Source organism: Rhizobium vallis, from assembly GCF_003985155.1.
Taxonomy (GTDB): domain Bacteria; phylum Pseudomonadota; class Alphaproteobacteria; order Rhizobiales; family Rhizobiaceae; genus Rhizobium; species Rhizobium vallis.
This window is the reverse complement of sequence record NZ_ML133686.1, coordinates 336,463-451,805: the sequence shown is the minus strand read 5'-3', so window position 1 is coordinate 451,805 and position 115,343 is coordinate 336,463. Positions and strand designations below refer to the sequence as shown.

Genomic DNA, 115,343 nt, shown 5'->3' with positions numbered 1-115,343 from the left:
AAAGTCACCGCTCTCGTCGGTGAATCCGGCTCCGGCAAATCGGTGATCAGCCAGTCGGTCATGGGCATCCTGCCCAATCCGGCCAAGGCCTCCGGCCGTATCCTCTTTACCGATCCGCTCGACGGCAGCGCCACCGATATCCTGTCGCTGCCGCGCGACAGTGAGGAGATGCGCGATCTGCGCGGCAAGCGCATGGCGACGATTTTCCAGGAGCCGATGACCTCGCTCTCGCCGCTGCATACGGTCGGCAACCAGATCAGCGAAGTGCTGCTGATCCATACAGACGTCGACAAACAGGAAGCACGCGCAAGGACCGAGGAGATGCTCGGCCTGGTCGGCTTTTCCAATCCGCGCCGCACCTACGATATGTACCCGTTCGAACTGTCAGGCGGCATGCGCCAGCGTGCGATGATCGCCATGGCGCTGATCTGCAAGCCGGCGCTTCTGATCGCCGACGAGCCGACGACGGCGCTCGACGTGACCATCCAGGCGCAGATCCTGGAATTGCTCCGCGACTTGCAGGCCAAGCTCGGCATGGCGATGCTGCTCATCACCCATGATCTCGGCATTGTCGCCAACATGGCCGACGAGGTGGTCGTCATCTATCACGGCGAGATCATGGAGGCCGGTCCGGTCGAGGCGATCTTCCGCAATCCGCAGCATCCCTATCTCAAGGCCCTGATGGCCGCCGTCCCGCATTTCGACATGAAACCCGGCGAACGGCTGAAGGCGCTGCGCGACGTGCCCGTCAATCTCGAAACCCTCGTCGGCAAGAAGAAACCAGTGCAGGCGGAAGCGCCAGGCGTGCTGCTTTCCGTCACCAATCTGTCCAAGACCTACAGAACGCGCAAACGCAGCTTCCTCGGCAAACAGGAAGCCGCCGTCGTGCACGCCGTCGACGATGTCAGCTTCGACATCCGCCGCGGCGAATGTCTTGGCCTGGTCGGCGAGTCCGGCTGCGGCAAGACCACGCTGAGCAAGATCCTGATGCGCGCCATCACGCCGGATGATGGCGCTGTCGTCTTCGACGACGGCAAAGAGGTGATCGACGTCCTCGCCGTCAAAGGCTCCGAGCTGCAGGAACTGCGCACCAAGATCCAGATGGTGTTCCAGGATCCCGTCTCCTCGCTTTCGCCGCGCATGACGGTGCGCAACATCCTGAGCGAGCCTCTTGAGATTCACGACCGCGGCGACAGCGCCGAGCGCAAGCGCAAGGTCGAGGGGCTGATGGGGGCGATCGGCCTCGATAAGCGTTATCTCAGCCGCTACCCGCACAGCTTCTCGGGCGGCCAGCGTCAGCGCATCGGCATTGCACGCGCGCTCGCGCTCGGCCCGAAGCTCGTCATCCTCGACGAACCGGTCTCGGCGCTCGACGTCTCGGTGCAGGCGCAGATCCTCAACCTGTTGAAGGACCTGCAGAAGGAGCTGGGGCTGACCTACCTCTTCATCTCCCACAATCTCGCGGTCGTCGATTACATGGCCGACCGCATCGCGGTGATGTGCAAGGGCCGCATCGTCGAGATCGCGCCGCGCGAGATCATCCTGCGCGATCCGGTGCACCCCTACACGAAATCGCTGCTCGCCGCCGTCCCCTTCCCCGATCTCGACCGTCCGCTCGACTTCAAGGCGCTCCGGGAAAACGGCGCCGCCGACAAGCAGAACTGGGGTGTGACCTTCACCGCCGAGCATGACGACGCTTCCGAGCTTGCCTATGCCGATCTCGGCGACGGCCATCTGGTGCGCGCCCGCAAGGGTGTTACGGCCGGGGAGCTGCGCTGATGGTGACGCGTCGCATTTTCCTCGGCGGTCTCGTCGGCGCGGCGATCGCGCCAGCAGTGCTTCGGGCTGAACAGGCCGTCGAGCCGGAATTCCTCAAGGAGCGGCTCGCCGCCGGCAGCCTGCCGCCGATGGCCGAGCGCATTCCCGCCCGCCCGCGCATCGTCAATCTGAAGGAGATGGGGCTCGAACCCGGCGCCTATGGCGGCACCGTGCGCACCATCATCGGCGGCCAGCGCGACATCCGCTTCATGACGATCTACGGCTATTCCCGCCTGGTCGGTTACAACAAGCACCTGCAGTTCCAGCCGGATATCCTGGCCGATTTCCGTTCCGAGGACGACACGGTCTTCACCTTCACGCTGCGCGAGGGCCATAAATGGTCCGACGGTGAGCCCTTCACCGCCGACGATTTCCGCTATTGGTGGGAAGACGTCATCCTGAACGACAAGCTGACGCCTGGCGGCGGCGCGCTGGAGCTTCGCCCGCATGGCAATCTGCCGCGCTTCGAGATGCTCGATCCGCTGACCGTGCGCTACACCTGGGAAAAACCCAACCCGATGTTCCTGCCGACTTTGGCGGGCCCCATACCGCTCGTCATCTTCGGCCCGGCGCATTACCTCAAGCAGTTCCACAAGAAGTTCCAGCCGGACCAGGCGAAGATGGAACAGATGATGCAGGCCAACCGCGTCAAGAAATGGCAGGATCTGCATATCAAGATGGCGCGGTCCTACCGCCCGGAAAACCCGAACCTGCCGACGCTCGATCCCTGGCGCAATACGACGCCGCTGCCGGCCGAGCAATTCGTCTTCGATCGAAACCCGTTCTTCCACCGCGTCGACGAGACCGGCAGACAGCTTCCCTATCTCGACCGCTTCATCCTCAACGTCTCCTCCTCGTCGATCATTGCCGCCAAGGCCGGTGCCGGCGAAGCCGACCTGCAGGCGACCGGCATCGATTTCAACGACTACACCTTCCTGAAGGAGGCCGAGAAGCGTTTCCCGGTAAAGGTCGATCTCTGGAAGGTCGCGCGCGGCTCGCGCATCACGCTGCTGCCCAATCTCAACTGCGCCGACGAGGCGTGGCGCGGCCTGTTCCGCGACGTGCGCCTGCGCCGGGCGCTCTCGTTGGCGATCGACCGGCACGAGGTCAACATGGTCGCCTTCTACGGCCTCGGCACGCCGAGTGCCGATACCGTCCTGCCCGACAGCCCGCTCTTCAAGCAGGAATATGCCGACGCCTACGTGAAATTCGATCCCGACGAGGCCAACCGCCTGCTCGACGAGCTTGGCCTGGCCAAGCGCGGCGATGACGGCATCCGGTTGCTGCCGGATGGACGACGCGCCGAGATCACCGTCGAGACCGCCGGCGAGAGCAACCTCGATACCGACGTGCTGGAGCTGGTGCATGACCACTGGGCCAATATCGGCCTTGCGCTCTATACCCGCACCTCGCAGCGCGACGTCTTCCGCAACCGCGCCATGAGCGGCACGATCATGATGTCGATCTGGTACGGCCTGGACAATGGCGTGCCGACGGCCGACATGTCGCCCTCCGGACTTGCGCCGACGCTCGACGATCAGCTGCAATGGCCGCTCTGGGGCATGCACTACCTCTCCGCCGGCCAGGAAGGCGCCGCACCCGACCTGCCGGAGGCGGCCGAGTTGGTCGATCTGCTCGGCCAGTGGGGTTCGACGGCGAAATTCGAGGAGCGCGAGGTGATCTGGCACAAGATGCTGTCGCTCTATACGCAACAGGTCTTCTCGATCGGCCTCATCAACAGCACGCTGCAGCCGATCCTTCGAGCCGCCAAGCTGCAGAACCTGCCTGAGAAAGCGCTCTACGGCTTCGATCCCACCTCCTATCTCGGCGTCTACATGCCGGATGCATTCTGGTACAAGGAGGCCTGAGGCGTGCTCAGATACATTCTCTGGCGCATCGCCGCCATGGTCCCAACACTCTTCGTCATTTCGGCGCTTGTTTTCACCATCATCGAGCTGCCGCCGGGTGACTTCTTCGAGAGCCAGATCGCCGAGTTGCGCGCCTCGGGCGAGACCGCCAATCTCCAGGAAATCGAGGAGATGCGCCAGCAATACGGCTTCGACAAGCCGGAGGTCGTGCGCTATTTCTACTGGGTCGGCGGCATGCTGCACGGCGATTTCGGCTATTCCTTCGAATATCAGCTGCCAGTCTCGGACGTGGTCGGCGACCGCCTTTGGCTAACGATCCTCGTCTCCTTCACCACGATCCTGCTCACCTGGCTGATTGCCTTTCCGATCGGCATCTATTCGGCCACCCATCAATATAGCTGGGGCGACTACGGGCTGACCTTCTTCGGTCTGCTCGGCATCGCCATCCCGAACTTCATGCTGGCGCTGATCCTGATGTATTTCGCCAATGTCTGGTTCGGGCTGTCGATCGGCCACCTGATGGACCAGGAATATCTCAACGCGCCGATGAGCTGGGAAAAGGCGAAATCGATCCTCGCCCATCTCTGGATCCCCGTCATTATCGTCGGAACGGCGGGAACGGCCGGCATGATCCGGCGGCTGCGCGCCAACTTGCTCGACGAGATGCAGAAGCAGTATGTCGTGACCGCCCGCGCCAAGGGCCTGCCGCCGTTGCGGGCGCTGGTCAAATATCCGCTGCGCATGGCGCTCAACTTCTTCATCGCCGATATCGGCTCGATCCTGCCGTCGATCATCTCGGGCGCCGAGATCGTAGCGATCGTGCTGTCGCTGGAGACGACGGGACCGATGCTCATCAAGGCGCTGCAGAGCCAGGATATGTATCTCGCCGGCTCCTTCCTGATGTTCCTGGCCTTCCTCAACGTCATCGGGGTGCTGATCTCGGACATCGCGCTCGGCTTCCTCGATCCCCGCATCCGTCTGCAAGGCAGGAGCACCAAATAATGTCGCCCCTTCCCGCACCCGGCGCGCCGCTTCCGCATTACGTCTCGACTGCTCCTTTCGATCCGCACGCGACCGAGACGATGACGGCGGCGCAATCGCGCATCCATCTCGCCTCGCAAAAGCAGCTGATGTGGTGGAAGTTCAAGCAGCACCGGCTGGCCTTGATCTCCGGCATCTTTCTCGCTGCCGTCTACCTGATGATCCTGATCGTCGAGTTCCTGGCGCCTTACGGGCTGCACACGCGCAATGTCGATTTCATCCATGCGCCGCCGCAGCGCGTCCACTTCTTTGACAAGGGCAATTTCGTTGGACCCTTCGTCTACGGCCGCAGCATGACGCTCGACATCGACACGCTGCACCGCGTCTATACCGACAAGACGAACGACGTCCAGCCGATCCGTTTCTTCTGCCGCGGCGATTCCTACAAGTTCTGGGGCATTGCTGCCTCGGACTATCATCTCGTCTGCCCGGCGATCGGCGGCCAGATGTTCCTGCTCGGCACTGACCGGCTCGGCCGTGACGTTCTCTCGCGCATCCTCTACGGCGCGCGGATTTCGCTGACGATCGGCCTGATCGGCATTTCGATCAGCTTCGTGCTCGGTATCGTCATCGGCGGCCTTGCCGGTTATTGGGGCGGCGTTTTCGACCTCATCGTCCAGCGTCTGATCGAGGTGCTGCAATCGCTGCCCAGTCTGCCGCTATGGATGGCGCTGGCGGCCATCATGCCGGTGACATGGAGCCCGATCGTCATCTATTTCGGCATAACGGTCATCCTCGGCATCATCGACTGGACGGGCCTTGCGCGCGCCGTGCGCTCCAAGCTGCTCGCGTTGCGCGAGGAGGATTACGTGCAGGCCGCGCAGCTGATGGGCGCCAGCACGCCGCGCGTCATCGGCCGGCATCTGGTACCGGGCTTCATGTCGCATCTCATTGCCTCGGCAACGATTTCGATCCCCGGCATGATCCTCGGCGAAACCGCGCTCTCTTTCCTCGGTCTCGGCCTTCGTCCGCCGATCACCAGCTGGGGCATCCTGCTGACCGAGGCAAAAAGCGTCAGCGTCATCGCCTTCTATCCATGGCTGCTCTATCCGATCATTCCTGTTGTTCTTGTCATTTTGGCGTTCAACTTTCTGGGAGACGGCTTGCGTGATGCGGCAGATCCCTACAAATAGCAGAAAGCTCGGCGGCGCCTTACGGCACCGCCCCCGCCGCGTGGCCTCCGGACGGTGGGGGTGCTAAATATGTTGCTCACCCCAGAGGGAATGCCCATGTCCAGACGTCTCGAAGATGCACGCATCCTCATGTACAGTCACGACACCTTCGGTCTCGGCCACCTGCGCCGCTGTCGCGCCATCGCCCATGCGCTGGTCGAGGATTATCGCGGCCTCAACATCCTGATCATTTCGGGTGCGACGATCGCTGGCGCCTTCGACTACCGCGCCCGCGTCGACTTCGTGAAGATCCCGAGTGTCATCAAGCTCCGCAACGGCGAATATACGTCGCTAGCGAGCCATATCGACCTGCACGAGACGCTGAAGATGCGCGAATCGAGCATTCGCCACACCGCCGAGACCTTCCAGCCCGATATCTTCATCGTCGACAAGGAGCCGATGGGGCTGAAGGGCGAGGTCGAGGATACGCTCGCCTATCTCAAGGCCCAAGGCACCGTCCTGGTGCTCGGCCTGCGCGAGATCATGGATGCGCCGCATCTGCTCGAGGCCGAGTGGAAGAAGAACAGCATCATGCAGAAGATCGACCAATATTACGACAGCGTCTGGGTCTATGGTCCGCCTGACTTCTATGACCCGCTTGTTGGTCTCGACGTGCCGGCGAGCCTGCGCCGGAAAATGGATTTCGTCGGCTTCCTGCAGCGCAGCGTCTCCAAGGGCAAGACCTCGATCAATGCCCGCAAGGACAACTACCTCCTCGTCACCACAGGCGGCGGCGGCGACGGCTCCGATCTCGTCCACGACGTCATGAACGCCTACGAGGCCGATCCGACCTTGACGCAGAAGGCGCTCGTCGTGCTCGGCCCCTATATGCCGGCTGCCGAACGGGCCAAGCTGGTGCAGAAAGGGGAAGCCATCCCCTATATCGAGGTAATCGAGTTCGACAATCACATGGAAGAGCTGATCGATGGCGCCACCGGTGTCGTCGCCATGGGCGGCTACAACACCTATTGCGAAATCCTCTCCTTCGACAAGCCGGCGCTCATCGTGCCGCGTGTTGCACCGCGCGAGGAGCAGCTGCTGCGTGCCCAGCGCGCGAGCGAACTCGGCCTCGTCGACATGCTGCTGCCGGAGCAATCGGCCGATCCGACTGTCATGGCCGAGGCGCTGAAGCGCCTGCCCTCCCGCCTGCCGCCGTCGAAGACCGGCAGCAACATGCGTCTCGAAGGGCTGGACCATATCTCGCAGACCGTCGGCCGGTGGATCGACGGCCGCAGCAGCCACCTTGCCCTCGTCGGCGCAGAATAGGGCACAGCCTTGCCGCCACGCCGCAAGATCCTCGTCGTGCTGAAAGGCTATCCCCGCCTTTCGGAAACCTTCATTGCCCAGGAGCTGCTCGGCTTGGAAAAGGCCGGCTTCGACCTGACGCTGATTTCGATGCGCCGGCCGACCGACAAGAAACGTCATCCCGTGCATGACGAGATCAAGGCGCGTGTCGTCTATCTCCCGGAATATCTGCACGAGGAGCCGATCCGCGTGCTGAAAGGCCTGTTCGCCGGTTTTTCGAAGCCCGGCTTCAAGGCGCTGATGAAGCGCTTCCTCGCCGACCTCCAGCGCGACATTTCCCGCAACCGCTTCCGCCGCCTCGGCCAGGCGCTGGTGCTTGGGCGCGAATGGCCTGATGAAGGCGAATGGCTGCATGCCCATTTCATCCACACACCGGCCTCGGTGACGGAATATGCGAGCATCCTGACGGGCACGCCCTGGACCTGCTCGGCGCATGCCAAGGACATATGGACCTCACCCGACTGGGAACTGCAGGAAAAGCTCGGCAGCGCCCGCTGGGCGGTTACCTGCACCAGGACGGGCTACGAGCACATGCGGACGCTGACATCACGCAGGGACGCCGTGCATCTGAGTTACCACGGCCTCGATCTCGCCCGCTTCGGCCATTTTGCCGGCGAGCGTTCGGATCGCACCGGCGGCGATCCCAACGATCCGGCCTTCATCCTCAGCGTCGGCCGCGCCGTCGAGAAGAAGGGCTACGACGTGCTGCTGCGTGCGTTGGCACTTCTGCCGGCCGAACTCCACTGGCGTATGGACCATATCGGCGGCGGCGAGGAACTTTCGAAACTGAAGGCGCTTGCCTCCGAACTCGGACTGTCCGGCCGCATCGTCTGGAAGGGCGCCATGGCGCAGGAAGACGTGCTCGATCATTACCGCCGGGCCGACCTCTTCGCGCTTGCCTGCCGGATCGCGGCCAACGGCGACCGCGACGGCCTGCCGAACGTTCTCGTCGAAGCGTCGAGCCAGCGGCTCGTCTGCCTCTCCACCGACGTATCCGGCGTACCGGAACTGTTGAAAAACGGCGAAAACGGTCTTGTCGTGCCGCCGGAGGACCCGGCGCTGCTTGCCCGGGCGCTGGAAACGGCAATCCGCGACCCGGCATTGCGCAAGCGGCTCGGCGACGCGGCCGAAAGCCAAGTGCGCGCGCATTTCGACTATCACTCCAGCATCAGACAGCTCACCGGTCTGTTCGAGGCCGAATGGCAGAAGGCGTCATGACGGCACCGCGTATCTTCTTCTATGTCCAGCATCTGCTAGGCATCGGCCACATTGCCCGCGCCAGCCGCATCGCCAATGCATTGGTGAAGGACGGTTTCGACGTGACCGTCGTGACCGGCGGCCTGCCGGTGCCGGGTTTTCCAGGCGACGGCATGAAGACCGTGGCCTTGCCTGCGGTTGTTGCCAGCAATGCCGGCTTCTCGGGCCTCGCCGATGCCGACGGCCGACCGGCGGACCAAACTTTCCTCGATGCCCGCCGCGAACTGCTGCTCGACGCCTTTCATGCCGCAAGGCCTGATGTCGTCATCATCGAAGCCTTCCCCTTCGGCCGGCGGCAGATGCGCTTCGAACTGCTGCCATTGCTTGCGGCGATCGAAAAGGCCGAACCCCGGCCGAAACTCTTGAGCTCGGTGCGCGACATCCTGCAGGAAAACCGCAAGGCCGGGCGCGATGCGGAGACGGTCACGCTGGTCAAGGAGCATTTCGATGCCGTGCTCGTTCACGGCGATCCTGAGTTCGTGCGGCTCGAGGATACCTTCCCGCTAACACCCGAAATCTCAGACAGGCTGCGTTATACCGGCCTCGTCGCAGCTCCGCCGGCGCCGGAGCCGACCGAGACATTCGATATCATCGCCTCGGCCGGTGGCGGCGCGGTCGGTGCCGAGCTGATCGGCGCGGCAAAGGAAGCGGCGGCAATGCTGCCCGCCGATCTTCGCTGGCTGCTGATATCAGGACCGAACCTGCCGGAGGCCGATTTTGCCGCGCTGTCGCGCGATGCGGCCCGGAACGTGACTCTGGTGCGCTTCCGCAAGGATTTTCCCTCGCTGTTGCGCGGTGCCCGGGTTTCGATCTCGCAGGCGGGCTACAACACGGTCGGCGATCTGCTGCGCACCGACTGCCGGGCAATCCTCGTCCCCTTCGTCGCTGGCGGTGAGACAGAGCAGACGGTGCGCGCCGAGCGGCTGCAGGCGCTCGGCCTCGCTGACATCCTGCCGGAAACCGGGCTGACGCCTGGCCATGTAAAAGAAGCCGTCGAAAAGGCGCTCGCGGCACCGCGACCGGAACCAGTATTGCTCGATCTCGATGGGGCGGAGGCAACGGCTGCCATCATTCGCTCCATGATTGCCGAATCGCTCGCCTAATCCAAAATTCCTGTGATATAAGCAATGTTCCGGCGAGAATCGGCATTTTTGCAGCCGGTCGCTTCGCCTTGTTTTCATTGCGATATCGGCGGTCCGCTGCATGGTCCTGTTCTCAGAATTCCCCCCATCCAGGCACCCGGCCGGCACCCCCGGAATTTCCCAGCAAGCTGACGGTTAGCCATGGAAAAAAGCCTCGCCCGCTACATCTGGAAGAACACGCGGCTGCAGCAGCTGTGGATTCTGGCCATCGTTGCCGCCTCGATGGTGCCCTATTTCCTGTCCTTCGATCTGCCGAAGCAGATCGTCAACGGACCGATTCAGGGCGACGGCTTCGAAGGCCCGGGCGCCCGGCAGACCTTCATGCACATCGCCTATGACATTCCGCTGATCGGCCATGTCGAGTTCTTTCAAGGACTGCAGCTCAACCGCTTCCAGATGCTGATGGCCCTCAGCCTGGTGTTTCTGGCACTGGTGGTGCTGAACGGTCTCTTCAAGTTCTACATCAACACCTATAAGGGCCGGCTCGGCGAGCGCATGCTGCGCCGCATCCGTTTCGAGCTGATCGACCGGGTGCTGCGTTTTCCGCCCATCCATTTCAAGCGGGTGAAATCGGCCGAGATCGCCACCATGATCAAGGACGAGGTGGAGCCGATGGGCGGCTTCACCGGCGACGCCTTCGTCTCGCCCGCCCTTCTCGGCGGCCAGGCGATCACCGCGCTCGCCTTCATCATCGTGCAGAATTTCTGGCTCGGCATGATCGCCGCCGGCATCGTCGGCGTGCAGGCGGTCGTCATCCCCCGCATGCGCAAGCGCCTGCTGGACCTCGGCCGCCAGCGGCAGCTGACGGCACGCGAGCTTTCCGGCCGCGTCGGTGAGATCGTCGACGGTATCGGCACGATCCACGGCAACGACACATCAAACCTCGAACGCGCCGACATCGCCTCGCGGCTCGGCCGCATCTTCTCGATCCGCTATGACCTTTACCAGTGGAAGTTCCTGGTAAAGTTCATCAACAACTTCCTCGCCCAGGTCACGCCTTTCCTGTTCTACGCGATCGGCGGCTACCTGGCGCTGCAGGGCAGGCTCGACATCGGCCAGCTCGTCGCCGTCATATCAGCCTACAAGGACCTGCCGGGCCCGCTGAAGGAACTGATCGACTGGGACCAGATGCGCCAGGACGTCCAGGTGAAATACCAGCAGGTCTATGAGCAGTTCAACGTCGAGCCGCTGATCGACAGCCGCATCCAGGAACTGGCGGTTGCCCCGGTCGGCGCGCTGACGAGCGCACTGGTCGTCACCAACCTGACGCTCTCCGACGACAGCGGCGCCCGCCTCGTCGACCACGTCTCCGTCGAAATCAAGCCGAACGAGACGGTTGCGATCGTCGGCCCGAACGGCAGTGGCGCCGAAGCCTTCGCCGAAGCGCTCGGACGCATGATCTGGCCGGATTCCGGCCGCATCACCATCGACGGGCGCGATCTCCTGGAGCTGCCGGAATCGATCACTGGCCGGCGCATTTCCTATGCTTCGGCCGACACGTTCTTCTTTCATGGCACGCTCGCCAGCAATCTGCTCTACGGCCTCAAGCACGCGCCGATGATCGAGCCTGTTTACGACGAGAGGGAAGCGCTCGAATATAAATGGCATTCCGCCGAAGCGGTGAAGGCCGGCAATCCGACGCTCGACCTCAACAGCGACTGGGTGGACTACAAGGCTGCCGGCGCCAACGGGCCTGATGATCTGCTGAAGGCGATTCGCCCGGTGCTCGACGCCGTCCTGATCTCGCAGGACATCCTCGATCTGGCACTGCGCTCGACTGTTAATACCGACGTGCATGTGGCCGTCAGCGACCACGTCGTCGCATTGCGCACCTCGCTGAGGGACCGGCTGCGGGACGAAGGGCTTGACGGCATCGTCGTGCCTTTTGATTTCGACGCCTACAACGCTCAGGCGACGGTTGGCGAGAACCTGCTCTTCGGCACGATGAAGCGGCCGTTGATGACCAATCGCAGGCTTGCCGCCCACCCCTACTTCCAGCAGCTGTTCCGTGAGACCGGCCTCAGCACCGACCTCTACGCGATGGGCCTCGAGATCGCCGAGAACGCGGTGGAACTCTTCCACGATCTGCCGCCGGACCATCCCTTCTTCCAGCAGCTGACCTTCATGACGGCGGACGACATTCCGACCTACCAGGCGCTGCTGCAGAAGCTACAGAGCCGCCGCTTCGAGGATGCGACACCCGAGGAACGCTCGGCCATCATCCGGCTGAGCTTCGCCTATATCGAACCGCGCCACCGCTTCGGTTTGCTGACGGACGAACTGATGAACAAGATCGTCAGCGCCCGCAAGCAGTTCCACGAGCATATTCCGGCCGATCTCGCCGAGTTGATCGAGCGCTACGACGCCGAGCGTTTCACCCCTTCGGCGAGCCTGATGGACAATGTGCTGTTCGGCCGCATCGCCTATCAGCAGGCCGACGCCTCCGACCGCATCCGCGCGATCATGGGCGAGCTCTTCGATGCGCTCGACCTTTTTGACGACGTGCTGTCGATCGGCCTCGAATTCGACGTCGGCTCCGGCGGCAAGCGGCTGACCATGGTGCAGCGGCAGAAGCTCAATCTTGCCCGCGCGCTTTTGAAGCGTTCGGACTATTTCATCTTCAACCGGCCACTATCGGCGCTCGACCAGCGTGTTCAGGATCAGATTACCCGCAACATCATCGAGGATCTGCACGAGGAAGGCCATCGACCGGCGATCATCTGGGTGCTCTCCAATGCCCGGCTGGCCGAGATGTTCGACCGGATACTGCTCTTCGACCGCGGCGGATTGGCGGAAGCCGGAAACTATCCGGAACTTTCAGAGAAAAACGGGATGTTCAAGGAACTGTTATCGTAATATTCTATTGAGGCGGCGGTGGTAGGCGTTCCCGGCGGAACGCCCAGGAATTGTAAAGGCGCCTGGTCTCGCGGACCCTGCGTCAGGGGGTTGAAAACGCTCATGCTGTTGAGAGACGAAGTCGAAATGCTACGACGGGTGCCGATCTTTTCAAGGATTGCGCCAGCAAAGCTCAAGCTTTTGGCCTTCACCTCCGACCGCATGACCTACAAAGCCGGGCAGAACCTCTTTCATCAGGGCGATGTTGGCGACGCCGCCTATGTCATCCTCTCGGGTACTGCCGATATCATCGTCTCCTCGCCGGCAGGCGAGATCAAAGTCGCCGATGTCGAGCTCAATTCCATCGTCGGCGAGATCGCCATCCTCTGCGACGTCTCGCGCACGGCGACGGTGCGCGCCACCTCACCGCTTGAGGTGCTGCGCATCAGCAAGGAGCACTTCCTGAAGCTGCTCAGCGATTTCCCTGAAATGGCCGTGGAAATCATGCGCGTGCTCGCCGACCGCCTGAACCATACGACCGCGGAGCTGACCGCGGCCCGGGCGGCAAAGCAGCCGCAAATGGCACAATAAAGCGCTTCAACGTTGCGGCGGCCATTGCTGGGCGCCATGAAGAAGGCGCAATATCTCGACCCTCTGTGCTTTTCTCTCGATACGATAGACCAGCAAAAATGCCGTGCGCGGCACGGCCAATTCCCGCGTTCCATGAACACGGCCGCCGCGTCCCGCTTCAGGGTAATCAGCGAGCATTTTGGCCTGATGTCGGATGATGTCATCCAATGCAATTGCAGCCTTGGGATTTTGGGCGAAGACGTGCCGGATCTGACCTTCTCGATCCAGAAGAGCCTGCTGCAACCACCTGACGATCAAGCTTTATCTCCGGATCCCAGCTGCGCGAGCAGCTCAGCCCGAAGCTTGTCCATCCGCTCGTCGGCATCCTGCGCGCTGATCCACACCGCGTTCGGATCATCGGCTTCCCGGACCGCTTCCTCGACCTGTTCGCGAAACCACTTGTCGTATTCCGCCGCCTCATGGGTACGGCGCAGAGCGGCGGCCCGGTCCGGCCGCGATGCCGTCTCAGGCGCGTAATCGGCCGCATCGACATCGAACTGCGAGATGCCGACATCCTTGAGATAGGAAACCAAGGTATCCATGCGCTTGAAGACGCGCACCTGCCGGCTGCGTTGGGCGGCAAGCGGTCGCTCGGCCTTGCCATAACGGATGACGACGGACCAGCCGCCGGTTTTGCCGACGACATGAGCGGCATTGACCGCTCCAGCTTCAACAAGGCGGGAAAGGGTCGAATGATCGATGGTTTCCGCGGTCATGGCATATCCTCGCTGATCGCGAGCATCATATGCAATTAATTATAGATTGCAATGCATTCAATAATTGGAATGTCACAGCTCCGGAAAGAACAGCCTGCATGGTTTCCCATGCAGGCTCGTGTGTTCAAGTCCATCTATTCGCGCTGTTCCAGCGCCCTGCTGAAGGCAAGCGCCGCCAGCGTGCAGATGGCGCCTGACAGCAGGTAGTAGCCCACAAAGGTCAGCCCGAAGCGGCTGGAGAGGCTGAGCGCCACCAGCGGCGCAAAGCCGGCGCCGACGAGCCAGGCGAGATCCGAGGTGAAGGCAGCACCCGTATAGCGATAACCACGGCCGAAACGGGACGAGATCGAGCCGGTCGCCTGGCCAAAGGACAGGCCGAGCACGCCGAAGCCGATGATGACGAACGCGTCATGGCCATTGTTACCCGACGCGATCAGGATCGGCCCAACAAAGCTGAAGACAGCGATGATGACGGCGCAGATGGCGAGCTGGGCACGCCGGCCGATTCGGTCGGCGATGAGGCCCGAGGCAATAATGGCGAGGATGCCGACCATGGCGCCGATCACCTGCACCACCATGAAGGCGCCAATCGGCTGGTTGCCGTAAAGGCTCATCCAGCCGAGCGGGAAGATGGTGACGAGATGGAACATGGCAAAACTCGCGAGCGGCACGAAGGCGCCGATCAGGATGTCGCGGCCATGCACGCGCAACACGTCGAGGATCGGTGCTGCTTCGAGCTCGTGCTGCTCCAGCAGCGTGCCGAATTCCTTGGTCATGACGAGGCGCAAGCGCGCAAAGAGAGCGACGACATTGATCGCAAAGGCGACGAAGAAGGGGTAGCGCCAACCCCACGAGAGGAAATCCTCACTGGAAAGATTGGCGACGAAATACCCGAACAGGATGCTTGCCAGCGCAAAACCGATCGGCGCGCCGAGCTGCGGGATCATCGCGTACCAGCCGCGGTGATTGGCCGGCGCGTTGAGCGCGAGCAGCGAAGCAAGACCGTCCCACGCACCACCGAGTGCAAAGCCCTGGCCGAGACGGAAGAGCGCCAGCAACGCGATCGACCAGACGCCGATCTCGTCGTAACCCGGCAGGAAGGCGATTGAGGCCGTGGAGCCGCCGAGCAAGAAGAGCGCGATCGTCAGCTTGGTGCCACGGCCATACATACGGTCGATCGTCATGAAGACGACGGAGCCGACCGGGCGGGCCAGGAAGGCGAGCGAGAAGATGGCAAAAGAATAGAGCGTGGCCGTCAGCCTGTCCGGCGCGAACGGAAAAATCAGCTGTGGAAAGACCAGGACCGAGGCGAGGCCGTAGACGAAGAAATCGAAGAATTCCGACATGCGGCCGATCACCACGCCGACAGCAATGCTGCCCGGCGAAACCGGTTTGTCGTCGTGAATACGCCGCGCGTCGCGTTCAAGCGACGACGATGACGGTCCATAATGCGATGTTGTAGCCATTAAAACGCCTCCCTCGTTGAAGCGCTTTCGGCAAGGCGCCTCAGCTTGATCTTGATCAAACCTGCAGGCTTATCAAGTCCGTAAGACGTAAATAGTTCATCATCGCGGCTCAAAATGAGGCGTAGTTGGGAAAAATAGCGTGATCAGGATCGGGATTTTCCCACGGGAATGCTGGCCTGCCCGGTTCTTGCGGATATACTGGTTGAAACATGCGCTCGCGACAGAATCCTTCTTGATTTCATCAGGATTTCAAAGCTGTAGTGCAACACGATTTGTGCCGCAGTGCGGCATGCTTGCTGCACTGCGACCAAACACCTCATGTCGCTATCAGGTTCAGTGCTTTAGTCGCGGAATAAACGAAACAACAAGAGCTTAGAGACGTGCCAAAACTCGTGAAGTTTTCCCGCCTTCTATCCGTCTTGCCGCTGCTTTTCCTGGCAGGATGCAACATGGTGGTCATGGCGCCTTCCGGCGACATCGCCATGCAACAGCGCGATCTCATCGTCATCTCGACGGTGCTCATGCTGCTGATCATCGTTCCGGTGATTTTCCTGACGCTGTTCTTCGCATGGCGCTACCGCCGCTCCAACACGGCTGCGACTTACGATCCGGAATGGCACCATTCGACCCGGCTTGAAATCGTGATCTGGGCGGCTCCGCTCGCCATCATCATCGCGCTCGGCGCCGTCACCTGGATTTCCACGCATAAGCTCGATCCTTATCGCCCCCTCGACCGTCTCGACGCGGAGCGCGCCATTCCGGCCGATACCAAGCCGCTGACCGTCGAGGTCGTGGCGCTCGACTGGAAGTGGCTGTTCTTCTATCCCGAACTCGGCATTGCCACAGTCAACGAACTCGCAGCCCCTGTCGACATGCCGATCAATTTCAAGATCACCGCCTCCTCGGTGATGAATTCCTTCTACATCCCCGCCCTCGCCGGCCAGATCTATGCCATGCCGGGCATGGAGACGAAGCTGCACGCCGTCATCAACAAAGAAGGCGAGTACGAGGGCTTCTCCGCCAACTACAGCGGCGCGGGCTTCTCGCACATGCGCTTCAAGTTCCACGGCCTTCCCCGAGAGGGGTTTGACGCCTGGGTGGCGCAGGTCAAGCAGCAGGGCACGATGCTCAACCGCGACGCCTATCTGAAGCTTGAGAAGCCGAGCGAGAAGGAGCCCGTGCGCTACTATGCCGGCGCCGATGCCGATCTCTACGGCGCCATCCTCAATATGTGCGCCAAGCCGGGCAAGATGTGCATGAACGAGATGATGCACATCGACATGACCGGCGGTGGCGGCAAGGAAAGCGCAGAAAATCGCGAGAAGCTTCAATACGACAATCGCCATGCCGACCAAGGCATCGTGGCGCCCGCCGCCACCGATGGCAACAGCATGCAGCACGACATGCCCGGCATGCAGAGCACGCCCGGAATGGACATGCAGCATGAGGGCCATTCCATGCCCGGCATGAGCAATGGCGCCGATCCCGCGCCGGCGCAGCTCAACAATAACAATTAACCTGGCGCTTTGCGTCGCAAGACATAATGAACGGGTTGTTCCATGTTTTCCAATCCTGACCTCCTGAAGTTCATCTTCGGCCGGTTGACCCTCGATGCCATCCCCTATCACGAGCCGATCCTGGTCGTGACGTTCATCGGCGTCGTCATCGGCGGCATCGCCGTGCTTGGCGCCATCACCTATTTCAGGTTCTGGGGTCCGCTCTGGCACGACTGGATCTGCAGCGTCGATCACAAGAAGATCGGCATCATGTATGTGATCCTGGCCGTCATCATGCTGTTGCGCGGCTTTTCCGACGCGATCCTGATGCGCATCCAGCAGGCGCTCGCCTTCAACGGTTCGGAGGGCTACCTGCCGCCGCATCATTACGATCAGGTCTTCACCGCCCACGGCGTCATCATGATCTTCTTCGTGGCGATGCCCTTCGTCACCGGCCTCATGAACTTCGTGGTGCCGCTGCAGATTGGCGCGCGCGACGTCTCCTTCCCCTTCCTCAACAATTTCTCTTTCTGGATGACCACCGCCGGCGCGATCATCATCATGTTGTCGCTCTTCATCGGCGAATTCGCCCAGACGGGCTGGCTTGCCTACCCGCCACTGTCGGGCGCTGCCTACAGTCCGGGTGTGGGCGTCGACTATTATATCTGGGGTCTGCAGGTGGCCGGTGTCGGAACGACGCTTTCGGGCATCAACCTGATCGCCACCATCGTCAAGATGAGGGCGCCGGGCATGACCTTCATGAAGATGCCGGTCTTCACCTGGACGGCGCTCTGCACCAACGTGCTGATCGTCGCCTCTTTCCCGATCCTAACGGCCACGCTCGCGCTGCTGTCGCTCGACCGTTATGCGGGAACGAACTTCTTCACCAATGACCTCGGCGGCAACCCGATGATGTACATCAACCTCATCTGGATCTGGGGTCATCCGGAGGTCTACATTCTCGTGCTGCCGGCCTTCGGCATCTTCTCGGAAGTGGTTGCCACCTTCTCCGGCAAACGCCTCTTCGGCTACGCCTCCATGGTCTATGCGACCTGCGTGATCATGATCCTGTCCTATATCGTCTGGCTGCACCACTTCTTCACGATGGGCTCGGGCGCCAGCGTCAACTCCTTCTTCGGCATCACCACGATGATTATCTCCATCCCGACGGGGGCGAAGATATTCAACTGGCTCTTCACCATGTATCGGGGCCGCATCCGCTATGAAGTGCCGATGCTGTGGACCGTCGGCTTCATGGTGACCTTCGTCATCGGCGGCATGACCGGCGTCATGCTGGCCGTGCCGCCGGCCGACTTCGTGCTGCACAATTCATTGTTCCTCATCGCCCACTTCCATAACGTCATCATCGGCGGCGTTCTCTTCGGCATGTTCGCCGGCGTGAACTACTGGTTTCCGAAGGCTTTCGGCTTCAAGCTCGATCCCTTCTGGGGCAAGATGAGCTTCTGGTTCTGGCAGATCGGTTTCTGGTTCGCCTTCATGCCGCTCTATGTGCTCGGCCTGATGGGCGTCACCCGCCGCATGAGCCAGTTCGATGACCCGTCGCTGCAGATCTGGTTCATCATCGCCGCCTTCGGCGTCGGCCTGATCGCACTTGGCATCGCCGCCTTCCTGATCCAGATCGTCGTCAGCTTCATGAAGCGCGAGGAATTGCGCGACGACAGCGGCGATCCCTGGGACGGCCGTACGCTGGAATGGTCGACTTCTTCGCCGCCGCCGGAGTACAATTTCGCCTTGACGCCCGTCGTGCACGATCATGACAGCTGGTACGATATGAAGAACCGTGGCTACGAGCGCCCGCTCGGCGGTTTCAAGCCGATCCACATGCCGAAAAACACCGGCACCGGCGCGATCCTGTCCGCCATCAGCGTCGCGCTCGCCTTCGGCCTGATCTGGTACATGTGGTGGCTGGTCGTCGTGTCCTTCGTCGCCCTGCTCGTCGTGGCGATCGGCCATACCTTCAACTACGGACGCGACTTCTACATCCCCGCCGAAGACGTGACCGAAACGGAAGGCAAGCGCACCGCGCTGCTTGCCGAGCAGGTGTAATGACCATGAGCGATCAAACCATCGACACGGCCGAAAAGCCTGAATTCTACCTGACGGAAGACCATCATCCCGAAGGCAGCACCAATCTCGGCTTCTGGCTCTACCTGATGAGCGACTGCCTGATCTTCGCGGTGCTGTTTGCGACGCACGGCGTGCTCGGCCGTAACTATGCCGCCGGTCCGTCGCCGGCCGATCTCTTCGATCTGCCGATCGTTGCCCTCAACACCTCGATGCTGCTCTTCTCCTCGATCACCTACGGCTTTGCCATGCTGCAGATGGAGCGGAACGCAAAGGCGGAAACGCTGTTCTGGCTCGCCGTCACCGGCCTGTTCGGCGCCGCCTTCATCGGGCTCGAACTCTATGAGTTCATCCACCTGATCCATGAAGGCGCCGGGCCGACGCGCAGCGCCTTCCTGTCTTCCTTCTTCACGCTGGTCGGCACGCACGGACTGCACGTTACCTTCGGCATTATCTGGATCATCACGCTGATGGTGCAGGTGTCGATGCACGGGTTGGTCGAGGCCAACCGCCGCCGGCTGATGTGCCTTTCAATGTTTTGGCACTTCCTCGACGTCGTCTGGATCGGCGTCTTTTCCTTCGTCTATCTGCTGGGAGTTCTCGGATGAGTTCGCAAGCACCTGCACATGAGGATGCCCACGAGGCTCATCACGGCCACAGCCACGGCCATCAGGCCGGCCATGGCACGTTCAAGAGCTATATGACGGGCTTCGTACTCTCTGTCATCCTGACCGCCATTCCCTTCTGGCTTGTGATGTCGGGCGTGATCGCCAGCCCAGCCCTGACGGCGGTGCTGGTGATGGGCCTCGGCGCGATCCAGATCGTCGTCCATATGGTCTTCTTCCTGCACATGAACCCCAGGAGCGAGGGCGGCTGGACGATGATGGCGCTGATCTTCACCATCGTCATCGTCGCAATCGCGCTCTCCGGCTCGCTCTGGGTCATGCATCATCTCAACACCAACATGATGCCGATGAGCCCCGAGATGATGAAGAACATGCCGTGACTGTAGCGAAAGGGCGGTGACAGCGCCGCCCATCGCGGATCAGCCCATGAGCGAAGTTCCCTCGGAAAAATCGGAAAGACGGCGTTCTCCGGCAACACTGGTGATCTCAGCCGCATGCCTGGCGCTGCTGGCCGCAGCACTCGCGGCGCTCGGCACCTGGCAGGTGCAACGCCTGGCCTGGAAACGCGACCTCATCGCCCGCGTCGACCAGCGTCTGCATGCGGAACCCGTACCGGCGCCGGCACGTGCCGATTGGAGCAAGGTCAATGCGGCCGACGACGAATATCGGCGGGTGACCGCAACCGGCACACTCGCGAACGATAATGAGACGCTGGTCTATGCTTCGACCGCGCTCGGCCCGGGTTACTGGGTGATGACGCCGCTGAGGCTTGCCGACGGTACATCCATCCTCGTCAATCGCGGCTTCGTGCCGACCAACCGGCGTGACCCCACCTTACGCCGCGAAGGCCAAAGGTCTGGAGCGGTCGAGATCACCGGACTGTTGCGGATGACGGAGCCGAAGGGATCCCTGCTGCAATCCAACGACCTCGCCGCCGACCGATGGTATTCGCGCGATGTCGCCGCGATCGCTGAAAAGCGCGGTGTCAGTACGGTCGCGCCCTATTTCATCGATGCGGATGCCACTCCCAACCCGGGCGGCCTGCCGATCGGCGGCCTGACCGTGGTCCATTTTCCGAACAACCATCTCGTCTATGCCGTCACCTGGTACGGACTGGCGGCGATGGCGCTGGTATTGCTGGTGCTCATTCTTCGCGGCGAGAGGAATAGCCGAGATCAGGCGAAACGCTCCCCGCGTCGCCCATCCTCATGAGACGACCCGGCTGATCGCATCGGCGAGCTGCGCCTGCGAGAAAGGCTTGCCGAGACGAGGCAGGTTTATCATGCCGGCGCCTTCCGGAAGCTCCGCGTAACCGGTTGCGAGAAGGATCGGCATCTCAGGCCATTCGTCGCGGATCGCCTGTGCCAGTTGCGCGCCCGTCATGCGCGGCATGGCGTGGTCGCAAATCACCAGGTCGACCGGCTGCCTGTGCAGGATGTCGAGAGCCTCGGAGCCCGCCATCGCCTCGAACACGGTATGGCCGAGATCCTCGAGCATCAGCGTCGTATTCATCAGGACGAGCCCGTCATCATCGACAGCGAGGACGCGCAGGCCGTCCGGCGCGATTTGCTCACGCTGCGGCAGATCGGCGGCTGTTTCCGTCGCCCGTTCGGCAACGACGACCGGGAACCACAATTCGGCGGTCGTGCCCTCGCCGGGTTTGCTCTTCAAGAAGAGGCGGCCGCCGGACTGGGTCGTCAGGCCCTGCACCATGGAAAGGCCGAGGCCGGTGCCCTTGCCGACACCCTTGGTGGTGAAGAACGGGGAGACCGCCTGCTCGAGCGTCTTTGCATCCATGCCCTCGCCTTCATCCGTCACTGCGATGCGGACGTAGCGGCCGGGCGACAGCGGGCTCTTGGCTGGAGGCGCCGATTCCTCGGAAGCGCGAAGCACGATCCGGCCGCCTGATGGCATGGCATCGCGGGCGTTGACGACGAGGTTCAGGATGGCCATCTCCAGCTGGTTCGGATCTGTCAGGATGGTCGGCAGCCTGACCGGGAAAAACGTATCGATCACGGTGAGGGGACCGAGCGATCGGCTGAGCATATCCATCATGCCGCGGACCAGGCCTGAGACGTCGATCGGCTCCACATGCAGTTCCTGCCGGCGGGAAAAGGCAAGCATGCGCTGCGTCAAGGCAGCACCCCGCTGGGCGCCCTGCATCGCGTTGTCGACCAGCGACGTCAGCGAGAGATCCTGCGGCATGCGTTTCTTCAGGATCTCGAGACTGCCGAGCACGGCCATCAGCAGATTGTTGAAATCATGAGCGATGCCGCCGGTCAATTGACCGATCGCCTCCATCTTCTGCGACTGGAAGAGTTCTTCGCGAGCTTGCTCCAGCGCCCTCTGGGTCTCCATCTTCTCGGTGATATCACGGGTGATCTTTGCAAAACCAAGCACATCGCCGTCGTCGTCGCGGATGACGTCGATGACGACGCTAGCCCAGAAACGGGTGCCGTCCTTGCGCACGCGCCACCCTTCCCGTTCGAAGCGGCCTTCGGCCCGCGCAACGGTGAGGGCTGTCTCCGGCACACCGGCTTCCCGGTCCTCTGGCGTATAGAAGGTCGAAAAATGCCGGCCGATGATCTCTTCCGGCCGGTAGCCTTTGATGCGCTCGGCGCCGAAATTCCAGCTGCTGACATTACCCTTTGGGTCGAGCATGTAGATCGCATAGTCGGAAACGCCCTGGATGAGGCGACGAAACTGCTCCTCGCTCTCGCGGATTGCGTTCTCTGCCGCCCTGCGTTCGGTCAGGTCGCGGGTGATTTTGGCAAAGCCGATGAGTTCGCCGGAAGGACGGCGGATCGGGTCGATGATCACATGAGCCCAGAAGCGGCTGCCGTCCTTGCGCTGGCGCCAGCCCTCGCCCTCGAATCGGCCGGTCTCCGCGGCCGTCGCGAGAGCCCGCTCCGGAATTCCCGCCGCACGGTCCTCTTCCAGATAGAAACGGGAAAAATGCTCACCCAGAATTTCGGAAGGCTTGTAGCCCTTGAAGCGCTGCGCGCCGGTATTCCAGCTGGTTATGATGCCTTCAGGGCTCAGCATATAGATGGCGTAGTCGGTGATGGCATCGACCAGAAGGCGAAAGCGTCCCTCTTCGGTAAGAGAGGTATCATGTCGATTCAGCACTTCCATCGGCCCCTCTTAAGCAGCAGCGCTTAATAACGCGGCGGCGGGCCGATGGTTCCGGAGCGGCCTCGCTTTTCAGACGGCCTTGACCTGTGGGTAAAACCGCTCTCCGACCCGCTCAGCGGCGGCATAGGCCTGCGTGACGATTTCGGGCACGAGATCGATATCGGGCAGGCTGCCAAGGCCGAGCGGTCCGACCGCGAAGAGCCCGGCGACAGTCGAGCCATCCTTCAGGAAGGGCTCGCCGCGCGCATTGACCGCAAGCCCGAGGGATAGCTCGTCCGGCATGGCAAGGCCGGCCGAAAGCAGGCTCTGCATCAGCGGGGCTGAAAGATCCGGCGCCTGACAGCGGCAATCGATGATGCGCTCGGCATGGATGACCTCCTCGACAGAGGAACCGGCCGGCGTGAAGAACAGACCGCTCAGCCCCTGGCGGCCGGCACGGCCGCGGCGCAGCACGGTGCGGCCTTCGGCAAGCTCGCGTTTCAGCCGCAGATGCATGGCCTCGGGCAGACGGTTGCGGTGGCTGTCGTAGATTGCCCTGAGGTGCCGGTTGAACTGATGTTTGTCGCGCGCCGGCAGCGAGCGCCAAAGCAAGCGGGCGTGTTTCCTCAGGCCGTTCATCACCGATTGCCAGCTTCGGCCCTCTTCCTCGGCCTCGCGACAGGCCTGACGGATGAAGCGCACGATATCAGGCAGGCTCTGCGGCAACGCTTCGGCCGGGAAGACCGGATCGGCGGAATTCGGCGTATGGCTCTGGGGTAGGAAGCCGCGTCTGGAAATGATCGTGATCTGGCCGGCATAACCGGAATCGCGCAGCTGCAGCAACTGATCGACTACGCGGATGCCGCTGCCGAGCAGCACCGCATGCGGCCGGGCGACGAGACGCTGGGCCCTCACCGATGAAACGTCCGGTCCGCCGGCATCCGGCTCCGTCAAACCGTAGCCGGTGGCGAGGATCACGGTATCGAAGAGCGGATTGGCGGGATTGGCGCTTTCGAGCAGGAAACGGTTGCCGTGGCTCCTGCGGATCGCCACGACGGGATCATTGCAGACCTGGACGGTGATGTCCCGGCGGGCGGCGAGCGCCTCCGAGAAGCGCTGATAGACATAGTCGCTGAAAATTTCCTTCGGCACGAAGATCTGCCGAAAACCTGGGATGGCGGCCGGTACGGCGGCACGGAAGGCGGCGTTGCTACAGAGCCAGTCATTGAAATCGTCGTTGTCGCCGAGCGAAACCGAGAGATCGCGCACGCGGGTGTTGAGGATCGTCGAGGCGCGGACCGAAGACAGCGCCTGACCGCCGCTGACCGACGAGTTCGGATCGAAAAGCTGCAGGTGGAAGGGTGCACGCACCGTCTTCATCAACGCGATCGCAGTCATCATGCCGGAAAAGCCGCGCCCGACGATCGCAATGCGCGGCACGGCCGATATCTGCGCCGCCGCATTGGCTCTCGCGGAAAAAAGTCCCTGAACCGTCATCGCAACTCCTTTGCGGGTTCATCCGCACCGTGTGTCGATCGAGGTTTCAACGCATAAAAGCCGGTCATGCGTTGTTGAGGTTTATGCAGCCATTCACAACATCTGCCGCAGCATTGGGGTCCGAACCGGTCGCCCCGCAAGGGATCTAGGGGAGCAATTCCGCTCGTCCATAGTCTATTAAACTAGTCGTGTATGAAAGCGCTAAAATCCACAGGTGGCAAGGGCTTTGTTGCGGCGGCGTAGTAAGCCGTTGGGAAGGCGGCATATTTTTCGATCTTGGGCGGCCCTCGACCAGTTCGTTACGCCGTCATTTACCGTAACGTACTTCTTCTTGCAGCCCTGTCATCCTAGGTTGCGTTGACACGAGGTCGATGGCCCAGGTCGACGGGATGTGTGGTTTTGGAGGCTTGCCATGCTTCGGAGACGAACCCTTATCGCAGCCGGCGCTGCTGTCGCGCTGTTACCCCGCATGCCGATACCAACGACCGCGCGCGCGAACGGTACGGCATCCTTGCCATCTCCTGAGGAGGCGCGCGCCATCGCCAGGGAAGCCTATATCTACGGCTTCCCCTTGGTCGACAGCTATCGCGTGCAATATTCCTATTTCGTCGACCGGAATGACCCGGAATACAAAGGCGAATGGAACACTCTCACCAACACCGCGCGGGTCTATACACCCGACGACAAGGCCATCCAGACGCCCAACTCCGACACGCCCTATTCCTCGGTCGGCGCCGACCTCAGAGCGGAACCGCTGGTGATCAGCGTGCCCGAGGTGGAGAACGGCCGGTACTATTCGATCCAGTTCGTCGACATGTACACCTTCAATTTTGCCTATGTCGGCAGCCGTGCTACGGGAAACAGTTCCGGCACGTTCCTGCTCGCCGGCCCCAACTGGAAGGGGAAGCCTCCCTCCGGCGTCAGTGCCGTGGTCCGTTCGGAGACGGAATTGGCATTCCTGCTTTTCCGCACACAGCTCTTCGATCCCGCCGATATCGACAACGTCAAGAAGATACAGGCGGGATACCGTGTCGAGCCTCTATCGGCATTTCTCGGCCAGCCTGCCCCCGCCGCGCCGGCCAAAATCGATTTCATCAAGCCGCTGAGCGTCGACGAAGAACGCACGTCGCCACAATTCTTCAGCCTGCTCGACTTCATCTTGCAATTCTGCCCGGTCAACCCCTTGGAAACGGAGATGATGGCCCGCTTCGCCAAATTGGGCATCGGCGCCGGCAAGACCTTCGATCCGCAGGCCCTGCCGCCGGAACTGCTGGAAGCCGTCGAGGCCGGCATGGCGGACGCCTGGGCAGCCTTCAAAGAGCATAAGGAAACTGAACTCGACACCGGCAAGCGTTCAAGCGCCGACAGTTTCGGCACACGCGCCTTCCTGAACGGCAATTATCTCGACCGGATGTCGGGTGCCGTGCTTGGGATTTACGGGAATTCGAAGGAAGAGGCGATCTATCCCGTATATTTCATCGACTCCAAAGGCGAGAGCATCGACGGCGCCGGTCATCGATATAGGATCCGCTTTGCGCAGGATGCGCTACCGCCTGTCAACGCCTTCTGGTCGCTTACCCTTTACGAGCTTCCGTCCAGTCTGCTGAGCGCCAACTCGCTGCATCGCTACCTCATCAATTCGCCGATGCTCCCGGATCTCAAGCGGGATGCCGATGGCGGCATCACACTCGAGATCCAGCACGAGATGCCCGCCGCAGACAGGCAAGCCAACTGGCTGCCGGCACCCGCCGGGCCTTTTTTTCTTGTCATGCGGCTCTATTGGCCCAAGGCCGAAGCTCTCGACGGGAGATGGAAAGCTCCTGCGCTCGAACGCGTGAACTGACAAGGGAGGAGATCGACATGACAGGCAGACTCGTCACCGCAGCCACCGTGCTGGCATTGGTCTCAGGCACTGTTGCACTCGCCCAGCAAGCCGTCCCCGTGACGCCGGACAACTTCCCCCGTGCCGAATCCGACCTTTATTTCGGTAACATCGTCAAGGACGACGGCTTCGGAAAATTCAAGCATCATCGCGAGCTGAGCCCGATCGACAATCAACTCGTCATCAGGACGAACCGGGACACGCTCTACTCGGCAGCGCTCTTCGATCTCGATGCGGGGCCGGTGACGATCACCTTGCCCGATGCGAGCAAACGATTCATGTCCATGCAGCTCATCGACGAGGACCAGTACACCCCTGAGGTTATCTACAAGCCTGGAAACTATACTCTGTCCAAGGAGAAGATCGGCACGCGCTACGTGTTGGCAGCGGTCAGGACGCTCGTTGATCCCAACGACCCCGACGATATCAAGCAGGTGCACGCCCTGCAGGACGCGATCAAAGTAGAGCAGAAGGTACCCGGCAGGTTCGAAGTTCCCAATTGGGATCCGGAGAGCCAGAAGAAGGTGAGAGCGGCGTTGATCGAGCTTGCCGCGACGCTGCCTGATACCAACGGGATGTTCGGCAGGAAGGACGAGGTCGATCCCGTCCGCCGCCTGATCGGTTCGGCCTACGCCTGGGGCGGCAATCCACAGAAGGATGCGACCTATCTCACCGTCACGCCGGAGAAGAATGACGGCAAGACCGTCTATACGCTCGATGTCGGAGAGGTGCCGGTCGAGGGGTTCTGGTCGATCAGCGTCTACAACGCGAAGGGCTATTACGAGGCAAATACGTTGAACGCCTACACACTGAACAACCTCACCGCCCGCAAGGATGCCGACGGAACGGTGAAAATCCAGTTCGGAGGCTGCGACGGCAAGACCGTCAACTGCCTCCCAATCACCAACGGCTGGAACTACACGGTGCGCCTCTATCGTCCTTCCGCCGCCATTCTCGATGGGAAATGGACTTTTCCAAAAGCCATGCCGGCTGGTTGACGACCACTTGGGAAGATCAGCTCTTTCAGCCGCATCGTTTGCTTCTGCGGCGGTTCTTTGAAGGATTACCGATCGCAACCCTGCGTGCGCCGATCGCTCCCATCAGGATGCGAGGAGACCTCACGTAAAAATAACCAGTTGGTGAATTGTTTACTTGAACCCCCTGGTCGAATCGGCAAAAGTGACGGTGCTATCAATCCCTTCATGGATTTGCCGTCTTTTCGGGCCAGCGTCCGAGCACCACATCTATTGGAAAAAATACCGTGAGCAGCGAAGCGTTAACACGCGCGACGAAGCCTTCGGCTTCGATGGCGCTTGCAACTGCGGCAGGCTGGGGCCAAGGCCTCTACACACTGGTGCGCATCACCGTGATGGCCTTCCGACACCCATGGCAGGCGGGCCTTGCCATCGGCGCCACCCTGATCGCCTCCACCTTCCAGCTTCTGATCCCCCGCCTTCTCGGCCAGGCCGTCGACCACACCCAGGTGGCGCTTCACGGCGGCACGATCGGGCAGCAGGCGCAGGACGCGCTGCTGACGACTGCGCTGCTTCTGCTCGGCGCCAGCGTGCTTCGCGGCATCTTCACCATGGTGCAGAACTACTTCAGCGAATCCGTCGGCCACCACATGGGCTACGAGCTGCGGCTGGCCTGCTACGAGAAGATCCAGCGCCTCTCCTTCAGCTTTCATGACACCGTGCATTCCGGCGACCTGATCACCGTCGGCCTGCTCGACCTGGAAGGCGTGCGCATGTATTTCTCGACGGCTCTCGTGCGCGTCTTCCTGCTTTCCATGCTGATCGGCATCGGCGCCTACATGCTGCTTTCGACCGACGTCGTGCTCGGCCTGCTGGCGCTCTCCTTCGTGCCTTTCGTCGGCTGGCGCTCATCCGTCACCCAGCTTCGCCTGCGCGCCACCTGGCTGGATCTTCAACAGCGGCTTTCAGTGCTTACCCGTATCATGGAAGAAAACCTCGGCGGCATCCGTGTCGTGCGCGCCTTCGCGGCGCAGGAGCACGAGCTCTCGAAATTCGAGAAAGCGTCGAAGAACGCTTTGGAGCTCGCCCATCAGCGCGTCGGCATCCGCGTCGTCAATACCAGCGCCATGACCTTCTCCTTCTTCGTCGCCATGGGCCTGGTGCTGTGGGTCGGCGGAGGCAAGGTCATGTCCGGCGAGATCACCGTCGGCACGCTCGCCTCCTTCCTCACCTTCATGACCATCCTGCAGATGCCGGTGCGTCAGCTCGGCCTGATGGTCAATGCCTTTGCCCGCGCCTCGACCTGCGGCACGCGCCTCTTCGAGTTGCTGGATCTCGAAATTGCCGTGCGCGATGCGCCTGATGCCAAGGAATTGAAAGTGACGGACGGCACGCTGCGCTTCGAGAATGTCAGCTTCGCCTATCCGAGCGCGCCCATGCAGCCGGTGTTGCACGACGTCAGCTTCGAGGCCAAGCGCGGCGAAACGATCGGCATCGTCGGCCCGCCCGGCAGTGGCAAGACGACGCTCGCACATCTGATCCCTCGCTTCTACGACACGACCGGCGGCAAGATCACCATCGACGGGCAGGATATTCGCAAGGCGACGCTGCAGTCACTGCGCCGCTCGGTCGCCGTCGTGCAACAGGATTCCTTCCTCTTCACGACGACGATTGAAAACAACATCGCCTACGGCGATCCCTGGGCGAAGGAAGGCCGCATCGAACGCGCCAGCGAAAGCGCGCAGCTCCATAACTACGTGCTCGGGCTGCCCACAGGCTACGGCACGGTCGTCGGCGAACGCGGCGTATCGCTTTCCGGCGGCCAGCGGCAGAGGCTGTCGATCGCCCGCGCGCTCATGCTGAAGCCGGCCGTGATGGTGTTCGACGATTCGACGGCGGCGATCGACGCTGCCACCGAGCAGCGCATCCGCAGCGCCATGCGCCGTTATGCCGCCGATCGGGTGACGATCATCGTCGCCCACCGCCTGAGCTCGCTGATGCATGCCGACAAGATCTTCTTCATCGAGGACGGCCGCATCGTCGAACAGGGCACACATGACGAGCTGCTTTTGCTCGGCGGACGATACAAGGCGCTTTACGATTTGCAGGTGCGACCGGGCGACGACGCTTTGAGCGCGTGAGAAACCGGCGCTGGAGGAATTGAGATGGCCGAGGAACTGGAAACCGAGCGTGCTGATGTTCGCGAGGATGGCAGGCGTCCGCCACGGGCGGTCGTCGGCTCGCAGCGCGTGGAAGAGGAGATCTTCGGCAAGGTCTTCGATTCCAACATCGTCAAGCGCATCTGGGCCTATGTGCATCCCTATCGCCGCGATGTCCTCCTGTCAGTCATTTCGGTGCTTGTTTTCACCAGCATGCAGCTCCTCATCCCGCTGATCATCCGCTACGCGATCGACCACGGCATGCAGCCCGGCGGCAGTCATTCGGCGCTGACCTTGGCGATCGTCGCCTTCCTCATCGCCATTCTCATCAACTATGGCGCCAGCTATTGGCAGGAAATGCTGGTCGGCGGCGTCGCGGAAAACGTGCTCTTCGATATCCGCAAGGCGATGTTCTCGCATCTCCAGCGCGTGTCGCTCTCCTTCATGGACAAAACCGAGGTCGGTCGGCTGATGTCGCGCCTGCAGGGCGACGTCAACTCGATGCAGGAATTTCTCGAAACTTGCGTACTGTCGGTCGGCGATATCTTCCTGCTCTTCGGCATCGTCTTCGTGATGCTCTATCTCGATTTCAAGCTCGGTCTGCTGACCCTTTCCGTGCTGCCGGTGCTCTTTGTCGTGCGCCTGTTCTGGCTGCCGCTGGCGCGCAAATCCTTCATGGCCGCGCATGAGACGAATTCGGTTGCGAACGGCGCGCTTGCCGAAGCAATCCATGGTGTTCGCGCCGTCCAGAGCATGGATCGGCAGGACGTCAACTTCATGCTCTATGACGACAAGGCGCGTGCCAATCTGCTGACGCACCTCACGGCGGCGCGTTATGCCCAGATCATGGTGCCGATCGTCGATTCGCTGACCGGTATCGCCATGGCGCTCGTCATCGTCGTCGGTGGCGCGCGCGTCCTGAACCAGGCGCTCGACGTCGGCGTGCTCGTCGCCTTCCTCTTCTACATCCAGCGCTTCTTCGACCCGATCCGTTCGCTGACCCTGCAATATTCGGTCATGCAACGCGCCATGGCATCTGGCCAGCGTCTGACCGATGTGCTCGACGTGCCGGTCGACATCAAGGATGCGCCCGACGCCAAGGTGCTGTCGGCCGAGATGGACGGCTCGGTGCAATTCCGCGATGTCGTTTTCGGCTACAATCCCAAGCATCCGGTGTTGAAACATGTGAGCTTCAAGGTAAACCCGGGCGAGACGGTCGCTCTCGTCGGCCCGACGGGATCGGGCAAGTCGAGCTGCATGTCGCTGATCCACCGCTTCTATGAGGTGCAGCAGGGGCAGGTGCTGGTCGGCGGGCATGACGTACGGGAGCTGACACAGGACTCACTCGGCCAGCAGATCGCCATGGTGCTGCAGGAGCCTTTTCTGTTCACCGGCACCGTCTTCGAAAATATCCGCTACCACAAGTCGGAAGCCACCCGCGAACAGGTGATCGAAGCCGCCAAGGCTGTCGGCGCACACGACTTCATCATGCGCCTGCCGGAAGGCTATGACGGCATGCTCGGCGAGCGCGGCGGCAATCTTTCGCTCGGCCAGCGCCAGCTCCTCTCCTTCGCCCGCGCGCTGGTGGCCGACGCCAAGATCCTCGTGCTCGACGAGGCGACGGCCAATATCGACAGCTATACCGAGATGCTGATCCAGAAGGCGCTGGTGAAGCTGCTCGAAAACCGTACCGGCCTCGTCATCGCCCACCGTCTGGCGACGATCCGCGAAGCCGACCGCATCATCGTGCTGCAGAATGGGGAGATCGTCGAGAGCGGCAACCACCAGCAGTTGATGAAGAACGGCAAGCTCTATTCGAAGCTTTATAACCTCAACTACGCATCCTTCGACGACATTCCCGAGGAGGTGCTGGAAGAAACGACCGCGACCGAATCGGCCACCTGATCCCGGATATCGGCGCAGCGACGTCGCTACGGGCCTTCGGTACGAAGCGCAAAAAACCGATGTCTGTTGCGTCGTTTTATGTATTTTTGGCAACAGCGGCGGTCGATTTGCCTTAAAAGGCGCAAAATTTGAACGAACAAACGCCGTGCTGCGGCATTTCTCCTCTATAGGGGGTGAGGTGCCAGCCACTGAGGAGAATGTTATGAAGAGAATTATTAGCAGCCTGTTGATCGCGACGGCCCTTGTTGGATCGGCCATTCAGCCCGCTGCCGCGCGTGACCATCATCACCACAACAATACCGGCCGCATCATCGCTGGCGGGGTTGCTGCAGGTGTTGTCGGCGGCCTGATTGGAGGCGCCCTCGTCAATAACGGCCCTCGCTACGTCGACGGCCCCCGTTATGTTGATGGTCCGCGCTATGTCGAACCCGCGCCGAGATGCTGGTATGAGGACCGCGACGTCCGCAACCGCTATGACGGCGGTTATCATACCGAAACGGTACGCGTCTGCGAGTAACCGGTCAGAAGACCCTCACTCGTTTCGCGGCTGACTTTCGCCCCCAAACCGAGGTTGCCTGCGGCAGCCTCGGTTCTCCCTCGCAATGAGAATTGCCCGCACCTGGTGTCAACTGACTGCCATCGCTCCTTTATACGGTTGGAGCCGGCGGAATTGCCAAATCGTGCCAATCACCGTTCTTCAGTGCTTGTTCCGTTGCGCTTTTCATGCTGATCGTCGAGCATTCCTGAAGGCAGGCATCTGCCGCGCAATGGAGCATTGAGGGAAAGCCGATGAATGATGGTCCGGTGAAGAACGGCAAGCCTTCGAAAAAGGAGCGCATGCGCTTCGTCAGCGCCGAGCAGGTGGCGCAATTGGCGGGCGTTTCGCGCTCCGCCGTTTCGCGCACCTTCACACCGGGCGCAAGCGTTGCCCCGGCGACGCGCGAAAAGGTGCTGCGGGCGGCCCAAGAACTCGGCTACCACGTCAACGACCTGGCGCGCGGCGTGCTTGCCAACCAGAGCCGCCTTGTCGGTATCGTCGCCACCCGGCCGGAAGTGGGTTTTCGCGCCCATCTGGCGGCCGCACTTGCCAAATCGCTGATCCGGCGCGGCAGCATTCCGATCCTCATCAACACCGGCCAGACGGAAGACGAACTGCTCGCCGCCCAGAAGATGCTGATCGGCCACCGTGCCGAGGCGATCATCATCCTGTCCGGCTCGCCTCCGGCGAGTTTCCTCGAGCTTGCGCAGCGAAACGGTCAGCCGCTCGTCGTCATCGGCCGCTCGGAGCCCGACGCCGACCATGTGCGCGCCGGCAACTCCGAAGCCTCGCGCAAGGCCGCAACCGCCTTTTACGAGAGCGGCAGACGGCGCCTGGCGGTCATCGGCTCCAACTCGGGAACGCCAGCTATCGTCGAGCGCGAAAACGCCTTCCTTTCGACGGCCGAGTCGCTCGGCGCATCCGTTATCGTCGCACGCGGCGGAGATTCCGATTATGAGGGCGGCGTCACCGCCGGACGCGCACTCTTGTCGGAGAGAATAAAGCCCGACGCCATCTTCTGCGCCAACGACCTGATCGCCTTCGGACTGATGGACGTCGCGCGCCAGGAAGCGCGGCTGCGCATCCCCGAGGATGTCGCCGTCATCGGCTTCGACGACGTTCCGGAATCCTCCTGGCTGAGCTATCAGTTGACCACCTTCCGCCAGGATCCGATGACCATGGCCCAACGCGCCGTCGAGCTGATGGAGCGGCGCCTTGAAAATCCGGACGCGCCTGCGGGTTACGAACGCGTTATTCCGGAACTCATTATCCGCCAGAGCTTCAAACCGTAACCCCCTCCCCGGCTTTTCGCGGACGCAAACCTGTGGCAAGAAGGAGCAGATGCGATCCGATAGGGAGGAAAATCGTCGCAGATGAAGGGAATCCGCCAGCTCGCCGAGCATCTCGACATTTCGATCGGGACCGTGTCCCGTGCGCTGAACGGCAAGCCTGACGTCAACGACGAAACGCGCCGACGCGTGCTCGCCGCCGCCGAAGAGTTCGGTTATGTCGCCAACCAGTCAGGCCGCAGCCTTCGTCAGGGCATGACCAACGTCATCGGTCTGATGCTCGAAGTGAGCCGCGAGACGGTCGAAAACAGTGACGACTTCTTCCTCGGCGTCACCGACGGGCTGCAGAGCGTCTTTTCCCGTCACAAGCTCGATCTGGTCATGCTGCCCTGCCCCGATGACGAGGATCCGCATGAATATCTGAAGCGCATGGTGGCGCGCCGCCTCGTCGACGCGATGATCATCTCGGCGACGCGACGTACCGACCGGCGCATCGAGCTTCTGGAAAAGGCCCGCATTCCCTTCGTGGCGCTTGGCCGCAGCGCGTCCGGCGGCAGCTACACCTGGATGGATCTCGATTTCGAGGGCGTGGCAGCGCGCGGTGTCGACCGGCTGGTCGCAAAAGGCCATCGGCGGATCGCGGTGGCCGCCCCCTCCTCCGACATCAACCTCGGCTACATCTTCCTCGACAGTTACCGCCAGGCGCTGAAACGCCACGATATTCCCTTCGATCCGGCTCTCGTCATCCGCGTCAAGTCGAGCGAACAGGGCGGCTATCAGGCCGGCCACGAACTTCTGATGATCGAAGAGCGGCCGACCGCGATCATCCTGATCCACGAACTGATGGCGATCGGGCTTTACCGGCGGCTTGCGGAAGCCGGAATCGTGCCGGGCCGCGACCTCGCCGTCGTCGGCTTCCGCGACGAACCGCGCACCCATTTCCTGCAGCCGACGCTGACATCGTTCCGCATGTCGCTGCGCGATCTCGGCGCCCAGCTCGGCGAAACCCTGCTCGCCACCATGCCGGCCTATGCCGAGCACTACCCGCAGGGCGCCCGCAACAGAATCTGGCCGATGGAACTCGTTCCCGGCGAAAGCGACGCTTTCACCCTCACACGCTGAGCCTCTCTCAGACCCGGCTCGCAGCACGCGATGGGATGAGGTGCCGCACCCGGAGACCGGGTGCGGCCTGTCTTGATCATTCGGCGGCGGCAACGGTGGCGCGGCGGCCGATCGTTGCCTGCGTCAGCACGAAGGCGCAGAAGGCGCAAAGCGCGATGCCGGCGGCCATCGGAACGGCCGTTCCGTCGAAGAAGATGCTCGATATGACCATGGCGGCCGCGGCGATCACGAAATGCAGCGTGCCCATCAGCGACGAGGCCGTGCCGGCGATCTCACCATGATCCTCCAGCGCAAGCACCGCGCTCGTCGGAATGACGAGGCCGAGGAAGCCGTAGCCGATGAAGAGGAAGGTCGCCATCACAGGCAGCTGGTTGAAACCAGCGGCCATCACCACCGCCATGACGATCATGGCAAGCGCAAAGGCGCTGACCGCAATCCGCATGACGCGCACCAGGCCGAAACGCTCGCCGAGCCAACCCGTCGCCTGCGAGACCGCGAAGAAGGACACGGCATTGATCGAGAAGGCGAAGCTGTATTCAGTCGGCGTCAGCCCATAATGCTGGATGAGCACGAAGGGCGAGTTGGCGAGATAGACGAGGAAGCTCGAAATGCCGAGACCGCCGATGAAGGTTAGCGTCAGGAAGTTGCGGTCGCCAAGCAGGCGCCGGTAGGCGGTCATGGCGCTTCCGAGACCGCTGCCACTGCGCTCCTTGGCTGGCCGGGTCTCGTCGAGCTGTGTGGCGAGCAGGACGAGGCCGATCAAGGCGGCGGTGGTGACCGCCCAGAACACGCCGCGCCAGCCGTAAAACTCGATGACCGCGCTGCCTGTCAGCGGCGCAAGGATCGGCGAGATCGAGAAGACCAGCATCAGCAGCGACATCAGGCGGGCGGCCTGCACGCCGGTGTGCATATCGCGGACGATGGCGCGCGGAATGACCATGCCGGCCGCGCCGCCGATACCCTGGACGAAACGGAAGGCAATCAGCGTCTCGATATCGGTCGCCAGCGCGCAGCCAACCGAAGCGACCGCGAAGAGGCCGATGCCGAGATAGAGCGGCAGCTTGCGGCCCCACATATCTGACAGCGGACCGTAGACGAGCTGGGCGAGCGCAAAGGAAATGAAGAAGGCGAGAAGGGTAAGCTGGGTGACGCTGTTATCGGCATGCAGGTCCTGGCCGATAGACGGCAGCGCAGGCAGATACATGTCGATGGCGAAAGGCCCGATGGCCGAGAGAAGGCCGAGAATGAGGGCAATGCGAAAGAAGGAAGCCGTCATAATGGTGATCTTTCATAAAAGCGCAGCGGAGGCGGCGCATGGTCGCTCCGCCGCATTGCTCTCGGGGTTCAATGATGATCGTTCGCGCGAAGACGAAGTTGGGAGCTCATATCTTCAGCTGCGGAACCAGAGTGTCAAGAAATTTGGACACAGATGTAAAACTAGACGCCATTGTCTAAAACGTCAAGACGTCTTATCCTCGCTCTCATGAAAGATCGCATGACGGCCGCAGCTAGGATGACGGGGCATACGCAGCGTGGGCAATGCGCCAAGCGTATGTCGATCCTCGATGCCGCCGCCGACGTCTTCTGCCGCGAAGGTTTTGCCGGAGCCAGCATCGACGAGATCGCCGCCGTCGCCTGCGTTTCGCGCCAGACGATCTATAATCACTACCGCGAGAAAGAAACGCTGTTCATCGCCGTCGTCGAGGACGTCATGAACCGCGCCAACACCATGCTCTTCTCCATGCTGTCGACCTTCCCCGACAGCGCCGACAATCTGGAGGACGAGCTGACGGCTTTCGTCGTGCGTCTCAACAAGAACTGCATCTGCAACCACGACGGAAAATTCCTGCGCAAACTGGTGCAGACCGAGGGCGAGCGGTATCCGCATCTCTTCGAAAGCTGGCGCCAGCATGGACCGGGCAAGCTGACCACGGCATTATCGGCACTTCTCGCGCGGCTTGCCCACAAGGGCGCACTCGTCATCGACGATTTCGACGTCGCCGCCCGGCAGTTCGTGGCGCTCGGCAATGCCGACCTGCAAATGACCGTCCTTTTCGGCGGCGTGCCGACCGATGAGGAACTGGAAAGGGCGGCGCGAAACGCCGTCCGCACCTTTCTCAAGGCCTATGGCGGGCCGGGAGCGGAAAAGACCGACCCTCAACTACAGCTTGCCGCCGTTTCCAGCTGATCCAAGCCCGCCAATCAGGCAAAAACCGTCATCTGTTTGGGAACGACTGCGAACATGCCGACGCGGCGCGCGGCAAGATATTTCACCAGCTGTTCGACGACCGACGGCATGACCGGCTTCTGAACCACGCCGACGGCGCCTTTGACACCATGTGCGACGACCTCCGGATTGCCGGTCATGAAGACGACGGCAATGCCGTGCTGTTCAGCCAATTGCCGGCCGATGTCAGGCCCGGTCGGGCCATCGGCGAGATTGACGTCGACGAAGGCAATATCGGCAAGCGGCGCCAGCCGCAGCGCCTGCTCGCGATCATGCGCAAGGCCTGCGACCTGCATCCCCATGCCTTCCACCGTCGCCCCGAGATCGAGAGCGATCAGGAATTCATCTTCGACGATCAATACTCTCTGTTTCATCAGATCATCTCGTTGCCAGCGCCGCACGACATTGGTGGCCATGATACGTCCCCTTGTTATGCACATACTTCGAAAGAGGGATCCGCTCCGGCAGCCTCCCTGCTCGAAACTCATGATCGTAACGGGCAACCTGATGATATGTTCCGCGTTGGAACGCGATTTTCTCAAATTAAGATGTTGTTAACGTTGATCAATTCTTAACCCGGAAGAAGCGCTACAAAAAGGGCGGCGCCGTGGCCGCCCTTGAAACCTCGGGGATCCAAGGATTAATCAACCCTTGGCCTTCCTGACGAGGACCGGCTGGCTGCGGTAGTCGGCCGGGAACAGCGACTTCAGGTTCTCGATTTTCGGCAGATCGTTGTAGACGATATAGGGATAGTTCGGATTGAGCGTCAGGAAATCCTGATGATAGGCTTCGGCGGGATAGAAGCCGGTTGCATCGCTCACCCTGGTGACGATCGGCTGCGGGAAGACATGGGCCTTGTCGAGCTGGCGGATATAGTTCTCGGCAACCTTACGCTGCTCTGGATCGGCGACGAACAGCGCCGAACGATACTGTGTTCCCTGGTCCGGGCCCTGGAAATTCAGCTGCGTCGGATTGTGCGCCACCGAGAAGAAGATCTGCAGCAACTTGCCGTAACTCACCTGTTTCGGATCGAACCGCACCTGGACGGATTCGGCGTGACCTGTCGAACCGGTGCTGACGGTTTCATACTGCGCCGTTCCAGCATCGCCACCGGCATAACCGGAAACGGCGCTCTCCACACCCTTCACATGCTGGAAAACGCCTTGGACGCCCCAGAAACAGCCTCCGGCGAAAATGGCGGTCTCTGTGCCTGAGCCTGCGGCCTCGTCAACGGCCGGCGGCGGGACGATGACGGCATCTTCTGCGGCACTTGCAGCACCCAGGCCGAGCGAGAGAACGGTGGCTGCGAGGAGTGCGGCAAGGCTCCTGCGGCGGAAAGACATGGACATTGGGCTACCTCCAGCGATCGTCCAAATCCTTGCTCATCCTCGCAAAAGCCGCAAATCACAAGGCGATCACTCACGCCGATGTGACAACCGGACGAAAGGTGTTGTGCAGAGATGAAACAACGCCTGGGTTGAGTTGACAATCCTGTGAGGAGTGAGGAGAGTGCCGCCGGTCAGAGCCAGCATCCTGGGGGATATTATGTCCGTGCGCTCGTTCCTTGCCTTTGCCGTCATCGCATTTTCCACGATCGCCGTCAGCTTTCCCGCAGCCGCTGCGGACACGAAGCGCGACATTCAGACGATCAAGGACGCCGATTTCTTCGGCTTCGATCTTCGCACCGAGCAGAATGTTTCTCTCGATCAGTGCAAGACCTCGTGCATCGGCGACAAGAGCTGCAAGGCCTTCACCTACAATCCCAAGGTGAAGTGGTGCTTCCTGAAATCCGATTTCAAGACGATGAACGCCTTCCCCGGCGCGATCGCCGGCAAGATCGTCGAGACATCAGCCCAGAAGGAGCCGGATATCGGCGCTGCGCCGCGCCTCACCTTCCTGACGAGCGACCTCATCCAGCAGGCCCACGACTTCAAGGACGGCCTCGCTCTCGCCGACGACCAGCAGGGCCAGGGCGTCGAAAGCCTCACGGCCAACGCCCGTATCGATCTTACCGCCAACAACCTGACTGATGCGCTGAAGTCCTTCCATGGCGCGCTGTCGATCACGCCTGATGATGCCGATCTCTGGCTCGAAACCGCCCGCGCCGCAGCATCGCTCGGCAGTACGGAGAGCAGCACGACGGGACAGGCCGTGCTCGATGCGCTGAACGGCTACGAGCTGACACGCACCACGGCCAAGCGCGCCGAGGCGCTCGCGGTGCTTGCCGGCGCGCTGGAGCGGAACGCTAATTACCGCCCGGCGCTCGACGCTTACAAGGCGAGCCTGGCGCTCGTCGGCGCCAAGGACGTGCAGGCGGCCTACCTGCAGCTGAAATCAACGCAGGGCTTCCGCATCACCGAACACACGGTCGATGCCGACAGCGCTACCCCCCGCGCCTGCGTCACCTTCTCCGAAGCACTGGTCAAGACCACCGACTACACGCCTTTCGTGACGCTGAACGGTGCGGCACCGAAGGCGCTCGAAACCAAGGACAAGCAGATCTGCGTCGAGGGCCTGACGCATGGCGAAACCTACAAGATCGCCTTCCGCACCGGCCTGCCGTCATCAGTCGATGAAGTTCTGGAGGCGCCTGTCAGCATCGAAGTTTACATCAAGGACCGCAGCCAGATGGTGCGCTTCACCGGCGACAGCTTCGTGCTGCCCTCGACGGCGCGCCGCGGCATCCCGATCGTGTCCGTCAATATGACGTCGGCGAACCTGAAGCTCTACCGTATCGGCGATCGCGGCATCGCGCCGCTGCTGACCAATTCCCAGTTCCTGAGCCAGCTCGACGGCTACAGCGCTCAGAACATTCAGGACCAGAGCGGCGAACTCGTCTGGCAGGGCTCGATCGAGATCGCCAACGAGCTGAACAAGGATATCGTCACCAGCTTCCCGGTCGATGAGGCACTGCCCGAGCGCAAGCCGGGCATCTATGTGATGGTCGCAACGCCGGCAAACGGCCCGGCGCAGGAGTGGGATTCGCAGGCGACGCAATGGTTCCTCGTCTCCGATATCGGTGTCACCACCTATGCCGGCACGGATGGCCTCAACGTCTTCACCCGTTCGCTCGCCTCGGCAAAGCCGATCGCAGGCGTCGAGCTGCAGCTGCTTGCCAAGAACAATGAAGTACTCGGCACGGCGACGACCGACGAAAACGGCCGCGCCACCTTCACCGCCGGCCTGATCCGCGGCACGGCGGCACTCACACCCGCCGTCATCACCGCCAGGAACGGCACGTCGGACTATGTCTTCCTCGATATGACGCGCGCCGGCTTCGATCTCTCCGACCGCGGCGTGACGGGCCGCGCCGCACCCGGCGCGATCGATGTATTGCCCTTCACCGAACGCGGCATCTACCGCGCCGGCGAGACGGTGCATGCTCAGGCGCTTGCCCGCGACACCGACGGCAACGCCATCGAGAACCTGCCGCTCACCTTCATCTTCAGCCGCCCCGATGGCGTCGAAGACCGGCGGGTCGTCAGCCAGACCAGCAATCTCGGCGGCTACACGGTCGATTTCCCGACCCAGGAAAATGCCATGCGTGGCACCTGGACGATGAACATTTATACCGATCCCAAGGGTACGGCGATCGCCACCAAGAGCTTCCTCGTCGATGATTTCGTGCCGGATCGCACCGACATGGAAATCAAGACCGAGGCCAAGGAAATTGGTCCCGATACGCCGGCGACGATCACCATATCAGGCAAGTATCTCTACGGCGCCCCGGCTGCGGGCTTGACGCTCGAGGGCGACGTCGTCGTCAAGCCGACGCGCGAAAGCGCTGCTTACAAGGGCTTCCTCTTCGGGCTCGCCGATGAGGAGGCGAGCGAGGATTCGCGCTTGCCGATCGACGGACTGCCTGAACTCGACGAAAACGGCGAGGCTTCGACCGACCTCACCGTCGGCGACCTGCCGGCCACGACCCAACTGCTCAACGCTACCGTCTATATCAGAATGCAGGAGGCTGGCGGACGCGCTATCGAACGGTCGCTGTCGATCCCGGTGAAGAACCAGGGGCCTTCGATCGGCATCAAGCCGGAGTTTTCCGACGACCTGCCTGAAAACGCCATCGCCAATTTCACGGTGATCGGCGTCAATGCCAACGGCCAAAAGCAGGAGACGAAGGGCCTGCGCTGGAAATTCTACAGCCTCAATCGCGAATACCAGTGGTATCGCGAGGGAACGGCGTGGAAATACGAGCCGGTCTATACCGCCGAGCAGAAATCAAACGGCAGCGTCGACGCGGCGATGGACGGCGGCAAAATCTCCGTGCCGGTGACCTGGGGCCGCTACCGCCTCGAAGTGGAAAGCCCGGATGCCGACGGCCCGACCTCCAGCGTCGAATTCGACGCCGGCTGGTTCGTGACCTCGACCTCGACCGAAACACCCGACGGGCTGGAGATCGCCCTCGACAAGGATAGCTACAAGGTCGGCGATACGGCGAAGCTGAAGGTTACCTCGCGTTACGGCGGCGAACTGATGGTGACTGCCGGAACCGAAAAGCTGGTCGCGGTGCAGAACGCCACGATCGGCGAGACCGGCGGTGAAGTCGACATCCCGGTCACATCGGACTGGGGTGCCGGCGCCTACGTGACCGCGACACTCTTCCGCCCGGGTGACGCCCAGGACAGCCACATGCCGATGCGCTCGATCGGCATCAAATGGCTGAAGATCGATCCCGAACAGCGGGCGCTGCAGGTAAAGCTCGACACGCCCGAAAAGATGCTGCCGCGCGGACCGCTTGATATCAGCCTGCAGGTGGCAGGCGCCGGCGCCAACGAGGATGCTTATGTGACGGTCGCTGCCGTCGATGTCGGCATTCTCAACCTGACGCGCTATGAACCGCCTAACCCAGAGGACTGGTATTTTGGCCAGCGTCAGCTCGGCCTTGAAATCCGCGACCTCTACGGCCGCCTGATCGATGGCTCGCTGGGCGCGACCGGCAAACTCAGGACCGGCGGCGACGGGGGTGCTGTAGCACTGCAGGCAAGCCCGCCGACGCAGAAGCTCGTCGCCTTCTTCTCCGGCCCAGTGAAGCTCGACGCGGAAGGCAAGGCCAAGGTCTCCTTCGACATTCCGCAGTTCAACGGCACGGCGCGCGTCATGGCGGTCGCCTGGTCGAAATCAGGCGTCGGCCACGGCGTCAAGGACGTGATCATCCGCGATCCCGTGGTGGTGACCGCGAGCCTGCCGAAATTCCTCGCCCCAGGCGACAAGGCCAATCTGCGCCTCGACATCGCCAATACCGACGCGCCGGCAGGCGACTACAAGCTGCAGCTGACCGGCAATGACGCGGTCGGCATCGAGCAGGCTTCCGCCTCGCAGACGATCCGCCTCGAGGCCGGCGCAAAATCCGAACTGACGCTTTCGCTCGTCGGCAAGCAGCCGGGACCGGGCAGCGTCTCGATCAATCTCTCCGGCGCGTCCGGCCTGTCGCTCGATCAGACGGTTGACGTGCCGGTGCGCCCCTCCTCCTTGCCGATCACCCAACGCAGGGTGCTGGCGCTGAAGCCCGGGGCAAAGCTCACCGTCGACAAGAACCTGCTGGCCGACAGCGTACTGCCGGGCGCCTCGATCAGCGTCAACGTCACGCGTTCGGCCGCTTTCGATATCCCTGCCCTGCTGATGACGCTTGACCGCTATCCTTTCGGCTGCGCCGAGCAGACCACCAGCCGGGCGCTGCCGCTGCTCTATCTTGCCGAAGTGGCGAAGCAGGCCGGCATCGAAAACGACGATGACGTGCACAAACGCGTGCAGGATGCGATCTACCGCGTACTCTCCTATCAGGCCTCGGCCGGCAGCTTCGGCCTCTGGGGACCGGATTCCGGAGATGTCTGGCTGGATTCCTACGTCACCGATTTCCTGACGCGGGCCCGCGAAATGAAATACGACGTGCCGGAAAGGGCTTTCGTGCAAGCGCTCGAAAACCTGCAGAACACGCTGTCCTATACCACCGACATCAAGGGCCAGGGCGACCAGATCGCCTATGCCGTCTACGTCCTTGCCCGCAACAAGAAGGCCGCGATCAGCGATCTGCGTTACTATGCCGATACGATGATCAACGACTTCCCGACACCGCTCGCCAAGGCGCATATCGCCGCCGCACTGGCACTCTATGGCGATGCGCAGCGTTCGAAGAACATCTTCCTCGATGCGCTGCAGATGTCGGAACAGTCGATGGTGTCGCGGGTGAATCTCTCGCGCACCGACTACGGCACGATCCTGCGCGATGGTGCTGCGATCCTGGCGCTTGCCGCCGAAAGCCGGCCGGTGCCACCCGTCATCCCGGAGCTTGCCAAGGCCGTCACCAAGGAATGGGGCCGCAGCAAATACAAGAGCACACAGGAAGAGGCCTGGATGCTGCTCGCCGCTCGCGCCATCCAGGGCGGTGACGACGATCTCAAGGTCGATGTCAACGGCGCGCCGCACACCGGTGCCTACATGGCAAAAATGACCGGCGATGCGCTGAGCGATCATCCGCTGACGCTGACCAACCAGACGGCTGACGCGGTTTCGGCTGTGGTCACCACGGTTGCTGCGCCCACTGTGCCGCTGCCGGCCGGCGGTGACGGCTTCACCATCGAGCGCAGCTATTACACGCTCGACGGCGAAGAGGCGAATGTCAGCGAAGCGACGCAGAACGAACGCTACGTCGTCGTCATCCATGTGCGGGAAAACAACGACTGGCCTTCGCGCATCGTCATCACCGACCTTCTGCCCGGCGGCTTCGAGATCGACAATCCGAACCTTGTCGACAGCGCCCAGATGACGAATTTCGACTGGATCGGCGAAATTTCCGCGGCCCATACCGAATTCCGCTACGACCGCTTCGTCGCCGCCTTCAACCGCGCTCAGGGCGATGAACGCGAATTCAACGTCGCCTATGTCGTGCGCGCCGTCACTCCCGGCACCTACGACCATCCGGCCGCAAGCGTCGAGGACATGTACAGGCCCGAGCTTTCGGCCCGCACGGCGACCGGCAAGATGGAGGTCGTGACGGCACAACAATGAGGCTGTGGCGTAAGTTTGCGATCGGATCCGCCGCCGGCGTCATTTTCGCCGGCGCGGTTCTATTCGCGCTCGATGCCGCCGACCGGGCCTTTCCGCCGCCACTTGATAAGGCGGATGTCGTTTCCGCCGAGGTTCTGGATGCCGACGGGCAATTGTTGCGCGCCTTTGCGACATCGGAAGGCCGCTGGCGGTTGAAGACTGCGGTCGCCGATGTCGACCCGCAATTCCTGCGCATGCTGATCGCCTATGAGGACCAGCGCTTCTATGACCATGGCGGCGTCGACCCCTGGGCGCTCGGGCGTGCCGCGGTGCAATTCGTCAGCAACGGCCGCATCGTCTCCGGCGCTTCGACGCTTTCGATGCAGGTGGCGCGGCTGATCGAGCCGCGCCCGGAACGCACGCTTTCGGCAAAGTTGCTGCAGCTCGCCCGCGCCGTGCAGATCGAACGGCGGCTCACGAAGGAACAGATCCTCGATCTCTATCTCACCCATGCGCCCTATGGCGGCAATCTGGAAGGCGTGCGCGCCGCAAGCCTCGCCTATTTCGGCAAGGAGCCGCGGCGGCTGACGGTCGCCGAGGCCGCCCTGCTCGTCGCGCTACCGCAATTGCCGGAACGGCGACGGCCAGACCGCAATCTCAAGGCCGCGCAGGACGCGCGCAAGCGGGTGCTCGATCGTGTCGCGGTGGCTGAAGCCGTCGGCGACGGTGAGGCGGAGCGGGCAGAAGCCGTTCCGGTTCCGCCTCGGCGCATGCAATTGCCCGCACTTGCCGCCCATGTCGCCGAAGCCGCGCTTCGCAAGGAGCCGGCGGTCCTCAAACACCAGACGACCTTGAAGAAGCAGGTACAACAAGGGCTGGAGGCAGTTGCGCGGGCAGCGACCATGAAGCTTGGGCCGAAGCTTTCACTTGCCATGGTGATGGCCGATGCGCAAACGGGCGCGATCGTCGGCGAGGTCGGCTCGGCCGATTATTTCGACACCAGCCGCTCCGGCTGGATCGATATGACGCGCGTCAACCGTTCGCCGGGCTCGACGCTCAAACCCTTCATCTACGGGCTCGCCTTCGAGCAGGGCCTCGTCTCCCAGGAGACAATCATCGAGGACCGACCCGCCGATTTCTTCGGCTACCGGCCACGCAATTTCGACATGAGTTACCAGGGCGACGTCACCGTGCGCGAGGCGTTGCAGCTTTCGCTGAACGTGCCGGCCGTCAAGCTGCTTGACGCCGTCGGCCCGTCGCGGCTGATGGTGCGCTTCCGCCGCGCCGAGGTGCGCCCGGTTCTGCCGCCGAACGAGACGCCGGGGCTCGCAATCGGTCTCGGCGGCGTCGGTCTCACATTGAAGGATCTGGTGCAGCTCTATACGGCGCTCGCCAATCGCGGCCAGCCGGCAAGGCTCGGCGACGGCATCACCGGCCAGCCAAGCAAGCTCGACGGCGAACCGCTGCTGGAGCCGGTCGCAGTCTGGAACGTCGCCGACATTCTCTCCGGCGTCATTCCGCCTGCCGGCGCGCCGCAACGCGGCATCGCTTACAAGACCGGGACGAGCTACGGCTATCGCGACGCCTGGTCGGTCGGTTATGACGGGCGATATGTGCTCGGCGTATGGGTCGGACGGCCCGATAACAGCGCCGTGCCGGGGCTGACCGGCTATGGCACCGCCGCGCCCATCCTCTTCGAAGGTTTCGCCAAGTCCGGCATCGCGACAACACCGCTGCCCCGCCCTCCGGCCGGCGCCGTCCGCATCGCCCAGTCCGAACTGCCGATCAGCCAGCGGCGTTTCGCCCTCAATGCCAGCGGCCTGCTCGTTGCCTCCGGCCGTGAACCAGCGCCTGCGATCGTCTATCCGCCCGAGGGCGCGCATATCGATCTCGGCGCCAAAGGGGCCGATCTCTCGCCGCTGATGCTGAAGCTGCAGGGCGGCCGCGCGCCCTTCCGCTGGCTTGCCAATGGCAAGCCGTTGCCCGATCTCTCCCGCCGGCGCACCCAGCAATGGCTGCCCGATGGCGGCGGCTATTCGAAACTCACCGTCATCGATTCGGCCGGACGCGCCGCAAGCGTCGGGGTCTTCATCGACTGAGGGAACAAAAAACCGGCCACAACCGTTGAGGAAAGTCTCCCTCTAACGTCAGACGGCCTCATGACACTTCCGACAGCGACCTACCGGATACAATTCCGCAACGGCATGACCTTCGATCGCGCCAGCGGCCTCCTCCCCTATCTCAAGACACTCGGCATCAGCCACCTCTACGCCTCTCCGATCTTCACCGCCGTCTCCGGTTCCACCCACGGTTATGATGTCACCGATGCCAACGAAATCGACCCCGCGCTCGGCGGCCGGGCGGGATTCGAGCGTCTGACGGAAAGCCTTGCCGCCGCAGGCATGGGGCTGATCCTCGACATCGTTCCAAACCATATGGCCGCCTCGCCGGAAAACGGCTGGTGGCGCGACGTGCTGGCATTTGGCCGGCAGAGCGCCTATGCCAGCCACTTCGACATCGACTGGAGCGAGCCGCTGACCCTGCCGCAGCTTGGTCAGGATTTCGATCGGGCGCTCGCCGACGGCGAGTTGCGCATCACGCTCGACGAAACGCATGGAAACCTAGCGCTCGGTTATTTCGAGACGCTGTTGCCGCTGAACCCCAGAAGTTACGGAGCGATCGCAAACCGGCTCGACGATCCGGTCGCCACCAGAATGGCCGAGGCTGCGGCCGTCACTTCCGGCGAGAACTTCAACCGAGCGATGCGCGATATCCTCTTTGAGGGCGGCGATCGGGCGGTCCTCCGGCAGAAGCTCGATGATATCTCCCGTGATCGCGATTTCCTCGGAAGCCTGCATGAGGGACAACATTGGCGGCTGATCCACTGGAAGAAGGCGGCGCGACATCTGAGCTATCGCCGCTTCTTTGAAGTGACCGGACTGGTCGGCACCCGCGTCGAAGATCCCGCCGTGTTCGAGGACATGCACCGGCTGGTGATCGAGCTGGTGCGCCATGGCAAGATCCAGGGCCTGCGCATCGACCATGTCGACGGGCTCGCCGAACCCAAAGCCTATCTCCACAGGTTGCGCGACGCGGCCGGTCCGGACACCTATATCGTCGTCGAAAAGATCCTCGGGGCCGCTGAGACCCTGCCGGAGAGCTGGCCGGTCGCCGGCACCACGGGATACGAATTCATCGCCGCGCTCAGCGAGCTGTTTACCGACGGCGGTGGCTTGCGCATATTGGACGAAGCCTATCGCAGCCTCGCCGGTGAGACAGGTCATCTCGAGGAAAGCCGGCGGATTGCCAAGCAACTGATGGTCGACCGTAATTTCGCCGGCGAGACCGACAGGCTGGCGTCGATCGCGGCAGGCATCTTTCCCGAGCTAAAAAGAGACGAGATTGCCACCGCGCTCAGCGAACTGCTGATCGCCTTTCCGGTCTACCGCACCTATGGCGATGGCGGACCGCTCTCCTGGCAGGATTCAGCGGTCCTTGCCGGGACCGCATCGCAAGTCATGCCAAGGCTCGATGATCGGCGTGCCCTAGACCATGTGCTCAAGCTTCTCGAAGGCAAGATCGAAGGTGATGCCGCCCACGAGTTCCGTATCCGCTTCCAGCAATTGAGCGGGCCGGTGATGGCGAAGGCGACGGAGGATACGCTGTTCTACCGCTATAACAGGCTGCTTGCCGCAAACGAAGTGGGCGGCGAACCGGGCAAGGCGCCTGGCGGCACGGAGGAATTTCACCGTCGCATGGCCGAGCGGGCACGGCTGCAGCCGCATGGACTTTCGGCAAGCGCTACCCACGACACCAAACGCGGCGAGGATGCGCGCGCCAGGCTTTATGCGCTGAGCGAGGGCGCGGATGTTTTCGCCCAAGCGGTAGAGCGTTGGCGCGAGATGAACCGGCCATGGCTCAAGGATCTGCCGGATGGCATAGCGCCGGAGGCAAATGTCGAATGGATGCTCTACCAGGCATTGGCCGGCGTCTGGCCGGAAGATCGCGACGGAAGACAGACGGAAGAACTCCGCGACCGCTTCACCGACTACGCGGTCAAGGCCGTGCGCGAGGCGAAACTGCGCAGCAACTGGACGGAACAGGAGGCCGCTTACGAGGAAGCGGTGACGACCTATGCCGCGAGCCTGGTTTCGCCTGAGAATGATGCCTTCCACGAGGATTTTGAAAGGGTGCTGCAACCGTTCATCGCCGCGGGCTACCTCAACAGCCTGTCGCAGACGCTCCTCAAACTGACGGCCCCCGGCATTCCCGACATCTACCAGGGCGCGGAGGGTTTCGATTTCAGCCTCGTCGATCCCGACAACCGCCGACCGGTCGATCATCAACGGCTGATGGCCTGGCTTTCCGAAGCTGGACCGATCGCGAAGCTGCAGGCGGCGGCACTGAAGCAGCGCATCGTCAGCATCGGCCTGCAGCTGCGCCAGCGGCATCCGGCCCTCTTTGCCAAAGGCGACTATCTGCCGCTGAAAGTGACGGGCAACCGGCGGGACCACGCGCTAGCATTTGCCCGGGTGCACAAGGGTGATTTCGCCATCGCCGCTGTGCCGCGGCTGATGTTCGGCTGGCTGGACCCCGGCGTGCTCTTTGCCGGTCCGGAATTCTGGGAGGATACAGCGATCACCATCCCCTCCCCTCTTCACGGGCTGAAGGCGGATCTGGTAACCGGAAAGACGATCGAGCCTGGAGGCAGCATTTCAGTCGCCGCCCTGCTCGGCAGCCAGCCGGTTGGGCTGATCAGCCCGATCTGAGATCCGGCGCCTCCTCTGTGCTCAATCGACCTCGCCAAAATAGTGCTTGACCTTCCAGTCGCTGGAAGGTGCATAGGTCTATCCAACTGCCCTCCGGGCACAGGAGATAGTCATGAATGCCAAGCACGACCACGATCATCATCACACCCATGTACAGGGCAGCGATCACTGCCATTGCGGCCATAATCATGAGGAGAAGGCCGCCGATGCGGTGATTCGTGATCCCGTCTGCGGCATGACGGTCGATCCGCAGGCCGGCAAGCCACGGCTCGATCATGCGGGCCGGATCTATCATTTCTGCTCGGAGGGCTGCCGGACGAAGTTTGCCGCCGCGCCGCAGGATTACCTCACCGCAAAGGACCCGGTCTGCGGCATGGCTGTCGATCGCTCGACGGCGAAATACTTCCTGAAATCCGAGGGTGAGAAATTCTACTTCTGCTCCGCCGCCTGCCAAGCGAAGTTCCAGGCCGACCCCTCGGTCTTTCGCGACGGCAAGCGCCCGGCAGCAAAGCCGGCGCCGAAGGGCACGCTCTATACCTGCCCGATGCACCCGGAGGTCGTCAGCGACCGGCCCGGCGACTGCCCGAAATGCGGCATGGCGCTGGAGCCGATGGGTATTCCTCCTGCCGACGAGGGCCCCAATCCGGAACTCGTCGATTTCAGCAGGCGGCTCTGGGTGAGCGCCGCGCTTGCCCTGCCGCTGCTCGTGCTCGGCATGGGGCCGATGCTCGGCCTGCCACTTCGGGAAGCAATCGGCGAGCCGCTGGCGACATATATGGAACTCTTCCTGGCAAGCCCTGTGGTGCTCTGGGCCGCCCTGCCCTTCTTCCGCCGCGCCTGGGCGTCCCTCGTCAATCGCAGTCCCAATATGTGGACCCTGATTGGCCTTGGGGTCGGCACTGCCTATGTCTACAGCGTCGTCGCCACGCTTGCGCCCGGTATCTTCCCGATGAGCTTCCATGGACATGGCGCCGCCGTGCCCGTCTATTTCGAGGCAGCAGCCGTTATCGTCGCGCTCGTCTTCGTCGGCCAGGTGCTCGAATTGAAAGCCCGCGAGCGCACCGGCTCGGCAATCCGCGCTCTCCTCGATCTTGCGCCGAAGACGGCGCGGCGCATTGATGCCGATGGAAGCGAAAACGACGTGCCGGTGGACGAGATCCAGGCCGGAGACCGGCTGCGGGTGCGCCCTGGCGAACGGGTGCCGGTGGACGGCTCGGTCCTCGAGGGCCAGTCGACGGTCGATGAATCGATGATATCAGGCGAGCCTTTGCCGATCGAGAAGTCGAAGGGCGATGTACTCACCGGCGGCACGATCAACAAGAACGGCACGCTCGTCATGTCAGCCGAGAAGGTCGGCGCCGACACGGTGCTGTCGCGCATCGTCGACATGGTTGCCAAGGCGCAGCGCTCGCGGGCGCCGATCCAGGGCGCGGTCGACCGGGTGTCGGCCGTCTTCGTGCCTACGGTGGTCGCCGCAGCCATCCTTGCATTCCTCGCCTGGGCCGCGATCGGACCGGAGCCGCGCATGGCGAATGCGTTGCTTGCCGCCGTCGCCGTTCTGATCATCGCCTGCCCCTGCGCGCTCGGCCTTGCGACGCCAATGTCAATCATGATCGCGACGGGGCGCGGCGCTGGGGAGGGTGTTCTGATCAAGGATGCCGAGGCGCTGGAGCGCTTTTCCAAGGTCGATACGTTGATCGTCGACAAGACCGGCACGCTGACCGAAGGCAAGCCGAGGCTTACCGACGTCGTCGGCTTCGGCGGCGTCGAGGAAGGCCGGCTGCTGTCGCTGGCGGCAAGCCTTGAGCGCGGCTCCGAACATCCGCTGGCTGAGGCGATCGTTTCCGGCGCCGAGGAACGCGGCATCACCTTCGTGGAGGTGACCGGCTTCGAAGCCATGACCGGCAAGGGCGTTCTGGGTGTTGCCGGCGGAACCACGGTGGCGCTCGGCAATACGGCGATGCTCGCCGATCTCGGCATCGACCCGGCAGCGCTTGCCGAGAAGACCGAGGCGCTCCGCGGCGATGGCAAGACGGTGATGTTCGTGGCGTTCGACGGCGCGCTTGCCGGCCTCGTCGCCGTGGCCGACCGGATCAAGCCGACGACAGCGGCCGCCATCAAGGCGCTGCACGAAAGCGGACTGAAGATCATCATGGCAACAGGCGACAATGAACGCACGGCGCGTGCGGTGGCAAAAAGCCTCGGTATCGACGAGGTCCGCGCCGATGTCCTGCCGGAAGGCAAGAAGGCGTTGATCGACGAGCTGCGGGCCAGAGGCGCCGTCATCGCCATGGCCGGCGACGGCGTCAATGATGCACCCGCACTTGCCGCGGCCGACGTTGGCATCGCCATGGGCACCGGCGCCGATGTGGCGATGGAAAGCGCGGGCATTACCCTGGTCAAGGGCGACCTCACCGGCATCGTCAGGGCGCGGCGGCTGGCGGAGGCGACGATGCGCAACATCCGCCAGAATCTCGGCTTCGCCTTCGGCTACAATGCGCTTGGCGTCCCGGTCGCAGCCGGCGTGCTCTACCCGGTCTTCGGGCTGCTGCTTTCGCCGATGATTGCGGCGGCGGCGATGAGCTTGTCGTCGGTCTCGGTGATATCAAATGCGCTGAGACTGCGCTTTGAAAAACTATAGGAGATGGCCATGAATATCGGGCAAGCATCAGAACGGTCCGGCCTGCCTTCGAAGACCATCCGCTATTACGAGGATATCGGCCTCATCCGCCCCGAAAGGGGCGGAAACGGCTATCGCGACTATGCTGAAACCGACGTCCACAAGCTGCGTTTCCTGCAGCGCTCGCGCGGCCTCGGCTTTTCCGTCGAGGAATGCCGGCAATTGCTGGCGCTCTACGAGGACAAGGGCCGGGCAAGCGCCGACGTCAGGGATATCGCTCAGACCAAGCTTACCGAGGTCGACCGCAAGATCCGCGAGTTGACGGAACTGCGCCGCACGCTGGAGCACCTCGTGCATGCCTGCCACGGCAATGATCGGCCGGATTGTCCCATCCTCGAAGAGCTATCGGACGGAAGCTGATCATCTCAGGAGGGCGGGGCGCGCTTCAGAGACCTTATCGGGAAAACTGAGGCATATTCTGGTTGGCCGCCTGCGAGGATTGAGCCCGCTCGTCGGGCTCCTCGTCTTCACCGTCATCCAACACGCCGTCATCCAACCGATGCTTGATCGCAAGCGCATAGATCACATCGAGAATATTGCGGTCCCTGAGATGAGGATCAGTTAGGGCGAGAAGCGAGGCCCGGACGATCTTCTTGCTGGTGGCCTTCGGACAACGCGCCTTGACGAAATCATAGAGCGCCTGATCCGTCAGCCCTTCCATGGCGCCGTCCACGAGAGCTTCGTAGACCCGCTTCTTTTCCTTCATTCTTTATTTTCCCCTGCAAATCAGCGGCGTCATGATCTGTCATGTAATTGTCATAAACAATCGTCGATTTAAGGCACGCATCCACCGCGAAGGATATTTTAGACGGCTTTCAGGCGGGTTCCCCGGCTCGTACAATTTTTTGCGCTGCCGGGAATAAAATCCACCGCACTTCCGTATACTCAGTCATGGAACGTAAAGAACGCCCCTTCGATGTTATCGGACAGCTTGCAGCGCTGAGGCGTTACGCTCGCTCGCTGGTGCGCAATTCGGACGAGGCGGAGGATCTGGTGCACGATGCGCTGGTGCGTGCCTTCGAGAAGCGAAAGAGCTTCCGCAGCGGCGGCAATCTGCGCACCTGGCTGCTCTCCATCCTGCACAATGCCCATATCGACCGCCTTCGCCAGAACCGGTCGCTGACGCGCCGCCACGACGAGGCGGCTGTCGAAGCCGAGCAGTCACTGCCGGCCGCCCAGGAACATGCCGTGCGCCTGCAGCAGGTGCGGGACGCCTTTTTCGATCTGCCCGAGGAGCAGCGTGAGGCGCTGCATCTCGTGGCGATCGAGGACCTTTCCTACCAGGAAGCCGCCAACGCCCTCGGCATACCTGTGGGTACACTGATGTCTCGTATCTCGCGTGCTCGCGCCCAGCTGCGCGAATTCGAGGAGAAGACGCCGCGTATTTCGCATCTGAGATTAATCGGAGGGAACGGCAATGAAAGCAGTTGATCCGATCATCGACGCCGATCTCGACGCCTATGTGGATGGCGAGCTCGATGTCGCCCGTCGCATCCAGGTGGAATCTTATCTTTCCGAGAACCCGGCAATTGCCGCCAAGGTCATGGCCGATCTCAGCATGAAGGGCGAGCTGCGTCTGGCGCTCGCCGGGGAAAGCGCCTTCGGCCGCCCCGAAACCCGCGATGCCGCCCGCCGGCTGGATCGTGGTCTTTCCTATGGCCGCATCTTCCATTCCATGCAGCGCATCGCCGCGGTCGGCGTTCTTCTCGCCGCCGGCTGGGTGGCGCACAATTCCTTTGGCGCCTTCTCGGCGACCGAGGTAGCCGCTTCCGTTCCCGCGCCCGCCTATGTCGAGGATGCCGTGCGCGCCCATCAGACCGCGGCGCTGCGCCAGTCGATGGCTTCGCAGACGTCGACCACCTATAGCGCTGACGATATTCGCGCCGCCACTGCGCTCGTGATGCCTGAGCTGCCGAAGGGCTGGAAGGTTGCCGACGTGCAGATTTTCCCCTCCGAATTCGGCCCCAGCGTCGAGATGGCGATCGAGGAAACAAATGGAAAGCGGCTTTCGCTTTTCGCCGTCCGGCCGGGCGCCTTCGAGGTCCAGCCGGTCAACCATCTCGCACTCGAAAAAACGGAAGCCGCCTATTGGCAGATCGGCGAGGTCGCCTATGCGCTGATCGCCGACGATAGAGGCGTCAATCTCGACCAGGCGGCCGAACGGCTCGCCCGCTCGCTCTACTAGTTCAAACCGAGGAGATCAGTATGAACCCGATCAATCCGCGCTACGGCGCTGCCGCCGGCTCCCAGGTCCTCTTCGACGAAGGCCTACGTCAGCATATGCTGCGCGTCTATAACTATATGGGCCTCGGCCTCGTCATCACAGGCATCGTCGCCTTCGTCGTCGGCTCAACGCCAGCACTCTACGTGCCGCTCTTCAACTCACAGCTGAAGTGGGTGGTGATGCTGGCGCCGCTCGCCTTCGTCTTCTTCTTCTCGTTCCGCATCCAGACGATGTCCGCCAGTACCGCGCAGATCACCTTCTGGGCCTTCTGCGCCGTGATGGGCCTGTCGCTCGCCTCCGTCTTCCTGGTCTTCACCAAGACGAGCATCGCGCAGACCTTCTTCATCACCGCCGCCATGTTCGGCGCAACCAGCCTCTACGGCTACACGGCAAAGCGTGATCTCTCGAAGATGGGCTCGTTCCTGATGATGGGCCTCTTCGGCATCATCATCGCCGGCGTCGTCAATATCTTCCTGGGTTCGAGCGCCCTGCAGTTCGCGATCTCCGTGATCGGCATCGTCGTCTTCGTCGGCCTCACCGCCTACGACACGCAGAACATCAAGGAACAGTATTCGGAAAACTATGACCAGGAATCGAACCAGAAACTCGCCGTCTTCGGCGCGCTCTCGCTCTACCTGAACTTCGTCAACATCTTCCAGCTTCTGCTCAACTTCACGGGCGAGCGGGAATAGGGACTGCGCTTCTGGGGGCAAAGGAAGCGCAAGAGCGCCTGGTCTGCAGTCTGTGACAGGATGGCGGGTCGGGTGCTCACTTAAGAGACGGCCGGGTCAACGCCCGGCCGTTTTCATTTTAAAGCGCATCGCGTTAAATCGGAATCATGCGACGCGCTTTAGGCCTTTGTTTTATGCGCGTCGTTTTCCCAAAACCGCTGCACACTTTTGGGCGACATGCATTAGATGATGCCCCAGGCGCGATAGCGGCCACGACCGGTGATCTCACGAATGCCGATCTCGTTGACAAGGTTCAGCGCGCCGCGCGGCGTGATACGCAGATGGCGGGCGATCATCGCCGCCGAGACCATCGGCCGCGACAGGATAAAGTCGGCAAGCTCCGGCAGGCTGCTGTTCGAACGGCGCCCGCGAAAGCGCAGCTCCATCTGCGTGCGCGCCAGCGTCAGCCGGTCGATCTCCTTGAGGCCGGCCATCGCACCCAGATGCATGGCCTCCAGAAAGGCCTGCAGCCGTGTGGCCCGATCACGCGCCCGACGGCGCTCATGACGCACCAGCTTCAGCCCGCCGTAAAAAGAAAAGAGATGCGAGGCGACCTTGCCGCGGGCGCGCAGATGGCTAGCGACCAGAAGGCCGCCGAGCCAATGCTGGCGCCGCAACGGCTCGATCCTTTCCCAGGCCTCAAAGAGGAGGACGGCTCCGAGAACCGGCGGCAAGCTGTCGGCCAATGGTTGTACGCTCCGCCACTCCGCAAGCCGCTCTTCTTCGTCCCACTCGTCGTCACCGAGCAAGCCGAGAGGATCTTCGTTGCGCCTTGCCGGGGCAATGGCGGCCGTCTCACCTGCCGGCGTTTTCCCCGTATGGATATCGAGCAGCTTCTGCGAACGGGCAAGCAGCGCATCGATCTCCGCCATCTCGGCAGCGAGCGGCCCATCTTTATCCTCGGCCTCTTCATCGGTCTCAACCGAAACGACGAGGCTCTTTGTGTCCTGCGCCTTCCCCTCCCCTTCCCCGGCGGTCGCGGTCAATGTGGCAAGCCCCGACGCGCCGAGTGCCCAGGTGGGTTCGCCGGTCCAGATGCGCCGGCGTGCCCGCAGAACGGAATGAGCGATCGTCAGTTCGTGGCTGGGAGCACGGCTATCCATATGCGCATCGTGTAAAACCAAATCCTCGACATGTACGAGTTCACCGGCCACCCAGAGCGCCCCGGCAGCATCGAAGAAATGGCTGCGTTCGGCAAAGCCCTCGCCGACCGATGAGCGCAACACCCGCTCATCCAGCCGCGCCAGCGCATCCTCTGCCGCAACAATGGTTGGGAGCAGGCTTTGGAGCATCGAACTGTCAATATCGTAGCGCATTGTTAAGCTTTACGGTTTTTCACAAATGGAAGCAAAACGCATGTTTCCTTCCGTCATGTATGACATGGTTAACAGTGTATTTCAACAAAAGGACTGGGGAAGTAGGCCGTTGAGATGTCTGATCGACCGGCCGCATATTCCTCTAATCGTCCCAGCTGGCGCGAGGCTTTTTCACGGATGTTCATCCGGTTTTCCTCGATGCCGGACCATTTGCCCGCATTAGCGCCATCAGCATCGGCCCAAGCGAGAACTCGCCGCGCTCCGCCCGCCGTGTGAGGTCACGCAGATAGCCGCCGGCCGAATTGATGTGCCCGCCCCTCTCCAGAATGCAGGCGATCACCGTGGCGGCGTTTTCCGGTCCCATGACGTCGCAGGCCAGCTGATAGGCGCTGGGGCTGACGCCCAGGGTTGAACGGACGATGACGGCCGCGGCCATCAGATCCCGCCAGCTGCCAATGCCTCCGCCCGGCCCATAAGCGACGATCTCGGGGCAAGCCTGCAGCACCATGGCAAGCGGGAAGGATTTCGGCGGCTCCCGCCACGGCTGCGGTTCTTCCTCCGGCTTTGCGCCCTGCTTCGTTTCGAAGCTTGGTTCAAGTTCAGATAGGGGGTGTGGGTTTGAATTATGTATGTGCCGACCGTTTTGGATATCATTGGCATCTGTTTTTTCTGTTTTCGTCTTCAATTCCAGCGTCTTGACGATCAACCCACGGAAGGCTTCGAGATCCGCCAGCAAGCTTTCCATCTCGGCGGCCGACGGACGGCGCGGCAAGCTTGCAGAAAGCAGGTTGAAATGCTTCTGCATCTCGATCCATTCGCCGGCAACTCTCTCTTCCAGCGCGATCTCGATCAGCTTGCCTATATCGCGCCGGCAAAGCGTCAGCCGCTCCCTCAAGCGTTTCCATTCGAGCTTGTCAGCGAGCACCTGAGCCGCCTGCGCCTCGATCTCACGGGCGCGCACCACGAGCGGCGCCAGGCTGAAGCCAAAAGCCTCTCCAAGCCCGCCTTCGCCGTTGCGGCGGGCAAAACGTTTCCCGTTCGGGCTATCCCTGCGGATGATTAGCCCGGCCTCCACCAGCATCGCCAGGTTCCGCCGCAGTGTCGTGCCGGCCATGCCGTGCGTGCGCAGCGACAGCTGCTCATTCGAAGGAAAGACGACGAAACCGTTGGCTTCGGCAATCTCGTTCTTCGGATAGAAGGTCAACAACGCGTTGAGCACAGCCAAGGCACGATCAGATACGCCGACCATCTCCTTCGCTTCGCAGAGCGCCCGAAAGATTTTCCACTTGTCGACCGATGCGTCTGGATCGACCTTGCTGGCGTTTTCTTGACTTGCCAGCATGCCAAGCGTCATCGATCGCCGCCCAAAGGGCGTCGATACATATTGAGGCTCCATGTCCTTCACCTTTTTTCAAGGCAAAAGAAACCTACCACCCAAAAGGATGCCGAAGACGCTTGACAGTGATTCGAGGAAGTGCGATTCTCAGATTGTCCAGATATGAGAAAGGCTTCCGCGGCGGCAACGTTCGGAGGCTTTTTTCTTTTGCGGCCTACTCTCCTGCTTGCAACTTGCCGGCCCGATAGGCTTCGTAAAGCTCATCGAGACGGCGTGAAATGTAAGCGCCGAAATCCGGCGCATCGCCTGTTTTCAACGCGATCGTGAAGGAATTGCCGGCGCTCTTGATTCGGCCGGCCATCTTGCCGCCGTTCTTCGGCTTCCAGTCATATTCCGTAGCGTCGGGCTTCGCCTCTTTTCTGGCGAGCTCGGCAATCAGCAGCTCGAAACGGCGGTCGCTCTCTTCCGCTAAGAAATTTTCCGAACCAATGAGATTCGCGAGCCGCGTCGCCGTCATCCCGTTCCAGTCCTGGGCAAGCGCCATCCATTTGCGTCGCCCGATGCCGGGTGCGGCGCCGATCGACCTCACGATGTCAGCGGGAATGGCTTTCGCGACAGATATCAGCTTCGATAGCTCCGTCTTATCAGTGGACAGCGCCTTCATGATAACAGGGCGCTCAAAGCCCTTGAGCTCGAGATTGAGGGCAAAGACAGCGCGCTCGATATAGGAAAGGTTCCGGCGAGCCGAATTCTCAATGCCCTGCGCGATGACCACATCGGTATCATCGAGCTTACGGACGATCGCCTGCACCTTGCGCCCGAGCAACTTGACAGCCTGCAGACGGCGATGACCGTAGGCGATCTGATAGCGGTCCTCGTCATTGGGATGGCGGCGAACGAGGATCGGCACCTCCTGGCCATTATCGGCAATCGACTGCACCAGCTCGTCTTCCATATCGAGCGGCTGGTCCGCAAGGCGGTCGCGAACAAAGGAGGAATCGATCAGCTCAGGATCAAGTTCGACGATGCGCTCGCCTGATAGCAAGGCCTCCTGCATCGCCCTGCTCTCTTCCTCCATACGGCCGAGGGTCAGGGCCATTGTCCGAACCGGCCCAGCCGATCCACGCGACGAAGGCTCCTCGTAGTTGGCCGCGGCCAACTCCTGCGCCGTATCGTCAAAAAGACCTTTCAGGCGATCGCGTCTGCTCATGTCCGGCCCCAGGCTTTGTGAATGCCGGCGAGAACCTCGCTGTTGGCGGCAGTAACCGATTCCAGCGCCCGATCATATGTCGAGCGGCGCACCTGCCCCTTCTCGATTTCGTAGAGCGTCTGCTTGGTCAGACCGGCATCGGCTATCGCCGTCGATTTCAGAATGGTCGCCGTCAACACATCATCGCTGAACAAGCTGCGCAACAGCGCAACGATCTGCGACTGCGGGGCATCGAAGGGTTCGTGACGGGTGACGATATACTTGATGAAATCATGCTGCAGATCGCCGCCGGCCTTGCGTACGACGGAGAGCAGATCCGAGGTCATCAGCAGGAACTGCGACATGGAGGCGACGTCGACCATCTGCGGATGGATGGTGATGAGCAGCGATGTTGCGGCGCAGACGGCGCCGAGCGTGAGGTAACCGAGCTGCGGCGGGCAGTCGATCACGACGACGTCGTAATCGGCCTCGACCTCGGCGATGGCAAGGCCAACGCGGCGGAAGAACAGCTCGCCCGGCTTCTGGCGATCATTGAGTGCCCGCGGCGTCTCATGCTCGAACTCCATCAGTTCGAGGTTGCCCGGCACCAGATCGAGCCCGTCGAAATAGGTCTTGCGGACTATTTCCTTCAGCGGTTTACGGCCCGCATCATAGCGGATGGCGCCATAGAGCGTATCACCGTCGGCAAGGTCGAATTCAGGCTGGACGCCAAGCATGGAAGAGAGCGAGGCCTGCGGATCGAGATCGATGGCGAGCACCCGGTAGCCCTCCAGCGCCAGATATTGCGCCAGATAAAGGGTCGTGGTGGTCTTGGCCGAGCCGCCTTTGAAATTGGTGACGGCAACCGTCTGCAGCTTCTCGCCGGGGCGCCGCCACGGCAGATAAGACAACGCATCCTTCGGCTTGAGCTTTGCCATATAATGGCGCAATTCATTGATCTGGCCGAGCGTATAGGAACGACGGCCATTCTGGGAAAGCTCCGGCTGGGGACCTTTGCCATCCAGCGACAGCTGGCGCAGATAACCGTCGGAAACGCCGATCATCTGAGCAGCTTCACCCGAAGAGAATGTCCGCAGCGTCTTCTGCGAGAGCGGCGGAAACAGCTTGTCGCGGAGGAGCTTCAGTTGCCGCGAAAGCTGGTTCGCATGCCGCTCGATCCGCACATCTGTCGTCGATACGCTAATGTTGTCCAAAACACCCAATCCTTTTCGATGCGCTTTTCTGTCAACATAGCGTCAAAAAGCGTATCGAAAATGACACGATTCGGGATTTGCGGCAATAACAGGGGCTTAAGGCTTCATCCTTGCCCGGTTGGCCGCGGCCAACTCCCTGCCCGCCCTTGCGGTGAGGCGGCTTTTTCGGCAAGACCGCCGGGACTCAACGGGAGAATATCCGCTTGAAGCATATCAATATCATCGGCATCGGCACGGGCAACCCGGAGCACCTCACCATACAGGCGATCAATGCAATGAACGCCGCTGACGTGATCTTCCTGCCGGTCAAGGGCGCAGGCAAGGAAGAACTCGCCGAGATCCGACGCGAGATCTGCGAACGCTATATCGCGCGGCCGGGTATCAGGATCTCAGAATTCCAGGTGCCGCAAAGGCAGACGGCAGAGCGAACCTATGCGCAAAGCGTCGATGCCTGGCACGGCGAAATCGCCCGTATCTATGGAGAGTTGATCTCCGACCTTCCGGAGGACGGCCGCGGCGCTTTTCTCGTCTGGGGCGATCCCAGTCTTTACGATAGCACGATCCGCATCATTGAACGCGTACGGCAGGGCGGCGATATTGAATTCGACTACAGCGTCGTTCCCGGCATCACCAGCATCCAGGCGCTCGCGGCCAGCCACAAAATCCCGGTCAACCTGGTCGGCAAACCGGTCGAGATCACCACGGGACGCAGGCTGGCGCGAGATGGGCTTCAGACCGACAGCACGATCGTCATGCTCGACGGCGAGCAGGCTTTTGCCAAGATCGACGATCTTGATGCCGAAATCTTCTGGGGCGCCTATCTCGGCACCAAGGATGAAATCGTCAGATCGGGACGGCTTGGCGATATTGCGGCTGATATTCTGTCGCTCCGGGCCGAGGCCAGGCAGCGACACGGCTGGATTATGGACATCTATCTGTTACGCAAGGGGCGGGATTTCGAGGATTAATCGACCCGAACCGTTTCCATCATGCTTTGCCGCGCCGGCTGCGATCGTATAAGAAATGGTCAGAGGATTGAGAATGGACAGCGAGGCCGCAACGGCGATCGACAGGAGAGGCGAGGTAGATCCGCACGGTCGCCAGGCCGCGAGGATACGCGCACGCGGCGCCTGCCCCGCTCTCGCGGCGCCGATGCCGACCGGAGACGGCTTGCTCGTGCGGCTGCGGCCGGCCGGCGGCGCGCTGACGCTGCCGCAATTCGCCGCCCTTGCCCGCTCCGCCGCATCGCATGGAAACGGCATTCTTGAGATCACCGCGCGCGGCAATCTGCAGATCCGCGGACTGCGGACTGAGACCGTCGGACAGCTCGCTGCCGATGTCGACGCCGCTGGCATTGTCGTGCCCGACGGGCCGCCAATCGAGACATCGCCGCTGCACGGCATCGACCCGGAAGAGGCAAACGATCCGGCCGCAATGGAAACGGCATTGCGTGGCACACTCCGCGATCTGCTTGGCTCACCGCAGCTCGCGCCAAAACTCTCGCTCGTCATCGACGGCGGTGGATCCTTCGGGTTGTCAGCTCTTTCCGCCGATATCCGTCTCGTCGCGCAATCGGCCGGATATTGGCTTGTCGCGATCAACGGCGACAGCGAGACTGCAACGCCGGTCGCAATCGGCTCGACGGAGGCGGCGATATCAGCCGTCGGCGACATTCTGGGCTTTCTGTCAGCCCTCGGGCAGGGCAAGCGCGCACGAGATATCGATCCAGTGCTTCTGCGGGCGCGTTTTCCCGCGATGGCTGACATTCATTTCGTACCGTCGCGCGCGGCAAAAATGCCGCTTTCCGGCCTGCACAGGCTGGCGGATGGCAAAACCGTGTTCGGAGTCCGGCCGGAATTCGGACAGGCGAGGGCGCCCGATCTGACCGCCCTACTCGATCTGGCAACGGCCGCCGGCGCAACCGCGATCCGACTTGCGCCTGGTCGCGGCTTTTTCTTCATCGGGCTTTCAGAAGATGCAGTGCCGGCTATCCAGATCGCCGCGGCCCGACATGGCTTCAGCGCGCAACCCGGCGATAACAGCGAGCAGATCGCCGCCTGCGCCGGCGCCGGAGCCTGTGGCTCTGCCTTCTACGAGACCAGAACTTTGGCGCGCCGTGTCATGACTGCGGCACCTGCCCTCTTCGATGGTTCGCTGATGCTGCATCTGTCCGGCTGCGCCAAGGGCTGCGCTCATGCGCGACCGGCGCTGACCCTGACGGGTTCGCCGGAGGGTTATGGCCTCATCCTCAACGGCTTTGCGGCGGATCAGCCGGACGAACGGATCGCTGGCGGTCGGATCGATTTCGCTATAGAGAGGCTCGCTCGGTTCATCGAAGACAATAGAGGTGCTGGCGAATCGGCTGCCGCCTGCCTTACACGGCTTGGCACAACCGGCGTTTCGAAGGCGCTGCGACAGGGATAGGAATGCCAGACTACGATTATATCCGCAGCGGCGACGCGATCTACGAGCGTTCCTTTGCGATCATCCGCGCCGAGGCCGACCTTTCGCGCTTCAGCAAAGATCAGGCCGAAATCGCCGTGCGCATGATCCATGCCTGCGGGCTGGTCGAAGCGGCGGAGCATTTCGTCTTTTCCGCCGATTTCGTCGACGCCGCCCGCGACGCGCTAAAGGCCGGGGCGCCGATCTTCTGCGATGCGGAAATGGTATCCCACGGCGTCACGCGAGCCCGGCTGCCGGCGCTGAACGAGGTCGTCTGTACGCTGCGCGATCCCGCTACACCGGAGCTTGCGCGTGAAACCGGCAATACTCGCTCGGCTGCCGCCATGCATCTCTGGCTCGACCGGCTCGGCGGAAGCGTCGTCGCGATCGGCAATGCACCGACCGCACTCTTCCATCTACTCGAACTCCTGCGCGACGGCGCCCCGAAACCTGCGGCGATCCTCGGCATGCCTGTGGGCTTCGTCGGTGCGGCGGAATCGAAGGATGCATTGGCGGAGAATTCCTACGGCGTACCCTTCGCCATCGTTCGGGGCCGGCTCGGCGGCAGCGCCATGACGGCAGCGGCCATCAATGCGCTCGCGAGGCCAGGCCTATGACGACATCAGGCCGCCTCATCGGCGTCGGCACGGGTCCCGGCGATCCGGAGCTGCTGACCCTCAAAGCCGTGCGCGCTATCGAGGGCGCTGATGTGATCGCTTATTTCGCCAAACAGGGCAGGGGCGGTAACGGCAAGGCGATCGTCGAACCGCTGCTGAAATCCGATGTGACGCTGCTGCCGCTCTACTATCCGGTGACGACCGAGATCGACAAGAACGATGAGCGCTATCAGAACCTGATCACCCAATTCTACGATCAGTCTGCGAAGGCTGTCGCCGGTCATCTCGATGCCGGGCTGACCGTTGCGGTCCTCAGCGAAGGCGATCCGCTCTTTTACGGCTCCTATATGCACCTGCATGTCAGGCTTTCCCAGCGCTACCCGACGGAGGTGATCCCCGGCATCAGCGCCATGTCGGGCTGCTGGTCGCTGGCGGGCATGCCGATCGTCCAGGGCGACGACGTGCTTTCCGTACTACCCGGTACGATGGCTGAGAACGAGCTGACACGCCGCCTTGCCGACACGCAAGCCGCTGTGATCATGAAAGTCGGACGCAATCTGCCGAAGATCCGCCGGGCCTTAACGGCAGCCGGCCGGCTTCACGAAGCCGTCTATGTCGAACGCGGCACGATGGCGAATGCGGCGATGGAAAAGCTCGCCGACAGGAGCGACGGCGATGCGCCGTATTTTTCGCTCGTACTGGTGCCGGGCTGGGAGGATAATCGATGAGCGGTCGGCTTTTCGTGATCGGCACAGGCCCTGGTAATCCCGAGCAGATGACGCCGGAGGCTTCGGCCGTCGTCGACCAGGCCACGGATTTCTTCGGCTACGGACCCTATCTCGACAGGCTGCAGCTCCGCCACGATCAGCTGCGGCATGCCTCGGACAATCGCGAGGAACTGGGAAGGGCAGGGGCAGCGCTCGCCATGGCAGCTGATGGCGCCAGGGTCTGCGTCGTCTCCGGCGGCGATCCCGGCGTCTTCGCCATGGCAGCAGCCGTGTGCGAGGCAATCGAGAATGGTCCCGCAGCATGGCGCTCGGTCGATCTCACCATCCTGCCTGGCATCACGGCGATGCTGGCGGTGGCCGCGAGAGCCGGGGCACCGCTTGGCCACGATTTCTGCGTAATCTCTCTATCAGACAACCTAAAGCCTTGGAATATAATAGAAAACCGCCTTGAACTCGCGGCAAAGGCAGGTTTCGTCATCGCGCTGTACAATCCGATCAGCCGGGCGCGGCCATGGCAGCTTGGCGAGGCCTTCAAGCTGCTGCGCGACCATCTGCCGGCTGCAACGCCGGTCATTTTCGGGCGCGCTGCGGGGCGGCCGGACGAGCGCATTGCGGTGCAGGCGCTTTCGCAGGCGGATGCGTCTTTAGCCGATATGGCAACCTGCGTCATCATCGGCTCGGCCGAGACACGGATCGTCGCGCGGGCCGGCAGGCCGGATCTCGTCTATACACCGCGGTTCATGGCAGGGGGAAACAGGTGATCGATCACCGCCAGCGCCGCCTCGACGGATTCGACCGCAGTGACCTTGGACACCGGCGCGCGCGCGACCATCACCACCTCGATACCGAGCAGGCGGGCTGCCTCGATCTTCGCATAGGTGACCGCACCACCGCTGTTCTTGGCAATGATGACATCGATCTCGTGTTGCCTCAGCAAAGCACATTCGCCTTCCAGCGAGAACGGACCGCGATCAATCACATAGTCGACATTGGCAAGTGCAAGCGGCGGTTCGACGGGATCGACGCTCCGAATGAGGTAGCTGTGCTGCGGCGCCGCTTCCGCATGATGCGCCCCCTGCCGGCCGGTCGCCAGGAAGACATGTCGCGGGGAGGGGCCGAGCGCTTCGATGGCAGCCGGAATGCTTTGCACCTCTCGCCAGCGATCGTCGGGCAAGCGTTGCCATTCGGGCCGGCGCAAAGCGATCGCAGCGATACCGGTGGTTTGGGCGGCAAAGGCGGCATTGGCCGAAATCTGCTCGGCGAAAGGATGAGTGGCATCGATCAGCAGATCATATTCGCCGGCTCTCAGGAAATCGGCAAGCGCCGCAGCGCCGCCAAAACCACCGATGCGAACAGGAACCGGCTGCACGGCCGGTTTTTCGGTGCGTCCGGCAAGCGACAGAAGAACATCGCAATTATCACGTGCCGCGAGCGCCTCGGCCAGCAAGCGAGCCTCGCTGGTGCCGCCGAGGATCAGGATGCGGGGTCTTCCCATGTCTGATGTCTCTCCTGCATCCGGCCAGCGCTGGCTGACTATTATCGGCATCGGTGAGGATGGTCCAGAAGGGCTGGGCGAGGAGGCGAAGAGGTTGATCGCGACCGCACCCGCCGTCTTCGGCGGGGCGCGGCATCATATGCTCGCGGCGTCGCTGATATCAGGCGAGAGGCTTTCCTGGCAAAGCCCGTTCGAGCGCTCGGTTGATGCGGTCCTTGAGCGGCGTGGCACGCCTGTCGTCGTGCTCGCATCCGGCGATCCCTTCCTCTACGGCGTCGGCGCAACGCTCTCCCGCCACGTGGCAGCGGAAGAGATGCGCATCATCCCCGCTCCCTCGGCCTTCAGCCTTGCTGCGTCCCGTCTCGGCTGGCCGCTGCAGGACGTCGCGACGATCTCGCTGCACGGACGACCGATCGACCTGATCCGGCCGCATCTGCACCCCGGACGGCGCATCCTCGCGCTCACCTCGGACGAGAAAGGACCCGGCGAACTGGCTGCCTTGCTTGTCGCTGCCGGCTTCGGTCAGTCGCAGCTTACCGTGCTCGAGGCGCTTGGCGGCGCTCGGGAACGGCAAAGAAGCGCTGTGGCTGCGGATTTCGATCTCCTGGATATCGATCCCCTGAACGTCTGCGCCGTCGATGTTGCGGCAGGGGAGGGGGCTCGCATTCTGCCTTTTGCCGCAGGGCTCGAGGACGAGCTGTTCGAACATGACGGGCAGATCACCAAACGCGAAATCCGGGCAATGACGCTTTCGGCGCTGGCGCCGCGTCATGGGGAACTGCTCTGGGATATCGGCGCCGGCTCAGGATCGATCGGCATCGAATGGATGCTCGCCGAGCCCAGCCTGAAGGCGATCGCCGTCGAGCAATCGCCGGAGCGGGCCGCACGTGTCGCCCGCAACGCATCCGCTTTCGGCGTGCCGCATCTTGCCGTCGTCGAAGGTGCTGCACCCCTTGCGCTGAAGGGCCTGCCGGAACCCGATGCGATCTTCCTCGGCGGCGGCAGCAGCGAACCAGGCGTTATCGATGTCGTGCTTGCCGCGCTGAAGCGGGGAGGGCGGCTCGTTGCCAACGCCGTCACCCTGGAGATGGAGGCCGTGCTGCTGGCCGAACACGCAAAACGCGGCGGCTTGCTGACGCGGATCGAGATATCGCGCGCCCAGCCCATCGGCGGCATGAGCGGTTGGCGGCCGGCAATGCCGGTGACGCAGTGGCGCTGGACGAAAGGATGACGAGATGACGGTGCATTTCATCGGCGCGGGGCCGGGAGCGGCGGATCTAATTACGGTTCGCGGCCGCGATCTCATCGCCCGATGCCCGGTCTGCCTCTATGCCGGATCGATCGTTTCGCCCGAATTGCTGCAATATTGCCCGCCGGGCGCGCGCATCGTTGATACGGCGCCGATGTCGCTCGACGAGATCGAGGCGGAATATCTTCGCGCCGCTACTGCCGGCCACGATGTCGCCCGCCTGCATTCCGGCGATCTCTCCGTCTGGAGTGCGGTCGCCGAGCAGGTGCGCCGCCTGCAAAAACACGGCATTGCCTATACGATGACGCCCGGTGTTCCGGCTTTTGCCGCCGCAGCCTCGGCGCTCGGGCGCGAGTTGACCATCCCGGCCGTGGCGCAGAGCCTCGTGCTGACCCGCGTTTCCGGCCGCGCTTCGCCGATGCCGAACGACGAGACGCTCGCGAAATTCGGCGCAACGGGCGCGACTCTCGCAGTCCACCTAGCGATCCACGCGCTGAAGCAAGTGGTCGAGGAATTGACGCCGCTTTACGGCGCCGACTGCCCAGTTGCGATCGTCGTCAAGGCCTCCTGGGCAGACGAACGCATCCTGCGTGGCACACTCGCCAATATCGAGGCAAGGGTTGCGGCCGAACCGATCGAACGCACGGCGATCATCTTCGTCGGCCCCTCGCTTGCAGCAGAGGATTTTCGTGAGAGCTCGCTCTATGATCCGGCCTATCAGCGCCGGTTCAGAGGCCGGGAATAACTTCCGATAATTTGGCCGCGCTGGCAGCGCGGCTTCTCGTGACGATAAGTCATTGCGGAGCCTGACGCCGTTAGGAACACCAGGCGACGCTCCCGCTCAGATCTCAAACCCTCGCGCTGAGATAGTCCATGCTGGTGCGAAGCGCAGCGGCCGGATCCTTGACCGCATGCACCTCTGCCGCGAAGGGTTCGAAGGAGAACGGACCATTATAGCCCGCCTGCAGCAGCGCCTTGATCTGTCCGGCATTGTCGAGCCGGTCGTGGCCATCCACGAGCACGCGATGGGAATCGCGCATATCGGAAACGGAGACGGAAGGATTGCTGACGCCGGAAATATGGACGAGGCCGGTCAGTTCAGGGAAGGTCGCGGCTTCGCCGGCAAGGTGATGGTGGAAGGTGTCGTGGACGAGCTTGAAGGTCGCCTGCGCCCCAAGCTCCTTGATTGCTTCAGACGCTTCGGTCTTCGAGCGCAGCGAGCAGATCTCGAAACCGAGCGGCTCGACGAGACCGATGATGCCGGCCTTATCAAGCATCGGCTTCAGCGCGGACAGAGCCTCGCGCAGGTTGGCCTGCCGTTCGCCATCGGCGCAGCCGGTGCCGTCGTTCTTGGGAACGAGGACGAGCGCCTTGGCGCCGGATGCGCTGGCATAATCGATCAGTTCCTGAGCTTCTTTACCGCGGGTTTCATTCCATTCGTTGAATCGCTGCAGGGCGTTGATCGAAATGATCGTCAGAGCATGGCGGTCTGCCGCTTGTCTGATCGCTTCCGGCTTCGTGCCGTCGAGAATCGCATTGCCGGAAAGGTCGTTGCGGATCTCGACGGAATCGATGCCGAGTGCCTTTGCCAGCGCGAAGAAATCATCGATGGCAAGCGACGGGGCTGCCATATGGTTGAGCGCAAAGCGGATCGAAGTCATGACGGATATCTCCTCCTGATCTCCGCGCCAGGGCGGAGCAGTCGTCGTGAATGGGTGAAGCGAATCTCTATCGGAATTCGCCCGGCAATCCATCCGTCATCGCCCGCGCCCGCCATCATTGCTGAAAGAATTTCAGCCGCAATGATAGAATTCCATCATTTCTCAGATGTTCTCTGAGACATAGATGTCGAAAGGCAGGAAGGATTGGCCGGGAACGGCAGCCTCACCGTGCTCGATCGCACCGATCATCAGCGATATCAGCTCCTTGCAAAGAGCGGGCAGCGGAGTGGCGACCACCATCGTGACGATATCGTCGGCAAGGCCGGCCTTGCTCTCCGGCGTCAACTCGTTGACGACGAGTACGATCCGACCGCCGACACCCTCTTCGCGGAATGCCGAAATCGCTCCCTCCATGCCGCCGCCGCAGACATAGAGGCCGACGAGATCGGGATGCTTCTGCAGAAGCGTCAGCGTCGCCTCATGGGTGATTTCGGCGGTCTCGAGATTGATCAGCGTTTCGACGACATCAAATTCCGGCGCGTTCTCGCGAAAATAGGAGCGGAAACCGATCTCGCGCAGCTCATGGCCGTGGAAGCGGTGGCTGCCGACGAAACATGCGACCTTGCCGGGCTTGTCAGCCGTCCGCGCGATCGTCCATGCAGCGGTGCGCCCGGCCTTGCGGTTGTTGACGCCGACATAAGCATCGCGCACGCCCGTGGCGAGATCGGAGAGCAGCGAGAAGACAGGGATGCCGCGCTCCTTCAGCTCCTCGACCGCGGTCGTCACCGCCGGATAATCAGGACCGACCACCGCGACGGCCTGGTTGCGAGCGCCGAGCGCCTTGATCTTTTCGTTGATGGCAGCGGGCGTCGTCGCGGAGGGGTATTCGATCTGGATCTGGAGACGGGCGGTGGTGACGGCGCGCGCTGCCGCATCGATCTCGCGGGCGAAGTTCTGGTAGAAGGATTGCGTCGGTTTCTGCAGCAGGAAGGCAAGCCTATATTGCGGCAAGTCCTCGAAAACCCGCTGCCTGATGAGGCCGACGGCATGATAGCCGATCGCCTGCGCCGCATCATAGACCCGCCGCGCCGTTTCCTCCCGCACGCGATGGCGGGCATTGAGAACGCGGTCGACGGTGGCGACACTGACGCCGGAGGCGCGAGCGAGATCGGATATGGTGGGGCGACGCATGGGCGGTCCTGATGGATTCAATCATTGATGCAAGCCATTTTTGATGGCTTTTGATAGATTATATCAAGCCTGCATTGAGCGCCCTCCAAAGTCAACTTATTCTCCTCGGCAACAGAATAGCGGGAGGCGGATGATGGCGGTCCAGACGAAGAAACGTGACTACGACCTGCTCGGCGAAAGCGGCCGGGTCGCCGTCGAGACGGGGCTGGCGGCGGCCGAGTGGTATCACACCGATATTCCGCGCAAGGAGATGAAGGCGCTGATGCAGCGCTCCGATGCGCCGGCGATCCGCGACACGATCATCTGGCTCGGCAGCATGGCGATCCTTGCCGGGCTCGGCATCTATTTCTGGGGCTCGTGGATCGCTGTGCCCTTCTTCCTCGCCTATGGCGTGCTCTACGGCTCGGCCTCCGACAGCCGCTGGCACGAATGCGGCCACGGCACCGCCTTCAAGACGCGTTGGATGAACGATACCGTCTATCAGATCGCCTGCTTCATGATCATGCGCAATCCGGTGACCTGGCGCTGGAGCCATGCGCGCCACCACACCGATACCGTCATCGTCGGCCGCGACCCCGAGATCGCCGTCATGCGGCCGCCGGACCTCTTCCGGCTGATCCTCAATTTCTTCGGCATTCTCGATGTATGGCACGCGATCGTCGACATGCTGCGCAATGCTTTCGGCGGTGTCAGCGCCGCGGAAAAGACCTTCATTCCCGAGATGGAGCAGCCGAAGGCCGTCCGTTTCGCCCGTATCTGGCTCGCGATCTATCTCGCGACGATCGCAGTCGCGGTCGCCTCGGGCTCGATCCTGCCGCTGATGCTGATCGGCCTGCCGCGCCTCTACGGCGCCTGGCACCATGTGCTGACCGGTCTGCTGCAGCATGGCGGTCTTGCCGACAATGTGATCGACCACCGGCTGAACAGCCGCACCGTCTGCATGAACCCAATCAGCCGCTTCATCTACTGGAACATGAACTACCACGTCGAACATCACATGTTCCCGATGGTGCCCTACCATGCGCTGCCCAGGCTGCATGCGATGATCAAGCACGACCTGCCGGCGCCGAATCCATCGATCTGGTCCGGCTATCGCGAGATGCTCCCGGCCTTCCTGCGCCAGTTGCGCAACGAGGATTACTTCCTGAAGCGCGAACTGCCGGCCACCGCACGGCCCTATCGCGGGGAATTCCACAACGAGCTGGCCCCGGCCGCGCAATAATCACAATCGAGGGAGGACGAGATGAGCGGAAACTGGATCCAGGTTTGCGGCAAGGATGAGATCGACGAGGAGGATGTCATCCGCTTCGACCATGACGGGCGCACCTTCGCGGTCTATCGCAGCCCGGACGACGGATTCTTCGCGACCGACGGGCTCTGCACGCATGAACAGGTCCACCTCGCCGACGGGCTTGTCATGGATGAGATCATCGAATGTCCGAAACATAACGGCCGCTTCAATTACAAGACGGGCGAGGCCAAGGGTGCGCCGGTCTGCGTGAACCTCAAGACCTATCCGGTCAAGATCGAAGGCGACGCCGTCTTCATCTCCGTGTGAGGGAGGCCAGCATGGTTCATTTCGTCATCATTGGAGCAGGCGAGTGCGGGGCGCGTGCGGCCTTCGCCTTGCGGGAAAAGGGTTTTGCCGGCGAGATAACGCTTGTCGGCGCCGAGCCCCTTCACCCTTATGAGCGGCCGCCGCTTTCGAAAGCCGGTCCCGCCGATGCGGCCGATCCGAAATTCATCGCCGCTGCGGAAAAATACGCCGAAAACGGCATCCAACTGCAGACTGGGCTGGAGGCGAGGGATCTCTACACCGCATCCAAGACCGTCACACTGTCCGACGGCACAACGCTCTCCTATGACAAGCTTCTGCTGGCGACGGGTGCGAGTGCGCGCTCGTTCCCCGGCGCGCCGGAGGGAAGCCCACATATTCGCGCGCTGAGGACACATCAGGACGCAGTTGTGCTGCGCAATGCGATGAAGCCGGGGCGGCATATCGCGATCATCGGTGGCGGCTTCATCGGACTGGAACTGGCGGCTACCGCACGGCTGCTCGGCGTCGACGTGACTGTCATCGAGGGATTGGAGCGCGTGCTGAAACGCGGCGTACCGGAGGAGATCGCCCATCCGCTGGCGGAGCGCCACCGCGCCGAGGGCGTCGATATCCGCTGCGGCGTCTCGATCCAGGCTCTGATCGAAGACAACGGGAAAGCCCGGATCAGATTGTCGACCGGCGAGACGATCGAAGCCGATCTCGTCCTCGTCGGCATCGGCGCGCGGCCGAATGTCGAGATCGCCGAAAGGGCAGGTCTCGAGATCGATAATGGCATTGCTGTCGACACCTATCTACAGACCTCAACACCTGACGTCTTTGCAGCCGGCGACTGCTGCTCTTTTCCGCTATCGATTTATGGCGGCCGGCGGGTGCGGCTCGAATCCTGGCGCAATGCTCAGGAGCAGGGCACATTGGCCGCGGCCAACATGCTCGGCCTCGAGGTAGCCATTTCGGCAGTGCCGTGGTTCTGGTCGGATCAATACGACATGACGCTGCAGATATCGGGCCTTGCGGAAGGGGCTGTCACCCATCTGCGCCGCGATCTCGGCCCCGGCGCTTTTATTCTTTTCCATCTCGACGCGGATGGTCGGTTGATCGCTGCGAGCGGCATCGGGCCGGGCAATGCCGTAGCGCGCGACATTAGGCTCGCCGAAATGCTGATCGCAGCGCGCGCTCATCCCGATCCTGCTGCGCTGGCAGCCAGCGACGTCAAGCTGAAATCCCTGCTGGCCGCCTGAGCCGCCTCTATTTTTCAAAGGAATTGACGATGAAGAAACATAAGCGCGCGACGGTCGCCGATCTGCTTGCGGAAAAGGGCAAGCGCCAGCTCACCATGCTGCGCGTCACTTCCTTGGAGGAGGCGGAAGCCGCCGAAAAGGCCGGGATCGATATCGTTTCGGTGCCGCCCTCGTTGCTCGGTCCGGTCTTTCGCGAAATCGCCCCCACACCGTTTGCCATTCCGGGGCTCGAATATGGCGACCATATCTCGGCCGAAGACTATCTCCGCGCGGCCTTTGCGGCATTGAAGGCGGGCGGCGATGCGGTCTATTGCGCCGCGAGCCTGCAGACGATCCGGCGCATGCGCGACGAGGGCATTCCGGTCTGCGGCCATCTCGGGCTGATCCCTTCCAAGGCGACCTGGACCGGCGGCTTCCGCGCCGTCGGCAAGACGGCGGCGAGTGCAGCCGAGATCTGGCGCCAGACCAAGGCGCTGGAAGAGGCCGGCGCTTTCGCCGCTGAAATTGAAGTCGTTCCGGGGGATGTCGCTGCCGCGATCAGCAGCAATACTTCGATGCTGATGATCTCCATGGGAGCCGGCAGTGGCTGCGATGCCCAATATCTCTTCGCCGACGACGTGCTCGGCGCCAATCGCGACCACTATCCCCGCCATGCCAAGGTCTATCGCAACTTCGCGGACGAACACGATCGGCTGCAGCGCGAGCGCATCGCCGCCTTCACGGAATTCGTCGAGGATGTCAGGACCGGCGCCTATCCGGAAAAGCGCCATCTCGTCGGCATCGACGAAGCGGAGCTGAAGACTTTTCTGGACCAGTTGAAGGCAGGCAACACCTGAGCCAGCCGCGCCTGTTTACTCGATGATGTGGGAGACCCCGCGAAGTCGCCTCCTCTCCATTGGCTTCGGCCATAGCCTGTGTCAGGAATGATCCGTTCGATTCATTCGGAACGGAGTATTCGATCCCCTGTGACGATCGGCTTTGCGCATGCGGAATTGATTGCGGTGCTCGTCGCGGTGACGGGGGACGAGCCGCGCGTGATGACCATCCGCTCCGGCGACGCACTGCCTTCCGGCCCCTTCGAGATGGGGCACCGCACCCTGCAATCCGGCCTGCGCGAATGGGTGCAGGAGCAGACGGAGCACCCTGTCGGCTATCTCGAACAGCTCTATACCTTCGCCGACCGTGACCGGAACAACGACATCCCGGGCGGTCGGACGATCTCGATCAGCTATCTCGGCCTCGTCAACGAGCAGTCGGGTGCGGGCCGGCCAGGATGGCATGGCTGGTACGAATATTTTCCCTGGGAAGACCATCGGCAGGGCCGGCCGGCCGTGCTCGACGAGATCATGGCGCGCCTCGGGAGCTGGGCCGATGCCGATCCGGCAAGGCGCGACCACCGTCATCGCCGGGCGGATTTTACCTTCGGCCTCGACGGCGGCGGCTGGAACGAGGATCTGGCGCTGCAACGCTACGAACTGCTTTACGAGGCGGGGCTTGTCGCAGAAGCCGGATGCGCAGCCGCGGCCAATCTTGGCCGGGCGATGTTTGCCGATCACCGCCGCATTCTCGCCACCGGGATCGCACGGCTGCGCGCCAAGATCAAATATCGCCCCGTTGTCTTCGAGCTCATGCCTGACAGTTTCACGCTGCTGAGACTGCAGCGCACCATCGAGGCTCTCGCCGGGCTGACGCTGCACAAGCAGAATTTCCGCCGCCTGATCGAGCAGCAGGAACTGGTCGAGGAAACCGGAGGAACTGAGAGCGAAACCGGCGGCCGGCCGGCCAAGCTCTTCCGCTTCCGCCACACGGTGCTCGAAGAACGCGCGCTGGCAGGAACGAAATTACCGCTCTCCCGCAATTGACATATGCTCACGGTGAGAATATCTATTTGCCTATGATATGCTCACATAGAGCATAATTAGGAGCCGGTCATGAATCACCCTGTTTCCGCATCCTCGCTTTATCATCGCGTCAGCCGCGTCATCCCCAAAGCCGAATGGATGATGTTTGAAAACGACGTCGACGCAATCCTTGAGCTGAAGCGCCGCCGCAACGCCGTCATTCTCGCGCACAACTACCAGACGCCGGAAATCTTCCATGGCGTGGCCGATATCGTCGGCGACAGCCTGGCGCTGGCCCGCAAGGCGATCGAAGTCGATGCCGATGTCATCGTGCTCGCCGGCGTGCATTTTATGGCGGAGACTGCCAAACTGCTGAACCCCGAGAAGACGGTGCTGATCCCCGATCTCGGCGCCGGCTGCTCCCTGGCGGATTCGATCACCCCTGAGGATATCGCGCTGTTGCGCCAGGCCCATCCGGGCGTGCCCATCGTCACCTATGTTAACACCTCGGCGGCGGTGAAGGCCGCTTCGGATATCTGCTGCACCTCGGGCAATGCCAAACAGGTGGTGGAATCGCTTGGTGTCCCGCAGGTGCTGATGATCCCGGACGAATATCTGGCGCGCAACGTCGCCCGCGAAACTGATGTCGAAATCATCGCCTGGCATGGGCATTGCGAAGTGCATGAACTCTTCACGGCCGATGACGTTCGCCAACTGCGCGAAAACCATCCGGGCGTAATGGTGCTTGCCCATCCCGAATGCCCGCCCGACGTGGTGGCGGAAGCCGATTTTGCTGGCTCGACCGCCGTGATGTCGGACTATGTCGGCACGCAGAAGCCGGCGCGCGTCGTGCTGCTCACCGAATGCTCGATGAGCGACAATGTCGCCGTGCACCATCCGGATGTCGAGTTCATCCGCCCCTGCAATCTCTGCCCGCATATGAAGCGGATCACGCTTGCCAATATCCGCGCGGCACTCGAAGAAAACCGCCATGAAGTGACCGTCGATCCGGCAATTGCAGTGGCTGCGCGCCGCGCCGTCGAGAGGATGCTGGCGATATGACCGAGGTGCTCGATCATCTTGCCGGACGTACTGTCATCGTCGGCAGCGGTCTTGCCGGGCTGATGGCCGCACTGACCCTGGCGCCCGAACCCTCCATCATCGTCACCCGCGCCGCCCTCGGCGCGGAGACGTCGAGCGCCTGGGCGCAGGGCGGCATTGCCGCCAGTATGGGCCCGGACGACCGCGCCGAACTGCATCTTGCCGACACGCTTGCCGCAGGCGACGGCCTCTGCGACCCCGCGGTCTCCGCCAGTATCATCGCCGAGGCGCCGGCGGCGATTGCCGCGCTGGAGCAAGCTGGCGTGCGCTTCGACAGGAATGCGGCAGGCGAGCTTTCGCTCGGGCTGGAAGCCGCGCATTGCCGCCGCCGCATCGTCCATGCCGAAGGCGACGGCTCCGGGGCGGCAATCATTGCCGCGCTGGTGCAGGCGGTGATGCAAACACCTGCGATCACGGTGCTCGAAGGCTTCGAAGCCCGGCGGATATTGATGGACGGCGAGCGTGTGGCTGGTCTGCTCTGCGCAACAGCAAAAGGCGCCACCATCCTGCCGACCTCCAAGCTGGTGCTCGCCACCGGCGGCATCGGCGGGCTCTATGACGCGACCACCAATCCGATGGGCAATTTCGGCCAAGGGATCGCGCTTGCGGCAAGGGCAGGGGCTGTTCTCGCCGATATGGAATTCGTCCAGTTCCACCCGACGGCGCTCGATTCACGCCGCAGGCCTTTGGCCCTTGTCAGCGAAGCGGTTCGCGGCGAGGGGGCCCTGCTCGTCAATGAAAGGGGCGAACGCTTCATGGCCCGCACTCCAGGCGCCGAACTTGCGCCGCGCGACGTGGTGGCGCGGGCGATCAGCGCCGAAATCGCCCGCGGCGGCCGGGTCTTTCTCGATGCCCGCGCTGCTCTCGGCGGCCGCTTTGCCGCGCGTTTTCCAGTCATCTCGAGCCTTTGCGGCGAGGCCGGCATCGATCCGGCGAAGGACCTCATTCCGGTGCGCCCGGCCGTTCACTATCACATGGGCGGCGTTGCGACGGATGCGAATGGCCGCAGCTCGGTGCCTGGCCTCTGGGTGGCAGGAGAGGCGGCCTCGACCGGCTTGCACGGCGCAAACCGGCTCGCCAGCAATTCGCTGCTGGAGGCAGCCGTGATGGGCATGCGGGCGGCACGCGACATGTCAGGCATGTCCACAGGTACTGCCCGTCCCGCTTTCGCGGGAAGATTGCCGGCGCCGGCCGATGCATCGCTCGTCCGGCCAATCGTCTCGCGCCATCTCGGCGTGCTGCGCAACGCCGGGGCTGTGCATGGCGCGATCGCCGCCCTGCTGCCGCTTGCCGAAGGCGACGACCCTGCCGCCGACCCGGCCATCGTCGCGCTCTCGATCGCCGTCTTCGCCAGCCTGCGGATGGAATCGCGCGGCGCCCATGCCCGAACGGATTTTCCGTTGAAGATGGCCAATGCAGACCGGCGGCGGATGAGCCTTTCCGACACGCTGGAGATCGCCCGCGCCACGCCACCCTATTCGTTTGCAAGGAGTGCCTGAGATGAGCCTCGTTTCCCTTCCGCGCCTGATCGTCGAGCCGTCGGTGCGCGCAGCTCTGCTCGAAGATCTCGGCCTTGCCGGCGACATCACCTCGGCATCGGTCATTCCCGCCGATCACCGCTCGACAGTGGCGATGGCCGCCCGCCAGCCAGGCGTGATTGCCGGCCTCGATGCGGCCGAGCTCGCCTTTTCCCTCGTCGATCCCGAGATCGTCATGCGCCGCCATGTCAGGGATGGCGATGCGGTAAAGCCGGGCGATGTGATCGCCACCATCGAAGGCCCGTCGCGCGGCCTGCTGACTGCCGAGCGCACCGCGCTGAATTTCCTCGGCCATCTCTCTGGCATCGCGACCGTGACGGCTGAGATTGCCGCCGCCATCAGGGGCACCAAGGCGTCCGTCGCCTGCACCCGCAAGACGACGCCGGGGCTCCGGGCGCTGGAGAAATATGCGGTGCGGGCCGGCGGCGGCATGAACCACCGTTTCGCGCTTCATGACGCGGTGCTGATCAAGGACAATCACGTCGCCATCGCCGGGGGCGTCACTGAGGCGATCCGCCGGGCGCGGGGAGGCATCGGCCATATGGTCAAGATCGAGGTCGAGGTCGATACGCTCGATCAATTGCGCGAAGCGATGGAGATCGGCGTCGATGCCGTTCTGCTCGACAACATGACACAGGATCAGCTGCGCGAAGCCGTCGCCATCGTCGAAGGCCGGGCCATCACCGAAGCATCAGGCCGCGTCACGCCGGCAACGGCTGCAGCCATCGCGGCTTCCGGCGTCGACCTCATTTCTGTCGGCTGGCTGACGCACAGCGCGCCGGTGCTCGATATCGGATTGGATTTCGTCGAGGCTGCAACCGCGACGGAAGCAGGCGCAAAACGGATCGTCCGGGCGCTCTGAAGAGAAATAACGTGCCAGAATAAGACACCGTCATCGGGCACATCAAGTGTTGGTAAAGCATTTTCTCCCACTTATGGCATGAGAAGATGCAATTATTCGATGAATTTTCTCATTTTTATAGCAAAGCCGCTATGCGAGACGCTCTTATAGCTCTAACATGCTATCAACCGGCCGGCGCGTCAGCGCGCCTTGGCTTCAGGGGTGAGAAGCGAGATGCAAGGGACATCGGGAGAGGTGTTGACGAACAGGCTCTGCCTGCTCGGAAGACCGCGATTGATGGCGGCGGGGAGAGAACTCCCCTTGCCGGAGAAATCTTATTTTCTCCTGGCCATGCTCGCCGCCGAAGCCAGTCTCGAACTTGACCGCGAAACCGTCAGGCGTCAGCTCTGGCAATCCGAGCTGCCGGAAAAGCGGGCGGGCAGCCTGCGCCAACTGCTCGCGCGCATCGAACAGAGCATCCCCGCCGACCTTCCGCCGCTGCTCGCTGCAACCAGAACCCATATCGGGCTTGCGGATGGTTGGGAGGTCGATGTCCATATTCTGAAACAGAAGGGACCGCTCGCGCCCGGGGACAGCGAAATCCTCAACGGCGAACTGCTCGAAGGCGCCAAATCGCCGACGCAGGGCGCCGAGGACTGGCTGACCTACGAGCGCCAGCGTATCGACGAACTGCGCTCCGCCCATCTCACCCGGCTGGTCGAGACCGCCGACGACAGATCGGATGAAGAGCAGGTCGCACTTGCCAGGCGTCTCCTCGAACTCGACTCTGCAAGCGAGACGGCGTACCGCGCCTTGATGCGTCTCCATGTCAGGATGAACGATCCGGCTGCGGCGCGTCAGGCCTATCTCAAGTGCAAGAGCCAGCTGAAGGACGATTTCGATACCGAGCCGGAAGAAAGCACCACGGCGCTCGCCCGCGAGCTCGGCCTGATACCCGCAGCGCAGGTCGCCGCATCCGAGCGCCCGGCAGCGCCCGGCATGTTCGCCGATCCGGTCGGCCAGCCGCGTATCATCATCTTGCCGCCGGAAAGCATCTTCACCGATCCGCTGATGGAGCGGGTCGGCAGGGCGCTCCTTGAAGACGTCACCATCGGTCTCAGCCAGCAACGCGGCTTCAAAGTGATTGCCGCGCATACGAGCCTCGAGATCCTCAGCCGTGCGGTCAATCCCACGCGGGCCATGCCCGGCCCGCTCGACCTCAGCTTCGACTATGCGGTCTACGTGAGCATCCAGGGCCGTGACGAGGAAGTCTATGCGACCTGCCGCCTGACGCGGACGACGACATCGGAGGTGATCTGGGCCATCGAACTGCCATTGGTCATGCAGAAGATCAGCGAATCCTTCGCGCATCTGACGCGGCGGATCGTCTCTTCGCTTGCTGACACGATCGAGCGCCATGAACTGGCGATGCCGATCGGCGATGCGCCGGCGTCCGCTTACCGCCTCTACCTGGAAGGCAAGCGGCTGATCGCCCAGACCGACCTGCAGCATCTGCGCCAGGCGCGCAAATGGTTCAAATCCTCACTCAACCGCTATGAGCATTTCTCGGCCGCCCATGCCGGGGTCTCACGCGCACTCGGCATGGAATGGCTGATCCGCGGCATGCAGGACACGGAACTGCTTGACGAAGCCAACAGCGCCGCGCGCCTTGCGCAACAGTCCGACCCGAACAGCGGCCGGGCCTATCGCGAGCTCGGCTTCGTGGCGCTTTACCGCCGACGTTTCGACGAAAGCCTGGAGCATTTCCAGCAGGCCCAGGACCTCAATCCCAACGACGCCGACATCCTTGCCGATTTCGCCGACGCGCTTTCCCACGACGGCGATTTCGACCGGGCGTTGGAGCTCAGCCGCGCCGCCTTCAAGCTCAATCCGCTGCCGCCGGACTATTATTACTGGAACCTCGGCGGCATCCATTTCATGCGCGAAGAGTATGAAATGGCGATCGAGGCGCTGGAGCCGGTGAAGACCAAGCAGGCCACAGCCCGCCTGCTCGCCGCCTCGCATGCCATGGCGGGCGATACTGACAAGGCCGGCAAATATGCCCGGGTGGTGCTGGAAAATTTCCCGGATTTCCGCAGCGAGGACATCCGTCATTTCGTTCCCGATCGCGATCCCGCCTATACGGAACCGTTGATAAAGGGCCTGCAACTTGCAGGTCTTCCCTGATTAGGTGGCCTTTTAACGAAGCCTGTAACGCTTAAATGACGCAGGCAATGTTTCCCTCCGATGGTTAACGGCAGCAAGGCGCTGCCCCAGCCAATCGGAGATGGAACATGAAGACGAATGCTGAAGCCACCACAGTTCAGACACAGTCGCTGCGCTTCTCTGCAGCTGCCAAAGCAGCCATGAAACAGGACGAACTTAACGTTTCCGCCAACGCGCTCGAGAGCCTGACGCATGCGCTGAGGTTCCGCTAAGGACCTATCGGCATGTCCGCTTTCACCGACCTTGAAACGCTTGCCGGTGACCTTGAACGATCATCGGCCGGTGTCAGCGAATATCACGACCGTGCGGTCACGCCGGCCCAGACGCTTGCGGCGATCAGGCCGCACCTGCGCGAATTCGGCATAACACGCGTCGGCCTCCTGACCGCGCTCGACGTCCTGAACATCCCCGTCGCCTTCGCAACGCGGCCGAACAGCCATACGCTTTCGGTCTTCCAAGGCAAGGGCATCGACAATGACGCCGCCATGGCCTCGGCGGCGATGGAGGCAATCGAGACGCGGATTGCGGAAATCCCGCCGGCCGACCTGACGCAGGCGACGGTCGAGAGCATGCGGGCCGAGCGTGCCGCAATGATCGATCTCGACAACGTCGCGCGCTGCGCACCCGACGAGATCGGCAATCGCCCCATTCCCTGGTGCTCTGGCCTCGATATCCTTTCCGGCAACAGCGTTTTCGTGCCCTGGTGGCTCGTCGGTCTCGACCATCGCGGCGAGAGGCCGCCGGGCTTCGAGCAGTCGAGCGACGGGCTTGCCTCCGGCAACACGCCCTCCGAAGCGGCGCTGCATGGACTTTGCGAACTGGTGGAGCGCGACGCCTGGGCCTTGACCCAGCTCAAATCGCCGGAACGCCTGAAGGAATGCCGCATCGACCCAGCCTCCTTCGACGATGCGGTCATCGACATTATGACCGATCGGATCGCCCGCGCCGGCATGCGGCTGCTGCTGCTCGACATGACGACCGATATCGGCGTTCCCGTTTTCCTGGCCGTCATCATGCCCGGCAATCTTTCCGATCGCGTCGATGCGCGCTGGTCGCATGTCTGTGGCGGCTGTGGCTGCCATCCCGATCCTGTGCGCGCCGCGCTGCGCGCCATCACCGAAGCGGCGCAGAGCCGGCTGACCGCGATTGCCGGCAGCCGCGACGATTTCTCACCGCGCGTCTATCAAAGGCTCGACCGGAGTGCAGCGATGCAAGAAGTGGTCGAACTCTGTGAGGGCGACGGCCGGATGCGCGCGTTCCAGGCCCATCATCGCCGCCCGGCGACGATCCAGGACTCCATCCGCCATATTGCCGAACGACTGACGGCGACCGGCATCGAGCAGATCGTCGTCGTGCCGTTTGCGCATCGCACTCTGCCGGTCTCGGTGGTCAGGGTGATCGTGCCCGGCCTGGAAGTCGATATTTCGGGCCAGTACATCCAGCTCGGCATGCGTGCGGTCAACACCTTGAGAGGAGCCCAATCATGAAGGTGGTGTTCGTTGGTCCGAGCCTTGGCAGCGATCTCGCCGCGGCAAGAACGATGTCTCCTCGCATCGACTTCCGGCCACCGGCCGCCTGCGGCGACATCCTGAAGGCGGTTGAAGATGGCGCCACGGCGATCGGCCTCGTCGACGGCTATTTCGGCGACCTACCTTCGGTCTGGCACAAGGAAATCCTCTACGCCCTCGAACGCGATGTCGCGGTTGCCGGCGGCGCCAGCATGGGGGCGCTGCGAGCAGCGGAATGCTCTCCCTTCGGCATGGTCGGCCTCGGCTCTATCTTCGAGGATTACGAGGCCGGTCGGCTCATTGACGACGAGGCGGTCGCGCTGGTGCATGCGCCGCAGGAACTCGGCTGGCTGCCGCTTTCCGTGCCCTGGGTCGATTTCGAACCGACGATCGATGCGCTTCACGCCGCTGGCGAGATTTCGCCCGGCGAGCGCAAGAAGCTGCTGCTTGCCGGCCGCTTCCTGCATTTTTCGGAGCGCACCTATGCGAAGGTGGTCGACGAGTGCCACTTCGCCCGCAAACCGCGCCGCGACCATATCCTCGCAGCCATCCGAACGCACCGGGTCGAGCGCAAGCGCAACGACGCGCGGCTGGTGCTGGAGTGGCTGCGCCGGGACGAATTCGTTCCCGTCAACCGTGACTGGGCCTTTGCCGCGACCTCCCACTGGGAGCTTCTGCACGCCGAAGTCACGCGCAGCGTGACTCCTGTAACGGTAGAATAACGGTCGCAGCGGGAAGATGCACTAGTGATGGAATCGTAGGGTTTCACGACCACAAAGGGCGGGAACGATGTTTGAACAACATGCCGAAGGTACAGGCAGTGAATACGCAAGGATCTTCCGGCTGCTGTCGGCAGCCAAGGAGGAGGCTGAAAAGCTTCAGCTGCGTAATCTGATGCACCTGACGAACATGGCGCTGCTGCAGGTCGTCATCGATTGGGACGGCATAGATCCCGACAGGGAACTAGACGTCAATCTCGAGAAGTTGCTCGGCAGCAAGGCCAAGATCGCAATGAAGGATGCCAGCGAGAATCTGATCCTGATTGATCGCCATTGATTGCGATCAATCACCATTGATCCCGATCGATTGGTATTGATCCGATCGATCGCTGTTAATCCTCATGCGGTCCGCTGGGATAGCGTGACGGACAACCGGTTATTCGGCCGCGTCAGCTTCCAACTGTTCGGTGTGGGCGATCGCCTGGACGAGCTTCAGGATCTTCTTGCGAAGAGCTTCGTTCTTGATCGAGAAGAACGCAGCATTGAGAAGGACGCCTTCACGCGAAATTACGAATTCCTCGCTCGGAGCGGGGTTGTCGTTGGCCGTATCGGGCGTCGACAGATCGTCAAAAAACGTCCTGACGTCGACCTTCAGCGCGCCTGCGATTTCAACCAGCATGCTGGCAGAAACGCGGTTGGAGCCCTTTTCATATTTCTGGATCTGCTGGAACGTTACGCCGACACGATCTCCCAATTCCGTCTGGGAAACTTTCCTCAGCAGACGTTGTATACGGATGGTCTTGCCCACGTGAACATCCACTGAGTGCGGTTCTTCTTTCATTTATTTTCCCTCCTGAGGACAGTGGACATGTGGTTATTCGTCATATCCCTGCCTAACAACTTTTACCCGAGATGAATAAAGCTAGCAATTGCTTGGTTGTAAGTCGTCTCAAACCGAAACATCGCGTCGCTTCATTCATACACCAGCAAAAAACATGCCAAAGTAGCACTTTTACAAGGTACATCACGTTTTTCGCGACATCGTAGCGTTCGCGCAAAATTGTGCGGCGTCCCTTCAGGATTGTGCAAAACGGATCAGAGCGACCAGAGGCGCTGCGCATTGGCGTATAGCAGCTTGGACCGCTCCGCCTCGCTGCTGGAGGAAAGCACGGCATGGGTGGCGGCCACCCAGGTGGAAAGCCCGCCGCCTCGCGTGCAGACCGGCCAGTCGCTGCCCCAGACGACACGATCCCAGCCGAAACTTGCGATCACGTGTTCGATATAGGGCCTCAGCGTCTCAGCTGTCCATGTCTCGGCATCGGCATAAGCGACGACGCCCGAGATCTTGCAGATCACGTTCGGCCGCCGGGCAATCTCCGCGACACCGGCCTTCCAGGGCTCGAAGGCGTCCGAGCGGATATCGGGCACGCCACAATGGTCGAGAACGAACTGCACATCCGGGGCGAGATCGACGAGGGCGGTCACGCGGCCGGCCTGATGCGGCAGCGTGCAGAGGTCGAAGGTCAGGCCGCTGCCGCCGATCCGCCTGATGTTTTCGCGGAACAGCGCGCCTTCGGACACGTCGTCGGGCACGACATGCAGCACGCGGCGGAACCCCTTGACGAAAGGATCGGCCTTTTGCCGCTCGAGGTAGGCGGCAAAGCCTTCCTCTTCCGGCCGGCAGGAAACGATGGCGCCGGCAATCAGGCTGCCTTCCCTTTTAGCAATGCCGGCGACATGGTCGGTCTCGGCCTGCATGGCGGCAGGATCGACGTCGACTTCCATGTGCAGCACCGTCGTGATGCCGCAGCGTCGGGCCTCGGCCGCATAGGTCTCGTAGAGGAAATCGTGATCGAGGTCAGGCTCGCCCGAAAGCCAGGGATAACGCAGCGCCAACCGGTCGATGATATGCAGATGGGTATCGATGAGCACGCTTATTTCCTCCGGCGATGGCTTTCCGGCAACCTAACTTTGGTGAATGTATTGTTCAAATAGAAATTCTCACCCCTCAAGCGGGGTTGGCGACGTCGGCGCCGGCCAGCAGCGAAAGCTGAGCGGCGGTCTTCTGCACCAGCAGGATCGTCTGGCTGATATCGGGTGCCGAAGGCGCATTCACGAGAGCAATGAAGGGGCAGGTGAGAGCGGCGATGCAGCGCCGATCCGGCCCGAGAACGGGAGCGGAAAGATTGTAGACGCCCGATGTCTGGACGCTCGCCATCATCTCGTAGCCACGCTCGCGAATCTGATCGAGGCGGTCGTAGAATTCGGCGCCGAGTTCGATATCGGCGCGGCTGCGCACATGTTCCGAAATCATCATCTCCCGCTCCTCCTCGCTGCGGAAGGCGAGCAGCACATGGCCCGAACCCGTGTTGAAGAGGCTGATATGAGCGCCGACGCGGATCGAAAATCCCCAGTAATCCGGCGCCTCCTGCTGGGCGATGACAACAGCTGCACCGCGGTCGAAGACGGCGAGGTGATTGGCCTGTCGCGTGCGCTGGGCGAGATCGCGCATCAGCGGCGTAGCATAGGAGGCAAGCCGGCGCACCGGCGCGTGCAGCTGGGCGAGACCGAAGAGTTTCAACGTCAGCGAGTAACGGTCGCCATCCAGCCGGGTCACGTAGCCACGGCGCACCAGACGGTCGAGCATGCGGTAGAATTCATTGGGGCTGCGGTCGAGCCGCTTGGCGATCTCCGCCTGGGTGAGGCCGCTGTCGACGCCGGCCAACAGCTCCAGAATATCCAGCCCCTTGTCGAGGGCGGGAGCGCGGTAGCGGTCGGACTCGTCGGTCTCCATTCCTTCCTCCTGTGAATATCGTCTTGCATATACGCAGAACCGCAGCCGGAAAAGGAAAACTTCACACTTGACCCTTGGCTAATCGTCTGTTTGTCTATAAACAGACAAATCATAGCTGAAGACATGCAGCGAAGGCGAAAGCCGGACGACGTCCGAACGGCGCGAGTCGCCAGCAGCCGGGCGCGGGAGGAAGACGGTGCAACGCATGGAAGTGACCATCGGGGCGTACAGCCGGCCCGGAAGCAAGCCGGCGCGCTCCGCACATCTTGCCAGAACCCGGTCGAAGCGCGCAAAAGAAAGCTAGTGACAGATGACGACAGGCGAGCTTCATGACTGAGCCTTCGCCTGAGACACAGCCGCACACCATCGCCCAGCGTGGACAAATGAAGAAAAGGCCCGTGACATGACAAACAGACTTTCCGGCAAGACCGTTCTCATCACCGCCGCCGGTCAGGGCATCGGCCGAGCGACGGCGATAGCCTTTGCCGCGGTCGGCGCCAAGGTCCACGCGACCGACATCAATACGGATGCGCTCGCCACCCTTGCCGCGGAAACCGGCGTTTCCACCCATAAGCTGAACGTGCTCGACGGGGATGCGGTCACGGCCCTCGTCGCCGAGATCGGCGCCGTCGACGTGCTGTTCAACTGCGCCGGTTTCGTCCATGCGGGTTCGATCCTCGAGATGAAGGATTCCGATCTCGAATTCGCCTTCGATCTCAACGTCAAGGCGATGATCCGCACGATCCGCGCAGTGCTGCCCGGCATGCTCGAACGCAAGGACGGGGCTATCATCAACATGGCCTCCGTTGCCTCCAGCATCAAGGGCGTGCCAAACCGCTTCGCCTATGGCGTCACCAAGGCCGCCGTCATCGGGCTGACCAAAGCCGTCGCCGCCGACTACGTTGCTCAAGGCGTCCGCTGCAACGCCATCTGCCCCGGCACGGTGGAAAGCCCATCACTGCAGGACCGCATGCGCGCGCAAGGCGATTATGATGCGGCGCGCGCCGCCTTCATCGCCCGCCAGCCGATGGGTCGGCTCGGCTCGCCTGAGGAGATCGCCGATCTCGCCGTCTATCTCGCCGGCGCGACCTACACGTCGGGTCAGGCGATCGCCATCGACGGCGGCTGGACAATCTGACCTCATCCGCAGATGCGGCCGGCGCCCCGCCGGCCGATCCGGCTCCGCATCCCATCGGCCCCGTTAACGGAGAAAACACCATGACCCGCATTACCGATCTCCGCGTCTTCGACCTCCGCTTTCCCACGTCGCAAAGCCTGGACGGATCCGATGCCATGAACCCCGATCCGGATTATTCGGCCGCCTATGTCATCCTCGATACGGATGCCCCTGATCTTGCCGGCCACGGCCTGACCTTTACGATCGGCCGCGGCAACGACATTTGCTGCATGGCGATCGAAGCGATGCGCCATCTCGTCGTCGGCGCCGATCTCGCCGAGGTTCTCGCCCATCCCGGCAAGTTCTGGCGACACCTGACGAGCGATAGCCAATTGCGCTGGATCGGCCCGGAGAAAGGCGCCATTCATCTCGCGACAGGCGCGGTCGTCAATGCCGTCTGGGATCTGCTTGCCAAACAGGCCGGCAAGCCGGTCTGGCGGCTGGTCGCCGAGATGTCGCCGGAAGAAATCGCCGATATCGTCGACTACCGCTATCTCACAGACGTGCTGACGCGCGATGAGGCGATCGAGATTCTGAAGCGCGCCGAGGCGGGCAAGACGGAACGCATCGCCACCCTCGAAAAAGAAGGCTACGCCTGCTACACGACCTCGGCCGGTTGGCTCGGCTATGGTGACGAAAAGCTGCGCCGCCTCTGCCAGGAAGCGATCGACGCCGGCTTCGACCATATCAAGATGAAGGTCGGCCGCGACCTGGAAGACGACATCCGCCGTCTCCGGATTGCCCGCGAGGTGATCGGTCCCGACCGCTACCTGATGATCGACGCCAACCAGGTCTGGGATGTCGGCCAGGCGATCGACTGGGTCAAGGCGCTCTCCTTTGCCAAGCCCTTCTTCATCGAGGAGCCCACAAGCCCCGACGATGTCGCCGGTCACCGCAAGATCCGCCAGGCAATTGCGCCGGTGAAGGTCGCGACCGGCGAGATGTGCCAGAACCGCATCATGTTCAAGCAGTTCATCGCCGAAGGCGCGATCGATATCGTGCAGATCGATTCCTGCCGCATGGGTGGACTGAACGAAGTGCTCGCCGTGCTGCTGATCGCCGCTAAATTCGGCCGGCCGGTCTGGCCGCATGCCGGCGGCGTCGGTCTCTGCGAATATGTACAGCACCTGTCGATGATCGACTATATCGCCGTCTCAGGCACCAAGGACGGCCGCGTCATTGAATATGTCGATCATCTGCACGAACACTTCCTCGACCCCTGCCGGATCGAGAATGCAGCCTACATGCCGCCAAGCCTGCCGGGCTTCTCCATCGAGATGAAACCGGCCTCGATCAGCAACTATACGTTTCGAGGCTAAAGAAACGTCATCTCAGCTGACGTATCCGACGAAGGCCGCAGGAAGATTTTCGGACTTCTACAGTCTTTCCTGCCTGCGGCGGAGCTTCCAATCTGGCAGAGCCGCTCCAATTCTGTTGGAGGCGGCGAAGCTTGCTTTTTAGACCGCCGAGGAATATTTTTGAAACGTGAATGCGGAGGGGGCCAAGCACCAGCAGGCCAGCAAATTTTATTGAACAGAAACAATAGAATGTTTGCGATCCAGCCATGCCCAGGTTTCACGACGTCAGGAGACTGTATGCTTATCTGCTGATCGTCGCAGCAATACTGCTGTCGATCGGCACGGCCTATGCCGCCGTGACTGGGGAGAGCGGACGCCGCGTTGCCCTCGTCATCGGCAATTCGGTCTACAAGACGCTGCCCTCGCTTCCCAATCCCGCCAATGATGTCGAAGAGGTCGCCAACACGCTGCGCGCGGCCGGTTTTGACGTGACGATCGGCATCAATGTCGACCGCATCGGGCTCGAAGATACCGTGCGCCGCTTCCTGCGTTCGACCAACAATGCCGAGGCCGGCCTGATTTATTACTCGGGCCATGGCATCCAGGTGGGCGGGCAGAATTTCATCGTGCCGGTCGATGCGACGCTGGAGACGCCCTATGACGTCGAGACGCAGACCATGCCGCTCGACCTGATCCTGAACCATCTCAAGCAGAATTCGCGCGTGCAGCTGATCTTCCTCGACGCCTGCCGCAACAATCCCTTCAACGCGCAGAAATTCTGGATGGCGGAAAAGCTGGAACCGGTCGGGGCCACGCGCGGGCTTGCCCGCATCGACAGCGATCTCGGCAGCCTGATCGCCTTTTCGACAGAACCCGGCCAGGTGGCGCTCGACGGCACCGGGGCGCTGAGCCCCTATTCCGAATCCTTCATCAAGCGCGCCAGCGAGCCCAACAAGGAGATCCGCCAAGTCCTGACCGATGTGCGTCGTGACGTGATCGCCATGACCGACGGCAAGCAGGTTCCCTGGGAAAATTCCTCACTGATGGACAGCTTCTATTTCATTCCGGCGCCGCCGCCGCCGAGTGTCGAGCCGATGCAGCAGGCGAGCGTGCCGGAGGGAGCCGCCGCCACGAAGCTGCCGATCGCCCCGCCGCATGACGAGACCGGCTCGGCCCTCGTCGTCACGATCAATCAACTCCCCCAGACCGGCAAGCTTACCTTCGACGGCAAGCCGATCGAGCAGGGCGCAAAGTTCCCCGCCGCAGCACTGACGGCGCTCACCTATGATTCATCAGGCGTTGCCGCCGGTACCATCGGCCTGATTGGCTACACCGTCAGCGACCCATACGGCCAGGCGACGCAGGGTGTGGTCGCGATCACCGTCTCGGCCGATGCCGGCGCCAAGCTCGCCCAGCTCGAGCAGGAAAAGCAGGTACGGCTCGCCGATGCCGGCGCCTATCTGAAGGAACTGCCGCGCGACATCGACGCAACGATCGGCGTCGGCCCCATCAAGGCCGGCCTGCCCGTCGTTCCGGCGTCGACCGCGGAAATGACCTTCAAGATCGCGGCCCTGCCTGACAAGGGCACGTTGCGCGCCGGAGACCGGGTGATCGGGCTCGGCCATGTGCTTGAGGCAGCCGATATTCCGGCCCTTTCCTATGAACCGCAAATCGGCACGGAAAACCAAAGCTTCGCCGTGACGCTGCAGGCCGCCAACGATGATCTGGCGCCCGCAACTGTCACTTTCAAACCGACGCTTGACGCCTGCGATACCGCAGCCGCAGCCCCTCTCGATCTGCAGGGCGTGACATCAGGCAAACTGCCGAACGAAATCGACCCGAACGTTGCGCTGCCGGCTTGCACGGAGGCGATGAAGACCTATCCGGAGATCGCGCGCTTCGTCTACCAGCTCGGCCGCGCCCAGCTTGCCAACCGTGACACGAAGACGGCTTTTGCGACGATCAAGAAGGCGATGGATGCCGGGCATGTGCGGGCGATCTACGAGCTGGCGAGCCTCTATGAATTCGGCGCCTCTGTTCCGCGCGATGCGGCCAAGGCAAGCCAGATCGCCAAGGGTGGCGCAGCCAAGGGTGACCCCTTTGCTTTGCTCAGCTACGGCAAGGCCCTCTATTACGGTCGCGGCACCAAGGCCGACCAGCAGGAGGGATTGCGTTTGATGCTGAAAGCCGCCGATCTCGGGCATACCTATGCGATGAACGAACTCGGCTATATCTTCCTCAACGGTGTCAACGTTCCCGCCGATCCGGATCGCGGCATTCGTTTCTACGAGGCCGGCGTCGAGCGTAACGACATTTATTCCCTCAACAACCTCGCCCTCGTCTATCGCCTGGGAAAAGGCGCGCCGCAGGATCTTCCAAAAGCAATCGATCTCTTCACGCGGGCGGCGGAAGGTGGCCAGCCTTATGCTCCGACAAATCTCGGACGCATGTACCGCGACGGCGTCGGCGTTACCGCGGACAAGACCGAAGCGGTGAAGTGGCTGGAGATGGGCGCGGAGCGCGGCGACTACTGGGGTGCGCTCGACCGCGCCATTCTGGCGAAGGAAGGCACGGATGCCGACAGCCTTGCAACCGCGGCTCGTTATTTCGCGCTGGCGGCCGCAATCAACATGCCGGGCAGCGGTGATCCGAAAAATCAGGCGCTGACGGAACTCAAGAGGCTGCCCGCCGCCGCAAAGAAGCAGGCGGAAGAAAGTTTTGCCTCCGAGCTGACCGCTGAAGACCTAAAGGCAATTCCCAAATCCAAGTCGCCTGATGACAGGGTCGTCAAGCTCGCCAAGGCGACATGGGTCAAGCGAAATCCGAGGTACGATCTGTTCTGAAACGGCGATCCGGGGGCGCCCTACATGACCAAAAAGCTCATCATCCGTGCTCTTCTATGCTCGACCTTCCTTGCCGGCGCAGGCGCAATCCTACAGAGTTGCATCATCGATCCCGGCGCCAGGACATTGTTCTCCAGTGAAGAGCCAGCCAGGAACGCCACACCTACCGAGAAAACCACACCCGCTGTTAGAAAAGTGGCCGCAAAGAGCAGTCAACCGGCTTTCGCCCGCTCTGACAACGGCACCGGTGGGAATTCCAACTCGGGCGGCGGCATGGGCGGCGGCTCTGGTTCCAGTGGCTCTTCGGGTTCGAGCAGTTCCTCCAGCTCAAGCGGCTCCTCCAGCTCAAGCAGTTCATCGAGTTCAAGCAGCTCATCGAGCTCGAGTGGCGGCTCATGGTCCGATCGCCGCTTGAAGACCGATATCCGCCGGCTCGGCACTTCGGCTCAGGGCATACCGGTTTACGCCTTCCGCTACATCTGGGGCGGACCGGTATTCGTTGGCACGATGGCGCAGGATTTGCTGGCAATCAGGCCTGAAGCTGTCATCAATACCGGATCGGGCTACTATATGGTCGACTATGACAAGCTCGACATTGCGATGATCTCGCTGCCGAAGGATGGATCCTTTCTGACGCCTGAAGCAGCAGTAGCGCTTGCGGTAGAGTCAGGGCGGATGCGCTCTTCGGTCCCCCACCCGCAGCTTGTCGTCCAGCGGACAAGCTGATCGAGGAAGGCGGGCGCGTGCCACCTACGCAGGACAGGGATACCCTCATGGGAAGCCCTCTCGCCATTCAAGCTGCGACCCTTCTCGGAGGCATCGTCGGCATCGCGCTACCGGCCTATCTGCAGCTTGAGCCGGGCAAGGCGATGGCACTCGCTGTGTTCTGCCTTCTTCTTGCGTGGATTGCCGTCGACGGCATACCGGCCATGCGTCGCACTTGGCTATTCCGAAACAGACGGAACGAGGTTTCAGCCGCCTTTTGGCGTCGCATCGGAACGAAGCTCGTCGGCCTCGCCGCACTCCTTGGCGCGGTCGTCATCGTCTGTTCGGTCTTTCCGTTTTTCACGCAGTCGTCGGCGGTTCAGTGGTTTATCGAAGCCAGTCATGCGACCATTCCCATTTCCATCGTGCTTGCGATTGCCACCATCCTCTACGTCGCGGTCACCGATCTGATCGCCGAGCAGCCTGACGACTATCTCAATCAGGTCGGCCGCGCGGTGCTGATGCAGGATTTTCGCGAAGAGGACGTGCTGTTCGCATTGCGCCTGCTCGCGATCAAATGCTTCTTTCTCGTCCTGATGTTCTCGGGCGGAATGGCGAGCCTTGCCGATCTCGTCGATAAGCCGGCATGGGCGTTTCCGCCGCTCTCGGCCGCCTGGTTCGAAGGCCTGTTACGGCTTGTCTTTCTTGTCGATACCGTGCTTGCAGCCGGAGGCTATATAGCCACTTTCAAGCTTTTCGGATGGCATGTCAGGGCAACGGAGACGACGGCGCTTGGCTGGCTCGTCTGTCTCATCTGTTACGAGCCGTTCTTTCCTGCGATCTCGCACGCTTTCGTACCTTATGGCGACGGGCCGGGCTGGGAGACCGTGATCCCGGAGGGGTCGGCAATCTTCTTCCTCTGGAGCATCGCGACGCTGTTCTGCACCGGAGTCTATCTTTGGGCGACCGTCGCCTTCGGGCCACGATTTTCAAACTTGACCCATCGCGGCATTATCACATCAGGCCCCTATCGCTTCATCAAACATCCGGCCTACGTCTCGAAGAACTTCGCCTGGTGGCTGTTTGCGCTCCCGAGCTTCATTGCCAGCGGCCTCGCGGAGGGACTTGCCCGGGCCGGCATGCTCGCGATCGTCAGTCTTATTTACTTCCTGCGCGCACGCGCGGAGGAGCGCATGCTCAGTAAAGATCCCGCCTACCGGGATTATGCCGCGAACGTCGCCAACAAGGGGCTTCTGGCGATGGCCAAACGGCGGCTGGCGTCGCGTCCCGCGGCGTGAAGTCGCTTATCCGTTGAGCCCCTTGAAGCGCACCGGCTGGTAGCCGCGCATCAACAGGCTGCCGAGCGAATAGGTGTTGCGGCAGACGCGGCCTTTGCAGGCGTTAGGCGAGGCTTCCATCACTTCCACCTTGCGGTCATCGGTGAAGCGCATGAAGAGCAGGACATGCGAGCCCGGCTTGTTCAGCGCGTCGCCCGGCTGCATCGACCAGGGGTCGGAGAGCCGCTTGGCGATGCCGGGAATGGCGCGGGTCGATACATGCATCTTCAGACCCCAGGCATCGCTGACGAAGCCGGAGCAGTCGACGCCGAGGATGTTGGATTGCGGCAAGCTCTTGGTGCAGACGTTGCCGGCGGTCTGGCCTTTTTCCACGCCCTCGACGAAATCTTCCAGCGGCGTCTTGCAGCCCCAGCAATAAGGAACGCCCTTCACAGTTTGCCCGCGTTTGCCGATCAGGTAGATTGGCCGGCGCAGCCGGTTCATGTTGGCGCAGCCCGGCCCGGGATCGCCGCCGTAGGCGGTCGGCGTCACCAGCCAGTTCAGCGTCTCAAAGCCGATCGCCCGCTCGATGACGTCGCTGCGCGATTTCGGCACGATCGCGACCTTCGGCGTCTTGCCTGTTTTGCCGGTATTCAACGGCTTGGCGGGCTTGGCGACGGCGAGCTTGCGGCCGGGCTCCCGTCCGTCGAGCTTCAACACCTGCGCGCGGCTCTCCTGCGAGCGGAGGTAGAGCACGTCGCCGCGCGGACCGATCGCCACGAAGCGCCGGGAGAATACCGTGCCAGGGTCGATCGGCAGGTCGTAGACGCGGTCCATCGCCCCGTTAGGCGTAAAACGCACGACCAGCATGCCGGTACGATCAGGCTGGTCGGCAGGCACCAGCTCGACCAGCGCATAGGGCCTGCCCGTGGTGTCGATATCAAGAAGTTCGACAGTGCCGATCCGCCCTTCCGAAGTCAGCTGCAAAGACAGAAAATTCTCTTCCGAGCTGCTGCGCCGCAGCAGGATTTCCGCCTTGTCGTTTGTCGCCGAGACTTCCGCAACGATATCGCCGAGCCCGCGGCTCGGCACGTACTGGACGACCGGCGGGCGGGTCTCGGGCCGGCTGGTGCTGCGGCCGATCTCATCGATGATGCTGTTCAGCGGACCCGGTGGCACCGAACCCATGGAGGCGAAGACGGAGCGGGTGTAGTCATCAGCATCGCCGCCATCGATAGCGCGTAACGTCTGGGACCGGCCGTCGGCATCGGTGGAGCGCTCGAGCGGCACGACACCGTCCGACCAGAGGTAGAGTTCGTTATGGACGACGGCGAGATCCTCCGGCGCGGCATTTTCGGGCAGCGGCAGAACCTCGGGATCGGCCTGCGAGCGTTCGGCATCGACGGCAAGCACGCGGCCGTTGTTCTGGTCGAGGATATAGATCGTGCCGTCGTCGCCGACGGTGATTGCGGCGGGCCCCGATGCCTCCACTTCCTCGCTTGACGAAACGATGCCGACGGAACGGGCGCCATCACCGCCGCGAAGCTCGATCATCACAGTGTCTTTGGCAAAACCTGGCGAGGCGACCGCAAGTGCCGCGGCAAACAGAATATGCGACCCGAAACTACACATTGCCTCGACCTCAAAAAGACTGCCAAGCCAATTAAAATGGTAGGATAGATGCGCCTCGTCAGCAAGTCGTTGCTTTCCAAACGATTTGGAGATCTGCGCCAGCGATAGTACAAGATCATCGTCTCGAAGATTTGCGGGCAGGGAATGCTTATGCTGGAATGGAACGGCGACGAACTGGCGCTCGACATAAGCCTGCTGGAGCAGGTGCGCGCGGCGCGGATAGGCTTCTCCGATCGCGTTTGCGCGGCCTCCGCCAGCGCGGATGAGAAGCATCTGGCGCAGCTGCGCTCCGAGCCAACCTATCTGATGGCCGAGTTCCTTTATTCGATGAAGGTCTTCGGCATCAACACCGCCGAAGATATCGAACGCTTCGCCGATCTGCACAATGATTATGTGGTCTCACTCACCCGCGATCCCGCCAAGCTGCAGCGCCTGGGGCTTTCACAGGATCGTGCGCTCGCCTCGATGTTCACCGCGGATACCAAGCCGCGGCTGATCCAGAACTGGGCCGATAAATCAGGCGCGATAGACCAATCCAATCTCGCCCGTTTCCTTGTCGCGGTGATGTCGAGCGAGACCTGCCGCAAAACGCTGATCGATTTCGAGACGGCGGGCTTCATGCAGCGCACCCGCTCGCCCTACGGCACCATGGTCGTCTGGTCGACTGGCAAGATCGAGGAGATCTTCGGCGAGATGCTGCGCAATCTCCGCCTTGGCCTGCAGCAATTGAAGATCCTCTGATATCGGCTGCCAGTCGATTTCAACCCTCCCAATCGATTGGCACTGAGCGCCGTTGCCTTCCCTCCGGCCTCTGCCTATTGTCGGGGCGCTTGTCGCGCAACGGCGCCAATAAGACGGACCTGACGACGATGACGAAATTCCGGCTCACAACTCTGTCCATCGGCCTTCTGCTGGCGCTGCAGATGCCTGAGCTTGCTCATTCCGGACCAGCCGAGGATGCGCTGGCCAAGCGAAATCCCTCGCTTGCCGCACTCCGCCAACATGACGAAAAGGCCTTTGCCGCCGCTGCCGCGATCATCGCCGAACACGAACACGCCAAGGGGCTGACGCCAGGCGAAAGCAAGCTGCCGGATACGACCTCACCTGGCCGCGACATGGGCTCAGGCCTCGGCAAGGAATTCACGGTCGACAATCCGGATATTCTTTGGCTCTACAATTCCTCGCCCGAGGGAATGAGCGATCTGATCTCGATTTTGAAATCGGCCGGGCAGAAACCCAAGAACTAGCCGTCTCCTCCCCGCAGTCGAACGGACTATATCAGACGACGGATATTGCCGAGCGTTGAGTCTTGCTCACGTCTTTGCACAGCGGTTTCTTCGTGGCTCCAAACAATTTGTAACCCTCCCTTCAGCAAGACAGGCGAAGCCATCCCAATTTCGCCGGTCAGTGCTATTCTCATCTTCAGCCCAGTGTGAGATTGTTCGAACAGGAGGTTTTCCAATGCTGAACCGCAAAGCCATCCTAGCCGCAGCCACATTCCTCTCGCTTTTTCCGATGGCTCCCGTCGTCGAGGCGCAGAACGAGCGCACATTGACCGAAGCGCCCGCCCAGACCGGACCCGTCAGCATCACCTTCGATCGCGCTGAGGCAAAATACGCGATCGGCGAAGTCGTCGGCCTCTTCATCCAGTCGACCGAGAACGCCTATGTCACGGTGTTGAACGTCTCGCCGAACGGCTCGGTGGTGAAGCTTTTCCCGAACAAGTACCAGACCGACGCTCTCGTTAGCGCCGGCAAGCGCGTGCAGGTTCCGGATCCGGCGAGCGGTGCCAGGCTGCAGGTCTCCGGCCCGGTCGGCCAGGAGCAGATCAAGATCTTCTATTCCTCCAAGCCGTTGAACATTTTCGCCGATCTCGGCGGCAGCGGCAGTGGCATGTTCCGCTCGATCGACGGCGGCATGGACGCCGTGTCCCGCAGCCTCGAAGAAGCCCGCAGCCTCGGCACGAAGATCAGCAGCAAGACGCTGACGCTGACGACGGTGGACAGTTTGGCCGCCGTCCCTCCCGTCGCTGCCGCCCCCGCGGCAAAGCCCGCACCGGTCGAACAGGCTGCAAAGCCGCCCGTTGCTCCGCCGAAACCTCCGGCCGCTCCGAAGCCGAAGCCTGTCGTGAAACAGGAAGTCGCCAAGCAGCCGGAACCGGTGATCGAAAAGCCGAAGAAGCCCGCGCCGAAGCCCGTCGAGCAGGCGACGTCGCAGCCGCCGAAGAAATACAAGATCGTCACCAACCTGGCGCCCGGCCAGGAGCTTGCGGCCGATGAGCTGCAGCTGATCGGCCCCGCCGACACCACCTCATCCACCCGGCCGACGCAATATCAGCAGCCGGCCCAGTCGCCCCAGATGAAGATGCCGAAACTGCCGATGCCGCAGCTCAAGATGCCGCAATTCAAGCTGCCCGGCGGTTTCAGCATCAAGATGCCGCAGCTAAACCTCGGCCGCTCGGCCGAGCCGGGCGGCGCCGGCGAAGGTGAAGTGATCGAGACGGCCAATGCCGATACGCCCGTTTGCAACGCCCTTCTCGACAAGCTGAACAGCGCCGTTGCCGCCAAGGACATCGCCACCGCTGCGACTGAGGCCGATGCGATCGCCGTCAGCGCCGATTGCGGGCAGTTCCAGGTGAATGCCCAGCGCCGCGTCGCAGCCCTCAGGCTTGCTAGCGCCCAGGAGATGATGACGGCCAACAAGCCGGTCGCCGACTACGAGCCGCTGCTCCTCGCCGCCGACAGCCCGCAGGTGCTCTGGCAGGCATCCGCCACGCTCGGCGAGATCTATTTCTCCGCACGCCGCTTCGCCGATGCCGCCGCCGATTATCAGCAGGCGATCGAGATCATCAAGAACGAGACCCGCACGCCGAAAGCGCCGCCAGCCGACACGATTTCCGATCTCATCCAGCGCGCCGCCCAGGCCCGCATCCTTGCCGCCAACCCGACGAGCGACAACCCGCAAGGCAGCTTCGTGCCGGCCGAGAAGGATCACCGCAGCGGCGTGCTCGGCGGCATCTATTCGGAAAATGTGCGCGGCATCGTGCCGGTCTCCATTCCCGTGCCGATCACCTTCGATTTCGATAAATCGAGCTTCACCTCGATCGGCACCGAGGCCGCCGAGGAACTGCTGGAAGCGTTGAAAGAGCAGAAGCCCGGCCGCGTCATTCTGATCGGCCATACCGACCGTCGCGGCGGTGACGACTATAACCAGAAACTCTCTGAACGCCGCGCCCAGGCCGTCGCCGATTTCCTGAAGAGCCACGGCATCGACGCGACAATCGATGCCGAAGGCCGTGGAGCCTCCGAGCCGGTCGACGTGACGGCAACCGCAAATCTCACCGAAGACGATGTCGATGCGCTGAACCGGCGCGTCGAATGGCGCCGCGAATAACCGGGGCGAGGGGAGTTTGGCCATGTCCGCATCCGTTTCCATGGCCGCCGCATTTGCCCTCCTCACCTTGGCGGCCACCGACAGCCTGGCAAGGACGATCGAAGCGCCCGAGCGCGGCGCAGTCCGAGCGGTGTTGATCGGCATCGATCTCTACCGCAACGTTCCGCCATTGCACGGCGCAGTCGCTGATGCCGAGGACCTCTCCCTGTCGCTGCGCTCGGTCGGCGTCGAAGATATGACCCTCCTGAAAAACGGGGAGGCCGATCGCGAGGGCATTTTCCATGCGATCGAGGCCGTCACGGAAAGGGCCGGCTCCGGCGATCTCGTCGTGCTCGGCATCGCCGGCCACGGGTCGAGCGAGCCGGAGCGCGTCCGGGGTTCGAAACCGAGCGGTCGCGATGAGGTTTATGTGCTCGCCGGCTTCGACACCCGGATTCCGGGATCGCGCGAGCGCATCTTCGGCGACGAATTCAAGGTGCTTATCCATAAGCTGGAGGCCAAGGGCGCCGATGTCCTCTTCATCGCCGATACCTGCCATGCCGGCGGCATGACCCGCGACGTCGATCCCCGCGGCGCCGAGATTACCTGGCGTCAGGCGCCTTCCTACACGATCGAGGAGGACGATCTTGCACCGATTTCGACCACGGCGGATGCGCTCTCCACCGGCTTCGATTACAAACGGCTGACCTTCCTCGCCGCCGTCGACGACAACACGAAGTCGCCGGAGATCACGATTCCCGGCATTCCGCAGAAACGCGGGGCGCTGAGTTATGCCACCGCCCGTGCTTTCGAAGGGGCCGCGGACCGCAACGGCGACGGAGCCGTCAGCCGGCGCGAACTCTTCGAATATGTGCGCCAATCGGTCTATCAGTTCACCGACCAGCGGCAGAACATCTTCACCGAGAGCCCGCCCGGAACCGATCTCGACCGTGCCGTCGTCTATAGCTACGACGGAGCGGGCACGACGATGGAAGCGGAGAAATCCAACGTTCCCCCGCCACCGACCGAGCCCACGCCGATCACCGTCGCCGCCCTCGGTTCCGATCCGGTGCTGCAGGGGATCGACCCTGCCGTTACGCCGTTCAAGCTGGCGGAAAGTGCCGATGCCGAACTTGTCTTCGATCCCGAAAAGCACGAGGCGATCGCCGGCGGCGATGTCGTTGCCTCCGGCATCGGCGCCGGCGACATGCCTTTCGTCGTCGATCGGATGGCCGCGCTCGACACGCTGAAGCGCCTGTCCGAGACGAACCCGCAGACCGTGCGCGTAACGCCTTCCGACACCGTCCATCGCGAAGGCGAGCGCGTCGGCGTTACGGTTTCGGATATATCAGGACGCAAGCTCGTGCTCTTCGACGTCACCGGCGATGGAACCGTGCAGTTCCTCTATCCCGGCGAAAAAGACGCCGATGCGCCGATGCCGGCGGCCTTCGACCTCGACCTTTCCGTCGTCGCACCATTCGGCACGGATCTGCTCGTCGCCGTCACCTCTGAAACCCCGATGCCCCAACTTGTGGAGTTTCTGAAGCAGAACGACAGGCGCCGCACCGCCGGCAACATCGCCAAGCGCCTCGGCGAATTCCTGCCCGAGGGCGCACGCGTCGGATTTACGGTCCTCTATACCTCCGCTGGAGCCAAGCTATGAGCACGTCGATCAGCAAGGTCCTCAATATTGCGTCCGTCATGCTGCTTCTGGCGACTCCTCTTCTAGCGCAGCAGGATACCGATTTCGCCGGCGAGGATGGCGGGCGCGTCATCGGTGGTCAGGCGGCAAAGAAGGGCGAATGGCCCTGGCAGGTGAAGATCCTGGCGCCCGATCCCGAGCAGCGCGGCCGCTTCGGCGGCCATTGCGGCGGCTCGCTGATCGCGCCGCGCTGGATATTGACGGCCGCCCATTGCGTCACCAGCGGCCGCTCCGGCAAGCAGGATCTCTTCGCCCGCGACCTGCTGATCGTCGAGGGCAAATCGAAGATCGATAAGGTGATCTCAGTCGATGGGCCCGACAAGCCGGGGCTATCAGTGGAAGACGTCGTTATCCACGAGGATTTCGACCGCAAGGTCTTTGCCAACGACATCGCCCTGATCAAGCTTTCGGAGCCCGCAGTCTCGAAACCGGCGACCCTCGCTTCTGCCGCCGATGAGGCGGTGGAAGTCGCCGGCCACACGGCCGTCGTCACCGGCTGGGGCTACACCAAGGCCGATCACGGCTGGGACGACAAATATTTGCCGACGGAATTGCAGGAGGTCGAGCTGCCGATCGTCTCGCGCGAGGATTGCCGCGCCGCCTATCGCGAGAGCTCAATGCGGATGAACCCAATCGACGAGCGCAATGTCTGCGCCGGGTATGCCGAAGGCGGCAAGGACGCCTGCCAGGGTGACAGCGGCGGACCGCTGGTCGCCCAGCGCCCCGACAAGCGCTGGATCCAGCTCGGCATCGTCAGCTGGGGTGCGGGCTGCGCCGAGGCGGAACATTACGGTGTCTATACCCGCGTCGCCGCCTTCCGCGACTGGATCGCAGCAAAGACCGACGGCGAGGTGCCGAACATGCCCGATGCCTCGGGACCGGCCGACGACGACCAGGTGGCGGCGGTTGACACCAAGCGCAAGCCTCAAGGTAGCGACGCCGCGGTGGGGACGAAGCAGAAACCGGCCGGTCAGCTCGAGGCCAATCTTGCGATCACCACGCCGCCCGGAAACACGACGGCGCCGGCGGGAACGACAGAGACGCCGGCCGTCAACGCACCCGCCGGCAATCAACCGCAAATTCAGGCGCCCGCTGTCCAGGCGCCTGCCGTCGAGAGCTCTCCCGGCGACCGCGCGCTCTTGATCGGCATCGACGACTACGAGATGCGCGAGGCAAAGCTGATGGGGTCGGCCGACGATGTGAAGGCGATGCAGCTCTTTCTCGTCAAGACGCTCTCCTACCGCCCGGAACAGATCCACACCCTGACCAACCGCAAGGCGACCCGCGAGACGATCCTTGCCGAAATCGACGACTGGCTTGTGCGCCAATCGCAATCGGGCAGCCGCATCTTCCTCTATTTCAGCGGCCAGGGCTCCGAAGAAATGGGCGCCGAAGAGACGACAAGCCCGACGCTGGTCGCTGCCGATGCGAAGCTGATGCGCGAGAACGGCAAGGTGACAGTCACCAACCAGATCCGCGAAACGGAGATCGCCGCGCGGCTGAACAGCCTCAAGGACCGCCGCGTCACGCTGCTGATCGACGCCTGCCATGTCGGCCCCGGCAGCCGCAGCGCCGTTGCCGCACCGGCTGGCGGTACCGTGCGTTGCCTGGGCCCGGCGCTCGCAGGGCTCGAACCGCCGAACAAGTCTGGCAAGGAAGCCAAATTCTCCTTCGGTGGCGAAAGCGCGATGGTCTGGTCGGCCGTCAATTCGGGGCAGTGGGCGCTCGTCGACCGTGAGGCCAAGCCGGCGCTTGGGGTTTTCACCCGCAACTTCATCGAAGGGGTGGAGAACGGCGTGGCGCGCGCAGCTGACAAGCCTGACGTCAGCAATGCCGCCCTGCTCGACTATGTCCGGCGCAAATCGGACGAATATTGCCGGACGCATGCGGGCGACTGCCGCTTCACCCCGGTTCCGCAATTCTACGGCCAGCCGGATGCGCTCGGCCGGGATGTCATCACCGGCGAGGAGGCAAAGACCCCGGTTGCCGCCGTCGAGAACACGCTGAAGACCGACAACGAGGCGGGCGTCGCCGTCGACGTGCTGCCCGGCACCTCGGTCAGCATCGGCGATAAGGTGGCGATGCGCGTCTCCACCAAGAAGCCAGGCTATCTGATCCTGGTCGATATCGATGCCTCCGGAAAACTGACGCAGCTTTACCCGAACAAGCGCTCGATGGGCCTGAAGCCAACCGCCAAGGGCGGCGACAACCGGCTCGATCCGGCAAGACCGGTGGTCGTGCCGGATGCGCGCAATCCCTATATCGGCTTCGAATATGTGGTCGAGGGACCGGCCGGCGTCGGCATGGTCGTCGCCATCCTCAGCGACAAGCCGATCGAAGTGCTCGATCTACCGGATGTGCCGACGCCTCTCGTCGGCCAGCGTGCTGCCTTCAACTATGTCTACGATCTCGCCCGAAGCCTCCGGATCGTCGGCGACGACGAGACCGGCGCGCAAGGCAAATGGTCGTTCGATTCCAAATTCTATCGCATCCGCTGATGAGGAGCGAACCATGCCGAAATCCATTCTGCTCGTGAGTCTCGCCGCTTCCCTGATGACGCTTACGCCAGCCCATGCCGGCGACAGCAAGGCGATGCTTGCGGCGCAGGCGGGGCTTGCCGCTGAACTCATCGACCGCACGCTGGCAAAAGAGGGCGCCGCCAACATCATGGTATCGCCGGCAAGCCTTGCCGCCGCGCTCGGTCTTGCAAGCCTCGGCGCCTCCGATGAAGGCAAAGCGGCAATCGCCAAAGGCCTCGGTTTCGGCGGTGAGGTGAAGGGACCGGAAAAGGTGCTTGACGCCATGACTGGGGAAAAGCCGGCAGCGGCAGATGCGCCTTTGGCGACGGCGGTCGCGATCGTCTTCGACGAGAAGCTGGCGCTCGTCCCCGATGCGGTCCCCACGCTCGCCAGCCACCGGATCAAGCCTTCGATCGAGGATCTCGACGGGCCGAAATCGGTCGAGCGTATCAACGGCTGGGTCAAGGACGCCACGCGAGGTGCCATTCCCTCAATTCTGGACGCACCACCCGGCGGCGGCTTCATCAGCCTCGGCGCACTCTCCTTCAAGGCGCACTGGAAGACCTCCTTCGATAGGGAAAGCCCGGCAAGCCCCTTTCAGCGCCCGGATGGTTCGACGATTTCGGTGCCGATGATGCATCTTGCCGGCGATGGACAGAAATTCCGCTCCGATGAGAAATTCGCCGCGGTCGACCTTGCCTACGCCGGCGAGGGCTACAGCATGGTCGTGGTGGCGGCGCGCTCCGGCAAGGGCGTGGGCAGCTCGGACCTGAAGGCGCTCGTTTCCTGGCTGCAAGGCGAGAAATTCGAGGCTGCGAAGGGCGAAATCTTCCTGCCGCGCTTTTCCCTGAACGACGGGCGTGATTTGATGCCGGTACTGAATGCGATGGGAGTGGCGCCCGAGAAGGCAAAGGATGCGGGTTTCCCGGGTTTCACCAAGGAAAACATCCGCTTGTCGCGCGTCCTGCAGAAGACCATGATCAAGGTTGACGAAAACGGCACGGAGGCGGCAGCGGCCACGGCTGTCGTCACGGAACGCAGCATCGATCCGAAGCTTATTCGCGTCGTCGCCGATGCCCGCTTTGCCTTCGCGCTTCGCGATACTAGGACCGGTCTGCTGCTCGCCGCAGGCCTCATCGGAGATCCGCTTCTGGCGGGCGAATAGAATTCGGTTTCATGGATGATTGCAGGGGGACAAAGGCATGAGAAGTGATCTGATCGCCCGCTACACGATCGGCGAGCCGATCTATGAGAACGAATTCATCGTCTATCCCGCTCAAGACAAGCGGATGGACCATGCGGTCTTCATCGTCACACCAGATGTCGCGCTAAAACTCGACAAGGCTCGTTTCGAGCGGGTCTGGACCTCGATCAACGAGGCCAAATCGCTCACGGCACGGCGTTTCGTCGAAATCGAGGACCTCATTCCGCCGTCGCCGGAAGACGACAATTTCTATATCGTCGAGAAGCGGCCGTCGAAGACGCTGCATCAGTATCTCGACGAAACGGAGATGGTGGCTTACGAGCGCGCCGTCGAGATCGGCCGCCACATCCTCGAAGGCCTGGCGACGCTGCATGGCGCCGGTTACGCCCATAATGCGCTGACGGACCAGTGCATCTATGTCTCCGAGGACTATTCCGGCCTCTCTGTCCGGATCGGCAACCTGCACCTGATCTCGAAGATCGGCGAGCACATCATCCCGCCCTATGTGCCGGAATTCGGCGCGCCGGAGATCTACGCCAGCGGCACTTTCTCCGCCTCGCCAGCGCTCGACATCTACGCAATGGGCATGATCGCCTACAAGCTCTTCCTGCCGCGTCAGACATACGCCAGCGTCTTCGACAGCGTCATGGTCTGGGAAGACGAGCACCAGCGCGAACAGAGCTGGAAGAACATCCATCTCGACCCTTCCAACGTCTTTCCCCGCCTGGACGTGCTGATCCCAGGCTTTCCCGAGGGTCTCGCGAGCCTTGTGGAAAGGATGCTGAGCCGCGACCCGACCGCGCGACCGCGCATGGGCGCCGATGCGTTGGGCGAATTCGCCCGGGTGACGACAGGCATCCAGCCGATGTCGTGGGACCCGCGCGGCGGCATGCAGCAGCCGGAAGCCCCGAAACCGAAAAAGTGGACACTGGCCAAGCTGTCGATGATCGGCGCGCTGCTCCTGATCTGCATCGGCGTCGGCGTCGTCACCATCCCGAAACTGCTGCGCCCGGATCCGAAACTCGTCGCCGATGTCGGCACCTGGAAGAAGGAGGCGGAAAGCCGCAAGCAGAAAGCGATCGCCGCCAAGGCGCCGGAGCGCCCGTCCGGTGACCAGGCGAAGCTCGCCTATGACACCGGCGCTGCGGCGCTGACCTCGGCCGATGCACTGCTCAAGGACGAAGATTACGAAAAAGCCCTGCCGGGCTTCCAGACCGCCGCGATCAATCTCGGCAATTCGCTGATCACCATCTCGAAGGAGAATGCCGAGAAGGCGAAAGCGGCCGCGTCAGCCGCCGGCGGCGACAAGGCGCCGAGTTTTGCCGAGGCCGACGCCAAGATGAAGGCTGCTGCCGAGGCGGCCACTGCCAAGCAGATGCATGCTGCGGTCGATGCCTACGACGCGTCGAAAACGACGTTTGACGATCTCGCCAAGGCGCTCACCGCGCTGGCGGCCGCCGAAAAAGACGCGACGGCAAAACGCGAAACGGTCAACCGCATCGGCGCCGGCGATAGCCCCGACGTCGCCAAGGCAAGCGGGCTGATGGCGGATGCCAAGGCCAAAGCCGAGCAATGGCAGATGCCGGCCGCGACGTCAGGTTACGGCGATGCGGCGAAGCTGTTCGACAAGCTGATTGCCGATGTGATGGCGGCGAAGGATGAAGCGACGGCGCTGAAGCAGAAGGTCACCGATCTCAACGCCTCGATCACGACGCGCGCAGGTGCGGCCGATCCGACGCTTGCAGCACTGGCGCCAAAGATTGGTGAGGCCGACGGCCGCTACACCGCCGAGGCCTACAAGCTGGCGATCGCAGCCTACCAGCCAATCCTTGCTGATCTCGAGGCGCTGTCGGCGCGCGGCTTCTGCCCGGTCTCGCAGACCCTCGCCTTCGAGACAGTGCCGGCCGGGAGTTATTCGCTGGAGAATGTCCGGCTGATGACCTCGTCGATGAAGGAGCTTGGCGGCATGCTCGGCGTTGCCAATGGCGCCGTAAAGATCGACAAGTCCTTCTGCATGCAGACGAAGGCCGTCACCCGCGCCGAGATGGCGGAATATTACACCGCCAATTCCGATCCCGCCGCAGCTGAGGCCTATGCCGACAATCCGCAGCAGCCGGCCGACGACGTGCCGCTTGCCGTGGCCCAGAACTATACGGCCTGGCTATCAAAGCAGCTGAACGCCCCCGTCCATCTGCCATCGGCGACGGAATGGATGGCAAGTGCGGCGAAGATCACGCCGGAAAAACTGCCCGATAACGGCGATATCATCCTGCAATGGAGCGCCACGCCCTGCGAAGCCGGCGGCAATGTCGCCTTCATGGCGCAGGAAGGCTCCACCTTCGTCGTCTGCTCGGATGCTTCGGCCGGCGGCATCTTCCGCGTCACTGCTGAATTGCGGTGAGCGAGCAGGAGCGTGGGGACTGAAGGAGGAAAGCGGTGTGTCGCTGGCATCTGGGCGGGATGATTTCGGGATGTGGTACTCCCCGCCGGGAAGAAGAGGGAGAGGCCGGCATCGATGATGCCTGACCCCTTGCTAGCTACCGTTGACCCTTGAGTGCTTCAGCAATTGCTTCGAATTCTAGCCGCGGGCAAACGCCGCCAGCGTCTCTCCCGCCATCCGATAGCGGATCCATTCCTTCTGCGGCTCCGCGCCGATCGCCTCATAGACGCGGATCGAAGGTTCGTTCCAGTCGAGCACACTCCATTCAAAGCGGCCGCAGCTCTTCTCTACCGCGATCTGTGCTAAGCGCCGCAACAGCGCCTTGCCGGCCCCCGAGCCGCGTGCGTCCGGTGTTACGTAGAGATCTTCCAGATAAAGGCCGTTCTTCGCCTGCCAAGTCGAATAGCTGAAGAAATAGACCGCCATGCCGATCGCTTGGCCTTCGCGTTCGCAGATCAGCGCATGCGTGACAGAACCGTCGCCGAAGATCGCCGCACGCGTGCTCTCCTCGGTCGCCTCGACCTCGTGGATCGCCTTTTCATAGTCGGCCAATTCGCGGACGAATCGCAGGATCGTTGCCGCGTCTAAAGGCGTCGCGGGGCGTACGGTAAGGGTCATGTGAGATGCTCCTGATCTGGCGCTCCAGATGAAAGAACCGTCCCGGCCTGTCAACTGCATGAAGTGCAAAGTGCATCTGTAGGCCTGCAGTTTTGCCGAGAGCGGTCGAAGCGTCAGGCAAAGTCCGGTGACCGTAATTCGTCCATCAGCGCAACACTTATCGACGCAGCGCAGGGCACTCGGACATAAGGTCGGAGCGGCCTTTCTTCTTCATTCGACAGCCTCGCGTTGAAGCGGTGCCCCTCGACAGTTTTCAATTCCAAATTTCAAAATACGCGCGTATATTGAGTGTGGGACTGAGTACCCGTTCCTTGAGGGGTCGAGGACATGTGCTGGAATACATCATCAGCATTCACGCCGGTTGGGTTTGCTTTGCGAGGCCCGGCATCTCGCAAGATCGTATGGACACTGGGAGACGCGGCGCGTCTCCTGATCAATGACTGGCCTTGCGATGATGGCGAGGAATACGTCGCTGCCGTGAAAGCGTGCGTTGACGCATTGAGCGGGAAAATTGCCCCGGAAGAATTCCGTGAAGCGCTTCTGCGTGCGGCCGACGAGGCGGGTATCGCTGCTCTATCGCTCGTCCCGCAGGGAGTTGGAGAGCGACGACTGGACCTTCCTCCAATGATGCGAACATAGGCCTTATTTCAAGGGTCTACCCGCCTTTTGACGTTAGGTTTGCGCCGGGAGCCGAGCGCCGGCTCCCTGTCCAATACCATGGCGGCGGGCCCCCACAGTTCGAACCTTCGACGCTTCGAGTCCTCTCTCACGCTTCAGATTTCAGCTTGCCGCCGACCGCCCAGGAATCCTTAGCGATTTCCGTGATCAGGATTTCCAGCGATTCCGGCGGGCATGCCAGGGTTTCGACGGCGGCTTTGGTCGCTTCGCGCACGAAAGCGCGCTTCTGATCGTCGGTGCGGCCGGGATGCATCTGCAGGTGAAGAATGGGCATGTTTTCTCCTTGGTCACGTTGGGAATGCCCGTCGCTTTGGCGCGAGCATGGCGACTATGTTGTAAATGTTCAGGTTGATAAATAAGCTCCAGGTATCGTCATTCGAAACCTGGAAGTAGGCAATCATGGACAAGCTGGCCGGCATGGCGATGTTCGTCAGGGTCATCGACAACGGCAGTTTCGCTGCGGCCGCAGAGATCGCGCAAGTGTCGCCCGCCATGGTCGCCAAGCACATCAAGACGATCGAGACCCGGCTTGGGGCGAAGCTGATCCATCGCACCACGCGACGCCATCAGCTGACGGAGGTTGGCCAGCTCTATTACGAGCGCTGCAAGCGCGCACTTTCCGAAGTGGCGCTGGCCGAGGCTTCGGCAAGCGAGCTGCAAGCAGCGCCGCGCGGCCGGCTTCGGCTGGTGGCACCGGTCAGCTTCGGGACGCAAGTCTTGGTGCCGGCGCTGATCGACTACCAGAATGCCTATCCCGACGTCAGCATCGAGCTATCGCTCGACAACAATGTCCATGACCTCGTCGGCGAGGGTTTCGAGCTCGGCATCCATATCGGTCCGCTGTCGGACAGCAGCCTGGTCGCCCGCCCGCTCACGCCCTACCGGCGGATTCTCGCTGCCTCGCCTGATTATCTCGCCCGCCATGGACGGCCGGCCTCGCCCGAGGCTCTGACCAACCACCTCTGCCTTGGCCACTCCTATTGGCGTATGCAGGATCGCTGGCACCTTGTCGGGCCGGACGGCGAAATGCGCGATGTGTTGATTTCCGGAAAATTCTCGACAAACCAGGGGGCCGCGCTGCGCATGGCGGCACTCAGCGGCGCCGGAATTGTGCTTCAGCCGGAACTGCTGCTCGCTGCAGATATCGCCGAAGGACGGCTTGAGCAGGTGCTGCCGGAATGGTCCTACAGACCTGTCCCGATGTTCCTCATCTACGCCCCGAACCGGCGGCCGACAGCGATGCTGCGGACGGCGATCGACCACTTGGTGGAACGGTTTGGCTGACGACATAAGGCCGAGGCCGATATCGCTTACAGTTCAGCCTTAAGCTCTGCCCCCGCTGATTTCGAAAACTGCGAGGCTATGATAGGATCAACGTGCATGACCCAAGAGAGGGGAAGATGCGTCGAATCCTTCTACCCCTGATCCTTTGCTTCCAGTCCGTGTCGACGTCGGCTGCATCAGCCGTCTTCTACACGACTGCGTTCGACGGCAGCCGCTCGGTGAGCCTCAGTCTGGCCAAAGGCGAACCTGCCCACGATCCCGCCTTCGATTTCGACGTCGTCATCACGCTGTCAGAAATCGACCGCGGCGGGGCCGTGTTCTATCAGGACGGAGGAAGGCACGAGGCGAGTGTGCGCTGCATTTCCCCCGCCACGGTACGCGTCAATTCCGCCGAATATGCAGTCGACGTTTCGGCCCGGCCGGGAACCGACTGGAAGCACGATCTCTGGGCGAGGCTGTGCAACGCTCCAGCTTCCTGAGCGGTATTGCGGCGCGACCGATCGGTCGCGGCGTCAACCCTTCCGTGGACGGACCTCCATGAACAGGTATGGCGCGCGGGTCGCCGTGGGGATTGCATAGACGTCGTAGGATGCCTGCGGGTCCTCGCCCATCCCAAGCGAGCCCGGCGGCATGCCCGGCACGGCGAGCCCCCGGAGCGGCGGTCGCTCCCGCAGCAGGCGCTGGATGGCCTCGAGCGGCACGTGTCCCTCGAGGTAATATTCTTCGACGACGGCGGTGTGGCAGCCCTCCAGGTCGGCAGGCACGCCCAGCCGCGCCTTGACTGCGGCAAGGTCGTCGGTGTCGCGGGCGTCGACGGAAAATCCGGCCGCAGCTATCGCCTTCGACCATTCATGGCAGCAACCGCAGTTCGGATCCTTGTAGACCGTCATCTTCGCCGGCGTGGCGGCGAAGACCCCTCGGCCGTGGAATAGCAGCGTGGATGCCGCCATTGTGATGAAGCTTCTCCTGTGCATCGTCTCCACTCCTCAACGTCCTGCCGCCCGGACCCATCCGGGCGGCAGGAGTCTGCTATTTTACTTCGGTGACGGTCAGCTTGCCGTTCACACGTTCGGCAACGAACTCGATGCTCGAGCCTTCCTTAAGCTTTTCCAGCAGGGCCGGGTCTTCGACGCGGAAGACCATCGTCATCGCGGGCATATCGAGGTTCTTCAGGTCCTCATGCTTGATGGTGACCTTCTGCGCCTTGGCGTCGACCTTGTTGACGACGCCCTTGGTAAACTCCTCAGCGAAGGCGCCGAAGGCCGCGCTGGCGGAGATGAGGGCGGCTACGCCGAATTTGATCATTGCGGATTTCATGTTCAGGGCTCCTTTATCGAGGGTTACTTCCCGGCGACGCTGACGTCGCCGTGCATGCCAGCTTCGTAGTGGCCGGGGATCAGGCAGGCGAATTTGAACTCGCCATCGGTGGTGAACTTCCAGACGATCTCGCCGGATTGACCGGCCGGAAGACGGATGGAATTGGCGTCGGCATGTTCCATTTCCGGGAACTTCTCCATCACCTTCTTGTGCTCCAGGATCTTGTCTTCCTGATCGAGCACGAATTCGTGGTCGACGGTACCGGCATTCTTGATCGCGATCTTGACCGTCTGTCCCTTGCGGACGTTGAAGACGGCCGGGGTGAACAGCATCTTGCCGTCGTCGGTCTCCTTCATCGTGACGCGGATCGTCTGCGTCGCCTTCGCTTTGTCGCCAGGCTCGCCAACCGCCATTTTCTCACCGTGGCCGCCGGCGTGGTTGCCGGAAGCGAGAGCGGGAGTTGCGAGCGCCGCGAGTGCCAGTGCCAATAGATAATTCTTCATGCGTAGATCCTTTTTTGATGTGGGATGTTGAGCCTCAGCCGTTCGTCGGCTTCGGCGTGATTTGCGTCTTCGCGTCGTTGGCTTTGGTCGCGTCCGGCAGCTCGCCGATCCACTCCCAGGCCTGCGTTCCGGGCGGGTTTTCGTACCAGCCGGGATCCGAGTAATCGTCCGCCGAGATGCCCTCGCGGACCTTCACGACCGAGAACATGCCGCCCATCTCGATCGGGCCGTGCGGTCCCCAGCCGGTCATCATCGGGACGGTGTTCTCGGGAATGGGCATTTCCATTTCGCCCATGTCGGCCATGCCCTTGGTGCCCATGGGCATGTAGTCCGGCTGAAGCTTCCTGATCTTCTCGGCGAGTTTTGACTTGTCAGCGCCGATGAAGGTCGGGATGTCGTGGCCCATCGCGTTCATCGTGTGATGCGACTTGTGGCAGTGGATCGCCCAGTCGCCGAGGTATTTGGCGTCGAACTCATAGGCGCGCATCGCCCCGACGGGGATATCGATGCTCACCTCCGGCCACCGTGCTTCCGGCCGCACCCATCCGCCATCCGTGCATGTCACCTCGAAGTCGTAACCATGCATGTGAACGGGATGGTTGGTCATAGTCAGGTTGCCGACCCGCACCCGCACCCGGTCATTCCTGGAAACGACCAGCGGGCTGATGTCCGGAAACACGCGGCTGTTCCAGCACCACATGTTGAAGTCGGTCATCTCCATGATCCTCGGCACATAGGAGCCGGGATCGATGTCGTAGGCGTTGAGCAGGAAGACGAAGTCACGGTCGACGCGCATGAACGTCGGATCCTTGGGATGGACGACGAAGAAGCCCATCATGCCCATGGCCATCTGCACCATCTCGTCGGAATGCGGGTGGTACATGAAGGTGCCTGATTTTACGAGGTCGAACTCGTAGACATAGGTCTTGCCGACTGGGATATGCGGCTGCGTCAGCCCGCCGACGCCGTCCATGCCCGAAGGCAGGATCATGCCGTGCCAGTGGATCGTCGTGTGTTCCGGCAGCTTGTTGGTGACGAAGATGCGCACCCGGTCGCCTTCGACCGCCTCGATGGTCGGACCCGGAGACTGGCCGTTATAGCCCCAGAGATAGGCGGTCATGCCGTCGGCCATCTCGCGTTCGACCGGCTCGGCGACGAGGTGGAACTCCTTGACGCCGTTGTTCATCCGGTGGGGCAGGGTCCAGCCGTTGAGGGTGACGACCGGCTGATAATCCGGGCCGGAGGTCGGGTGGAGTGGCGGCTGCATGTCCGCCGATTCCATTGTCGGGGCGTCTGGCAGACCCATCGCCGAGGTCTTCGTCCAGGCGCCCGCGGCCAGCAGGGCCGCGCTCGCACCGAACAGTTGTCGTCTGTTGAACATGGTGGGTTCCTTTCTCAATGACCGCCGCCGCTGCTGCCGGAGGCAGCGGCGACTTCGGTCTCTGCCGACGCGTTGGTCGCGCCACCGCCGTAGATCGCAGGCGCGAGGTTGGCTTCGGCGAGCCAGAAATCACGCTTGGCGTTGACGGAAAGCAGGATGGAGTTGATCTTGTCGCGCGTGTCGGTGAGCAGCTCGAAGGTGTTCGAGATCATGCCGTTATAGGTCAGCAGGGATTCCTCCTCGACCTTGGTGCGCAGCGGCACGACATTGTTGCGGTAGTGGCGCGCGATATCGTAGTTCGACCGGTACGCCTCATAGGCGGAGCGTGCCTCCGAGCGGACGTTTACCGCCTTCTCCGCAAGCAGGTTCGCCGCGCGCATGTATGCCACTTCGGCCTTGCGCATCCGGGCCTTGCCGGTGTCGAAGATCGGGATCGCGAATTCCAGCTCGACCTGGCCGGTCGTTCTGGTGGTCTTTTCGTCGTCCTCGATTTCCCGTTCCGTTTCGAAGCCCGTCAGGATTTGGAGATCCGTGACGTAGCGCGTCGCTTCGGTGAGCCCGTAGGATTTGGCCGTCGCCTCCAGTTCCAGCTTCGCCACCTGAAGGTCGATGCGGTTCCTCAGGGCCTCGGCCTCGATCGTATCGCGTCTGACGACGGACTTGGGCAGCGGCGGCAGGCTGTTCGGGACCTGGTAGTCCAGGTCGGATCCCCAGAGACCCAGCAGCCGTGTCAGTTCCTCCTTGGCAAGACGAGCTGCGAGGCGGGCCTTGGCGGTCTCTCCGGCGAGCTCGGCGACGAACACATGTTCGCGTGCCTGGGCGCCCTTGGTCATTGCACCGGTCTCCCCAAGCTTCTCCGCAAGTTCGGAAGCGGCATCCGCCGTCGCCTGGGCGCGCTGCAGTTGCCCGACGTTCTCCCAGGCAGCCACCGCCCCGATCCAGGCGCGCCGCGTATCGGCGGCGACCTGAAGCGTTTTTACGGCGGCGGTCAGTTGCGCCTGCCGGAAACGGGTGTCGGCGATCGCAATGTCCCGGTTCTTTGTCGCAAGCGCCAGGATGTTCGTCGTGATCATCCCCTCGATGGTCTTGAACGCCTCCAGTTCCGGCGTCCCCATGCCCGTCGTGCCGATGGAGACTGTCGGGTTGATGAACATCGTCGATTGCCAGGCATCGGCCGCGCTGTCGCCGAGATCGGCGTAGGCGGCTTGGAGGCCCTTATTGTTGAGCAAGGCGATCTGGACGGCCGTCTCGGCGTCGAGGACCTTCTTTCGCGCGAGCAGGCCTTTGACTTCAGCGGTGGCCGACCGGGCCTGGTTTTGGTTCTGGATCCAGACCGTCTGCTTCGCCGTTGCGATGGCGGTCTTGTCGGCAACGGAAGCGAAGCCTGCTTGCTCGCCGGAATATTCGGCGCCCGTGACACAGCCGCTCAGCGCCAGCGGGAACGCCAGCACGGCGGTCAATTTTTTAATGCTGATCATGAGGCGTCTCCTTTTGCGGGAGACTGCAGATCGTTCTGTCTACGCCACGGCTTGGGATCGACGGGCTGCCTGGCGACATAGCCCGAGACGGGCGACCGGTATGTGACCGGGCGCGACGACGGCTGTTCGACCGCGGCGGAAGATGCCACCACGTCGGGAGGAAGCGTGGATGCGCAGCCGCCGATGACAAGCGGCAGCCCCACCACGAAAAGCGAGGGTTTCATTATGAATTTTCCGAATAAGAGATAGCCTACGGGCGTCCACCTGGATGCAGGCGGCGACCGACCGGACCCGATCGAGCGGGTGCGTCTCTATTCAGATATTCGGAGGGCGGTGGAGGGGCGGCAGTTCGCCGAAGGCCGTTCGGTCGTCCACGAACTGTCGGATCGAGCTTACGATGGGCCTGCCGACGTCGGGGCTTTCACAGATGATGCCGAGCCCGCCACAGAAATCCTTGCAGCATTCCTGCTTGACGAGCTTCGATGTGGCGCCATCGTCATCGGACATGTCGATGCGCGAGTGGTCGTGATGGTCCGCTTCCGCCATCTCATGGCCTTCATGGGACGGCGTCACCTCTGCGGCGGCGACTTGCAGTTCGGGGAACGAGGAGCCGTGCATCGCCGCGCTGGCGTTCGACAACGAGTACCCCGCCAGTGATACGACGATCACCAGCCGCATCATCACGAGCAGCGTGCTCACTGTGATTCGGTACATCTTGCCCATTCCCAACGAGCTACATGCAATGCAGCCCGATTTCAATTGCGGACCTATCTATCGCCGACGTTCGAGTCCTTTATGTGACACGTATCCCGCAAGGAGGGGCTTACCTCGTGATCCCGCCGGCCGCTTCAGACGATTTCAGCTGATCGCTTCCGGCGTGGCAGCAGCATCCGGTCGACCGTCTCGTCGCGGGCGACCAGCGTGTGCCACGCCGCTGCGGCAAGATGCAGCGCCACCATCGCCAGAATGATCTTCGACGCGACGACATGGTAGGGTGCGATCCCAAACCAGAAGTAACTGGCGACGAACCCCATGCAGGCCTGCCCGATGATTGCGGCGTAAAAGGCATGATGAAGCGCCGCGGCGATCCGCCCGGTCCACGTGCCGGGCGCGGCTGGCTCAGGCGGCTGAAATATGCGAAGAACGAGCCGTAGCCCCATCAGCAGGCCTATGGCGATCCCAGCGTAGTTGTGGATCTGGTGCTGCACGACGTCCCAATAGGATGGCGCGATCCCCATATGGACGGCATGGTGGATTCGCTCGATGCTGCCGCCCGTCAGATATTGCACCGGCACCATGAGGGCGACCAGCCAATGAAGCCCTATCTGAACCAGCGAATAGCCGTCTTTCATCGATCCACTCCCAGCGAGAGCCGCAGACTAGTCGGCGTCGGTTAATGCTTCCTCTCCTGCCGCCGCTGCGCCGAGAGCTGCCGAAAGATGGCGGCCTGATCAGGAGGAGTTCGCCCTCTTGCCGCCCAGATGAGAAGCGATATCCGTAGCAAGCGGCACGACGGATTCGGAACGCAGCCTTATGAGACGAACGCTTTTCGAAAACATGTTCGGACTGCTCTCCGCTGTGGGAGCGGTCCTGATGACGGCGGCCCCGTCGGCGGTAGCCGAGGATGTCGTTGCACTTCGTCAGACGGACATGAAGGCCATGGCTACGGCGGCAAAGACGATTTTCGGCATGTTCAAGGATCCGGCGAACTATAAGGCCGCCGAGTTCCAGAAAGCGGCAGATACCATCCGGGACAGATCGGGCGGCGTTCTCTTCAGACACTTCGCGTCCGAGGTGGCCAACCCACAGTCAAAGGCCATGCCGAACATTCTTGAGGAGCGCGAGCGGTTCGACCGTTTGGCCAATGACCTGCGCGACTATGCTGTCGCGCTCGACGCCGCCGCGCAGAATAACCCCGGACCGATGCCCTCCGGCATGCGCATGAAGCCTGGAGAAGCCATGGGCGGCGGCCCGCTCGGCACCCACGTCCGAAGCGAGCAGGCGCTGTCGGCTATGCCGGCGGAGCACGTTTTTCACCTCATGCTGCAGACCTGCACGACCTGCCACGTTAGGTTCAGGACGGACTGAGGGCGAGGCACGCCCGGTGAAATGGCTCGCCAGCAGGCGTAGCGGGCAAAATGCTCAGGTGCCTCCGGAAACAGCGCCTTGCGCACGTCGATGAATGACCAGGGTTGCATCTCAGCGCCGCGCCGGCGGCTTCATGGCCGCTCGCCGCTGCAGTGCGAAACGCGCGGCCGAGCAATTGACGTCGGGAACGAGGTCGTAGGTCTGCTGGTAGAGGCTCAGCGCCAGCGTCTTGTTGCCGCGATTTTCCGAGGCGAGGGCTGCGAGCGCCGTGCGCTTGTAGGCCTCGACGATCGGCTCGGCGGCTTTTGCCAGCGCTGCGTCGTCTGAAGGCTCAGCCACCAATGAAAGGGCGGCATAGGTCACGTCGCCGTCCCGGCCGACACGGCCGCCGACGGCGCCGTTGAAGCTTTGCTCGGAAACCTGGCGCATGCGCCTCGCATTCTTGATGCATGTCGGGATGCGGGCGGCTTCCGCATTGATGCGCTCCGCCGTCGGGCCGCTCTCGGCACTCCCGCCACCGGAGAGGATGACGTAGCCGATGATCCCGACGATGGCGAGATAGACGACACCCATGCCGGCGAGGAAGGCCGGCTGCTTGAAGAGCGGCTTTTTCGGCTTGTCGTCGCTTGTCTTCGAGACCTCCTTTTTCGGTGTCTCCTTGGCGGGCGCCTTCTCGACGAACTGGAATTCGACATCCTTGCCGAGACGGAAGCTGTCGCCTGCCTTCAGCGAGGCCGTCTGCAGCAGCGCCTCGCCGCGCAGCATGATCGGGTTCAGCCCCATGCGGCGGATAATGAAGCCGCCGTCGCTCTGCTTTTCGATGCGCGCATGGATCGGCGCCAGGAACGGGTCATCGACGACGATATCGGCATTGGCCGCCCGCCCGATCGACATTTCCGGCCGGTCGAGCACATGGCTGCGGCTCTGGCCGCCGGGACCGGTCTGCAGAAGGCTTGGTTTGTTTCCGCGAAAGAAGGAAAAGGCCATGATCAGAACATCCCACTCGACATCATCTCGACGATTGCCGGCGCCAGCACCAGAAGAAGAATCGACACGACGATCATCATCGCCGGCATGACGATCTTGGCCTTCAGCTTTTCACTGGCCCTGTCTGCCTTTTCCCAGCGGCGGAAGCGCAGGTCGCGCGCATGTTCGCGCAACAGCTCGACGCGGTTGCTGCCCTCGACTTCGCCCTGGATCACGGCGCGGATGACGCGCACCACCTCCTCCGCGGTCATACGACGCTCCAACCGCTGCAGCGCCTCGATCATGCCGGTGCCGAGCGCCACATCCTTCAGCGTCTGTTCGATCTCCTCGCTCATGACCGTACCGGGTGCGGCCTCGGCATAGAGTCTCAGGCTTTCCGGCAGGGTCGCCTGCGCCTGCTGCGTCATGACGACCAGATCGAGGAAATAGGGAAATTCGCGCGAGATGCGTTCCTTGCGGTCCTGCGCCTTGTCGTCGGCGACAACCCAGAAATAGATGGCGGGGATCATGCCGAGTATCAGGCCTGCCACCAGCCCGCCGATCACGCTGCCGCTGGCGATGCCGAACAGCAGGCCGAGCACGACGAAACCGAACAGGGTCAGCACGACGAGAAGCGCGATATATTCCCGGCCCGTCACACCGCCGAAGGGCCGGCCGCCATAGATCAATTTCTGCTCGAGCTGCGCGCCGTAATCGGCCAGAAGCGGCTCGAAATGCCTCAACACGAATTCAACCGGCGTGCGCATGCCGATGCTGTCGACGATATTCGGCGGCGGACCTTCGCCGCCATGGGAGCGGCGCACGACCTGGATGCTGCCGAGCATATCGCCGATCCACCAAACAAAGAGGGCAGCCGTGATGCCGGCAAGCACGATGACGATGGGGCCAAGAGGTATATGCGACATCATACCGACACCTTCATCATAGCACGCATCCAGAAGAAGCCAGTCGCATAGAGAATGGCGCCGACAATCGCGATGACGATGCCGATGGCGTTGCCGAACACCTTGTCGATCAGCTCCGGCTGGCCGAAGAAAATCATCAGGATCATGAACAGCGCGCCGCCGTTGACGACGCGGAAGTTCATGCGCGCCTGCGACGACGAGGTCGTGATCTTCTGATCGAGCTTCCAGATTTCCTTGAAGGATTTCGACATTTCCGTCAGCGGCTCTGAGATATCGCCGCCCTGGCGGGCAAAGAGGCCGAGTGCGGCATCAACCATCTTGAAGTGCAGGCTCGGCACATTGCGGCCGTGGCGATCCAGCGCCTCGACTAGGCCGATGCCGAGCTTCTGTTCACGGGCGATGCGCTCGAATTCGCGCGAGGCCGGCATCTGGCCGGTATCGGCGACCGCATTGACGGCGACGGCGAGCGGCTTGCCGGTGCGCACCGCCGAGACGATCTGGTCGACGGCATAGGGAAGCTGGGATTCGATCTGCAGCCAGCGGCGCTGCAGGAAATAGCGGATCGTCCCCTT

The 115,343-nt window shown here is 62.3% G+C and carries 99 protein-coding genes (2 of these 99 only partly in view); 66 read left to right on the top strand and 33 right to left on the bottom strand.

Annotation, left to right across the window (positions count from 1 at the left end; genetic code table 11):
• The 9 genes from EFQ99_RS02190 to EFQ99_RS02150 form a co-directional block, all read left to right on the top strand.
• On the top strand, positions 1-1,779 hold the 3' portion of the coding sequence (locus tag EFQ99_RS02190) for an ABC transporter ATP-binding protein (RefSeq protein WP_126919018.1). Its footprint begins 111 nt before the window's first position; 1,779 of the gene's 1,890 nt are visible here — the last part of the coding sequence; its start codon lies beyond the left edge, outside the window; it ends in the stop codon at positions 1,777-1,779.
• The gene (locus EFQ99_RS02185) at positions 1,779-3,686 is read left to right on the top strand and encodes an ABC transporter substrate-binding protein (RefSeq protein WP_126919017.1); all 1,908 of its coding nucleotides are present in this window, start codon (positions 1,779-1,781) and stop codon (positions 3,684-3,686) included. Before EFQ99_RS02190 ends, EFQ99_RS02185 begins: the two co-directional genes overlap by 1 nt.
• A gap of 3 nt (positions 3,687-3,689) precedes the next feature.
• Positions 3,690-4,688: an ABC transporter permease gene (locus EFQ99_RS02180; protein ID WP_126919016.1), complete on the top strand. Its 999-nt coding sequence runs from the start codon at positions 3,690-3,692 to the stop codon at positions 4,686-4,688.
• A complete protein-coding gene (locus tag EFQ99_RS02175; RefSeq protein WP_164736326.1) occupies positions 4,688-5,860 on the top strand; it encodes an ABC transporter permease in 1,173 nt (390 codons plus the stop codon). The genes EFQ99_RS02180 and EFQ99_RS02175 overlap by 1 nt, the downstream gene beginning before the upstream one ends.
• 96 nt (positions 5,861-5,956) lie before the next feature.
• Complete coding sequence (locus tag EFQ99_RS02170; RefSeq protein WP_126919014.1) at positions 5,957-7,165, top strand: glycosyltransferase family protein; 1,209 nt, start codon at positions 5,957-5,959, stop codon at positions 7,163-7,165.
• A 9-nt stretch (positions 7,166-7,174) separates the two neighbouring features.
• Positions 7,175-8,422 carry a glycosyltransferase gene (locus EFQ99_RS02165; RefSeq protein ID WP_126919013.1) on the top strand — a complete coding sequence of 416 codons (1,248 nt, stop codon included), beginning with the start codon at positions 7,175-7,177 and terminating at the stop codon, positions 8,420-8,422.
• Positions 8,419-9,564: a glycosyltransferase family protein gene (locus EFQ99_RS02160; RefSeq protein WP_126919012.1), complete on the top strand. Its 1,146-nt coding sequence runs from the start codon at positions 8,419-8,421 to the stop codon at positions 9,562-9,564. The genes EFQ99_RS02165 and EFQ99_RS02160 overlap by 4 nt, the downstream gene beginning before the upstream one ends.
• Positions 9,565-9,744: 180 nt before the next feature.
• Positions 9,745-12,459, top strand: a complete 2,715-nt coding sequence (locus EFQ99_RS02155; protein WP_126919011.1) for an ABC transporter ATP-binding protein — start codon at positions 9,745-9,747, stop codon at positions 12,457-12,459.
• 102 nt (positions 12,460-12,561) lie between these two features.
• Positions 12,562-13,029 (top strand): cyclic nucleotide-binding domain-containing protein, encoded by a 468-nt coding sequence (locus tag EFQ99_RS02150; RefSeq protein ID WP_003563501.1) that lies wholly within the window; start codon positions 12,562-12,564, stop codon positions 13,027-13,029.
• Positions 13,030-13,035: 6 nt separating this feature from the next.
• Here the strand turns inward: EFQ99_RS02150 and EFQ99_RS02145 are convergent, their stop codons facing one another.
• The 3 genes from EFQ99_RS02145 to EFQ99_RS02135 form a co-directional block, all read right to left on the bottom strand.
• Positions 13,036-13,326 (bottom strand): type II toxin-antitoxin system RelE/ParE family toxin, encoded by a 291-nt coding sequence (locus tag EFQ99_RS02145; protein ID WP_126919010.1) that lies wholly within the window; start codon positions 13,324-13,326, stop codon positions 13,036-13,038.
• On the bottom strand, positions 13,323-13,784 hold the full coding sequence (locus EFQ99_RS02140) for a hypothetical protein (protein ID WP_126919009.1): 462 nt from the start codon (positions 13,782-13,784) through the stop codon (positions 13,323-13,325). The genes EFQ99_RS02145 and EFQ99_RS02140 overlap by 4 nt, the downstream gene beginning before the upstream one ends.
• A 134-nt stretch (positions 13,785-13,918) precedes the next feature.
• Positions 13,919-15,250, bottom strand: coding sequence for an MFS transporter (locus tag EFQ99_RS02135; protein WP_126919008.1), 1,332 nt, complete (start codon positions 15,248-15,250; stop codon positions 13,919-13,921).
• A gap of 380 nt (positions 15,251-15,630) precedes the next feature.
• Here EFQ99_RS02135 and cyoA point away from each other — a divergent pair, with 380 nt between their 5' ends.
• From cyoA to EFQ99_RS02110, 5 genes are read left to right on the top strand one after another with little or no spacing between them, the layout of a single operon-like run.
• Positions 15,631-16,767 carry a ubiquinol oxidase subunit II gene (gene cyoA / locus EFQ99_RS02130; RefSeq protein ID WP_126919007.1) on the top strand — a complete coding sequence of 379 codons (1,137 nt, stop codon included), beginning with the start codon at positions 15,631-15,633 and terminating at the stop codon, positions 16,765-16,767.
• Between the two features lie 42 nt (positions 16,768-16,809).
• Positions 16,810-18,813: a cytochrome o ubiquinol oxidase subunit I gene (gene cyoB, locus EFQ99_RS02125; protein WP_126919006.1), complete on the top strand. Its 2,004-nt coding sequence runs from the start codon at positions 16,810-16,812 to the stop codon at positions 18,811-18,813.
• A 5-nt stretch (positions 18,814-18,818) separates the two neighbouring features.
• The gene (gene cyoC / locus EFQ99_RS02120; protein WP_126919005.1) at positions 18,819-19,439 is read left to right on the top strand and encodes a cytochrome o ubiquinol oxidase subunit III; all 621 of its coding nucleotides are present in this window, start codon (positions 18,819-18,821) and stop codon (positions 19,437-19,439) included.
• Positions 19,436-19,837: a cytochrome o ubiquinol oxidase subunit IV gene (cyoD, locus tag EFQ99_RS02115; protein ID WP_126919004.1), complete on the top strand. Its 402-nt coding sequence runs from the start codon at positions 19,436-19,438 to the stop codon at positions 19,835-19,837. The genes cyoC and cyoD overlap by 4 nt, the downstream gene beginning before the upstream one ends.
• A gap of 46 nt (positions 19,838-19,883) precedes the next feature.
• A complete protein-coding gene (locus EFQ99_RS02110) occupies positions 19,884-20,669 on the top strand; it encodes an SURF1 family protein (RefSeq protein ID WP_126919003.1) in 786 nt (261 codons plus the stop codon).
• Here the strand turns inward: EFQ99_RS02110 and EFQ99_RS02105 are convergent.
• Together EFQ99_RS02105 and EFQ99_RS02100 are read right to left on the bottom strand one after the other, a co-directional pair.
• Positions 20,664-22,592, bottom strand: a complete 1,929-nt coding sequence (locus tag EFQ99_RS02105) for a hybrid sensor histidine kinase/response regulator (RefSeq protein ID WP_126919002.1) — start codon at positions 22,590-22,592, stop codon at positions 20,664-20,666. The two genes, EFQ99_RS02110 and EFQ99_RS02105, sit on opposite strands and share 6 nt — an antisense overlap.
• Before the next feature lie 69 nt (positions 22,593-22,661).
• A complete protein-coding gene (locus EFQ99_RS02100) occupies positions 22,662-24,068 on the bottom strand; it encodes an FAD/NAD(P)-binding protein (RefSeq protein WP_126919001.1) in 1,407 nt (468 codons plus the stop codon).
• Positions 24,069-24,537: 469 nt separating this feature from the next.
• Here EFQ99_RS02100 and EFQ99_RS02095 point away from each other — a divergent pair, with 469 nt between their 5' ends.
• From EFQ99_RS02095 to EFQ99_RS02065, 7 genes are all read left to right on the top strand, one after another.
• Positions 24,538-25,911 (top strand): DUF1254 domain-containing protein, encoded by a 1,374-nt coding sequence (locus EFQ99_RS02095; RefSeq protein ID WP_245441435.1) that lies wholly within the window; start codon positions 24,538-24,540, stop codon positions 25,909-25,911.
• Positions 25,912-25,928: 17 nt separating this feature from the next.
• Positions 25,929-26,948: a DUF1254 domain-containing protein gene (locus EFQ99_RS02090; RefSeq protein WP_126918999.1), complete on the top strand. Its 1,020-nt coding sequence runs from the start codon at positions 25,929-25,931 to the stop codon at positions 26,946-26,948.
• Between the two features lie 308 nt (positions 26,949-27,256).
• Positions 27,257-29,065: an ABC transporter ATP-binding protein gene (locus EFQ99_RS02085; protein WP_126919574.1), complete on the top strand. Its 1,809-nt coding sequence runs from the start codon at positions 27,257-27,259 to the stop codon at positions 29,063-29,065.
• 24 nt (positions 29,066-29,089) lie between these two features.
• The gene (locus tag EFQ99_RS02080; protein ID WP_126918998.1) at positions 29,090-30,988 is read left to right on the top strand and encodes an ABC transporter ATP-binding protein; all 1,899 of its coding nucleotides are present in this window, start codon (positions 29,090-29,092) and stop codon (positions 30,986-30,988) included.
• A gap of 202 nt (positions 30,989-31,190) precedes the next feature.
• On the top strand, positions 31,191-31,505 hold the full coding sequence (locus EFQ99_RS02075) for a hypothetical protein (protein ID WP_126918997.1): 315 nt from the start codon (positions 31,191-31,193) through the stop codon (positions 31,503-31,505).
• A gap of 272 nt (positions 31,506-31,777) precedes the next feature.
• Positions 31,778-32,818 carry a LacI family DNA-binding transcriptional regulator gene (locus EFQ99_RS02070; protein WP_126918996.1) on the top strand — a complete coding sequence of 347 codons (1,041 nt, stop codon included), beginning with the start codon at positions 31,778-31,780 and terminating at the stop codon, positions 32,816-32,818.
• 81 nt (positions 32,819-32,899) lie between these two features.
• A complete protein-coding gene (locus EFQ99_RS02065) occupies positions 32,900-33,937 on the top strand; it encodes a LacI family DNA-binding transcriptional regulator (RefSeq protein ID WP_126918995.1) in 1,038 nt (345 codons plus the stop codon).
• Positions 33,938-34,013: 76 nt separating this feature from the next.
• Here EFQ99_RS02065 and EFQ99_RS02060 read toward each other — a convergent pair whose 3' ends face one another.
• Positions 34,014-35,213 carry a multidrug effflux MFS transporter gene (locus EFQ99_RS02060; protein WP_126918994.1) on the bottom strand — a complete coding sequence of 400 codons (1,200 nt, stop codon included), beginning with the start codon at positions 35,211-35,213 and terminating at the stop codon, positions 34,014-34,016.
• Positions 35,214-35,384: 171 nt separating this feature from the next.
• On the opposite strand from EFQ99_RS02060, the gene EFQ99_RS02055 reads away from it, so the two are divergent.
• The gene (locus EFQ99_RS02055) at positions 35,385-36,125 is read left to right on the top strand and encodes a TetR/AcrR family transcriptional regulator (protein ID WP_126918993.1); all 741 of its coding nucleotides are present in this window, start codon (positions 35,385-35,387) and stop codon (positions 36,123-36,125) included.
• 14 nt (positions 36,126-36,139) lie between these two features.
• Here EFQ99_RS02055 and EFQ99_RS02050 read toward each other — a convergent pair whose 3' ends face one another.
• Both EFQ99_RS02050 and msrA read right to left on the bottom strand, forming a co-directional pair.
• Positions 36,140-36,580 (bottom strand): response regulator, encoded by a 441-nt coding sequence (locus tag EFQ99_RS02050; protein ID WP_126918992.1) that lies wholly within the window; start codon positions 36,578-36,580, stop codon positions 36,140-36,142.
• A gap of 228 nt (positions 36,581-36,808) precedes the next feature.
• Positions 36,809-37,513 (bottom strand): peptide-methionine (S)-S-oxide reductase MsrA, encoded by a 705-nt coding sequence (gene msrA / locus EFQ99_RS02045; RefSeq protein ID WP_126918991.1) that lies wholly within the window; start codon positions 37,511-37,513, stop codon positions 36,809-36,811.
• A 196-nt stretch (positions 37,514-37,709) separates the two neighbouring features.
• On the opposite strand from msrA, the gene EFQ99_RS02040 reads away from it, so the two are divergent.
• From EFQ99_RS02040 to cueR, 5 genes are all read left to right on the top strand, one after another.
• Positions 37,710-43,178 (top strand): alpha-2-macroglobulin family protein, encoded by a 5,469-nt coding sequence (locus EFQ99_RS02040; RefSeq protein WP_126918990.1) that lies wholly within the window; start codon positions 37,710-37,712, stop codon positions 43,176-43,178.
• Complete coding sequence (gene pbpC, locus EFQ99_RS02035; protein ID WP_126918989.1) at positions 43,175-45,256, top strand: penicillin-binding protein 1C; 2,082 nt, start codon at positions 43,175-43,177, stop codon at positions 45,254-45,256. The genes EFQ99_RS02040 and pbpC overlap by 4 nt, the downstream gene beginning before the upstream one ends.
• A 60-nt stretch (positions 45,257-45,316) precedes the next feature.
• On the top strand, positions 45,317-47,926 hold the full coding sequence (gene treY, locus EFQ99_RS02030; protein ID WP_126918988.1) for a malto-oligosyltrehalose synthase: 2,610 nt from the start codon (positions 45,317-45,319) through the stop codon (positions 47,924-47,926).
• Between the two features lie 112 nt (positions 47,927-48,038).
• The gene (locus EFQ99_RS02025) at positions 48,039-50,567 is read left to right on the top strand and encodes a heavy metal translocating P-type ATPase (RefSeq protein WP_126918987.1); all 2,529 of its coding nucleotides are present in this window, start codon (positions 48,039-48,041) and stop codon (positions 50,565-50,567) included.
• A 9-nt stretch (positions 50,568-50,576) separates the two neighbouring features.
• On the top strand, positions 50,577-50,966 hold the full coding sequence (gene cueR, locus EFQ99_RS02020; protein ID WP_126918986.1) for a Cu(I)-responsive transcriptional regulator: 390 nt from the start codon (positions 50,577-50,579) through the stop codon (positions 50,964-50,966).
• 34 nt (positions 50,967-51,000) lie between these two features.
• On the opposite strand, the gene EFQ99_RS02015 is transcribed toward cueR, so the two are convergent.
• Positions 51,001-51,312 (bottom strand): hypothetical protein, encoded by a 312-nt coding sequence (locus EFQ99_RS02015; protein ID WP_126918985.1) that lies wholly within the window; start codon positions 51,310-51,312, stop codon positions 51,001-51,003.
• A gap of 185 nt (positions 51,313-51,497) precedes the next feature.
• On the opposite strand from EFQ99_RS02015, the gene EFQ99_RS02010 reads away from it, so the two are divergent.
• The 3 genes from EFQ99_RS02010 to EFQ99_RS02000 are packed head-to-tail and all read left to right on the top strand — an operon-like array spanning position 51,498 to position 53,522.
• Positions 51,498-52,037, top strand: a complete 540-nt coding sequence (locus EFQ99_RS02010) for a sigma-70 family RNA polymerase sigma factor (RefSeq protein ID WP_126918984.1) — start codon at positions 51,498-51,500, stop codon at positions 52,035-52,037.
• A complete protein-coding gene (locus tag EFQ99_RS02005) occupies positions 52,024-52,791 on the top strand; it encodes an anti-sigma factor family protein (protein WP_126918983.1) in 768 nt (255 codons plus the stop codon). The genes EFQ99_RS02010 and EFQ99_RS02005 overlap by 14 nt, the downstream gene beginning before the upstream one ends.
• 20 nt (positions 52,792-52,811) lie before the next feature.
• A complete protein-coding gene (locus EFQ99_RS02000) occupies positions 52,812-53,522 on the top strand; it encodes a Bax inhibitor-1/YccA family protein (RefSeq protein WP_126918982.1) in 711 nt (236 codons plus the stop codon).
• 221 nt (positions 53,523-53,743) lie between these two features.
• Here EFQ99_RS02000 and EFQ99_RS01995 read toward each other — a convergent pair whose 3' ends face one another.
• From EFQ99_RS01995 to repA, 4 genes are all read right to left on the bottom strand, one after another.
• Complete coding sequence (locus EFQ99_RS01995; protein ID WP_126918981.1) at positions 53,744-54,877, bottom strand: RHE_PE00001 family protein; 1,134 nt, start codon at positions 54,875-54,877, stop codon at positions 53,744-53,746.
• Positions 54,878-55,058: 181 nt separating this feature from the next.
• Entirely contained in the window at positions 55,059-56,273 is a 1,215-nt protein-coding gene (repC, locus tag EFQ99_RS01990; RefSeq protein ID WP_126918980.1) for a plasmid replication protein RepC, read from the bottom strand.
• 154 nt (positions 56,274-56,427) lie between these two features.
• Positions 56,428-57,423: a plasmid partitioning protein RepB gene (gene repB / locus EFQ99_RS01985; protein ID WP_126918979.1), complete on the bottom strand. Its 996-nt coding sequence runs from the start codon at positions 57,421-57,423 to the stop codon at positions 56,428-56,430.
• A complete protein-coding gene (gene repA, locus EFQ99_RS01980; RefSeq protein ID WP_126918978.1) occupies positions 57,420-58,616 on the bottom strand; it encodes a plasmid partitioning protein RepA in 1,197 nt (398 codons plus the stop codon). The genes repB and repA overlap by 4 nt, the downstream gene beginning before the upstream one ends.
• Positions 58,617-58,819: 203 nt before the next feature.
• Here repA and cobF point away from each other — a divergent pair, with 203 nt between their 5' ends.
• The 5 genes from cobF to EFQ99_RS01950 all read left to right on the top strand — a co-directional run bounded on the left by cobF (position 58,820) and on the right by EFQ99_RS01950 (position 63,164).
• Positions 58,820-59,584, top strand: a complete 765-nt coding sequence (gene cobF, locus EFQ99_RS01970) for a precorrin-6A synthase (deacetylating) (RefSeq protein WP_126918976.1) — start codon at positions 58,820-58,822, stop codon at positions 59,582-59,584.
• 73 nt (positions 59,585-59,657) lie between these two features.
• Positions 59,658-61,040 carry a precorrin-3B synthase gene (cobG, locus tag EFQ99_RS01965; RefSeq protein ID WP_126918975.1) on the top strand — a complete coding sequence of 461 codons (1,383 nt, stop codon included), beginning with the start codon at positions 59,658-59,660 and terminating at the stop codon, positions 61,038-61,040.
• Positions 61,041-61,042: 2 nt separating this feature from the next.
• Positions 61,043-61,675 carry a precorrin-8X methylmutase gene (locus EFQ99_RS01960; protein ID WP_126918974.1) on the top strand — a complete coding sequence of 211 codons (633 nt, stop codon included), beginning with the start codon at positions 61,043-61,045 and terminating at the stop codon, positions 61,673-61,675.
• Positions 61,672-62,403, top strand: coding sequence for a precorrin-2 C(20)-methyltransferase (locus EFQ99_RS01955; protein ID WP_126918973.1), 732 nt, complete (start codon positions 61,672-61,674; stop codon positions 62,401-62,403). The genes EFQ99_RS01960 and EFQ99_RS01955 overlap by 4 nt, the downstream gene beginning before the upstream one ends.
• Positions 62,400-63,164: a precorrin-3B C(17)-methyltransferase gene (locus tag EFQ99_RS01950; protein WP_126918972.1), complete on the top strand. Its 765-nt coding sequence runs from the start codon at positions 62,400-62,402 to the stop codon at positions 63,162-63,164. The genes EFQ99_RS01955 and EFQ99_RS01950 overlap by 4 nt, the downstream gene beginning before the upstream one ends.
• Here the strand turns inward: EFQ99_RS01950 and EFQ99_RS01945 are convergent.
• The gene (locus tag EFQ99_RS01945) at positions 63,128-63,898 is read right to left on the bottom strand and encodes a cobalt-precorrin-6A reductase (protein ID WP_126918971.1); all 771 of its coding nucleotides are present in this window, start codon (positions 63,896-63,898) and stop codon (positions 63,128-63,130) included. The genes EFQ99_RS01950 and EFQ99_RS01945 overlap by 37 nt on opposite strands.
• On the opposite strand from EFQ99_RS01945, the gene cbiE reads away from it, so the two are divergent.
• Both cbiE and cobM read left to right on the top strand, forming a co-directional pair.
• Positions 63,897-65,129, top strand: a complete 1,233-nt coding sequence (cbiE, locus tag EFQ99_RS01940; protein WP_126918970.1) for a precorrin-6y C5,15-methyltransferase (decarboxylating) subunit CbiE — start codon at positions 63,897-63,899, stop codon at positions 65,127-65,129. The two genes, EFQ99_RS01945 and cbiE, sit on opposite strands and share 2 nt — an antisense overlap.
• Positions 65,130-65,133: 4 nt before the next feature.
• Entirely contained in the window at positions 65,134-65,892 is a 759-nt protein-coding gene (cobM, locus tag EFQ99_RS01935; protein ID WP_126918969.1) for a precorrin-4 C(11)-methyltransferase, read from the top strand.
• Positions 65,893-65,995: 103 nt separating this feature from the next.
• Here cobM and EFQ99_RS01930 read toward each other — a convergent pair whose 3' ends face one another.
• Both EFQ99_RS01930 and EFQ99_RS01925 read right to left on the bottom strand, forming a co-directional pair.
• Positions 65,996-66,808 (bottom strand): TIM barrel protein, encoded by an 813-nt coding sequence (locus EFQ99_RS01930; RefSeq protein WP_126918968.1) that lies wholly within the window; start codon positions 66,806-66,808, stop codon positions 65,996-65,998.
• A gap of 162 nt (positions 66,809-66,970) precedes the next feature.
• Complete coding sequence (locus EFQ99_RS01925; protein WP_126918967.1) at positions 66,971-67,999, bottom strand: LacI family DNA-binding transcriptional regulator; 1,029 nt, start codon at positions 67,997-67,999, stop codon at positions 66,971-66,973.
• 133 nt (positions 68,000-68,132) lie between these two features.
• On the opposite strand from EFQ99_RS01925, the gene EFQ99_RS01920 reads away from it, so the two are divergent.
• The 13 genes from EFQ99_RS01920 (at position 68,133) to EFQ99_RS01865 (ending at position 80,906) form a co-directional block, all read left to right on the top strand.
• Complete coding sequence (locus EFQ99_RS01920; protein ID WP_126918966.1) at positions 68,133-69,221, top strand: fatty acid desaturase family protein; 1,089 nt, start codon at positions 68,133-68,135, stop codon at positions 69,219-69,221.
• A gap of 21 nt (positions 69,222-69,242) precedes the next feature.
• The gene (locus tag EFQ99_RS01915; RefSeq protein ID WP_126918965.1) at positions 69,243-69,557 is read left to right on the top strand and encodes a MocE family 2Fe-2S type ferredoxin; all 315 of its coding nucleotides are present in this window, start codon (positions 69,243-69,245) and stop codon (positions 69,555-69,557) included.
• 11 nt (positions 69,558-69,568) lie between these two features.
• On the top strand, positions 69,569-70,795 hold the full coding sequence (locus tag EFQ99_RS01910; protein ID WP_126918964.1) for an NAD(P)/FAD-dependent oxidoreductase: 1,227 nt from the start codon (positions 69,569-69,571) through the stop codon (positions 70,793-70,795).
• Positions 70,796-70,824: 29 nt separating this feature from the next.
• Entirely contained in the window at positions 70,825-71,631 is an 807-nt protein-coding gene (locus tag EFQ99_RS01905) for a 3-methyl-2-oxobutanoate hydroxymethyltransferase (RefSeq protein ID WP_126918963.1), read from the top strand.
• A gap of 129 nt (positions 71,632-71,760) precedes the next feature.
• Entirely contained in the window at positions 71,761-72,657 is an 897-nt protein-coding gene (locus EFQ99_RS01900; RefSeq protein ID WP_126918962.1) for an NUDIX hydrolase, read from the top strand.
• A 69-nt stretch (positions 72,658-72,726) separates the two neighbouring features.
• Positions 72,727-73,698 carry a quinolinate synthase NadA gene (gene nadA, locus EFQ99_RS01895; RefSeq protein ID WP_126918961.1) on the top strand — a complete coding sequence of 324 codons (972 nt, stop codon included), beginning with the start codon at positions 72,727-72,729 and terminating at the stop codon, positions 73,696-73,698.
• Positions 73,695-75,236, top strand: coding sequence for an L-aspartate oxidase (locus EFQ99_RS01890; protein ID WP_126918960.1), 1,542 nt, complete (start codon positions 73,695-73,697; stop codon positions 75,234-75,236). The genes nadA and EFQ99_RS01890 overlap by 4 nt, the downstream gene beginning before the upstream one ends.
• Before the next feature lies 1 nt (position 75,237).
• Positions 75,238-76,137, top strand: a complete 900-nt coding sequence (gene nadC / locus EFQ99_RS01885) for a carboxylating nicotinate-nucleotide diphosphorylase (RefSeq protein WP_126918959.1) — start codon at positions 75,238-75,240, stop codon at positions 76,135-76,137.
• 213 nt (positions 76,138-76,350) lie between these two features.
• Complete coding sequence (locus EFQ99_RS01880; protein ID WP_126918958.1) at positions 76,351-78,303, top strand: tetratricopeptide repeat protein; 1,953 nt, start codon at positions 76,351-76,353, stop codon at positions 78,301-78,303.
• 107 nt (positions 78,304-78,410) lie between these two features.
• Positions 78,411-78,554: a hypothetical protein gene (locus EFQ99_RS34885; protein ID WP_164736325.1), complete on the top strand. Its 144-nt coding sequence runs from the start codon at positions 78,411-78,413 to the stop codon at positions 78,552-78,554.
• Between the two features lie 12 nt (positions 78,555-78,566).
• Positions 78,567-79,829, top strand: coding sequence for a YcaO-like family protein (locus EFQ99_RS01875; RefSeq protein WP_126918957.1), 1,263 nt, complete (start codon positions 78,567-78,569; stop codon positions 79,827-79,829).
• On the top strand, positions 79,826-80,572 hold the full coding sequence (locus EFQ99_RS01870; protein ID WP_126918956.1) for a TfuA-like protein: 747 nt from the start codon (positions 79,826-79,828) through the stop codon (positions 80,570-80,572). Before EFQ99_RS01875 ends, EFQ99_RS01870 begins: the two co-directional genes overlap by 4 nt.
• A gap of 67 nt (positions 80,573-80,639) precedes the next feature.
• Positions 80,640-80,906 (top strand): hypothetical protein, encoded by a 267-nt coding sequence (locus EFQ99_RS01865; RefSeq protein ID WP_008531491.1) that lies wholly within the window; start codon positions 80,640-80,642, stop codon positions 80,904-80,906.
• Between the two features lie 99 nt (positions 80,907-81,005).
• Here EFQ99_RS01865 and EFQ99_RS01860 read toward each other — a convergent pair whose 3' ends face one another.
• The 3 genes from EFQ99_RS01860 to EFQ99_RS01850 all read right to left on the bottom strand — a co-directional run bounded on the left by EFQ99_RS01860 (position 81,006) and on the right by EFQ99_RS01850 (position 83,363).
• Positions 81,006-81,410: a helix-turn-helix domain-containing protein gene (locus EFQ99_RS01860; RefSeq protein ID WP_126918955.1), complete on the bottom strand. Its 405-nt coding sequence runs from the start codon at positions 81,408-81,410 to the stop codon at positions 81,006-81,008.
• Positions 81,411-81,664: 254 nt separating this feature from the next.
• Positions 81,665-82,501 (bottom strand): amidohydrolase family protein, encoded by an 837-nt coding sequence (locus EFQ99_RS01855; RefSeq protein WP_126918954.1) that lies wholly within the window; start codon positions 82,499-82,501, stop codon positions 81,665-81,667.
• A gap of 76 nt (positions 82,502-82,577) precedes the next feature.
• Positions 82,578-83,363 (bottom strand): IclR family transcriptional regulator, encoded by a 786-nt coding sequence (locus EFQ99_RS01850; RefSeq protein WP_126918953.1) that lies wholly within the window; start codon positions 83,361-83,363, stop codon positions 82,578-82,580.
• A gap of 403 nt (positions 83,364-83,766) precedes the next feature.
• Between EFQ99_RS01850 and EFQ99_RS01845 the strand changes: the two genes are divergently transcribed.
• The 5 genes from EFQ99_RS01845 to EFQ99_RS01815 all read left to right on the top strand — a co-directional run bounded on the left by EFQ99_RS01845 (position 83,767) and on the right by EFQ99_RS01815 (position 90,684).
• Complete coding sequence (locus EFQ99_RS01845; protein ID WP_126918952.1) at positions 83,767-84,501, top strand: SDR family oxidoreductase; 735 nt, start codon at positions 83,767-83,769, stop codon at positions 84,499-84,501.
• 80 nt (positions 84,502-84,581) lie between these two features.
• A complete protein-coding gene (locus tag EFQ99_RS01840) occupies positions 84,582-85,859 on the top strand; it encodes an L-fuconate dehydratase (protein ID WP_126918951.1) in 1,278 nt (425 codons plus the stop codon).
• A gap of 245 nt (positions 85,860-86,104) precedes the next feature.
• A complete protein-coding gene (locus EFQ99_RS01835) occupies positions 86,105-88,681 on the top strand; it encodes a caspase family protein (protein WP_126918950.1) in 2,577 nt (858 codons plus the stop codon).
• Between the two features lie 411 nt (positions 88,682-89,092).
• Positions 89,093-89,407, top strand: coding sequence for a tail fiber domain-containing protein (locus tag EFQ99_RS01820; protein WP_126918949.1), 315 nt, complete (start codon positions 89,093-89,095; stop codon positions 89,405-89,407).
• Between the two features lie 17 nt (positions 89,408-89,424).
• Entirely contained in the window at positions 89,425-90,684 is a 1,260-nt protein-coding gene (locus EFQ99_RS01815; protein WP_126918948.1) for a methyltransferase family protein, read from the top strand.
• Between the two features lie 6 nt (positions 90,685-90,690).
• Here EFQ99_RS01815 and EFQ99_RS01810 read toward each other — a convergent pair whose 3' ends face one another.
• Positions 90,691-92,295 carry an NHL repeat-containing protein gene (locus EFQ99_RS01810; protein WP_126918947.1) on the bottom strand — a complete coding sequence of 535 codons (1,605 nt, stop codon included), beginning with the start codon at positions 92,293-92,295 and terminating at the stop codon, positions 90,691-90,693.
• Positions 92,296-92,445: 150 nt separating this feature from the next.
• Between EFQ99_RS01810 and EFQ99_RS01805 the strand changes: the two genes are divergently transcribed.
• The 7 genes from EFQ99_RS01805 to EFQ99_RS01775 all read left to right on the top strand — a co-directional run bounded on the left by EFQ99_RS01805 (position 92,446) and on the right by EFQ99_RS01775 (position 103,493).
• A complete protein-coding gene (locus tag EFQ99_RS01805; RefSeq protein WP_126918946.1) occupies positions 92,446-93,036 on the top strand; it encodes a hypothetical protein in 591 nt (196 codons plus the stop codon).
• 128 nt (positions 93,037-93,164) lie between these two features.
• Entirely contained in the window at positions 93,165-93,542 is a 378-nt protein-coding gene (locus EFQ99_RS01800) for a hypothetical protein (RefSeq protein ID WP_126918945.1), read from the top strand.
• Between the two features lie 214 nt (positions 93,543-93,756).
• A complete protein-coding gene (locus tag EFQ99_RS01795) occupies positions 93,757-95,688 on the top strand; it encodes a DUF4384 domain-containing protein (protein WP_126918944.1) in 1,932 nt (643 codons plus the stop codon).
• Positions 95,689-95,710: 22 nt separating this feature from the next.
• Positions 95,711-97,330 (top strand): caspase family protein, encoded by a 1,620-nt coding sequence (locus tag EFQ99_RS01790; protein WP_126918943.1) that lies wholly within the window; start codon positions 95,711-95,713, stop codon positions 97,328-97,330.
• Positions 97,327-99,867: a trypsin-like serine protease gene (locus EFQ99_RS01785; RefSeq protein WP_126918942.1), complete on the top strand. Its 2,541-nt coding sequence runs from the start codon at positions 97,327-97,329 to the stop codon at positions 99,865-99,867. The genes EFQ99_RS01790 and EFQ99_RS01785 overlap by 4 nt, the downstream gene beginning before the upstream one ends.
• Before the next feature lie 13 nt (positions 99,868-99,880).
• Entirely contained in the window at positions 99,881-101,053 is a 1,173-nt protein-coding gene (locus EFQ99_RS01780) for a serpin family protein (RefSeq protein ID WP_126918941.1), read from the top strand.
• A gap of 37 nt (positions 101,054-101,090) precedes the next feature.
• Positions 101,091-103,493 (top strand): protein kinase domain-containing protein, encoded by a 2,403-nt coding sequence (locus EFQ99_RS01775; RefSeq protein WP_126918940.1) that lies wholly within the window; start codon positions 101,091-101,093, stop codon positions 103,491-103,493.
• A gap of 177 nt (positions 103,494-103,670) precedes the next feature.
• Here EFQ99_RS01775 and EFQ99_RS01770 read toward each other — a convergent pair whose 3' ends face one another.
• Positions 103,671-104,150 (bottom strand): GNAT family N-acetyltransferase, encoded by a 480-nt coding sequence (locus tag EFQ99_RS01770; RefSeq protein ID WP_126918939.1) that lies wholly within the window; start codon positions 104,148-104,150, stop codon positions 103,671-103,673.
• 327 nt (positions 104,151-104,477) lie between these two features.
• Here EFQ99_RS01770 and EFQ99_RS01765 point away from each other — a divergent pair, with 327 nt between their 5' ends.
• Positions 104,478-104,789, top strand: a complete 312-nt coding sequence (locus EFQ99_RS01765; protein ID WP_126918938.1) for a DUF982 domain-containing protein — start codon at positions 104,478-104,480, stop codon at positions 104,787-104,789.
• A gap of 127 nt (positions 104,790-104,916) precedes the next feature.
• Here EFQ99_RS01765 and EFQ99_RS01760 read toward each other — a convergent pair whose 3' ends face one another.
• Complete coding sequence (locus EFQ99_RS01760; RefSeq protein ID WP_018071635.1) at positions 104,917-105,102, bottom strand: 4-oxalocrotonate tautomerase; 186 nt, start codon at positions 105,100-105,102, stop codon at positions 104,917-104,919.
• Positions 105,103-105,227: 125 nt separating this feature from the next.
• Between EFQ99_RS01760 and EFQ99_RS01755 the strand changes: the two genes are divergently transcribed.
• Positions 105,228-106,112, top strand: a complete 885-nt coding sequence (locus EFQ99_RS01755; protein ID WP_126918937.1) for a LysR family transcriptional regulator — start codon at positions 105,228-105,230, stop codon at positions 106,110-106,112.
• Between the two features lie 116 nt (positions 106,113-106,228).
• Positions 106,229-106,591: a hypothetical protein gene (locus EFQ99_RS01750; RefSeq protein WP_126918936.1), complete on the top strand. Its 363-nt coding sequence runs from the start codon at positions 106,229-106,231 to the stop codon at positions 106,589-106,591.
• Between the two features lie 33 nt (positions 106,592-106,624).
• On the opposite strand, the gene EFQ99_RS01745 is transcribed toward EFQ99_RS01750, so the two are convergent.
• The 8 genes from EFQ99_RS01745 to EFQ99_RS01710 form a co-directional block, all read right to left on the bottom strand.
• Positions 106,625-107,086 carry a DUF411 domain-containing protein gene (locus EFQ99_RS01745; protein ID WP_126918935.1) on the bottom strand — a complete coding sequence of 154 codons (462 nt, stop codon included), beginning with the start codon at positions 107,084-107,086 and terminating at the stop codon, positions 106,625-106,627.
• A gap of 55 nt (positions 107,087-107,141) precedes the next feature.
• Positions 107,142-107,429: a copper-binding protein gene (locus EFQ99_RS01740; protein WP_126918934.1), complete on the bottom strand. Its 288-nt coding sequence runs from the start codon at positions 107,427-107,429 to the stop codon at positions 107,142-107,144.
• A 23-nt stretch (positions 107,430-107,452) separates the two neighbouring features.
• Positions 107,453-107,932, bottom strand: coding sequence for a cupredoxin domain-containing protein (locus EFQ99_RS01735; protein ID WP_126918933.1), 480 nt, complete (start codon positions 107,930-107,932; stop codon positions 107,453-107,455).
• A gap of 34 nt (positions 107,933-107,966) precedes the next feature.
• Positions 107,967-109,313: a multicopper oxidase family protein gene (locus EFQ99_RS01730; protein WP_126918932.1), complete on the bottom strand. Its 1,347-nt coding sequence runs from the start codon at positions 109,311-109,313 to the stop codon at positions 107,967-107,969.
• Positions 109,314-109,327: 14 nt separating this feature from the next.
• Positions 109,328-110,791 (bottom strand): TolC family protein, encoded by a 1,464-nt coding sequence (locus tag EFQ99_RS01725; protein ID WP_126918931.1) that lies wholly within the window; start codon positions 110,789-110,791, stop codon positions 109,328-109,330.
• A complete protein-coding gene (locus EFQ99_RS01720; RefSeq protein ID WP_126918930.1) occupies positions 110,788-111,015 on the bottom strand; it encodes a hypothetical protein in 228 nt (75 codons plus the stop codon). Before EFQ99_RS01720 ends, EFQ99_RS01725 begins: the two co-directional genes overlap by 4 nt.
• Before the next feature lie 91 nt (positions 111,016-111,106).
• On the bottom strand, positions 111,107-111,505 hold the full coding sequence (locus EFQ99_RS01715; protein WP_126918929.1) for a hypothetical protein: 399 nt from the start codon (positions 111,503-111,505) through the stop codon (positions 111,107-111,109).
• Positions 111,506-111,639: 134 nt separating this feature from the next.
• A complete protein-coding gene (locus EFQ99_RS01710; RefSeq protein ID WP_126918928.1) occupies positions 111,640-112,143 on the bottom strand; it encodes a cytochrome b in 504 nt (167 codons plus the stop codon).
• 181 nt (positions 112,144-112,324) lie between these two features.
• Between EFQ99_RS01710 and EFQ99_RS01705 the strand changes: the two genes are divergently transcribed.
• On the top strand, positions 112,325-112,879 hold the full coding sequence (locus EFQ99_RS01705; protein WP_126918927.1) for a c-type cytochrome: 555 nt from the start codon (positions 112,325-112,327) through the stop codon (positions 112,877-112,879).
• Positions 112,880-112,990: 111 nt separating this feature from the next.
• On the opposite strand, the gene EFQ99_RS01700 is transcribed toward EFQ99_RS01705, so the two are convergent.
• The 3 genes in view from EFQ99_RS01700 to EFQ99_RS01690 are tightly spaced (at most 2 nt apart) and all read right to left on the bottom strand, a layout consistent with a single transcriptional unit that may run on beyond the window.
• Positions 112,991-113,866: an FHA domain-containing protein gene (locus EFQ99_RS01700; protein ID WP_126918926.1), complete on the bottom strand. Its 876-nt coding sequence runs from the start codon at positions 113,864-113,866 to the stop codon at positions 112,991-112,993.
• A 2-nt stretch (positions 113,867-113,868) separates the two neighbouring features.
• Entirely contained in the window at positions 113,869-114,774 is a 906-nt protein-coding gene (locus EFQ99_RS01695) for a type II secretion system F family protein (RefSeq protein WP_126918925.1), read from the bottom strand.
• Positions 114,771-115,343: the 3' portion of a type II secretion system F family protein gene (locus EFQ99_RS01690; RefSeq protein WP_126918924.1), read on the bottom strand. 291 nt of this gene lie beyond the right edge of the window; 573 of the gene's 864 nt are visible here — the last part of the coding sequence; the start codon falls outside the window, past its right edge; its stop codon occupies positions 114,771-114,773. Before EFQ99_RS01690 ends, EFQ99_RS01695 begins: the two co-directional genes overlap by 4 nt.

Coding starts and splice junctions, on each gene's coding strand:
- EFQ99_RS02185 (WP_126919017.1), top strand. CDS start 1,779: ATGGTGACGCGTCGCATTTTCCTCGGCGGTCTCGTCGGCGCGGCGATC.
- EFQ99_RS02175 (WP_164736326.1), top strand. CDS start 4,688: ATGTCGCCCCTTCCCGCACCCGGCGCGCCGCTTCCGCATTACGTCTCG.
- EFQ99_RS02170 (WP_126919014.1), top strand. CDS start 5,957: ATGTCCAGACGTCTCGAAGATGCACGCATCCTCATGTACAGTCACGAC.
- EFQ99_RS02160 (WP_126919012.1), top strand. CDS start 8,419: ATGACGGCACCGCGTATCTTCTTCTATGTCCAGCATCTGCTAGGCATC.
- EFQ99_RS02155 (WP_126919011.1), top strand. CDS start 9,745: ATGGAAAAAAGCCTCGCCCGCTACATCTGGAAGAACACGCGGCTGCAG.
- EFQ99_RS02150 (WP_003563501.1), top strand. CDS start 12,562: ATGCTGTTGAGAGACGAAGTCGAAATGCTACGACGGGTGCCGATCTTT.
- EFQ99_RS02140 (WP_126919009.1), bottom strand. CDS start 13,784: ATGACCGCGGAAACCATCGATCATTCGACCCTTTCCCGCCTTGTTGAA.
- EFQ99_RS02135 (WP_126919008.1), bottom strand. CDS start 15,250: ATGGCTACAACATCGCATTATGGACCGTCATCGTCGTCGCTTGAACGC.
- cyoB (WP_126919006.1), top strand. CDS start 16,810: ATGTTTTCCAATCCTGACCTCCTGAAGTTCATCTTCGGCCGGTTGACC.
- cyoC (WP_126919005.1), top strand. CDS start 18,819: ATGAGCGATCAAACCATCGACACGGCCGAAAAGCCTGAATTCTACCTG.
- cyoD (WP_126919004.1), top strand. CDS start 19,436: ATGAGTTCGCAAGCACCTGCACATGAGGATGCCCACGAGGCTCATCAC.
- EFQ99_RS02110 (WP_126919003.1), top strand. CDS start 19,884: ATGAGCGAAGTTCCCTCGGAAAAATCGGAAAGACGGCGTTCTCCGGCA.
- EFQ99_RS02105 (WP_126919002.1), bottom strand. CDS start 22,592: ATGGAAGTGCTGAATCGACATGATACCTCTCTTACCGAAGAGGGACGC.
- EFQ99_RS02100 (WP_126919001.1), bottom strand. CDS start 24,068: ATGACGGTTCAGGGACTTTTTTCCGCGAGAGCCAATGCGGCGGCGCAG.
- EFQ99_RS02095 (WP_245441435.1), top strand. CDS start 24,538: ATGCCGATACCAACGACCGCGCGCGCGAACGGTACGGCATCCTTGCCA.
- EFQ99_RS02090 (WP_126918999.1), top strand. CDS start 25,929: ATGACAGGCAGACTCGTCACCGCAGCCACCGTGCTGGCATTGGTCTCA.
- EFQ99_RS02085 (WP_126919574.1), top strand. CDS start 27,257: ATGGCGCTTGCAACTGCGGCAGGCTGGGGCCAAGGCCTCTACACACTG.
- EFQ99_RS02080 (WP_126918998.1), top strand. CDS start 29,090: ATGGCCGAGGAACTGGAAACCGAGCGTGCTGATGTTCGCGAGGATGGC.
- EFQ99_RS02075 (WP_126918997.1), top strand. CDS start 31,191: ATGAAGAGAATTATTAGCAGCCTGTTGATCGCGACGGCCCTTGTTGGA.
- EFQ99_RS02070 (WP_126918996.1), top strand. CDS start 31,778: ATGAATGATGGTCCGGTGAAGAACGGCAAGCCTTCGAAAAAGGAGCGC.
- EFQ99_RS02065 (WP_126918995.1), top strand. CDS start 32,900: ATGAAGGGAATCCGCCAGCTCGCCGAGCATCTCGACATTTCGATCGGG.
- EFQ99_RS02060 (WP_126918994.1), bottom strand. CDS start 35,213: ATGACGGCTTCCTTCTTTCGCATTGCCCTCATTCTCGGCCTTCTCTCG.
- EFQ99_RS02050 (WP_126918992.1), bottom strand. CDS start 36,580: ATGGCCACCAATGTCGTGCGGCGCTGGCAACGAGATGATCTGATGAAA.
- msrA (WP_126918991.1), bottom strand. CDS start 37,513: ATGTCCATGTCTTTCCGCCGCAGGAGCCTTGCCGCACTCCTCGCAGCC.
- EFQ99_RS02040 (WP_126918990.1), top strand. CDS start 37,710: ATGTCCGTGCGCTCGTTCCTTGCCTTTGCCGTCATCGCATTTTCCACG.
- pbpC (WP_126918989.1), top strand. CDS start 43,175: ATGAGGCTGTGGCGTAAGTTTGCGATCGGATCCGCCGCCGGCGTCATT.
- treY (WP_126918988.1), top strand. CDS start 45,317: ATGACACTTCCGACAGCGACCTACCGGATACAATTCCGCAACGGCATG.
- EFQ99_RS02025 (WP_126918987.1), top strand. CDS start 48,039: ATGAATGCCAAGCACGACCACGATCATCATCACACCCATGTACAGGGC.
- cueR (WP_126918986.1), top strand. CDS start 50,577: ATGAATATCGGGCAAGCATCAGAACGGTCCGGCCTGCCTTCGAAGACC.
- EFQ99_RS02015 (WP_126918985.1), bottom strand. CDS start 51,312: ATGAAGGAAAAGAAGCGGGTCTACGAAGCTCTCGTGGACGGCGCCATG.
- EFQ99_RS02010 (WP_126918984.1), top strand. CDS start 51,498: ATGGAACGTAAAGAACGCCCCTTCGATGTTATCGGACAGCTTGCAGCG.
- EFQ99_RS02005 (WP_126918983.1), top strand. CDS start 52,024: ATGAAAGCAGTTGATCCGATCATCGACGCCGATCTCGACGCCTATGTG.
- EFQ99_RS02000 (WP_126918982.1), top strand. CDS start 52,812: ATGAACCCGATCAATCCGCGCTACGGCGCTGCCGCCGGCTCCCAGGTC.
- EFQ99_RS01995 (WP_126918981.1), bottom strand. CDS start 54,877: ATGCGCTACGATATTGACAGTTCGATGCTCCAAAGCCTGCTCCCAACC.
- repC (WP_126918980.1), bottom strand. CDS start 56,273: ATGGAGCCTCAATATGTATCGACGCCCTTTGGGCGGCGATCGATGACG.
- repB (WP_126918979.1), bottom strand. CDS start 57,423: ATGAGCAGACGCGATCGCCTGAAAGGTCTTTTTGACGATACGGCGCAG.
- cobG (WP_126918975.1), top strand. CDS start 59,658: ATGGACAGCGAGGCCGCAACGGCGATCGACAGGAGAGGCGAGGTAGAT.
- EFQ99_RS01960 (WP_126918974.1), top strand. CDS start 61,043: ATGCCAGACTACGATTATATCCGCAGCGGCGACGCGATCTACGAGCGT.
- EFQ99_RS01955 (WP_126918973.1), top strand. CDS start 61,672: ATGACGACATCAGGCCGCCTCATCGGCGTCGGCACGGGTCCCGGCGAT.
- EFQ99_RS01950 (WP_126918972.1), top strand. CDS start 62,400: ATGAGCGGTCGGCTTTTCGTGATCGGCACAGGCCCTGGTAATCCCGAG.
- cbiE (WP_126918970.1), top strand. CDS start 63,897: ATGTCTGATGTCTCTCCTGCATCCGGCCAGCGCTGGCTGACTATTATC.
- EFQ99_RS01945 (WP_126918971.1), bottom strand. CDS start 63,898: ATGGGAAGACCCCGCATCCTGATCCTCGGCGGCACCAGCGAGGCTCGC.
- cobM (WP_126918969.1), top strand. CDS start 65,134: ATGACGGTGCATTTCATCGGCGCGGGGCCGGGAGCGGCGGATCTAATT.
- EFQ99_RS01930 (WP_126918968.1), bottom strand. CDS start 66,808: ATGACTTCGATCCGCTTTGCGCTCAACCATATGGCAGCCCCGTCGCTT.
- EFQ99_RS01925 (WP_126918967.1), bottom strand. CDS start 67,999: ATGCGTCGCCCCACCATATCCGATCTCGCTCGCGCCTCCGGCGTCAGT.
- EFQ99_RS01920 (WP_126918966.1), top strand. CDS start 68,133: ATGGCGGTCCAGACGAAGAAACGTGACTACGACCTGCTCGGCGAAAGC.
- EFQ99_RS01915 (WP_126918965.1), top strand. CDS start 69,243: ATGAGCGGAAACTGGATCCAGGTTTGCGGCAAGGATGAGATCGACGAG.
- EFQ99_RS01910 (WP_126918964.1), top strand. CDS start 69,569: ATGGTTCATTTCGTCATCATTGGAGCAGGCGAGTGCGGGGCGCGTGCG.
- EFQ99_RS01905 (WP_126918963.1), top strand. CDS start 70,825: ATGAAGAAACATAAGCGCGCGACGGTCGCCGATCTGCTTGCGGAAAAG.
- nadA (WP_126918961.1), top strand. CDS start 72,727: ATGAATCACCCTGTTTCCGCATCCTCGCTTTATCATCGCGTCAGCCGC.
- EFQ99_RS01890 (WP_126918960.1), top strand. CDS start 73,695: ATGACCGAGGTGCTCGATCATCTTGCCGGACGTACTGTCATCGTCGGC.
- nadC (WP_126918959.1), top strand. CDS start 75,238: ATGAGCCTCGTTTCCCTTCCGCGCCTGATCGTCGAGCCGTCGGTGCGC.
- EFQ99_RS01880 (WP_126918958.1), top strand. CDS start 76,351: ATGCAAGGGACATCGGGAGAGGTGTTGACGAACAGGCTCTGCCTGCTC.
- EFQ99_RS34885 (WP_164736325.1), top strand. CDS start 78,411: ATGAAGACGAATGCTGAAGCCACCACAGTTCAGACACAGTCGCTGCGC.
- EFQ99_RS01875 (WP_126918957.1), top strand. CDS start 78,567: ATGTCCGCTTTCACCGACCTTGAAACGCTTGCCGGTGACCTTGAACGA.
- EFQ99_RS01870 (WP_126918956.1), top strand. CDS start 79,826: ATGAAGGTGGTGTTCGTTGGTCCGAGCCTTGGCAGCGATCTCGCCGCG.
- EFQ99_RS01865 (WP_008531491.1), top strand. CDS start 80,640: ATGTTTGAACAACATGCCGAAGGTACAGGCAGTGAATACGCAAGGATC.
- EFQ99_RS01860 (WP_126918955.1), bottom strand. CDS start 81,410: ATGAAAGAAGAACCGCACTCAGTGGATGTTCACGTGGGCAAGACCATC.
- EFQ99_RS01850 (WP_126918953.1), bottom strand. CDS start 83,363: ATGGAGACCGACGAGTCCGACCGCTACCGCGCTCCCGCCCTCGACAAG.
- EFQ99_RS01845 (WP_126918952.1), top strand. CDS start 83,767: ATGACAAACAGACTTTCCGGCAAGACCGTTCTCATCACCGCCGCCGGT.
- EFQ99_RS01840 (WP_126918951.1), top strand. CDS start 84,582: ATGACCCGCATTACCGATCTCCGCGTCTTCGACCTCCGCTTTCCCACG.
- EFQ99_RS01835 (WP_126918950.1), top strand. CDS start 86,105: ATGCCCAGGTTTCACGACGTCAGGAGACTGTATGCTTATCTGCTGATC.
- EFQ99_RS01810 (WP_126918947.1), bottom strand. CDS start 92,295: ATGTGTAGTTTCGGGTCGCATATTCTGTTTGCCGCGGCACTTGCGGTC.
- EFQ99_RS01805 (WP_126918946.1), top strand. CDS start 92,446: ATGCTGGAATGGAACGGCGACGAACTGGCGCTCGACATAAGCCTGCTG.
- EFQ99_RS01800 (WP_126918945.1), top strand. CDS start 93,165: ATGACGAAATTCCGGCTCACAACTCTGTCCATCGGCCTTCTGCTGGCG.
- EFQ99_RS01795 (WP_126918944.1), top strand. CDS start 93,757: ATGCTGAACCGCAAAGCCATCCTAGCCGCAGCCACATTCCTCTCGCTT.
- EFQ99_RS01790 (WP_126918943.1), top strand. CDS start 95,711: ATGTCCGCATCCGTTTCCATGGCCGCCGCATTTGCCCTCCTCACCTTG.
- EFQ99_RS01785 (WP_126918942.1), top strand. CDS start 97,327: ATGAGCACGTCGATCAGCAAGGTCCTCAATATTGCGTCCGTCATGCTG.
- EFQ99_RS01780 (WP_126918941.1), top strand. CDS start 99,881: ATGCCGAAATCCATTCTGCTCGTGAGTCTCGCCGCTTCCCTGATGACG.
- EFQ99_RS01775 (WP_126918940.1), top strand. CDS start 101,091: ATGAGAAGTGATCTGATCGCCCGCTACACGATCGGCGAGCCGATCTAT.
- EFQ99_RS01770 (WP_126918939.1), bottom strand. CDS start 104,150: ATGACCCTTACCGTACGCCCCGCGACGCCTTTAGACGCGGCAACGATC.
- EFQ99_RS01765 (WP_126918938.1), top strand. CDS start 104,478: ATGTGCTGGAATACATCATCAGCATTCACGCCGGTTGGGTTTGCTTTG.
- EFQ99_RS01760 (WP_018071635.1), bottom strand. CDS start 105,102: ATGCCCATTCTTCACCTGCAGATGCATCCCGGCCGCACCGACGATCAG.
- EFQ99_RS01755 (WP_126918937.1), top strand. CDS start 105,228: ATGGACAAGCTGGCCGGCATGGCGATGTTCGTCAGGGTCATCGACAAC.
- EFQ99_RS01750 (WP_126918936.1), top strand. CDS start 106,229: ATGCGTCGAATCCTTCTACCCCTGATCCTTTGCTTCCAGTCCGTGTCG.
- EFQ99_RS01745 (WP_126918935.1), bottom strand. CDS start 107,086: ATGCACAGGAGAAGCTTCATCACAATGGCGGCATCCACGCTGCTATTC.
- EFQ99_RS01740 (WP_126918934.1), bottom strand. CDS start 107,429: ATGAAATCCGCAATGATCAAATTCGGCGTAGCCGCCCTCATCTCCGCC.
- EFQ99_RS01735 (WP_126918933.1), bottom strand. CDS start 107,932: ATGAAGAATTATCTATTGGCACTGGCACTCGCGGCGCTCGCAACTCCC.
- EFQ99_RS01730 (WP_126918932.1), bottom strand. CDS start 109,313: ATGTTCAACAGACGACAACTGTTCGGTGCGAGCGCGGCCCTGCTGGCC.
- EFQ99_RS01725 (WP_126918931.1), bottom strand. CDS start 110,791: ATGATCAGCATTAAAAAATTGACCGCCGTGCTGGCGTTCCCGCTGGCG.
- EFQ99_RS01720 (WP_126918930.1), bottom strand. CDS start 111,015: ATGAAACCCTCGCTTTTCGTGGTGGGGCTGCCGCTTGTCATCGGCGGC.
- EFQ99_RS01715 (WP_126918929.1), bottom strand. CDS start 111,505: ATGTACCGAATCACAGTGAGCACGCTGCTCGTGATGATGCGGCTGGTG.
- EFQ99_RS01710 (WP_126918928.1), bottom strand. CDS start 112,143: ATGAAAGACGGCTATTCGCTGGTTCAGATAGGGCTTCATTGGCTGGTC.
- EFQ99_RS01705 (WP_126918927.1), top strand. CDS start 112,325: ATGAGACGAACGCTTTTCGAAAACATGTTCGGACTGCTCTCCGCTGTG.
- EFQ99_RS01700 (WP_126918926.1), bottom strand. CDS start 113,866: ATGGCCTTTTCCTTCTTTCGCGGAAACAAACCAAGCCTTCTGCAGACC.
- EFQ99_RS01695 (WP_126918925.1), bottom strand. CDS start 114,774: ATGATGTCGCATATACCTCTTGGCCCCATCGTCATCGTGCTTGCCGGC.